This is a genomic window from Acinetobacter sp. YH12251 (genome assembly GCF_013417465.1).
Taxonomy (GTDB): domain Bacteria; phylum Pseudomonadota; class Gammaproteobacteria; order Pseudomonadales; family Moraxellaceae; genus Acinetobacter; species Acinetobacter amyesii.
The window spans coordinates 55,984-155,783 of the sequence record NZ_VPDZ01000012.1 but is presented as its reverse complement, the minus strand read 5'-3'; the positions used below and the strand labels follow the sequence as shown (position 1 = coordinate 155,783).

The following is a 99,800-nucleotide window of genomic DNA, read 5'->3' as shown; positions in this document are numbered from 1 at the left end:
ATAAAAAAACCGCTGTATGCGGTATCTTTTATCGACCGTTTTCTTTGAGAAAATGGTCGGAGCAGTAGGATTCGAACCTACGACCCCCTGGTCCCAAACCAGGTGCACTACCAGGCTGTGCTATGCTCCGCTTTCAACTTTAAAAGTTGGGGTGAATGATGGGATTCGAACCCACGACAACCGGAATCACAATCCGGGGCTCTACCAACTGAGCTACATCCACCATCGTGTTCTTGCTTGTGAATAACCAATATAACGCATTTTAAATTACAGGCATAAAAAAACCGCTGTATGCGGTATCTTTTATCGACCGTTTTCTTTGAGAAAATGGTCGGAGCAGTAGGATTCGAACCTACGACCCCCTGGTCCCAAACCAGGTGCACTACCAGGCTGTGCTATGCTCCGAATTGGGGTGAATGATGGGATTCGAACCCACGACAACCGGAATCACAATCCGGGGCTCTACCAACTGAGCTACATCCACCATCACAACAAGTTTCAGATTCTAGTATCAGAACACCATTAAAATGGCGCGCCTGACAGGATTCGAACCTGTGACCATCCGCTTAGAAGGCGGATGCTCTATCCAACTGAGCTACAGGCGCATTACCGATGACATAGACTATCACGCGATTTTTGCCTTGAGAAATTGGTCGGAGCAGTAGGATTCGAACCTACGACCCCCTGGTCCCAAACCAGGTGCACTACCAGGCTGTGCTATGCTCCGTTTCATCTCAGCTTTCGCTGTATCGCATATCGTGCGGTACGGTGTGCATTCTAGGCGTGACGTTGATTAACGTCAACACCTATCTTCAAAAAAACATAAAAAATCATTTCAAGCGATTATTTATCAAGCACTTTAATCATTTTTCAAGCAAAAATTAACGTTTTAAACTGGCGCTAAAATTCAACATCCGATCTAAAGGCAATTTAGCACGCTCAGCCAATGCCGGATCTACAAAAATTTCCTGATCGCCTTTTTGTAAAACTTCCAGAATGCCATCCAATTCATTCATCGCCATCCAAGGGCAATGCGCACATGAACGACAAGTCGCTCCCTCACCTGCCGTCGGTGCTTCGATGAGAATTTTATTCGGCACAGCTTGCTGCATTTTATAAAAAATACCGCGATCTGTTGCCACGATTAAACGTTCGTGTGGCAAGGTTTGTGCAGCCTTGATCAATTGCGAGGTGCTACCGACGGCATCTGCAATATCCACCACAGATTCTGGTGACTCTGGATGTACCAAAACTGCTGCATCAGGATACAGCGCTTTCATATTGGCAATACCACGTGCACGGAACTCTTCATGGACAATACATGCCCCATCCCATAGCAACATGTCTGCACTGGTTTTCTTTTGAATATAGCGACCGAGATGCTGATCGGGTGCCCAGATAATTTTTTCACCTAAATTATCTAAATGCTCAACAATTTCAACAGCACAGCTCGAGGTTACCACCCAATCTGCACGCGCTTTCACTGCCGCCGAGGTATTGGCATATACCACAACCGTATGATCCGGATGTGCATCGCAAAATTTGGTAAATTCATCGACAGGACAACCCAAATCAAGTGAACATGTTGCCTCTAGAGTAGGCATCAGTACGGTTTTCTCAGGAGATAAAATCTTCGAGGTCTCCCCCATGAATTTCACTCCTGCAACCACCAACGTCGTTGCTTCATGATCCCGACCAAAACGTGCCATTTCAAGTGAATCCGAAACGCATCCACCGGTCTGTTCTGCTAGTTCCTGCACTTCAGGATCACAATAATAGTGTGCAACAAGGACAGCGTTACGTTTTTTGAGTTCCGCTTTAATTAATTCAAACTTTTCAAGCTTTGCAGCTTCCGTTAAGTGATGCTCTTTAACATCACCCAAACGATCCAAATGCGCTTGTACAATTGATTTTGCTTCATTTGCAATTAAGTTGTTTGCATTATTCATTACAACGTCTTCTCTATCCTTAATGCCTGCTACTACACAGGTGCTTCACAACTGACCCATAAATATGGTACTTGGCTATTTTTTACCGGTCATTAAAAAGTTCCACTTATAAAAAAGCCTCACAACGGAGGCTTTTCAAAAACATCAAATATCTTATGAACGGTAATCTGCGTTAATCTTAACATAGTCATACGACAGGTCACAGGTATACACAGTATCTCGCGCACTGCCACGTCCTAAATCTACACGGATCGTGATCTCAGATTTCTCCATCTCTGCAGCCCCTGCTGCTTCGGTATAATCTGCTGCGGCACCACCGTCTTTACAGATTTGAACATCACCTAACCAGACCTGAATTTTTTCAACATCTAAGTTTGGCACACCTGCATAACCAATAGCTGCCAAAATACGGCCCCAGTTTGGATCTGATGCGAAGATTGCAGTTTTAACCAACGGTGAATGTGCAATGCTATAAGCAATATCACAACATTCTTGAGTATCTGCGCCGCCTTCTACCGCCACAGTAATAAACTTCGTCGCACCTTCACCATCACGGACAATGAGCTGTGCAAGACGTTTCATTACACGTGTTAACACGTCTAAAACAGCAGCATAACGTGAATCTGATTCTGAAGTAATTTCTACGCCACCAGCTTGGCCCGTTGCAATCAAAATACATGAGTCATTCGTTGAGGTATCACCATCCACCGTAATACGGTTAAACGACAGGTTAACTGTAGTTTTCAAAAGCTGTTGCACCAGCTCACGGCTAATGGGTGCATCAGTCGCCACATAACTCAACATGGTCGCCATATTTGGACGAATCATGCCTGCGCCTTTAGAAATACCTGTCATGGTATACAGGACGCCATCTAACTCAAATTGTTCAGATGCACCTTTAGGTGTGGTATCTGTGGTCATAATGCCCGTTGCCGCTTCCAACCAAGCGTCTTCTTGCAAACTGTCTAATGCCGGTTGCAAGCCTTGAACCAAACGATCAATAGGTAATTGCTCGCCAATTACACCCGTTGAAAAAGGAAGGACTTCTGTATTTTGAACACCAGCCAGTTCTGCCAGTTTCGCACATGTCGCTTCAGCATTTGCCATGCCAATTTTGCCAGTACCTGCATTGGCATTTCCGGTGTTAATCACTAAATAACGTGGATTACCTGCTAATAAGTGCGCTTTAGAAATATGCACCGGTGCTGCACAAAATGCATTTTGAGTAAAAACGCCTGCGACATTAGAGCCTTCAGCAAATTCAAAAATGACAAGGTCACGTCGGTTCTGATAGCGCACATACGCTTCAGCCGAACCGATTTTTACACCTTTCACCACATGCATCTGTGGCATAGATACGTCACCAACTGCCATTTTTCAACGTCCAACTATATGAGTTATAAAAAATACAGCTTAGTGCAAAATCTATAAAAAATCGAGCAGAAGCACGGTTTTGCTGTAATTTTATTGAGCATTTCTTTTGCACATAAAAAAACCAGCCTTTCGACTGGTCTTTATCGCTGTTCGTCGTAAATTAGTTACGCGCAAGCTGAGTTGCTTCATCAAGAAGCACTTGTTTCGCTTTTTGTTGACTCGCAGCAGAAAGTGCTGGGTTTTCAGCCACAATACGGTCAGCATTCGCCGCATTGGCTGCTGCAATTTTTGCAGTTTGCAATACGATTGGACGATTTGGATTGGCAAAGGTATAACGAATACCCGTACGCGGGCTTGCTACAGTCACTTGACCGTCAGTACCAATCTGTACTTGAGTTGTTGTTGGACCAACTGCTTGTTGAACTTTCTCTAAAGAAGTCGTCTGAGGAGCGTTTGCAAAGGCAAAAGTTGGCAAAGCCAAAGCAGCAATCATGAACGGTTTTAGTACTTTTTTCATTGTCTTTTCCGTCTTACGGTTATTGATAGAAACTAAATAACATTTAATCCGCTGCACTGCAAATACTATTCAGGTCAGATCAGCTGAGTAAATAAAAAATCAGAGCGCGATGGCTCTGATTTATTTGAAATTAAACAATGCTGTTTAAATTTTACCGTGACATTGTTTATATTTTAGACCTGAACCACATGGGCACGGTGAGTTACGGCTTTCTGGCGGAACAATCACTTGCTCTGCAGGTGTGTATTGCGCATCGATAACATCATTACCATTGGCTTCAGCCAACAAATTATCAAAGTCGTTGTGTGACAACTGAAGATTCATTGATTCAGCTTGAGCCTGTTTTTGAGCTTCCATTTCTGCAAGCTCTTCGGCTGTAGGCACATGAATACGAGATAAATCTGTCACGACATCGGACTTAATCACAGCAAGCATGTTTACAAATAAGTTAAAGGCTTCTTTTTTGTATTCTTGCTCAGGATTTTTCTGCGCATAACCACGTAAATGAATCCCTTGACGTAAGTAATCCATTGCTGCCAAATGCTCTTTCCAATGGCGGTCCAATGAATTCAACATAAAGTGACGTTCGAGCATTGCAGCCGTTTCGTCACCCATTTGCGTACGACGTGAACGGTAGTGCTGAAGAACTTCATCAGTAATACGTTCAACCAAAGCCTCTTCATCCAAACGACGATCTTGCTCTAACCACTGCGAAATTGGCAATTCAATCGATAGATCTTCACGTAGCGCCTTTTCAAGACCTTCTATATCCCACTGATCGTGAATAGACTCAGGTGGAATATATACTTCGATCATGCCTTTAGTCACATCCTGAATCATTGTTTCGATGTAATCTTGTAAAGACGGTTCAACAAGAATTTCATCACGTTGCGAGTAAATAATCTTACGTTGTTCGTTGTTTACGTCATCGTATTTCAATAAATTTTTACGAATATCGAAGTTACGTGCTTCAACTTTACGTTGTGCATTTTCAATCGAGCGTGACACCATTTTATGCTCAATAGCTTCATCTTCTTTCAGACCCATGGCACGCATCATTGCAACCACGCGATCACCTGCGAAGATACGCATCAAGTCATCTTCAAGCGACAAGTAGAAACGTGATACACCTGGGTCACCTTGACGGCCCGCACGACCACGTAACTGGTTATCGATACGACGAGATTCATGACGTTCTGAACCAATGATGTGTAAACCACCAGAGTTCAGTACCATTTCATGATTTTGTTCCCACTCTGCTTTCAAACGTGCTTCGTCTGCTTCAGTCGGCTCTTCAATCTTCGCCAGCAACGCTTTCCAGTTACCACCTAACAGAATATCAGTACCACGACCAGCCATGTTAGTCGCAATGGTCACTGCACGCGGTGAACCCGCTTGCGCAATAATATCCGCTTCACGCTCATGTTGTTTCGCATTAAGTACTTCATGTTGAATACCAGCTTCTTTCAGCTTATCTGATAAAATTTCAGAGGCTTCAATGGTTGCTGTACCAATCAGAATCGGCGCAACACCCGCTTCATGAATACGTTGAATTTCTTGAATGATGGCGTTGTATTTACCTTCACGATTTAAATAGATTAAATCGTTTTGGTCATTACGAATCATCGGGCGATGGGTTGGAATAAGTACAACATCCAAGCCATAAATTTCTTTCATCTCTGCAGCTTCAGTATCTGCAGTCCCTGTCATCCCTGATAATTTCTTGTAAAGACGGAAATAGTTCTGGAATGTTGTAGTTGCTAAAGTTTGGTTTTCAGGCTGAATTTCCAAACCTTCTTTTGCTTCTACTGCTTGATGCAAACCTTCTGACCAACGGCGACCCGGCATTGTACGACCAGTGTTTTCATCGACAATGATCACTTCACCTTCGTGGATGATGTAATGCACGTTGCGTTGGTATAGGTAATGCGCACGAATGGCCGCAGAAACATGGTGTACCAAGTTTAAATTAGCAGATGAATATAAACTTTCACCTTCAGCAAGCAAGCCCATTTGAATCAATTCAGCTTCAACAGTTTCATAACCGACTTCGGTCATTTCTACAGAGCGCTGTTTTTCGTCAATCCAGAAGTGACCGCCATCTGGTACCTTTTCTTCTTTTTGTGCATGAAGTTTTGGTGGAATGCTGTTAATTGCAGCATACAACTGAGATGAGTCTTCTGATTGACCAGAAATGATCAACGGTGTACGCGCTTCATCAATCAGGATCGAATCGACCTCATCGATGATGGCATAGGTTAAGCTGCGCTGTTTTTTCTCAGCAGCAGAAAACACCATGTTGTCACGCAAGTAATCGAAACCGAATTCGTTGTTGGTACCGTAAGTAATGTCAGCTCGATACGCTTGAGCTTTTTCAGTTGGGTCTTGCATTGAGTAAATAATCCCAATGCTTAAACCTAAAAATTCGAATAATGGACGGTTTAATTCAGCATCACGCTGTGCGAGATAGTCGTTCACCGTAATCACGTGAACACCTTCACCACTAATCGCATTGAGGTAACAAGCAAGCGTTCCCATGAGGGTTTTACCTTCACCGGTACGCATCTCTGCGATCTTACCTTCATGCAAGGTAATACCACCAATCAGCTGTACGTCATAATGACGCATGCCCATGACACGCTTCGCAGCTTCACGACAAACAGCAAACGCTTCAGGTAATAATTTATCAAGGCTGTCGCCTTTTTTATAACGTTCTTTGAATTCTTCAGTTTTTGCAGATAAGTCTGCATCGCTTAGAACAGATATCGTCGGCTCGAGCGCATTAATCTTCTCTACGATTTTACGCATGCGTTTGAGTTCGCGCTCATTTTTGGTACCGAAGATTCCTCCGATCAGACTTGCCAACATGAATAGACTCTCTAAATCTTGCTTGTCAAATGAATATATTTTCTTAGTCGTTATTATGGTGCTAGAAATTCGAAGTACAAGGGTTTTGCACAAAAATCCCCTTAAATATTCTGCGCTCGGGTTCTAGCCCCGGAGACTTAAGGCAAGCTAATGTAACAAATTTTCTGCAGACAACATAGTGACTCTGTCGTGAGATATTTCGCATTTATCCCCCAATAAAACTGTTTTATATGAGATATATTCATAAAGAAATGAAAAAACACTATTTTTAATCATAAAAAAAATCCTTCATATTTATTTTCAAGTTAAACAAATTCAATAAATACGGGGATATTCCATGACGATTCGTTTAGGTGATACTGCACCAGACTTTACTCAAGACTCAAGCGAAGGCAGCATTCATTTTTATGACTTTTTAGGTGACAGTTGGGGCATTTTATTTTCGCATCCTGCCGATTACACCCCAGTCTGCACCACAGAACTTGGATTTACCGCAAAACTAAAAGATGAATTTAGCAAACGTGGTGTCAAGGCCATTGCCCTGTCTGTTGATGATGTTGAGTCGCATCATGGTTGGATTAACGACATTAATAATACTCAAAATACCACGGTCAACTTCCCGATCATTGCAGACAAAGACCGTAAAGTGTCTACCCTTTATGATTTCATTCACCCCAATGCCAGCGAAACATTAACTGTTCGCTCTTTGGTGATCATTGATCCAAATAAAAAAGTCCGTTTAATCATTACTTATCCTGCATCTACAGGGCGTAACTTCCATGAAATTTTACGTGTCATTGACTCTTTGCAACTGACAGACAACCATAAAGTTGCAACACCGGCCAACTGGCAACAAGGTGAAGATGTGGTGATTGTGCCGTCATTAAAAGATGAAGAGGAAATCAAACAACGCTTTCCTCAAGGATATAACGCAGTTACGCCTTACCTTCGTTTAACGCCTCAACCTAAGTGAGGATAAAACGGAGCATTACGCTGTCCGAGCGCAAGATAAGAAGCTCTGCTGTGAGTGACCAAAGCGAAGGTACAAATTTAACTATTTTTAAGCGCAGCACCTAAGCAAACTAAGTATCATAACCATAGTTAATATAGTTTTCCCCCTTCAGAACGAATGACGAGCCCGTTCTGGCATTCTCCAACCTGCTCATCTCCGGATGAGCTTTTTTTGATTACAAATTCCTCTCAGGGATTAGATTGGTTAAACATCACAATTCCGTTATAACTAATAAAAACTTGAAAACAACAAACCGTGATTCATCAAATTCATCATTTACATTGTGGTAGTTTTTGTCCAACGTGTGCTCCTTTATTTGGACAGAAAGGCTTTCGCGCACATTTGGTCTGTCATTGCCTGCTCATTGAAACCGATAAAGGGCTCGTCTTAGTCGATACAGGACTGGGCTTACAAGATTATTTGCATCCACAAAATCGTTTAGGTCGGTTTATTTCACGCACAGCGCAGATCAAATTTAATCCGCAACTGAGTGCGATTCATCAAATTCAAAAATTAGGCTTTAAGGCTCAAGATGTTCAACACATTTTGTTGTCACACTTAGATTTTGATCATGCAGGCGGGATATCAGATTTTCCGCAGGCGACCGTGCATGTCTTAGCCAGTGAATATAACGCCACTCAAAACATTCACAGCATTAAATCACGACTGCGCTATCGACCACAGCAGTTCCAACAGCATCGTTATTGGAACTTTATTGAAAACATCGGGACTAAAGCATGGTTTAACTTAGAGCACACTGCCGGTCTGTCTATTTTTCAAGATGACATTTTAATGCTTCCACTTTTGGGACATACCGCGGGTCATGCCGGTATTGCAGTAAAAAATAACCATCGCTGGTTGTTATATTGTGGCGATGCTTATTACTCACAGCATCAATTAAATCCAAATTTTCATTCGCGGGCCTTAAATCAGCTTGAGCGTTTATTTGCCACCGACAATACACAGCGACTGCACTCCCTTCATAAGATTCAGCAGTTAGCGCAGCATCCGGACATCGATCTCATCTGTGCACATGACCCATTAGAATTCGCTCGCTATCAGAATACAAGCTATGACCGCTAAAATCCTACCAATGATCCTCCTCAGTGTTAGCTTCAGCTTCACGGGTTGCATGACATCAAATCCATTACCGTTAAATGAACGTCCTCAGCATTGGGGAAAAGTCGTTCATCAACAGCATAATTTTTATCAGATCAGCCCAACATTATTTCGCAGTGAACAACCTGATGCAGATCTCGCCCCTGTTCTACGAGAACAGCAAATCGATGTGATCATAAATTTACGTTCACGGCATCATGATCCAGAACGCTTAAAAAATGCTATTGATATGCAAAAGATTAAATTTGTACATATTCCGATACACACATGGCAAATCGATCGTGAAGATTTACTGGCAGTGATGAAAACCATAAAAGAAGCTGAACAACAGGAGCAAAAAGTGTTAATCCATTGCTACCACGGCTCAGACCGTACAGGCGTGAGTGTGGCCATGTACCGTATTATTTTTCAGCATTGGTCCATTGAGGAAGCAAAACGTGAAATGAAACAAGGTGGCTATGGCTTCCACCCTATTTGGAAAAATATTGACCGATTATTCAGTCCTGAAAATGTAAAATGGATTCAGCAGCAACTACTGAATCCATCTTATTAAAGGTAAATCCTCATATAAACTTAGCGTTTATCGAGTGGTACCCAATCAATCACCCAAGCCGATTTCATATTCAAACTTGCATCTGAATTGATCTTTTTACGTGTTGCGTCCGCAGCATCACGGTCCTTCGAAGGACCGACCATAATACGAATGCCTTTAGATGTCGGACTCTTCGTCACTTTATAGCCTTTTGCACGTAATTTTGCAGCAACAGCATCTGCATTGGCTTCATTAGCAGCCAGTGCAACTTGCACCATCCATTGCTTATCGCCATTTTCCAACAGATCACGTGCTTTTTCAGCTTCAGCTTTTTTCTTGGCTTCGGCTTTACGCTTTTCTTCTGCCTTGTGTTTTTCTTCGGCTTTACGCTTTTCTTCAGCTTGTTGCTTCGCTTCGGCTGCTTTCTTATCTGCTGCTTTTTTCTCAGCTTCAGCATGTGCTTTACGTTCAGCTTCTTTTTGAGCATCCGCTTTACGTTTTGCTTCGGCTTTTTGTTTATCTGCTGCGATACGTGCCTGATCAGCCTTTTGCTGCGCCGACTGAGTCTCTAACTTTTTTTGAGCCGCCAACTTATCCTCAGCTAAACGATTTTGCTTGGCTTTTTCATCTTCAACCAATTCGGGCGGAATATTATCCGAACTTTGTTGAGCTGAACGATGTGCGTTTAAAGCCGCATATTCTTCTGCTGCTTTACGTGCTGCATCCGCTTCCGCTTGTTGTTGCATCGCTAAAAATTCTGCTGCACGTGCTTCTTGCTCCGCAACCGATTTTTCACGGGTACGTCGTTGTTCTTCGAGCAAACGCTTTTCAGTTTCAACATCAACAGTCAATGATGACATTTTACCCGCACCCTGACCTTGTTGCTCAACTTGAGCCATTTCAGGGGTTTGGCTTTGATTTTGATGTATTTCTTCTTTGCCTTTAAGTAAAAGTGCGGCCAGCAGTACACCACCACCTAATAAAACAACACCACCCATCCAGCGTTGTTTGTTATTCATTGACATTCTTCCAGATACTCCCATACCGCTTCTAAGGTATGAAATGAACCACATACCAGAATCAGCTGATTATTCTTTGTTTCTTCCAGCGCGGACTTAAAAGCTAATTGCACATTGTCATAATGTTCTACGACTTGATGCTGCAGTGCGCTATCCAATTGTGTGATAGATGCCGCACGTGGCACATTTAATTGTGCAATTTTCCACATTCTTACCGTATCTTTCAATAAGTTAACGACAGAATTTATGTCTTTATCAGTCAGCATGGAGAAAACGCTGATCACTTCTGTGTATTGTTTATTGTACTGGAGAAAATTTCGCAATTGCTTTAACAAAAATTCAACACCATGCGGGTTATGTCCCGCATCGAAAATCACCGTTTTTCCTGCAATTTCTCTAACTTCAAAACGGCCTTGTAACTTGGCATTGATAATCCCCTGAGCGATCGACTGCTGAGAGACCACCAAACCACTGGCTAATATTGCTGCTACAGCCGTAGAGATATTTTCGAGTGCCAAAGAACCCACGGGGAGTTTTAAGGTTGAACCTGATGAGGCAAACATCCAAGATTGTCCGTCATCACTGTACTGATAAAAATAATCACGATTGAGTACATGTAAAGCAGCTTGGCAATCTTCTGCTTTTTGACGAATGGCTTCAGGCAGTACTTGCTGTCCACCAAAAATCACGGGAATATTCGGACGAATAATCCCAGCTTTCTCAAAAGCAATTTTTTCAATGGTGTCGCCTAACCAATCGGTATGGTCTAAACCAATATTGGTAATCACTGCAACATCTGGATCGACGACATTGACCACATCAAGTCGACCGCCAAGGCCCACTTCGAGGACCCATACATCGCAATGTTGCTGTTTAAAAATAACAAAAGCGGCCAAAGTGGTCGCTTCAAAAAAAGATAAACTTAATTCACATTCACGACGCGCCTGATCAACAGCTACAAAAGCATCAATCAGGGTTTGGTCGGCCACTTCAACACCTTGAAGCTTTACACGTTCATTGAATCGATAGATATGCGGTGATTGGTATAGCCCCACGTTATAACCTTGGGCATTTAAAATCGCAGCCAAAGTGGTCGTGGTTGAACCTTTACCGTTTGTTCCCGCGACCGTCAGCACTTTCGCATCAGGCTGGGTTACGCCCAATCGATCTGCAACAGGAATTACCCGCTCCAGTCCTAAATCAATACCCGTAACATGAACATGGCTCCAATAATCGAGCCATGTGTTTAAAGAATCAGTTGCAAGTGGTGCTGTGTTCAAGGCAAGTTCATCAATTTCGCTACAATACGATAAACTGTATCACGTAATGCATGACGGTGGACAATTTGATCGACTACACCATGATCAAGCAAGTATTCTGCACGTTGGAACGGTTCTTCCAATTTTTCACGTACAGTTTGCTCAATTACACGCTTACCAGCAAAACCAATCATGGCTTTCGGCTCAGCCAGATGAACATCACCGAGCATTGCCAATGATGCAGTTACACCACCATAGACTGGATGTGTCAACACCACTAGATAAGGCAAGCCTGCATCTTTCATTTTTTGGATGGCAGCAGATGTACGCGCCATTTGCATGAGTGACAACATGCCTTCTTGCATACGCGCACCACCAGAAGCAGCGAAGCAAATAAGCGGTTGTTTAGCTTTAATCGCAAGTTCAGCAGCCTGAACAAAACGGTCACCTACAACAGTACCCATTGAACCGCCCATGAAATCAAATTCAAATGCAGTTGCAATCATTGGAATGCCTTTCAGCGTTCCTTGCATCACCACTAAAGCTTCTGTTTCACCGGTTTTCTTCTGCGCTTCAGACATACGGTCTGGATACGCTTTGCTATCTACAAATTTAAGTGGATCTTTGGCTTTAAATTCTTGACCCAATTCTTTTTGTACTTGGTCAAAGAACCAGTTCAAACGATCACGCGCTTTCATTCGCAAGTGTTCATCACACTGTGGACAAACGTAGGCATTAAATGACATCGCAGTACGAGTCACAAGTGCATGACACTCAGGACATTCAATCGTCGGCTCAGTAAATGTCGCCTTTAATGCTTGCTGTTCATCAGGTACATGAATACCTGGTACCGCACGCTCTGTCCATGGCGTAGATGCGCTCAGAATTTTGCCTGTTTTTGCGTCTTGACTCATACTAACTCATCGAGCGCAGCTCGAAGCTCCTTCACTTTATTCACTGTTTCGATTACAGCTTGTTCTGGCGCTAAGTTTGCAAATTGTTTAACAAAAGCACTACCTACAATCACCGCATCCGCAGCAACACCCATGGCTTTCGCCGATGCTGCATCACTGATACCAAAGCCAACGCCGACAGGTACATGAGTATACGATTTGATTTTTTGAATACGTGCCGCAGCTTCAGCCACGTCTAATGTCGCTGCACCTGTCACACCTTTCAAAGAAACATAGTAGATAAATCCACTGGCTTGTTTCACCACATGCTGAATACGTTCATCAGTGGATGTTGGCGCAAGTAAGAAGATTTGATCCATGTCATATTTTTTCAATACTACATCTAGATCTTTTGCTTCTTCTGGTGGAAGGTCCACCAAGAGCACGCCATCTACACCGCATTCATGTGCATAGGCAACAAACTTTTCATAGCCGATTACTTCAACGGGGTTTAAATAGCCCATCAGTACCACGGGTGTTTCTGAATCGTTTTTACGGAACTCTTTCACCATGTTCAAGGCATCTAGAGTATTGGTTCCTGCAGCAAGCGCACGCTCCGCGGCAAGTGCAATAACAGGACCATCCGCCATTGGGTCTGAAAATGGAAGACCCAATTCGATCACATCTACACCTGCCTCAACCATTTGATGTAACAAAGGTACCGTTACTTGTGGATGAGGGTCACCAGCCATAACATAAGAAACCAAGGCCTTACGCTGTTGAGATTTAAGCGTTCCAAATCGAGTGGCTAAACGTGACATAGGGTTATACTTTCCTTGAATGAATCAAAACTATGATGTGGGTTTTGTCGAAATACAAGACATCGCATTGTAACGCTATTTTTTACCCATTGAACAGGGTATACAATCCTCAGTCGGCATTTCTCATGCAAACATAATTTTCCAGAACAACCCGAAAGCATCATTTACCGATATTTCAGTTTTTTTCACAATGATCAAAGATGCCTAATTTTAGGATCTGGCAAAATTATAAGGTTTTAGATTAACTTAATTTTATCATCAAAAAAATGTTAAAAATAACAGGCTTAGGATTTACATTTTAATTTTCCTTAAATTGCAAAACCTGCTTTATACTAGCCGCATACTTTTATTTTTTTATCTCCTATGTCCTCCGATTCACAAGTGAAAATGCCTGCTCGGGCATTTGCACTGCTCCCGCTTATTGTTTTTCTGACCATTTTTTTGGGCAGTGGTATTTACCATTCCATCATTGGAACTGAGTTTGCGTTCTATCAAGTGAAAGCCCCAGTCGCTGCTCTTCCTGCAATTGTATTGGCAATTTTGCTCTATCGCGGCAAGATAAATGACGCGATTGATACATTTATGAAAGGTGCCAGCCACCCGAATTTGATCTTAATGTTCATGGTCTTTATGCTCGCTGGTGCTTTTGCCAGTGTCAGCAGTGCCATCGGTAGTGTCGATGCAACAGTGCAATTCGGACTATCGGTAATTGCGCCTGAGTTCGTGCTGCCTATGCTGTTTATTATTGCGGCCTTTATTGCCACAGCGATGGGAACCTCCATGGGCACTATTGCAGCCTGTGCACCAATTGCCTTTGGTTTTACACAAGTCACCGAAATTGAAGTGGTGTATGCCATTGGTGCTGTGGTCGGCGGTGCTATGTTTGGTGATAATCTGTCGATGATTTCAGATACCACCATTGCTGCAACGAACAGTCAAAAAGTTCAGCTTCGCGATAAATTTAAGGTCAATGTTTGGATTGCTGTTCCTGCATCGATCGTCAGCATCTGTATTTATTTATTCATGAGTCAAGGCTCACAAGCGATTGAACACAAAGCCTATAATGCGTGGCTGATCTTGCCGTATTTAGCCGTATTTATTTTGGCCTTTTCACGTTTGCACGTGCTTGCTGTACTGACTATTGGTGTCTTACTGTCTAGCTTGATTGGTTTGGTCATTCAACCTGAATTTAATTTTTTAAGCTTAAATAATTCTATTTATGAGGGCTTTACCGGCATGTTTGAAGTTGCCCTGCTTTCTATTTTCTTAGGTGGTATTTCTGCCATTATGCAAAAAGAAGGCGGTTTAGAATGGCTGATTCAACGTATTTACAGCATGACACGCTGCTTTAAAGTTGGTGCTGAACGCGCAGGTGAAATTGGTATCAGTTTCTTGGTGATTTTCTCCAACCTATTTGTAGCAAACAACACTGTCGCAATTATTTTATCTGGTGACATGGCACGTGAAGTCGCGAAAGAATATGGTGTAGACCCTAAACGTGCTGCTGCACTTTTGGACATTTTCTCTTGCGTAGTCCAAGGTCTCATTCCTTATGGCGCACAGCTGTTACTGGCTTGTTCGATCGCAAAACTTTCGCCTGTGGAACTGATTGGTAGAGTGTATTACTGTTGGGTCTTGGCAATCTTTGCCATCCTTGCCATTTTACTTCGGTATCCAAAATTAAAAGCTGCGGCATAAGTTTGGCTTTAAAGAAAAGCGGTCGTTTGACCGCTTTTTTTATGTTGTTTGAAAGGCTTTTCTTAACGAGCAATCTGCAAGTTTTATTCTAATCTCAAGGCTTTTTTTCGCGCTAATAATGTCTCTCCGCTATATGCCTTAAAAGCACGTGCCAAAGCAGACTGATCTGAATAACCTAGCTGTAAAGCGATATCTGTCAAATGGGTTTGTTGTGAAAGTAGATATTCACAGCGTTTCATCCGTTCAAGCTCCAAAAGCCGTTTAAACGAAGTGTCTTTCTCCTGTAACTGTCGTTGCAGGGTTCTGACTGACAGATGTAACTCCTCTGCTAACCATTCTATTTTAGGGGCTTGCTGCTGTAATTTGAGATAATCTGCTATGCATTGTTGCATCTGTTGAATTGGATCTGAATGTTGCGGACGAGCGGCGATCGCCTCTTCGGCCTGACGTAATAACAATTGCATCAGTGACGGATCAGCAAGTTCTGACTTTAAATCCAAACTGTCTGCATGAATCACAAATGAATATTTAAGGGTCGAAAATTCCATTTGGCAGCCATAAAACTTTTCATAGTGATAACGTGCCATCCGCGGCGCATGGGCAAAATGAATGCGGAGTAACTTTAAAGAATCTGGAAAAATTTGCTTGGCCAAATGTGCCATACAGGCCATGGTCAACTCATTCACCAAAGCATATTCATCATCATGCTGTGGCCAAAACAGAATAATTTGATGATCTTGATGGCTCATATTCATCGGCACAATTTGCGCCCCATCAATCACCAAACGACTAAATCGCATCACATATTGCAAAGCATCTGCAACGCTATTACTCAGTGTCGCCATATAGCCTAACACCCCAAAATGCTCCGCACGAATATACTTGGCCATTTCAAAAACCAATTGCGGACAATCCAGATGCTGCTGAGTCAGTTGCATGATGCTGTTAAAAAAAGAATTCGGCGATTGAGAGTCGATCGGCAAAGACAGCACATGCTGAATTTGCGCAGCATACGGCGCAATCCATTCGAGCTGTGTATAGTTTAATTCACGCTCAATTAAGACCATATTCCACAGTTGGAAGTAACCATTTGGGATCTGAATTTCAGCCATCTCGCCCCTCTTTCTGACCTGCCAATTCTGACATTTTATATTTTCATCATGGCGTAAAATGTATAAAAATTGGCAATATCTGTCAAAACAAAGTGCAATTTCTCCGACATACTGCAATCAATACGACTCGCACAGAAAAAATATCATGAATGCTATCGTCAAATATCAAGTCGAACCCATTGTTCGCACAAAGCTGAATTTTAAGTTAGAAGAAATCCCGCGCTATTGGTTTGGCGGAGACCCCTTTTTAACACGTATGTTTGATGCCTTGAGCCTGACCTTTCCTGATGGCGAGCGCTATTTCATTGAATCTGTACGTCTGTTCCGTAGTCAAATTCAAGACCCTGATTTACAGCAACGTGTCGCTGACTTTATTCGTCAAGAAGCACAGCACGGTATGGCGCATGACAAAATGAACATGTTAATGAAACAACAAGGCATGCCTGTCGATGCATTCATTAAACGTCTAAATAAAATTTTTAAATTTGAACTGAGCAAGCGCTCACCAGAATACAACATTGCCATGACGGCTTCCGCCGAGCATTTAACTGCGCTGATGGCTGAAACGTTCTGTAGCCAAAAGTCCGTCTTAGAATCTGCGCATCCTTATGTCCGTGCATTATTTATTTGGCATGCGATAGAAGAAATGGAACATCGCGATGTGGCTTTTGATGTGATGAAAGATGTGGCGAAGGTCGATGAAAATCTAAAGAAATTTACTTTGGTCTGGACCAGTGGATTGATGCTTGGCTTTACCTTATACCGTGCTAATGTGATGCTGAAACATGACGGTTTCAGCTTCACTGAACGTTTAAAATTAAATATGAAAGGCTTACCGTGGTTCTTTGGTAAAAATGGCACCCTCACCCGAATGAGCAAACCATATCGAGATTGGTTTAAAAAAGACTTCCATCCGAGTCAGCATCCCATTGTGCAAAATTATGATCTTTGGTTAAAAACTTATGAAGAAACCAATGATCCAATTCAAGCTGCAGAAGTGTTTTGGCAAGCTGCAAAATAAAAACTGAATAAAAAAAGCCGCATCGATTGCGGCTTTTTTATAGGCTTAGACTTACCATTTTGCATAGTGCTGCTCAAGTAAACCATATTCATTTAAGAATACAATTTCTTCGCCATCACGTTGAATTGTACCGCTAATTTTTGCCTGCCATTGACTGAACTGACTACCGACCAATCTTAAATTCAGGTTTTCATAGCGCCGCCAACCTGTGGTGACGATCAAATTTAAGCTGTTGTCTAATGAACTAATATTCCATTGATTATCGCCTTGTTGCTGGAACAGCACATCAGACATGGCATATAGATGTCCATTGACCCACAGACAATTTTCATTGCCAAAGCTTTCATTTACACCAGAGGCAAGATTGATCCCAACGCGTCGATTTTGACTATCCCAAAAGTTACACGACAGCCAAAACCATGCGGTTTCAGGACGAAGAAAACCACAGGTATCATCTAAAGACACCAATGTCCGGTCATGAAATTGAATGGTTTTGCCTTGCTTATTGATAAAGAAACCTTCACAGCCTAAAGTCGTCAATTTTTGAGTATAGGTCCAACCATTAATCCCTGTGGGGCTACACATACTCAGCGGATCAGTCCCTGCACAAAACACTCGAGCGCTCAGTTTGAGTTCGCCATGTTTCGACATTTGAATGTATCGCACACCATTGGCATGCTGAATGTCCAGTTGAATCCCTGACTTAATAAAATGACTCTGATTAAATAAAGGTTGTTCATCTAAAACGGTATTGCGTGACAGGAAATTAATCGAATTCCATTCCAACACTTCATTCGTAATATGGTCATACACATAGACAAAACCGTGCCCTGCCCACGCGATATCGGCAATTGCTAGACCAATCGTATAATGTTCATGCTGAATGCAACAAAATTTAAATTTTTTATATTTTAAACGCTTACGCCAACCTTGAAGTCGTTTTCCATACGGTGTCTTATATTCATACTTACTTAAATCGATTCGATTGGGAAGTTCACTAAAACGCCCATAATGCGGCTGTCCATTCGGCCGTATTAAATCCATATACGCCATTCCATTGAGGTTTAAGGTCTAAATCCTGAATGTTATTATGCCTATTATTTAACGCCTGAAAAGACAATCCATCTGATTTCAGGCGAATATCACAAAAAAATATAAAAGCTGACATTTCAGCTCTTAATCATCACAAATGTTCATTTATTAAGATGTAATCATTTTTCCATGAATTTTGCTGGCTATGCGGCGTTTCAACCAATTCGATATAGCGCCCATACACATGATCAATCGCAATACAATCATCAACATCTAGGGTTCGGTCGGTATGCTGTTTTTGCCAATGTGACTCAAAAAAAGCCTTGCCTCGTTGTTTTGCAACAACGGCATTTTGTCCTGTCACCAAAACATAACGATGTAATTCACCAAATTCGCGGGCATCATATCCCCCGAGATTAATCAGCCATAATTTTTCATCTTCAGCTCGGGGCGCGGCATCACAAAATTGGATACGATAATGCCGATTTTCAGTGCTGACTGTATGTACCTGTGCCCAAGCATCAATATGTAAGCCTTTTTGCTCACCAAACCATGCCGTTCTCAGTTGCGGATAAACCTCTTCTAATGCGTTACCCACTGCAAGAATGACATCATGCACTTCGATATTTGCTCTTGGATGGCGTCCGCCGAGCATCACCATAAATAAACTGGACACAATCTCCCCCTATTTTTGACTTCAACTGCCCACATAGGGCTGAAGTAATTTCAACAAAATCACGCCGCCTAAAGAGAGTACTGCATTGTTGACGAAATGAATGAGTAAGACATGCCAAATGTTACGCGTCCACAAATAGATGAGGTTGAGAAATAGGCCTGCCGCCATAAAACTGATGGTCGCAATCAAATCGCCATCAAAATTATGATAATGTATCAAGCCGAATAAGATTGAGTTCAGCAAGACCAAAATCACTCGCCACAGCCACGGCTGTACAAACAGCTTTTGCAGCAAGGTATAGCGGAAAATAATATCTTCAAGCAAAGCGGTAAATAATGGCCCAAGACTGATGATCAGCAAGCTAAAAAACGCAATCGTATTGGGATCAATGGTCGATTCTTTTTCAATGTTCTCACCAACGGGCAACAGACTGCGTGTAAAAGAAATCACTACTTGTAAAGCGACTGCACCAACAACCACCAACAGGCTTGAGCGCCAAAAGGCCTGCTTATACTTTTGCCAGTGCGTATATAGCATCGTTTTATAGAGCCAACATACGGCAATAAATAAAATACCGCGAAAGATCGAATCACCCAAAGCAACCTGAGCTGAAACACCAAAAAATTGGTCTAAGAGATAACTGTTGAGCAAGATCAGCGGAAGAATACACAGCGCAAAAGTATCACGCCATTGCCAAGAAATATGGGTTGGAAAGGATTCTGCACGAACCAATTGGGTAAACGTCATTGTTATAAAGTCTTTCTAAAGCGATAAAATTTCCGCAGTATTGTGATTTATTTCACACTTTTATTCTGCATCTGTTTTGTAGTGATTTGCCTCAATAAAATTTTCAGCCCAAAAAAAATCGCGCGGAATGACTTCTGCGCGATTTTTTCTTGACCATCTCCACTTGCGAACTCAGAATATATTCCGAGATTCTCATCCCAAAGGGAGAGGCTGAAAAGCGAAATTACATCTCAACCATTTCCACGCCATCAATGCGGGCAACGGTCATTAAATCTTTATCGCCACGGCCTGATACAGTCGCAATAATGATTTGGTCTTTGTCCATGGTCGGTGCAAGTTTCGTCACATAAGCCATCGCATGTGAGCTTTCTAACGCAGGGATAATACCTTCAATTTGGGTTAAATCACGGAAGCCTTGTAACGCTTCAGTGTCATTGATAGGCACATAGTTCACACGGTGCATATCTTTGAGGAAGCTATGCTCAGGGCCTACACCTGGATAATCTAGACCTGCAGAAATTGAATGTGTTTCAATGATTTGACCTTGATCATCTGACATCAAGTACGTACGGTTACCGTGAAGTACACCGACATGACCTGCGTTTAATGGTGCAGAATGCTTGCCCGTTTCAATGCCGTAGCCTGCCGCTTCAACACCGTACATTTTCACATCTTCATCATTTAAGAATGGATAGAATAAGCCCATTGCATTTGAACCGCCGCCCACACATGCCACCAAGGCATCTGGCAGACGGCCTGCTTGTTCTTGAATCTGTTTACGTGCTTCACGGCCAATGATCGATTGGAAATCACGAACCAATTGCGGATATGGGTGTGGGCCAGCCACAGTACCAATCACATAATAAGTAGAGTCAACATTGGTTACCCAGTCACGCATTGCTTCGTTCATCGCATCTTTCAATGTTTTTGAACCGCTTTCCACAGGTACGACCGTTGCGCCAAGCAAACGCATACGGTATACGTTCATGGCTTGACGTTTTACGTCTTCTGCACCCATAAACACCACACACTCAAGGCCTAAACGCGCTGCAATCGTTGCCGTTGCTACGCCGTGCTGACCTGCGCCTGTTTCCGCAATAATACGTTTTTTACCTGAAAGTTTAGCCAGCAAAGCCTGACCAATCGTGTTATTCACTTTATGTGAACCTGTATGGTTCAGGTCTTCACGTTTTAAATAAATTTGCGCACCACCCAACTCTTTCGACCATCGCTCAGCATAATACAAAGGACTAGGACGACCGACGTAATACGCCAAGTCACGGTCGAATTCTGCCAAAAACTGAGCATCATCTTTCATGCGGAAATAGAGTTTTTCTAAGTCCTTAAGTGCTGCCATTAGAGTTTCTGACACAAAACGCCCGCCATGAATACCGAAATGCCCTTGTGCGTCAGGGAATTGGGTATAGTCAATCTTATTTTGCTGATCCACGATGGACTCCTTGCATAAAGCGTTCTATGAGTTGTTGGTCTTTAATACCTTTTGCCGATTCTACACCACCACTCACATCTACGGCGTAAGCACCAGTGATTTGAATCGCTTCTTCAATATTTTCGGGCTTTAAACCGCCCGCCAAAATTAAAGGAATATCGAGTTTTGGGAACTGTGCCCAGTCAAATCTATGCCCTGTACCGCCTTTCAGTTCTGGATGCCATGCATCGAGCAGTACGGCGCTTGCCCCTGCCTGCTGAAAAGCTTGGATTTCGGCAATCACATCCAGTTCAGGTTTCATCTGAATGGCTTTATACCAGCGGCGCCCAACGGACTGCGCAATTGTTTGGCACTGTTCAGGGCTTTCATCACCATGAAACTGCAGGATATCTACAGGTGAAATTTTTAAAATATCCTGTATGTCTGCAGCCGATGCATTCACGAATAAACCCACTGTCTGCACATACGGCGGCACATGCTGAATCAGCTCAGCAGCTTGCGCTGCCGTTACACTGCGCGGGCTTGGCGCAAAGAATACAAATCCGATCGCATCTGCGCCAGCTTGGACGACAGATTGGATATCTTGAGTACGTGTAATTCCGCAGATTTTGGCACGGGTTCGCATGTTGTTTTGGCTCTGACTCCGCCCTATTCACAGCCTATCTATGAATATAAAGGCGAATCATTGTAATGCAATTTTCATGCATTGCGTGGATTTTCAGCATGATTCCACTGCAAAAATAAAAAGCCCTGAATGTTCAGGGCTTTTTGAATTATTGAATCGATTATTTCATCGCATAACGCAGTGTTACCCAAGCTGTGCGACCGTCTTGGCGATAGTAGTAGTCATTAAAAGTGTCATACACCGTGTAATATTCTTTATCAAACATATTGGCAAGCTTGGCTTGTACTGAAAATTCAGGTGTCGCTTGATAGGTTAAACGTACATCTACTGTCGCAAAACTGCCAAAGCTTGTTGTATTAGCGGCATCCTTATAACGCTGGTCTTCTGCGTGTACAGAGCCACCTAGCGTCCATTTATCCATCGTATAATCTGCAGATACATTCAATAATTGGCCTGCACGACCCGCAATTTGATTACCTTTGGTCGCCCCAGAATTATATTCAGGCTCTTGATAAGTATAGTTTAAGTTCCACGTGAAGTTGCCCAGTGACTGTCCGAACTCAGCTTCCACACCCTTAATTTTTGCTTTTGCAATATTGGTTCCGCCTGAAATCATATTATCAATTTCATTATGGAAGGCAGAAACAGACCAGTTCAGCCATTGCGACCCTTTGAATCCAATTTCAATATTTTCAGACTCTTCAGGGACTAAGTTTGGATTTGACCAGCCCGGATAATATAAGTCATTAAATGTTGGTGAGCGGAAAGCGGTACCGTATGAAACATAAGTGCTGTAGTTGTCATTAAATGAATAACCAACAGCGGCATTGCCTGTGGTGTGATCACCAAACTGTTCGTTATCATCTAAGCGAATAGCAGCTTGCAGGTTCACTCGACCAAAATCACCAAGATATTGCGCATAGTAACCGACATTATCACGCTCTTTTTCATCGTAATTGGTGGTGCTGTCGACTTGATCATTTAAGTAATCCACACCCACCAATAGTGTGTTATTGGCATTGAAAGATAATGTGTTTAACCAGCTGATGCTGTCTTTTGTGGTATCAAATACACCAGTTGATTTATCTGCACTAAAGGTTTCGTATTTATCTTCTGAACGGCCAAATTTAAGCTGCGTTTTCCAAAGATCTACAGGAGAATAGCTAAAGCCTACGCCATACACATTTTGCTCGACCTTGTTGTAAGGATTTACGTTATATGGACTATCGTAATTTGTTTCACCATTTACATAGAGAACATTAAAATCAGCTGCAAATTGATCATTAAATTGATGACCCGCTTTGATGGACGCAGAATAGTTTTCATAACCATCTTTATCTGTTTCAGTCGGCAAAGTTGTTACATCTAAACCTTGTGTTTTCAAGCCTGCCAAACTCAGCGTCGCCCAAGAATTATCCTGACGAATATTCACACCGACATTTGCATCGTAAGTTTCATGTGAACCATACTTGAGCGAAGCAAATGGTTTTACGCCATTTTGCGTCCCTTTACGGGTGAAGATTTGAATCACACCGCCTACAGCTTCAGAACCATATAAACTTGAGCGCGGACCTTTGACCACTTCTACACGTTCAATTTGATCAACTGGCAAATGCTCAAATGAAGTTTGGCCTGAAGTTGCTGAACCCAGTTTTTGACCATCCACCAATACCAATACCGCAGTAGAGCCTGTACCACGAATGGAAATACTTGTTGGCTGACCTAAACCACCAGAGTTGGTATACGTTACGCCCGGCACTGTACGAAGCAATTCTTGCAAAGAAGTAAATTGCTTACGTTCAATTTCTTCACGATTAATGACTATGACTGCTGCCAAAGTTTTTTGTGCGTCTTGCTCAACAATATTGGCAACCGTGTTGGTAATCACTGGAAGTTGATAAACTTGGTCTTCTGCCATCGCAGCAGAAAGTGGAGATAAAACAAAAAGTGACCCGGTAAGAGTCTTAGAAAAAGAATGCATGCTGTATTCCCCGATCGCACCGCCCGTGCGAATAATAAAATGGATAACGCAGGGGGATTCAGGGTCAGCAATGCAAGGCCAATATTGGCGCAATGATGCAATCCCGCTATAACGCCCGCCGCATTATGTATAGGTCTGCATCAGGCCGGTCTCCGGACTTAAGGATTTATCGAAATAAAGCCTATTCACCGTTGCGGGGGCAGTGTCAGATTCAAATCACTTTTCAATGTTTAGACTGACTTCCCAGTTTCACTTCTCAATTAAGAAAGCACCTGAAGCGCAGGCAGATTAATTTCTGCTCCACAGCAAGTCAAGCTGTATATGTACCTATCTTCAAATACCCCATAGTTTCGATTGTTCGATAAATCGGAGTTCTCTATACTTAAGCCATTCACAACAGTTGGCATGGGAAGTTTCCACAACACTGCCCCCGCAACGGTGTGCAAGCAATGCTTTGCCAGTCCGATACCTGCTCACTGTGTTCTATCACTCAATCATTTACGTGGGGTAAATGCATGGAGCATCGCATGTCAACTTTAGCTCGCCCTACAGCACTCGCTACAGGCATTGCTGCCGCTTGGGCTTTTTCTACATCTTGTTTTGCAAATGAATCGCGCATTGCTCAACCAACGATGGATACCATTGTGGTGACTGCAACACGCTCACAAGAAAAATTAGAAAATGTGTCAGCACGTATTTCCATTATTGATGAGTCGCTCATAGATCAATCACCAATTGCATCATTTCCACATTTATTAATGAGTGATGCTTCTATCAATATGGTGCAGCTGGGTGGCTATGGACAACAAGCTTCATTTTTTTTACGTGGCACAGAGTCAGACCACACTTTGGTATTGCGTGACGGTGTCCGTTTAAATAATGATGCCAGCGGTTTAGCGCCAAATAATTTTATAGATACCACAGACATTAAGCAGATTGAGGTTTTAAAAGGCCCAGCATCTGTCCTTTATGGCACCAATGCCATTGGTGGTGTGATACAAATCATTAGCAAAACCCCTGAAAAAAATGCAGCTTTTATCAGCGCTGAAATAGGTGAAAATCAAACCTATAAAAGTACTGTCGGGGTAGACCTAGCCAAGCAAGGTTTTTATGCGCAAATTCGTGGACAGCGTTTAGAAACCGACGGCACACTGATTCATGAACATGAAAATGCCAGAGCTTCTAGCTTTAATCAAAAAGGCGTGTCTGCCAAATTTGGCTATGAAGAAACACGCTTTGGCACTTCATTGGATTATTCTGAAAACCAAGGTAATGCTCAATATGAGCAATACAGCTGGAATTCACTGCAATATGAGCAAAAGTCGCAAGATTTTAAAAATCAAATTGCAACCCTGAAGTCACGCTTCAACCCCACAGATCAGCTGACCCTGAATGCTCGCGTGTCTTATTTTAAAGATGAGTTGGAACAGCTCAAAATCTTTGAACAGACCCATTATGAATCCACTGAATATGAACTGACCGCAAAACAGCAAATGACGCCGTCTCAGAACATCATTGCAGGCATCACCCATCGGCAGCTAGAAACATCAACGCTAAAAACTGCAGAGTCTTTTCATCAAGACTTAAACAGTACGGGTTATTATCTACAGCACCAATATCAAACTGATAAATTAAAAACTCAAGCGGGTATTCGTCGTGAAGACCATGAAAAATATGGTCAACACACGGTCGGACAAGTTGCTGCGCGTTATTTTTTCACGCCGTTGTTTAGTAGCTATGCCAATATTGGTACAGCATTTAAAGCGCCAACCATGAACGACTTATATTATGGCGACTATGCAAACCCTGACTTAAAACCCGAAGAAAGTCAATCCTATGAAATTGGGCTAGACCTACAAATGACACCACAACTAAAAACTGGTTTGTCTATCTACAGAACTGAAATTGATAACCTTATTGATTCTGATCCCAACAATAACTGGAAGTTTGCCAATATTGATGCAGTGACCATTCAAGGTTCAGAAGTCTGTGTGAATTGGAGCAATGAGGCATTTTTTACAAAGGCCAGTTATAGCTACAATCAAGCAAAAAATGATAAAACAGGTTTGGATTTGAGCCGCCGCCCACGTCAAAAACTGGCATTGTCAGCTGGTTGGGCTGATGAACATTATGGGCTGTCAACAACGCTGAGTGCGAACAGCCATTCAGACAGCAGTAATTATGATGAGGATGTGATCCCTGGACATGCTCAGATTGATTTCAATAGTTATTACCAACCCAACGAGCAACTGCGCTTCTTTGCCAATATTCAAAATGTCGGCGATGTTCAATATAAAACGGCTTCTGCTGGCAATTTCGACGGCAAATTCTATTTAAATGGCGGCCGTTTGGCTTCCTTTGGCATCACAGTTAGATATTAATTTCACACTGATTTATTCAACTTTTAATCAAAAAATGGACAATTAAAATGGGCCACCGCTTAAGTAAAATTTATACCCGCACAGGCGATTCAGGTACGACAGGTCTTGGCGACGGATCACGCGTAGCCAAAGATGATTTACGTATTGAAGCCTTAGGAGATGTCGATGAACTCAATTCAAGCATTGGTATTCTGCGTTCGCACATCGCACTTAGCAGCATTGAAGACAAAGCGACTTGGGATAAATCCCTCAGCCTAATTCAACATTGGTTATTCGACCTTGGCGGTGAAGTCTGTATTCCAAACTTCAACTTGGTACAGCCTGTGTCGATTGAGTTTTTGGAAAATGACATCGACCGCATGAATGAAGCGCTGCCGATGCTGAAAGACTTTATCCTGCCTTCAGGCACTTTAGTATGTAGCTTTGCCCATCAGGCTCGTAGCGTATGCCGCCGCGCAGAACGCCGTTTAATGGCTGTACATAACCGCGACCAGAACATTCAAGCACCGTCATTGCAGCTTTTGAACCGACTTTCAGACTGGTTATTTGTCGCATCGCGTACATTACAACGTGCTGAAGGTGGCTCTGAAGTGCTATGGCAGAAAAATATTAACGACACGATCGATCAATAAGTTTTGGATTCAAAAATTGCTCAAATCCTTTGATCAATTAAAAGTCTACTTTACATTGAAATAAATCGAAACATTTCGTCCGATCATTCTTGTATTTCAGAATGATCGGATCAAAATAACAGTGTCATCTCCCTGTCATTCTTACAGGACATTATGTTCTTAACATCTTTTTTTGTAGGCCTCGTATGCGCATAATCGGTCACCGTGGCGCTCGTGGTGAAGCACCTGAAAATACCCTAGGTGGTTTCCAATATATTCAAGACTTAGGAATTCGTGCTGTCGAATTTGACGTTCGGCAACTTAAAGATCGTGCCCTAGTGATCATGCATGATGACCAATTTATGCGAACGGCAGGTCAAGATAAACATCTATATGAATGTAGTTCACAAGAGTTAGAACCCTATAACCATGCTGTGACTTGGTCAGAATGGAATAAAGTTGAGCCGACGCCACTGCTCGAACAAACGCTCAAAATTATTCATAACTTCGATCATATTGAAGTCGAAGTGAAAGCAGTGAAGACACAGACTGAAGCTGAAGCGCTGACTGAAACCTTGGAACAACAGCTCCAAGGTTTCGAACATTCCGCGGTGATCACCAGTTTTGACCCTAAAATTCATCTTGCTTTGCAACAAAAAAAATCCGGCTTCAAACGCGGGCTTTTGGTTGAAACGGACGTAAAATTTAAAGCGATTGAACAAGCACTCGAATTGGGTTGTATCCAAATCGGTTGGATGAACCAACTTGCCAATTCAGACATTATTCAGGCCACACAGCAGGCAAAATTAAATGTGAGTGTATGGACCGTCAACGACGTTGATCGTGCTAAACAGCTTAAAGATTGGGGCATCAACGGTTTAATTACCGACTATCCTAAATTAATGATGCAGCATTTTTAATGCTGCTTTATCCACCTAGATTTGTGTAATTCACTTCTCGATCAACACGTCGCTATTTTAATCGGTCTATTTTCTTTCTAAAACCAATACAGTTTGTCCCCGACTGTTTTGCATCGTCATCTGTTTCCCTTTTATTTGGAATTGTGTTGCGGCTTGCAAGGCATCTGAAAGTTCAGCCTCTTGAGCCAAAGCCGAATCACAGCTGAAATAACCTGCTCGGGCATTCAGATCAATGCTGTGTTTTAAGGTATCGATCACATAAGTACCACTGATAGTGTTACATCCCGTATTTCCCTGAATTTGTCGAAATTGCGAATTGAACTGAAGATAAGGTTGATGATGAAAGAACTTTGCTTTTTGTCCAGCGATTTTCACAATCGTCCATGGAATATCTTGTATCCCATCGTTCACGCGAATAACTTTTAATGGCTGCTCAACGCTGCTGCCATATGACTTCCCTTGTGACTTTGTAGTCACTGTCTGTGTAGGAGAATTTTGACAAGCCATCAGTCCAAGACAACTGATCAGAAAGCTGCCCCAGATGCAGTATTTGATAAGTAATTTCAGATTATTTTGACAAATTTGCTGATTTTTTGGCATCTTTTTACTCCACAAAAAGTCAAATAACTTCAGTCGTATTATGTTACTGTTTAGAACAATACAACTGTACAATAACAGTGGTGAAAACGGGTTTTCCCGTGCTACTATTCTGTACGTTTAAAATCCCTTAAAAATTTAATGGGATTCGTCCTATCTATACCTCCCAAGGTTTCAGGAGTGCTGTTGGAGATGAATGCTCCCTTACCCAAAGCCCCAATGAACTGGATTGCCATTTTTGCATTGGTGTTTTTACCAATTGTTGCTGTTATCGCTATTCCGTTATATGCCATTAATCATGATTTTAGTGCCGCTGCTTGGATCAGTATGTTTGTTTTACTGGGTGTCAGTAGTTTAGGTATTACCGCAGGTTATCACCGCTTATGGGCACACCGTGCTTATGAAGCAACCTTGCCTTTAAAAATCATTTTAATGCTCATGGGTACTTTTGCAGTTCAAAATAGTATTTTATTTTGGGCTTCAGGCCACCGTACACATCACCGTCATGTTGATGATGTGGATCAAGATCCCTACTCAATCAACCGTGGTTTTTGGTATGCACACATTGGTTGGATGCTTCGTGATTATCCTGCAGCAGCACCAAACTATAAAAATGCACCTGACTTATTAAAAGATAAAGTCGTGATGTTCCAAGACAAATATTACATCCCTCTAGTGATTGCCGTTCACGCAGCTATTTTGTTGCCAATTGGTTGGGCTGTAGGTGATATGTGGGGCGTTCTATTATTGGGCGGTTTAATGCGTTTAATCTTAAGCCATCATGTAACTTTCTTTATTAACTCACTTTGCCATATGTGGGGTAAACGTCCGTATACTGATGAAAATACAGCACGCGACAACTTTGTTCTAGCTATTGCTACTTGGGGTGAGGGTTATCATAACTATCACCACATTTTTCAATACGACTACCGTAATGGTGTGAAATGGTGGCAATATGACCCCACTAAATGGCTAATTTGGTCATGTTCTAAATTAGGTTTGGCAAAGAACTTACGCCGTATTCCAAGCTTTAATATTAAAAAAGCTGAGTTGGCAATGAAGTTTAAATATGCTGAACAAGACCTTGCGATTTATGGTCTGAATATGACCGATGACATTGCAACAGCAAAACAACGTATTTCTCAAGAATATGATGCGTTTTCGCAAACTTTGAATGACTGGGCAAAATTAAAAGAACAGGAAATTCAAGCGAAGAAAACAGCAGTTGCTGAAAAAATTCATCAAATGGATGACAAACTCAAACTTGAATTCCTACAAGTTGAACAGCGTTTGTCACAGCACCGTGAAACACTGAATCAATTGATGCGTAACTTGAAAAAGAAAACCGCTTAATTCTTTTAAGCCTCTCAAATGATAAAGCCTCCCTTGTGGAGGCTTTATTGATTTTAAGCTACAGTTTTTCTATCTGGTCTTTGCTATAGTTTCAACATAGTTTGAATTTTTAAAGATCATTATGCTGTTCAATGCCCGCTATAACACCCTGCCACCTCGCCTGTACCATCATCAGCAGCCTGTACCTTTAAAAGGCGCAAAAGCTGGACATTTTAATGCGGCTCTTGCAGATGAGCTGCAATGGTCGGCAGAAGATCAAGCTGCGTGGGTTGAAATCTGCAGTGGTCAAAAAACCTTTGCTGAATTTGAACCTTTGGCCATGGTCTATGCAGGTCACCAGTTTGGACAATGGGCAGGCCAATTGGGCGATGGACGCGGCTTATTGATTGGGCAAATCATCGATAAACATGGGCAAACCATTGACCTGCACCTTAAAGGCGCCGGCTCGACCCCTTACTCACGCATGGGCGATGGTCGTGCAGTATTGCGCTCGACTATTCGTGAATATTTGGCAGGACATGCGCTGAACAGCTTAGGTGTTGCATCGAGTAATGCAGTGGGTTTTACCAGTTCCGAGCAAGGCGTGCAGCGTGAGAAGCTCGAGCTCGGCGCGATGATGCTGCGTACATCTGACTGTCATATCCGTTTGGGGCACTTTGAATGGATCAATCAGTATCAGGGTGATTTACTGCCTGAATTCACGCAGAAATGTATTGAGTGGCACTACCCTGAATGCTTGGATGCCGAACAACCTATTTTAGCTTTTGCCACTCAAGTTATTCAGCGTACCGCAGTGATGATTGCCAAATGGCAGCTGATTGGCTTTGCACATGGCGTGATGAATACCGACAACCTGAATATTACCGGTTCAACTTTGGACTTCGGCCCTTATGGCTTTATGGAGCGCTTCCGTCCAAACTGGATCAACAACCATTCGGATTACCAAGGCCGCTATACCTATCAGCAGCAGCCAAGTATCGGGCATTGGAATCTCTGGCAATGGCTGAATAATTTAGTGCCGCTCTGCCCTACGGACTATGACAAAGAACAGTGGAAAGAAGATTTAGCTAAGTGCTTAGAGCATTTTGAACTGACCTTCTTGGAACATTATAAATTGGGCTTAGCTCAGAAAATGGGTTTGCCAAGTTTCCATAAAGACAGCTTTGACTGCGCCATGGCCTTTTTGCGTATTCTGCAAAGTGAACAGCTGGACTACACGCAAAGCTTTATTCGTCTGCAAAATCATGAATATGAAGCCATTAAAGATGACTGCTTAGACCGCCGCGCCTTTGAAGGTTTCTTGGCACAATATGAAAGTATCCGTGAGCATCAGGACACCGATGCTTTAGATGCGGAAATGGCACAGGCCAATCCGCAATATATCTTGCGTAACCATATGGCGCAAAAGGCGATTGAGCTTGCTGAACGTAATGATTTTTCAGAAGTTGAGCGTTTGTTTACATTATTGAGCCAACCATTTACTAAACAACCTGACCTAGAAAAAACTGAAGATTTAGGCCCCTTGCCAAGTGATGTGCCTGAAGTGATGGTCAGCTGCTCGTCTTAAAAAATTACCCACAAATCCACATTTCACTCGAATCAAAATTATGGATAATTTAAACATTATCCACAATACCGAAATGGATGGACTGTAATGCCGTCCATCCTCTAAAAAATAATGACAAGAAAACGTATCGCTATTTTTAGTTTCGCTATCCTCGTCTGTTTTGTCGCTGCCAGCTTTGCCTATCAGAAATTTGAAAAATATCTACCTACACCTGCCAATGTACTGGCCTTTCCACCTAAATTAAGTGATTTGCAAATTCAAAAAATTCGCACAGAAACGCCGATCGACAGTATTCAAGTACATAAAGCTGAGCGTTATTTAGATTTAAAACATCAGGATCAGGTCATTCGGCGTTACCCGATGCGTCTGGGTTTTCAACCGCTTGGACATAAAGTTCAAGAAGGTGATGGCAAAACGCCTGAAGGCAGCTATATGATTGATTGGCGCAATCCGCAAAGTTCATTTTATAAGTCGCTGCATATCTCTTACCCCAATGCGACCGATAAACAGAAGGCTAAGCAATTAGGTGTTTCTGCTGGCGGCGATATTATGATTCATGGTTCAGCGACCAGTTTGCAGATGAAAGTTGCTCCTCAGCTCATGACGTATTTTCCACAAAAAGATTGGACTTGGGGCTGTATTGCAGTGCGCAATATTGATATGGATGAAATTTGGCAACTGGTGAATAACGATACAGCGATTCATATTCATCCTTAGGCTTTAACGCTCAGGCTTATTTTTGGTTATCCCTTATGATTGCATTACATGCTGTAGCTGCTAAGGCAGCCTTAGCCCTGCCTGAAACCACGTGCAGCCAGCCATTTGGTGAAGGCTGTGATGTGTTTAAAGTCATGGATAAGGTCTTTATGCTGAGTTTTCATTTGGAAGGCAAAGCGGCCGTTAATTTAAAGGTGCTGCCGGACAATGGCGTGATGCTCAGAGATATTTATCCCTTTATTCGTGCGGGCTGGCATATGAATAAGCAGCATTGGATTTCTGTATTTGCAGATGAAGAATTGGAAGAAGAACTGCTGCAAGATTTGGTGCTAAATTCTTATGAATTGGTGGTGTCGAAGTTAAAGAAAGGACAACGGCAGAGGATTGAATTGCTGAGAAGTGTTTAGATAACACTTCCCTTACGATCAGATTATTTTTTTTAATTTCGTGTAATCGCCATTATGTTCAACAACTGGTTTCATAAATTAAAGATTTGGAAATCGAATCTTTGTTTCAGCTTTTCTAATTTCATTACTAGTAAAAGAAATAGTTGTTCCTAATGAATAAGCATAAATTCCTTGGATAGAATCATTAGATGATTCATATGAAATATAAAATCCATTATCAACCCTACCTATCCATTCAAAATTATTTTTATATTTTTCAAAAAGATAATTAATTAATTCCTTTTTTATTTCTATATTATCTGTATCAATCTCATAAGCAATACAATGAAGTTTGCCTTGCCATTCTTGAAGAAAAATAAATCCTACTGGAGTGTTTAATTTATACCATTTTGATTCTTTAATGAAATTTACTCCTGAATTCCTTACTTCTAAGCTAAATTTGCTTTGAATATCTGAAAAATTAGAACCAATTTCAAATATAAATGGCTCTAAAACTTTATTTGCGTTCAATGTATTGGTCTCTGCATATGATAAATTATTGATAGAAGTTGAAACGAAAGCGACAACTAGCATTAAAACTTTGAACATAAGTAATTTTTAAAATTAAGATTTCCTAAAATTAACATATTGCAATCTATACGAGATTCCGAATTTGATATTACACAGTTAATTTTTTAAATTATTAAAAATTAAAGCCTAGACTACTTTATTTCGTATAACAGTCATTTGAAAATAAGAGTTTCAATCATTAGACTAAAAGTTAAATTAGAAAAATGACCCTCTACTCACCTAAGTCTTTAATCAATGTGTAGTAAGAGTCCGATAAATCACAGTTTATTTTTTGCATTAATGCAGAAAAATAATCATCCGAATCATCAGCTTCAAAATAAACAGTTTTATATTTCTTAAGTAATGTTCTCAATTCATTTTGGAAGAAAAACAGATAGTCTTCCATATGATCTTCATCAATCCCTCCCAAATATGCAACTTCAATTGAATTTTCATCTGAACCACCAATAAGAAAGTAAGCACATAGTTGAGAACAATGATTTAAAAGAATTGTTGACTCCATTACATTTATATTTTTTAAATTTTCGAACAATAGGTCAGGTGAAAATTCCTGAGCTAAAGCATTAACACCTTCATGAAATCGCTTGTAGTTTTTATGGAACAACTTCTTTAATTCTTGCCATTCAACTTTCGACATCTGATTTAATTTTTTAGTTTTTATTGTTTTTATATCTGTATAGATTTCAGTTATTTCGGTTAATTCAATCAAGTAAGTTGTTCTAGCAATATAAAAACGATGTGACTCAAACTGTTCACATAAAGAATTATTCCTAGAATTAAGTATGAGTTGTAACCCTCTCGTTTTAGATTTTTTCTCTAAATTATTGATCAATTTTATCAATAGATTAGCCTCTAAATAATTTTGTACATCATGAAATAAAATATAATCACGATGAGGATGGACATGATTAGAATAAAGCATTCCCAGTGCAATAATCGTATCATCTCTTTTCGCAACGACATGATAAAAACCTATCTTTGGTAAATGATGCTCAATTAAATATTGCTGTAAATGCATATTCATTTTTGAATCAAAATGCTGAGAATCTAAAATTTTAATATTCATAATTATTTACCGATTTATTTAAAAAAAATTAATTACTCAGCCCTCAAAAATATTCACAAAATATACTTCTTACCAAATTTTTAATGTTTTTAATTAATATCAATACTTTAACCTAAACCATATAAATTTAAAGCATACTGGAACGACTGCTATTGATACGAACACTCCATAAATATGTTTATTTTCAAAATAATTTAGCAAAGACATTATTTTACAGCACGAAACAAGAACGCCTGCATATCAAAAGGCTCATCCCTAAGCCTTCATGGTATTAAATCTTCTTCGCTTGCATCACTTTAAACAGCACATACAACAGTAAAATCCATACGGGCTGCATCAGCACCGACAGCATAAAGCCCTGATTCCACATGATGTATAAAATAATCAGCATGAACACCAAAACAAAATAGTTGGTGAACGGTGCAAATAATGCAGGAAACTTGGTCAGTATGCCCTGCTGATGCATCGCTTTTCTAAACTTTAAATGAATTAAGCTAATCAGCATCCAATTCAGCACCGCAGCGCTCACCACGATATAAATCAAATAACTCAATGCTTTTTCAGGCAAGAAATAATTCAGCAGTACACAGCCAAAAATCAGCAAAGCAGAAAATAAAACCGCGGCAATCGGCGTACCGTGTTTATTCACCTGCTTAAAGGCTTTTGGCGCATTGCCCTGTTCTGCCAAACCGAGCAGCATGCGGCTATTGGCATACATGCCGCTATTACAGACCGAAACGGAGGCCGTCAAAATAATAAAATTCAGCAAATGCGCCGCCCAATCAATCCCCATCTGATTAAAAATCAGCACAAAAGGACTATGATCCAAACCGCCAAGTTTCAACTGGTTCCACGGCACCAGCGACAGCAATACAGCCAAAGAACAGATATAAAATAAGAACACGCGGATTACGGTTTGATTCACCGCTTTCGGGATATTTTGATCAGGATTTTCAGTTTCAGCCGCCGCCATGCTGATTAATTCAATGCCGCCAAAAGCAAACATCATAAAGGCTAGCATGTAGAATAAGCCTTCAAAACCGTGCGGGAAGAAGCCGCCATGTACCCATAAATTACTAATCGAAGCGGTAGAGTCTGCGCCTGCTGTAAGTAGCAGGTATATACCAAAAATAATCATGGCAACAATCGCCACAACCTTAATCATCGACAGCCAAAATTCAGATTCTGCATACAGTTTGACATTGGCTAAATTGGCTAGCGTAATCACAGCAAAAAACACCAAAACTGAAACCCAAGCAGGCACATGCGGCCACCAGTAATTGATATATTTGCCTATCGCGGTCAGCTCGGTCATCACTACTAAAATATACAGAATCCAGTAGTTCCAGCCCGTTAAAAAGCCCGCAAACTTGCCCCAATACTTAAAAGCAAAATGACTGAATGAACCTGTGACTGGCTCTTGCACGATCATCTCGCCCAGCTGGCGCATAATCAGAAAAGCAATCAAACCACCAATCAAATAGCCCAGAATTATCGATGGTCCAGCCGACTCAATAATATGCGCAGAGCCTAAAAATAGCCCTGTCCCGATTGCGCCACCCATTGCAATCAGCTGAATATGACGGTTCTTTAATCGGCGCTGCAGTTGAGGCATTTCGCTGCTCACAACACGTTCTCATCTTATAAAAAAGTGGATTGTAGCCTGTGCAGCTCTTTGCAGCCAAATATTCGCAGATCATTTCTGTATGAATCATTATGGAATACAGTACGTGAGCTGCATCAATCTATAGCACATAGTCAACTTGATAGGATGGACAATATAGGCCATATGGTTCTATTAGAACAGCCAGAAAATTTAGCTGCCAGCATACTTAAGTGGCTGAATATATTGTCCCTTTAAATATAAACAGCCCTCAATAGAGAGCTGCTTTTTAGCATTCACTTCACTTGATGGATGATTGATAGTGAATGCAGTACGTCTAAACCTATTTATTTATGCTGCGGTGTCATGTAAATCGTTATTTACGCTGTGGAACATCAGCCCACCGTGCATAACTCTTCGTGCTTTTCAGCACAGTGCCCGCTTGTTTTGCAGCGAAGCCACTATAGTCCTGAGAGAAACTATCTGAATTTTCATCAAAACTCACACCATCAAATAATGGGAAAGTTCCGGCTTTTTTCTGAATCACCACATCATCAATCATCCAGCCACGGAAACCATTATAAAGTCCATCGACCGTTCTAAATTGGAATTTCAGCTGAACATTGGCCTTGCCTGCATATTCATCTAATGAAATTGCTTCTTGCTGAACAGCAGCCGGTGCGAGGTTAAAGCCTAAATTACTGTATGGAATCGGCGCGCGCTCATATGCAGAGGATGGATCTGCCAGCGGGTTTAAACGAGCCAAAGTCTTAAAGCTATTGCCGCCGTCGGTAGAAACTAAAATATTCATCAAATCGAATCCCTGATTATTTGGATTGACCGACTCAATTTCCCACCATGTTTTAAAGCTTAAACTCAAAGGCGCCTGATACTGGCTTAGATTAATGGCAGGTGAAATCAATTCACCCCTATTGTCATACTGCGAGGTGCCGCCATCAAACTCTAGAGCCGTGGATGAATCACTTAAAGCGCCAATAAAATTACCATTTACTTTGTCACCATACCAATATGCTGTATTGCCTTGCAGTGGCTCAGGCACCTTGCCTTGGCTCTGATCATTCGGCGCTAAGCGCACACGCTGATTTACTTGATTATTACGAATGTTGTGACCTTTGTTTAGCAACTGCCAGTCGACATTAGCCACACTTGGTTGCGACCTTGTCCATGCATTGCGGGTTGCAGAGTCCACTTCAAAAGTTTCACGCCATACCACATCTGCAGATGCCGTTTCAGGCAGCACTTCAAATTGATAGCCCGATGCAGAAGAAGCAATGACCGTAACTTTTTTCGTAATAGTATTAATTCCTGCACCGTTAATGGTGAGCGTGGCATTTTTCAATGCTTCAAGCAGATCATTGCTCACATTAAATGAAAGCGTGAAATATCCATTGGCATCAGTCAAAGCACTAACAAATGCGCCATTGGTCGCCGTACCGCCAGACAATGACACTTGCGCATTCGCCAAAGGTTTCCCTTTAAAAATCACTTGACCAGAGAATGTTCCGACCACTGCATCATTGACTGGTGCATCACTTAGTGTCTGACAGTCTTGGTCTAAGCAGTTGAGAACCACATTCAACACAATGCTCTTATTGGTATTTTTAGGATGGATCAAGAATGCCGAAACTGCAGACTGTCCATTTTTAGTGACCAAAACATAATATGTGCCTGCAGCCAATTTAGGCAGTTTAACGATGCCTTGAGCATTGGCAAGATAACTTTGACCTTTAAAATGAGTTGCTGTCGGTAAACTATTGATCGGTGGAAAGAACTGTTCAGAATCATCCGCTATAATTGTATTCGTTGCTATTTTCAGACTGCCTGCTTGTACTTTTTGCCATTCTTCATCACTTAAAATCTGAATCGACGCAGCATTTAAAGCAAGATTATTCACATCTAATAAAGTCAGCTCTTCTACGCTTTTTTGAACCATAGCATCGGCAACTGCCTCTGGCGGTACACTCCCTGTCTCGTCACGATCACTACCGCCACATGCCGTTAAACCCAAGACACCCGTTACCATTATTATTTTTACAAAAGCGCTATTTTTCATCTGTTCTGCCCTCTGGCTGTTCCATTTTTAAAAATTGTTATGTCTACATTGAACTCTGCCAGCTCAAACATACTGGTGAATATTCCAGCACAATAATAACCAATTTTCATTAAATGCGCAAATTTCGCATTTTATATCTTTATGGCTTTCGGTTCTTCTTGTATTTAAAATTAATGCAACTAGCTATACACGTAGCAAAAAAAAACAGGCCGAAGCCTGTCCTTTTAGTATTTACAATCTATTTTAATCTTCTGGATATTCAAAACGGTAGCCGACGCCATACACAGCTTGAATCCACTCATGACGGTTGCCGGTTTCCGCTGCATCTGAAATCTTACGACGTAAATTTTTAATATGACTATCAATCACACGGTCAGCCACTTCAAAACTGTCTGGGTTAATATGATCAAGCAATTGCGCACGTGAATACACCTGCCCTACATGCTCTAAAAACAACTCAAGTAAACGAAACTCAGTTGGCGTTAAGCTCAACGCTTTTTGTTGATACCAAATGCGTTGCTGTGCTTTGTCCATACGGAATAAATCATTGGCTTCAGGTTCAGCTTTACGGTCTAAACGGCGCAGAACTGCTTGTACACGTGCCACCAATTCTTTCGGACTAAACGGTTTGCAGACATAATCGTCAGCCCCCATATTCAACCCCAATACACGGTCGATTTCTTCAGTTCGTGCAGTCACCATAATAATTGGCAGATCAGACTGCTCACGGACTTTACGGCAAATGGTTAAGCCATCCATACGTGGCACCATTAGGTCCAAAATCATTAGACTCGGTTTACGTTGTGTGAAGCTGTCATAGGCTTCTTGCCCATCATGAAACATGCTGACTTCAAAGCCTGCAGCCTCTAGATAATCACGCACCAGCTGTGCAAGTTCCACTTCATCTTCAACCAACATGATATGTTTCATGCATGCTTCCTTTTAATATTTCATCTGTTTGGGAAATGTCAATTTGCAACGCAAACCGCCCAATGGAGAATGATCAAAACTCAACTCTCCACCCAATGCTCTAGCTATTTTTACGGATAACGCCAATCCTAATCCTGTACCACCAGTTGCACGCGTACGTGAATCATCCACACGATAGAAACGCTCACCTAAACGTGCCAACTGTTCATCAGTTAAACCAAATGGGCTGTCATCAACATACACGGTCCACTGGGTTTCATCTTGCTCAGTATGAACATGCACTTCACCACCAGCTTCCGTATAACGAATACTGTTACCCAATAAGTTGACCATAATCTGTTTAAAACGGTCTATATCTAATTGTAATGAAGTCCCTTTGCCCATTGCGGTAATTTTCAAATCTGCTTGCTCAAACTTCGGCTTAAAGCTTTCAACCTCTTGCATCACTACATCCCACGGATTAATCGTAGTGAGATAACAATTTAATTGCTGTGCATCAGCTTGCGCCAAATCAGCCAAATCTTTGGTCAATTTTTTCAGACTACTGACTTGATTCAACATCGAAGTAAAATGCTCTGGCGTTGGCTTACGAATACCGTCCTGCATCGCCTCAATTTGAGCCTGTAACACGGCCAATGGCGTTTTCAATTCATGTGAAGTATCAGCCACCCATTGACGACGTGACGTTTCATGCTGATCTAGAATTACGGCCAACTGATTCAATTCATTCGATAAATCACCAAGCTCATCATTACGGTTCACCGCAACTTGATGTTGATAATTGCCCTTGGTTAATTCACGTGTTCCCATTAACAAACGCTGAATCGGTTTTTTAAAGTATGTTGCCAATAACAATGCTGCAATCAAACTTGCAATAAACGTAAGCACATAAACCAATAATAAATAACGTTTTTGCTTACTAAAGAAGTTAATACTGATCGCATCATCTTGATCGAGGACAGGTTTGAGCCCCAAATATCCCACGATTTGATTATTCACCATAATCGGACGATAAGAGATTTGTTCATCTGTCGGCTCACCCACAACAAATTGGCGATGTGCATCATATAAAGATAAACGCGAACTCAAGCCCAAGCGGTCAGGCATTTGGATAAATTGTTTCTTACCACCATTATTACTGTTACTTTGTGAGGATTGATCTTCATCTTTTTCATCTGTGTTCGACTCTTTTGGACGGAATACATTTTGGTTCGTACTTAAAGGAAATTTTAAACCTTCAAAGGGTTGGAACTCAGATGGTAAGTTTTGTTCCAGCCATTTCAGCTCTTCAATTTTTTGCTCTGCCGTTTGCTGTGGTGTTGCCAGCATCGATGCTGCATTTAAACTATGATCTTGAAAATAGCGCTGCTGCAATGCAATGTCATATTGACGACGTAACCACCACCGAGAGAGACGATCATAGTCATCTGGCGCTGCCTGCCCTTCAATTTGCAGAATCTGTGCCTGAATCGCATTGCCCCAATCATGATAGACCGTATACACATCGGCTAAATTTTCAATGACATGGTCAAGCTTTTGCATCTCGACATCGGCCACATATTTGGTGAAATTACGCTGCATATTCCAATGCAAAACGCCAAGACTTACCGTTGTGATGACGAGCGTCGTCAACAACACAGTCAGAAACAAGCGTAGGGCAATCGGGATACGACGTATTTTCAAACGAGAACTCTCATTTTTCTTCTATATTCATTATTGTAGCGAACACGCAACTAAAAAACTCTCCATTGTTTCTACATCTTTATTATTTAATCTTTAACCATCGGAAAAAGATCTAATCTGGTGGGGTAAAGACTATGAAACAAATGACCAAAATTGCTTTAATCGGTGCAAGCGTACTGAGCATGGGTGCATTAACTGCCTGTCAATCGACAACCGCACCAAAAGATAACGATCATGGCCGTATGATGAAACAACATCATGGTGATCAAGATCGTCGTATGTCACCTGAGCAACGTGAACATTTTAAACAAATGCGTGCCGAGCAACGTCAAGTGTTTGCTGATATGCAAAAAGCCTGCGATGGCAAGGCTACAGGTTCAACAGTTCAAGTAAAAGCTGGCGATAAAAATATTGATGGTACATGTACCATGGTGTTCAAAGCAGACCGTCAAGACATGAAAAAAGCACGTGGTGAACATCGTCCAATGCGTGGCGACATACGTGGTCAGATGCAACGCGGTGAGCCACTGACTGATGCAAAACGTGCAGAGCTGACTAAACAGTTTGATCAGCGTTTAGCGGAACGCCAAGCCAAACAACAAGCGATTATGAAAGCATGCCAAGGCAAAACCGATGGCAGCGCGGTTGCGATTAAAGTTGGTGAACAGCAGATAAATGGTAAATGTGAAGTTCGCTTCCAACCTAAAGCCCCTGTTGCCCCGACGCCAGCACTAGTGAAATAATCCAAACTTAGATCGCAATATCATTGCTTAAAAAAGGCACTCCCATGAGTGCCTTTTTTATTGGACATATCTTTTTACGCTTTTTGACTATTTGTGTCATTCATTTTCATCTAAAAGCGTTTACACTCAATGCACTTAGCTTTTTCAAGGGATATTTCTTTGACTTTACAGTCACCAACAAATCACCCTGAAATGCTTGTACCCAATAAGAAGATGTTGCACGATTAGAACCATTCCAATACGTGTCATTGAAGACACGTTCAAATGTTATTTAGGATTACTAACGCTGGTAGAAACCAGTATTGAGGAAAACGATATGCCACAATACAAAGCGCCCTTACGTGATATGCAATTTGTTCTGCATGAACTTTTAAAAGCAGAAGATCACTATGCACAACTGCCTGCATTTTCAGACACCGTAAGCCGTGAGTTGGTTGACCAATATCTAGAAGCTGCTGCTGACTTCTGTGAAAATGAACTTTCTCCTCTTAACCAAGTCGGCGACCGTGAAGGTTGTACTTGGAATGATGGCGTTGTAACAACACCAACTGGTTTTAAAGAAGCGTATCAAAAATATATCGAACTCGGTTTCCCATCTTTATCTGCTGAAGAACAATACGGCGGTCAAGGCTTACCGGTTTCTTTAGGCAACATCATTTCAGAAATGGTGGGTACGTCGAACTGGGCATGGGGTATGTACCCTGGTCTATCTCATGGTGCTGTACGTACTTTAGAACACCACGGTTCTCAAGAGCAAAAAGACACTTACCTGCCTAAACTTGTTTCAGGTGAATGGACAGGTACCATGTGCTTAACAGAATCTCATGCAGGTTCTGACTTAGGTATTATCCGTTCTAAAGCTGAACCACAAGCAGACGGTAGCTACGCAATCTCTGGCGAGAAAATCTTTATCTCTGCTGGTGAACACGACATGGCTGAAAACATCATCCATATCGTCCTTGCTCGTCTTCCAGGTGCACCAAAAGGCACGAAAGGTATTTCATTATTCATCGTACCTAAATTCAATGTAAATGCTGATGGCTCAATTGGTGAGCGCAATGCTGTACGTTGTGGTTCGATTGAACACAAAATGGGTATCCATGGTAACGCGACTTGTGTCATCAACTTTGATAACGCAAAAGGCTTCTTGATTGGCCCTGAAAACCGCGGTCTAAACTGCATGTTCACATTCATGAACACTGCACGTATCGGTACTGCTGTACAAGGTCTTTCAGCTTCTGAAGGCGCTTTCCAAGGTGCACTTGCTTACGCAAAAGACCGTTTGGCAATGCGTTCACTTTCAGGCCCTAAAGCACCTGAAAAAGAAGCAGATCCAATTATCGTTCACCCTGCAGTACGCAACATGCTGCTTACGCAAAAATCATTTGCTGAAGCTGGTCGTGCTCTGGTTTACTTATTGTCTTTCCATGCCGATATCGTGGAACAAGGTGCAACGGAAGAAGAACGTAAATTCTCTGACAACATCTTGTCTCTACTAACCCCAATTGCTAAAGCATTCTTGACTGAAACAGGTTCTGAATCTGCAAAACACGGTGTTCAAGTATTTGGTGGCCACGGCTTCATTTCTGAACATGGTATGGAACAAATCGTACGTGATACACGTATCTCTTGCTTGTACGAAGGTACGACTGAAATTCAAGCAATTGACTTGTTAGGTCGTAAAGTATTGGGTACTCAAGGTGCAATGTTGAAAGACTTCACCAAGATCATCCATAAATTTGTTGAAGCTAACAAAGACAACGCTGCCATGAAAGAATTTGTTGAGCCGCTTGCTGCGCTAAACAAAGAATGGGGCGACTTAACCATGCAGATTGGTATGAAAGCAATGCAAAACCCTGAAGAAGTGGGTGCTGCTGCTGTCGACTACCTCTACTTCTCTGGTTATGTAACGCTTGCTTATTTATGGGCTCGCATGGCCTTAGTTGCACAAGAAACTTTAGCTGCAGGAACAACTGATGTTGATTTCTACAATGCAAAAGTGACGACTGCTCGCTTCTACTTCAAGAAAATCTTACCGCGCGTTCGGTCTCATGTAGAAGTGATCGCAGGTGGCCTAGATCCTCTTATGGCATTAGATGCAGAACACTTTGCATTCTAATGTGAATATATAAAACATATTCAAAAAATTGTACTCTTGAGTGCAGAAATAGAGAAAGGACGGTCATAGCATTGGCAGTCCTTTTTCTTTATAAATAGTCCCATAATTTTACTTTGGTCAATTTTCTCCACGCTTTGTGTCGATACAAATTGCCCCAAGTCCATAGATTCAAACAATAAACAGGTGAACGAACATGCCAATTTATAATGCGCCGCTTGCAGATATGAAATTCATCTTAAATGATGTTTTTAAAGCAGAACAATTCTGGCAAAACAACGAAAATCTTGCTCACGTTGATGCTGCTACTGCAGAAGCCATTCTTGAAGAAATGGCAAAATTTGCGCAAAACGTCACTCATCCATTAAACCGCACAGGTGATGAAGAAGGCGCAACCTATAGCAATGGCAATGTCACGACTCCTGCTGGTTTCAAAGAAGCATTTAAACAATATGCAGAAGGCGGCTGGATTGGTCTAGGCGCAGATGAAGAATGGGGCGGTCAAGGCATGCCAAAAATGCTGACTGTTCTGGCTGATGAAATGCTGTTTGCAACCAACCCATCATTCATGCTCTACCCGCTTCTTTCTGTTGGTGCAGGCATGGCGTTAAACAGCTATGCATCACAAGAGCAAAAAGAAACTTATTTGCCAAAAATGTATACAGGCGAATGGTCAGGCACGATGTGCTTAACTGAACCGCATGCAGGTACAGATTTAGGTATTATCAAAACTAAAGCTGAACGTAATGAAGACGGTACTTATAACATTACAGGTACGAAAATCTTCATCACTGGCGGTGACCACGACCTTTCTGAAAATATCATCCACTTAGTTTTAGCGAAAACGCCTGATGCGCCTGCGGGCTCACGCGGAATTTCACTATTCATCGTACCTAAATTCTTGGTGAATGCAGATGGTTCATTGGGAGAGCGTAATGCTGTAGGCCCTGGTTCAATTGAACATAAAATGGGGATCAAAGCGTCTGCAACATGTGTGATGAACTTTGATGGCGCGAAAGGTTACCTGGTTGGTAAAGAGAACGAAGGTCTTGCTGCAATGTTCGTGATGATGAACTACGAACGTCTGTCTATGGGTATTCAAGGCCTAGGTGCTTCTGAATTTGCTTATCAAAATGCAGCGCAATATGCGACTGATCGTTTACAAGGCCGTAGCGCTTCTGGCGTTCAATCGCCTGCAAAACCTGCAGACAGCATCTTAGTTCATGGTGATGTACGTCGTATGTTGCTGAACGCACGTGCCAACAATGAAGCGTCTCGTGCATTTGCGGTTTATGTGGGTCAACAACTGGACATTACCAAGTTCTCTACTGACCCAGAAGCAGTCAAAGCAGCCAATAACCGTGTTGCGCTGTTAACACCTATTGCGAAAGCGTATTTAACAGATACAGCTTTCCAAGCAACACTCGATGCCCAAATGGTCTTCGGTGGTCATGGCTTTATTCGTGAATGGGGTATGGAACAATGTATTCGTGACCTGCGTATCGCACAGATTTACGAAGGGACCAACGGTGTTCAATCGCAAGACTTAATTGGCCGTAAAACCATTAAGTGCAATGGTGAATTCATTGCTGAATATATCCAAGAAATTCGTGATTTTGCCAATAACTTAGATGCCAGCTTGAACTACATTAAAGATGCAACATTAGATGCAGCAGCTGAAGTTGAAGCTGTGACTCAATATGTACTTGAAGCTGCTCGTGAAAACATTGAGTTCCCGAACTCAGCAGCAGTTGATTACCTACATGCTGTAGGCCTACTCAGCTTTGCCTATATGTTTGCCCGCATTGCAGATGCAGCAAAAGACAAAGATGGCGAGTTCTACCAAAACAAACTTGCACTGACTCTTTACTTCACGCAGCGTATTTTGCCTGAATTGGCTTTACGCATTGCTAAAGTGAAAGCAGGTTCTGAAGTGATCATGAACTTCTCTGAAGATTACTTTACCAACCAAGCTTAATTAGCCGTACAAAATCAAAAATGCCCGATTTATCGGGCATTTTTTTATTTTACTGCTCTTATTATATAAACACTGAGTACAACTTTTTCAAAAAATCATAAGCATACTTACTTATTCACAATCTCCTAATTCCATTCGATATGTAAAACAAGAATGGAGCTGATCGTCTAGCATTGGAAATGTAGCCCAATGCGTTGTATCTTTATCTTGTTTAAATCCTGCCTTCATTAAGACATTTTGTGATGCTAGATGTTCCTCAGCACAAAAAGATGAAACAACCTTCGTGACATGATTCTGCTTTAAATACTTAATTACCCCAATTAAGGCCTCAGTCATATAACCACAACCATGAAAATTCCCCCCTAACCCAAAATGTATTTCTCCATGGTTTTCTTGATTGAAGAAATACAGTAAGCCCATCGCTAACTGCGTATTCTTATCACTAATCACCCATGCAAAATCAGGATTGTGTATCGACCAATAATGATCTGCCCATTTTTCTAAAACACTCTTGGTCTGTTGAATCGTTAAATGTGGCAACCGCTGCAGATAACGAGTTGCTTCTATATTCAAAAAATATGTATCAAATAATGAAACTTCATCTCCTAACTGATACTTTCTCAGGCATAAACGTTCAGTTTCAATCCTATTGGGCATGATTCTTTAGCCTGTTATTTCATGGGATAAAATTTTTTGATCGACTCAACCATTTCAGCATTCGACATTTCCAAAGCTTTTGCCACATTCATTGCATCTACAACGCTGCGATTTTGACTCACTTTAAACTTACCCAAAATTGAGTCTATTTCGATTTCAATCGCTATAATTTTTTCCAGTTGTTCCGCGATAAAATCATGAGGCGCATCGCCCATTTTCCATGGCACGGGTTGGCTAGCTTCATGTTGTCGAGTCAGCCGAGCCAGAAGCCCTCGTAAATATTTTTCATCTGCAACTTTACGAATTGTGCCTTTGACATGTACCACGCGATAGTTCCATGTCGGCACAACGCGATGATGTTCCTGCTTTCCTTCATACCAGCTTGGCGAAATATATGCATCATCGGCATGAAAAATCACATAGGCTTGCGCTGACTGATTTAGCAATTCAAACATTGGATTAGCCTTGGCAATATGACCGCGCAATATGCCCAATTCGCCTGACTCAGCGTCATATTCTAGTGGTAAATGATTCACTTCCAACTCACCATTGGGTGCAGTCAGTATTACTGTCGCCAAAGCATACTTACGCATAAGATCAATCAGATCAGGGAGTTCATCATGTTTAAAATGCGTTGGTTGATACATCGTCGCTTCATTCTTATAGGACAAGATTTAAGCTCAAACTTAACATTAAAAACTTTATTAAACCTAAAAAATATTTTTGTCATATTCGCTTCATGTGCATGAAATTTGCTTGGTATTTAATGACTCGTTCTTCATTGAATATTTACGCAATTTACACAGGAGGAATATATATGACACATCGTGATCCCAAAGTAGAAAAAATCGAAGCCCTCCTCGACCGACTTGGCAATATTGCTGTAGAAGGTTTTCATTATCTTGCACTGTTTGTCATCGGCTGTATGATTTTATGGTCCGCGGGTCATACCATTTTTGAAATTATTAGGGTTAAACAATTCGCCACGATTGACGATATTTTATTATTGTTTATTTACCTTGAACTCGGTGCCATGGTCGGTATTTATTTTAAAACTAACCACATGCCGGTACGCTTCCTGATTTATATTGCTATTACTGCCCTGACCCGTTTACTGATTTCGGACATTCAACATGACCATAAAGCAGATATGGGCTTGGTCATTACTACAGGTTCGATCCTCATTCTTGCTGTGGCCATTTTGATTGTGCGCTATGCCTCTTGGACTTACCCTTCGGTTATTCGAGACAAGCATTCCGAAAAGCCACTGCCTGAAGGAAAAACCCCTCGCCCACAAGATGATGAATTGGCTTAAACACTAAATCGTTCCCTCTCCTTTTAGGAGATGAGTAGCACTGCTACGCAAGGGAGAGGTTATAAACCTTATCGATTAGGCACCAGCACATAGCGACCATTTTCAAAGATCCAGTACATGCCACTTGGGGGTGCAGGTAAACCTAAACGCTGCCAATCACTGATAAACGTATAGGTCGAACTCGAAATACTCGCGCTGGCAGGATCGCCATTGACCCAACTATAGCTCTGCGAATTTTGAGTAATCGTGGTCGGCGCATTGTATTGAATACTAATGCCACTTTGTGGATACTGCGGATAAGGTCGATTTGGATATTGCGGATAAACCGGCGGGCGACTAGGATAATGAGGATAATTCGGCGCATGCTGCGGATAGCCAGGCCGATTCATCGACGATGGGCGGTGTTGTGGTTTTGATGTATCCACACCTTGGTAGTTTGCCCATTTGTTTTCCGCAAAAGTACTGGCTGAAGCACTGATCAGCATCACACCTGCAATCGCATAGAATAATGTGGTTTTCACTTAAGCTCTCCTCGACGGTTTATACGCTCAGTATAAATTCCATTGTAGGAGAAAAAATGAATAAAAATCCATCAAGTGCAAGAATTTGTTAATTTTCCGACCAAGCTGATCGCACCTTCAGGCTAGCCTGTTTTTCATTGGATTATGCTAAGATTGATTTTATTTCGTAGTGGATCAAACGCTGTGTCTGAATTAAGTTTTGACCGACTTCATCAATTTTTTTCTAAAGTTCCAAGTATTCAAGAACAACTGATTGACTCGTACGGAACCGATGGTAAAACTGCTTGGTGGTTTAAATTTCAAATTAATGTAGATCACCCTTTAGCATGGCAAACCGTTCAAGAATTGGGTCATGTATTGAACTATATTTCTAAAAATGAACGCTTACCGACTCAATTTTTACCGGTTTCTCCGCCACCATATATGAATGGCGAAGCAAAACAATTCTTGTCTTGGGTGATTCAATGTAACCACGCCGATTTTCCACCAGATGTCATCTGTGACTGGTTAGAAGCTCGTTTGCCACAACCAGTAGATGATGCCGATAAATGGAAAATCAAAACCGATATTAAAGAATTGGATCAAATGACAGATAAAGATTTAGATCAAATCGTTCCGCCGAATCCTGTACCGAAGAATTAAAACTGATTTAGTTCCTCCTAACCTCCCTTTAAAAAAGGGAGGAAAGCCCCTCTTTAAAAAAGAGGGATTTGGGAGATTAAGACAATTCTAAAAAGTAGATATTCCGCTCCATTCCATAAAGCGATACAACACATATTTCAAGGTCGATTCATCCGCATATTTACTATAATCGACACTCATTTGTTTACCATCCAGATTTGACCAAGCGGTATTAAAGTACTGTGATGCATCTTTAAAAACTTGAACATCTTTCACACCGATCACGCGTAAATCAGTTTCTAAATTATAATTTTTCAAGTTACGTGCCGTGAAATTGGCAGAACCTAAAATCATATCGGCTTGATAAGCAGTACGTTTTAAAATCATCTTGCTATGGCACTGCTCACCTTGGGTATTACACCAACGTACATCAATACCCGCCTCATGTAATTCGGATGCTACAGGTCGATTTGGAATGCCATTTTTGGTACGTCCAAAAGCATCCTTATTCGGATCGAGTAATACACGAACTTTCACGCCACGTTCATGTGCAGCAATGAGTGCTTTGATAATTTTACGTTCTGACAAGTAGAACATCGCGATATCAATTTCAGTTCCAGCTTTCTTCGCACTATCAATTAAGTCGAGTGTGGCATCATAAATGGCTTTTTCAGTCAGCACTTGAACCTGTGGCTGAGTTTTCGCGGCTTCAACATCTTTAATCACTACAAATGGAATATTAGCTTTAGACATCATGCCTACGGCTTGCTCGGTCTTTAGCAGATCAATCGCGGTCATGCCTTTGACGGTTAAGGCCACATTAGAATGTCGTGAGCTACCATCATGTGGATTCATAGAGGTGACCAAACCTTTCCAACCGTCAACGGTATCGACCACCAAGGTTTTACGATGATTGGCTTTAAAGTTGAAAAGATCCATATAACTACGAATCGTCACTTTTTCCGTACCTAATGGATTCGGTAACCAGCCTTGTTCAGGATTATTGCCAATATCTTGACAGCAGATATACCAAAAGCCTGACCATGCAGGATTGGAAGCACGAAGCGGCACCAAATTGGTTTCCATCAACTCAATTCCCCCTTGTCGTAATTGACGATAATGCTCGGGTTGAATGCCGCCATAGACCGAATTGACCGGGTCAGTAATCACAAAAATTTCCACTTGAGGAGATAGTCGACGCTTCAAAATCAGCGCATCGGTCAACTCCTGTGTTAATTGTTCATGTTTTAATTGAGAGTCACCAACTTGCGGATTAAAGAGAAACATATCCAACACAATGGTCGACTGTGCTTCCTCAATCATTTTCAGCATTTCTTTAAAAATGCGATGTTCCTGTTGCTGCTTTCCTTGCGCATCGATATAGGTTTCATCCACTAAAAAGTTCACTTCAGCATGGCGAAGTTTTCCCGTGTAGTTCAACCCTTCTGGGAGTGGCTTTAGCGTGTGATAAGTTGCCGATGCCAAATAACCTAAAACCAATAAACCAATGACCACGCCCACATAGCGACGACGTGACCAATTGAGCTTGTGATGTATTCGTTGAATGATGCGCATAAGAAAAAACCTAGTCTAATGCGCTCAGACTAGGTTTTATTCATTGATTTTTCAAGAGGATTTCTGTGACTTTACCTAGACTTACTTAGAGAAGTCTGTGCAAACTCAATTAGAAACCAAATTCAAGACCAACCGTAAAATTACGACCGACTTGTGGAATATTGGCAAGGAATGACGTATGAGAGTAAACATCTTCATCCAATAAATTATTGGCTTTGAAATAGACTCGATAATCATTTTGATCTTTCAATTGACCACTATAGGCCACACCCAAATTCACCATGTTGTAGCCATCTGTTTCACGCTCAAATGCAGTAATTTTGTCTTGTTTGAATACATGTGAATATTCTGCAAGACCTGACCAACCATCGGCAAAGTCAACATCGACCTTGGTTCCTAAGCGCCCTGCAGGCACACGTGGCGCATTTTCACCATCAATTTTGCCGCGAACATAATCACCAAAGACACTGAGTTTATACATGTCATTTACTGCATAACCCACTTGAGCTTCCGCACCATAGAACTTGGCTTTGTCTTGGGTGTAATCAACTAAGCGGAAGTTTTCAAAATTATCTTTGGTTGCAGCATAAATATAGTTATCGTACCAGTTGTGATACACATGTACATGGTAGTCCAATTGGTCTTTTTCATAATGGAAACCTAATTCTAGATTATTAGATTTTTCAACATCTAGATTTTCATTTCCGCGTTCATAGGTATTGGTCGCAAAATGCTTGCCATCTGCATACAGCTCTTGCGCCAATGGCAAACGCTCTTGATGAGAACCCACCAAGGACAATTTATAATTTGGTGCAAACGCCCAATTCACAGCACCTGAATAAGAGATGCTATAATCATCATAATCTTTTTGTGCAGAATCGATTTGAATTTTCTGCTGATCGACACGGGCGCCCAGCTCGACATGAAAATCACCAAATTGTTTATGTTCTAAACCAAATACACTCCATTTTTGGGTTGTATTTGGGTTCATCAATGACTCTTCGCCACTGATATTGAGCTTTTGCTGATTGTATTGTGCGCCTATCACCCCTTCCCAATCCGCAATCGGGTTATGCACCAACTCTAAACGACCATCATAGCCCTGACTTTTAAAGGTCGTTGCCGCTGTATCACCTTCAATTTCATCATGTTGATAATCGGTATAACTTGCATGTGCACGGATTTTTTGGAAGCCCGCAAACGGATTCGCAAGTTCGGCACGGAAATCATAACGTTCTGACTTTAGATCAACCCAAGGTCCGCCATGAGCATGTTCATGTTCGTGTTCATCGCCATGGTCATGATCTGAGTGATCTAAGACATGATCATCATGGTCTCCACAGAATAATTCATTATCATGCGGATGACAGTCCTCATATTTATGATCGTGTCCTGGCAAACCATATTGATCTTGGCGATTGCTATAAGAAACACCGACAAAACCACGATCATGAATCCATGAACCACCAATATTGATCGTTTCACCTTCAGCAAAAGTATTGTCGACACGACGTGCTTTTTCGCGATGCAGTTCAGGTTCTTCATCTTCATGGTGATGTTCGTGTTCAGTGAAATAACCTTGATGTGCAATATAGTCATTGGCTTTACGCTTTGATCCCTCAACTCGCAGTGCAAAATTTTCTCCTAGCGCAGCAGTGACACCTGCACTCGCTAATTTTTCGTCACTACCTGAGTTATAACGTAGCCCAACTTGCCCTTCATAACCTTTATCAGGAATAGAGGTAGGAATTTTTTGATCCGTCACGTTGACCAAACCGCCGACTGTGCCTGCCGCGTATAACAGCGTTGATGGCCCACGGATGACTTCAATTTGTTTTGCCAAAATCGGATCTACCGTAACCGCATGGTCAGGAGATAAAGTCGAAACATCTGCAGTTTCTGAGGCGTGTTCTAAGACTTTGACACGAGGGCCATCTTGACCACGCAGCACAGGACGACTTGAACCTGCACCAAACTGATTTGAATACACTCCAGGTTGTCCGGCAATGGCATCACCAATAGTGACTCCACCTTGTGCAAGGGCTTTATGTTGAATGACATTATCGGCAACAGCAAAATCTGCCGCACTTTGGTTTAAGGGATGGACCTGAACATTAATGGCTTCGAGCTTTTGTACCTGTTGTTCTGGGTCATCGGCATAAAGGTTGGGTGCAATCACTGCAAAAATCGAAACAGTTATTAAATTCTTATGAAAAGACATGTTGGAGAGACTCAAATCAGGCTATTTTTGAATAATGTTATAATATAACATTTCATTACTTTTGCAATAAAAAACATTCTAATCTGCCCAAATCAAATACACTAACCGATACAACATTGTATTTATTCATATATTTATTTTAGTTCAATGCCTTTTACCATATCCCATGCTGTACTCGCACCGCCTATTTCCAAATTAAGCGGAAACCGCCTGCCTATTGCAGCACTCGCAATTGGTAGCATGGTGCCGGATTTATTCCGTTTATTTACTAATGCTGACTATGCAGGTTCACATCAATGGTCGGGGTTAATTGTTCCAAACTTAATCCTTGGTTTGCTGTTTTGTGTGCTGTGGTATGTGCTTTATCGCCCGATGTTATTTGCTTTTTTTGGTTTAAATAAGCCGCTGCATCTACAGAGTCTTAATCAATTCTGTGGGTTTATGCTCAGTCTCATCCTCGCACTCATCATTGGAACTTCGACGCATATTGTTTGGGATGGCTTGACCCATGTTGACTTTCGTACCTTTGCATTTAAGGATCTATTGATTCTACCGATTCAATTTTTTGGTCATTCATATCCCCTACATCGCGTGTTGCAAATTGGATTATCTGGATTGGCACTCCCCTTTTTGGCATGGATGATTTATCGTCATCATCTTCACTATCGAAGTACTGCAAACGTCCCCACATCCATCAAAGTCTATGTATATGGTTTAGCGGCCCTGTCTTTAGCTGCGGGCATCGCAAGTTATTTTTATTTTGCTGACAGTATTTATTCTGATGCCTTTGTACACGACTTGTATGCCTATGTCGGCAAAGCCATTAATTATTTTTTCCGTGCATTTTTAGCCACGTTTAGCTTCGGTAGTCTGATATTTCTGATCTTAAGCAAGAGCAGCAATATTTTTTCAACGTCATCGGCTTAAGCCCATCATTGACCGAAAATTTGCTGTAAATTTGGCAGTTTTAGCAATAAGTCCTTGTGACAAAACAGCCAAAAAGAGGCATAATCCCCTATTCGAATAAAAGCGGTACGCTGTTTACGTATTCGCTGACCTTAACCCATATAGTTGGATTTCTAACGCTATGATGCGAACTCATTACTGCGGTTCTTTAACCGAAGCTCAAATTGACCAAACCGTTACATTATGCGGTTGGGTACATCGTCGCCGTGACCACGGTGGTGTAATCTTCCTTGACATGCGTGACCGTGACGGTCTTGTTCAAGTGGTTATTGACCCAGATACCCCTGAAGCATTCGCAACTGCGGACAAAGCACGTTCAGAATTCGTATTAAAAATTACAGGCCGTGTACGTCGTCGTTACGCAGGTACTGAAAACGCGAATATGACTAGCGGTCAAATCGAAGTTCTTGGTAAAGAAATCGAAGTGCTTGCTGGTTCAGAAACTCCACCATTCCCATTGAATGACGACAACACAAATATTTCTGAAGAAGTACGTTTGAAATATCGTTTCCTCGATATTCGTCGTCCAGAAATGTTAGATCGTCTTCGTTTCCGTTCTAAATTGACTAACCTAATTCGTAACTACTTCGAAGAAAATGGTTTCTTAGACGTTGAAACACCTATTTTAACGCGTGCGACTCCTGAAGGTGCACGTGACTACTTAGTACCAAGCCGTGTTTCTAACGGTAGCTTCTATGCGCTTCCACAATCTCCACAGCTATTCAAACAGTTGTTGATGGTGGGTGGTATTGATCGTTACTACCAAATCGCGAAATGTTTCCGTGATGAAGACTTACGTGCTGACCGTCAGCCTGAATTCACACAAATCGACGTTGAAACATCGTTCATGAGTGACGATGACATTATGGATTTGATGGAACGTTTAACGGTTAAGATGTTCAAAGAACTTCTAAACGTTCAGTTCGACAAGTTCCCACGTATGACGTATGCAGATGCAATGCGTGACTATGCATCTGATAAACCTGACTTACGTATTCCTTTGAAATTGGTTGACGTTGCAGACATGATGCAAGACGTTGAGTTCAAAGTATTCGCAGGTCCTGCTAAAGATCCTAAAGGCCGTATTGTTGCGCTTCGCGTACCAGGTGCTGGCGCGCTTCCACGTAGCCAAATTGACGAATACACTAAATTCGTTGGCATTTATGGCGCGAAAGGCTTGGCTTACATCAAAGTCAACGAACTTGAAAAAGGTATTGAAGGTCTTCAATCTCCAATCGTTAAATTCATCGAGCCAATCGTGCTTGATCTATTGAAACGTGTTGGCGCTGAAAATGGCGATATCGTATTCTTCGGTGCAGATAAAGCGAAAATCGTAAACGATGCGATGGGTGCTTTACGTATTAAAGTCGGTCACGACATGAAACTTGCAACTTGCGAGTGGGCGCCACTTTGGGTTGTTGACTTCCCAATGTTCGAAGAAACTGATGACGGTAAATGGACGTCTGTTCACCACCCATTCACGCTGCCAAAATCAAGCGTTGAAGAAGTGAAAAACAACCCAGGTGCTGCATTGTCTGTTGCTTACGATATGGTATTGAACGGTACTGAAATCGGTGGTGGTTCATTACGTATCTTCAACCTAGAAATGCAAAAAGCGATCTTTGAAGCGCTTGGTATTTCTGAAGAAGAAGCAGAAGAGAAATTCAGCTTCTTGCTTAACGCCTTGAAATTCGGTGCGCCTCCTCACGGTGGTTTAGCATTCGGTCTTGACCGTTTAGTGATGTTGATGACTGGTGCATCTTCTATCCGTGACGTGATTGCATTCCCGAAAACTAAGACTGCGGAATGTCCTTTAACTCAAGCGCCTGCGCCAGTTGAAGCGAACCAATTACGTGACTTAGGTATTCGCTTACGTGAAAAACCAAAAGCTGAAGAATCTAAATAATCTTACATTTTAAGATTTAGATTTTAAGTTTCAAAAAACCCTGCGCTATGCAGGGTTTTTTATGTCAACCTACAAAAGGTGGTAGAAAACCTACAAAACATAAATTAAAGATTTGATGTACTTTGCTAATATCAAAACGCTTCAAGTACGTTATGATGTTGCACTACATCCTTTGAGCAATGGACAGCTCAATTTTCCACTTCCGATTATTTTGTTTTTAGATTCAGATCTTTTTGTACTTTTCATTGAATAAGTCCGGTCTCTTGACAAAATTTATTTTATTCCATGCTGTAAATTTTGAGACCTTGTGATCCATGTACTTTCTATTCAAAATCATCGCATTACTGCCGCTTTGGCTGTTACAAAACTTGGCTTTGATGATTGCGTGTATTCTTGATCTGTTTAATTCATCGATCAAACGTATCACTAGCATCAATATTCAACTAGCCTACCCAGATTTGTCAGAGACAGCTCAGAGACAGCTCGTCAGTCAAAGTATCCGTAGCCAATGCCTGACCTATATTGAATTTATTAAATGTTGGGGGATGCCGCCGAGTTATAGCCTGAACTTATTGAAAAACATTTATGGTGAAAATATCCTCACGGAAGCACTGGCAAATAAAAAAGGTGTCATTGTTGTGGTTCCGCATTTTGGCTGTTGGGAACTACTCAATGCATGGCTGAACTTGTATACAGAACCGATGATTATGTATAAACCGAATAAAAATAAAGGGATCAATCGTTATCTGTTAGAAGCACGAGAGAAGTTCAATGCAACCTTAGTCCCGACAGATGAAACGGGGGTCCGTGCCATTTTTAAACATTTGAAACAAGGTGGCCTAACGGTCATTTTACCAGACCATTTACCGAAGTCTTCTAGCGGTATTTATTCCAATTTTTTTGGGCAAAATACTTTATCGATCACGCTGGTTTCCAAACTTGCTGCAAAAACCCAATGCAATGTCATTGGATTAAGTTGTATCCGACAACCTAACCTACAGTACTTTGATGTGCATTGCCAAACCTTATCAGACGAGATTTTATCTAAAGACTTACAATGTTCTGTCGACACGCTCAACATTGCCATGCAAGACATCATTAACCAAGCACCAGAACAGTATATCTGGTCTTATAAACGTTTTCGGGTCTGCTTTGGCAATATCAATATGTACCGCAAATAAAGGTGATCTAAGAACATCTCAACCTTTAGAGTTGTGTTCCGCAGGCTTGAATTAATCTTATTTAATTGAGATCAATTATCGACAGTGGCATAATAGCCTCAATTTCCACTTTAAGTGATTCTCCTATGGCTATGCGTCCTGAAGTCCGTCGTCGTGCAATCGTGTTGATTGTTTTTTCTGTCGTACAATGGTTGTTCATGCGCTACATTTTAGCCAACGAATTATTTAACTTAACTACCTATAACCGCATTGTTCTATTTTGTGTCAGCAGCCTTGCAGGTGCATTATTAATTTTTGTAGGTTTGATTTACATGGTGTTAAAGGGTAATGCGGAAAAGGACTCTTAAAACACTCTAAAGTCTCTTTTAAAAAATTAAATAGTATAGAAATTTTATAAACTGTTAACTAAAAATTTGACCTACTTTATATTTACATGAAATTTTATTTAGAAATAAAGTAGGATATAATTTTATAAAAACAGAATAAATTATTCGTATTCAATCATTTATACTTACTTAAGAATATTTTCAGAACTTTCTTTTTATATTTTTTAACATAACTTTTTTTCTTATTTTTTATTAACTGAATCTGTTCTCTTTCCTTTTGTAAATAACTATCTGTAACTGCATCTATTAGAGGCGGATGATCAAAAAGGTAAGAGGCATAAAAATTTACATATGGATATTTTACAATCACCCCTCCCCATTGATCACATAATTTGGGTGATTTGTGATATTGGAGTAAAATTTCAGCCATCTTACGATCTAAAACATAAGCATATGTAGAGGTCATATTTTCAATAAATAAAGGATGGATCTTTAATATATTTCGCTCAAATATTTTTTGCTCAATAAATCTACCATACACATTTTTAGCACAACTGAGTTGAATACCACCTAAGCTAAGAAAAAATGTAGAATTTAAGCTCAATTTTTCTATATGTGAATAGAACTCATCAAAATCAATCTCACTTAATAGTGAAATTGCATCATCTTCAAATACAAATGCCAAATTAGCATCTGTATCTAAAAAGTCTTGATAAGCTTTTAAATGAGACAGTGTACAACCTAATTCACCTGGCGTTAAAGGTCTACTTTTTCCTAATACCCCCAAATGAAAATACTCATCAACTGTTAATTTTTTACCAACTACCCCAATTTTATTAAATGAACTTGAATTTCTAAATATTCTTTGCTTAAAAAAATCTACTAGTCGTTCACTATTTTCTTTCTCGATAGAAATCACATATTTTTTCATGAACTGATTAAAAATAAATGCTAAATTGATAGCTAAATCATATCATTTGTATGTCTAACTATTCAATTGTTAGAGAATCTTAATTAAAAATAGAGTTATATATGCGGTTTATTGTTAAAAAATGGTTTTCATTTCTACAAAAAAAAAGAGAGTTAAAATTTAACTCTAGATGGTACCTACGCTTTGGCCAACTACAGTTGCCTTTTGAACCCCAGCAAATTCTATCCTTACATGAAATTCATGCACCTGAAGGGCACGTTTATGCCGATCCATTTATTGTAGAAGAAAATGGACGTACATATATTTTTATTGAAGAAGTTTCACCTGAGCATCCTGTTGGTTATTTATCTGTCATGGAAGTTTTTCAGGACGGTCAATACAGTCCACCTACTCCAATTATTCAGTGCTCTTATCACCTTTCTTATCCTTGTATATTCAAACATGAAGATATTTGGTACATGATTCCTGAAAGTGCAGCCAACCAAAGTATCGAGTTATGGAAATGTACAAATTTTCCATATTCTTGGGAATTTGATCGTACATTAATAAGTCATATAAATGCTGCAGATACTACACCGTATTATCAAAATGGAATGTGGTATCTATTTACCGCGATTAAAAATCAAAAATCAAAAAAATATGGTAATGAACTCCATATTTTTTACAGTGAGAATCTACTGAGTAGTGATTGGCAACCACATCCTCAAAACCCAGTTAAAAAAGGCATTGTGCAATATCGCCCAGGTGGTCACTTGAGCATGATCAACAATAAATTAGTCCGCCCATCACAGGACTCTCTGAAACGCTATGGTGGCAGCTTAGACCTCAATGAAGTTACAAAACTTTCTCCAGAACACTACGAAGAGAAATTTTGGATGAAATTAGATAGTGAGTGGCACCCGAATGATAATGGCTGTCATACCTTTAATATTTTTAACCAACATATTGTGATAGACGCAATTCGTGAAACCCCTAAAAAACTTTAACTTAATTTTGATACAAATTTTCAGTTTGCTGCAACATTGATTCAAATTTTAGGTTTTGCTCTGCTTTTATAAATGCTGCTTCGAATAGAGGGAGCATTTCAGCTCTAGGTTTTAATTCCCTCGATATCAAGTTCGCCATCTGTTCACTCGAATTCGGTTCACAGATAAACTGCCCATCAATAAAGTCAGGCACCATCCCAACATCAGTCGATAGAGTTGGTACGTGACTCAATAGAGCTTCAGCCAAAGTAATAGGACCACCTTCTTTTAAAGAAGAAATTACGAAGCAATCTACCTGAGCAAGTAAATCAGAAATATCTGACCGAAAACCCAATAGTTTTACACGATCATTTAAGTTAAGTTGGTCGATCTGAGTTTTCAGCGATTGGTACTGAGTCCCATCCCCTACAATCCATAATTCAGCATTGATATTTTTCCAAGCATCAATCAGGATATGAAAGCCTTTCACTGTTTCCAATCTACCAATCGCCAAGGCAATGGTAGGCTGATTTTCACATTTCACTTTATTATTAATTTGATTAATATCTTGATCTACACCATTCCAAATCACATGAACTGATTTTGAAATCGGAAATTTTGCTTTAATTTTCCCACTCACAGCAATGATGTCATCAAACGCCATGAATGGTTTTAAATTACTTTTCATCCCATGTACGGTGACAATCTTTTTACAAGAAAACTGCTTTAACCACGGTGCTAAAATACTTGCTGCTTTACTTGCCTGAACATGTAAAACGTCTGGTTGAAGTTGCTTTATTTGTTTAACTAACGCATAAATGAGAAACGGATTCCAGCGACTTCTAGAAAAATCAAATGGATGTAGTGTGATATGACCACTTAGTTTTTGTTGATAGGAACGATCTGCAATTAAATGAACTTCATGACTTTGCGCCAATCCACGACATAAATCTAATGTATGTTTTTCCAACCCCCCCATACCACCATTCGTTGCCATGACCTGTACAATTTTCATGATTACTCCGACTTCATATTTTTTTGTATCAACTGCTTGAGACGCTCTGCACGGCGACGAAGTTTTTTATGCATTAAGAAATCAGACCAATAAGACCATGGAATAATCTCCTTACTCTTTAATGTTGATTTAACATCAATACATTTTAATCTAAGTCCACCTCGATGATGTTGAACAACTAAATTACCCGAGTTTAAATCAAATAGTGGAATATTATGTTGAATTAGCCAATCCGTTAACTGATCAATCGAGTGACATACAGCCTCTATATTCAATGGTATTTGATGCTTGAGATAATGATGAAGACTAAGCGATACCTCACCTTGCTCATCCCGAATTAACTCACAACTAAGAATTAGTTGTGCATGAACAACTTCTAACTTCAAACAAGAGGCAATAAATTGATGTAATTCATGCTCATCAATACGTCTTTTTAAACGCTGATATGCACTCCATTCAATGTAATTTTCATTAAACCGATAAAAATGAGCGCTTAAAAAGCGTTGGATTTTTTGGCGAAAATTCTTAATTTGACGTTGTTCTGGAGGTAAATCTATTTTTAAACACACCTGAGGATCGGAAGGTGAAATCACGCAATAACGATTTGCTCCCGCCCCCAAATACTCTGCTGACTCTAACTTAGCAACTGAAAACATGATCCTTCCATTCATAGTCTTCGGTATAAGGCTGTGAGAAAATAGTCTCTAACATGAACTTTGTGACACGTTTTGAACTATAGCTAGAATGCGTTCTGTTCCAACCAGCTTCAGCAATCACTTTTGCTTCCTCGGGATGATTCACATAATATTGAACCTTATTTGCTAAATCATCAACATCACTAAAATACACCACTTCTTTATCTGAAAATAACGTCTCAAATCCAGGAATATGAGGTGTGAAGGTCAATAACCCATTACCTGTCAGTTGTGTAATACGATCTGATGTATATAAATCTAATGAATTCGCACGTGAATAGTTTAAGCCCATACGGGATTGACTTAAAACTTTAAAATATTCCGCACCAAAAACTTTTGGATCTTCATCAAAACCACAATAACGTGTAGGAATATGTTTAATTTTTTGTTGCAAACTACGAATAAATTGAGTACGTTCCACATCAGAAGATGAACCACAAAAGACCAATTCATTCACAAATTCATTTTTTTCAAAATTTTTTAGACTATCAACAGCATCCAGACTCATATTTGGCATATAAGCCACTTTATTGCCATTTCCTAAAGTCTTTAATAACTCACCACTTGTGGTGACAAAAATACAATCTAAATAAGGCGACCATTCTTTAATAAAATTCGCTTTCTTATCTACGCAAATCCAATCAACATACCAAAATGCTACTTTCGTTTTGGGATATTGTGCTTTAACTTGTTTTAACGTTTCCGTACTCAATAATGATGAATGGCCTATTAGGATTAAATCTGGTTCAAAATTTTTTACAACTTTTAATACTTCTTGATTTGCCCATTTTTTACCAACTTTTTTAGTGCGCCAAATGGTGCCATAATAAGCCATATCATGAAAAGAGAAGTCATAAACATGATGACCATTTAAAATCAAACCTGCCGAAATTTTTCTGTCTGTATTATAAAATTCAGCCCCAGATTTTTTAAAAGCAAAATTATTGATATGTAATATTTTCATAAGTTAACTCTGCAATCATATTTTAACATAATTAAAATTTCTTTCTTAATCTTACCTGGGTAATTCAATTATAAATAACCTCTAACAACAAATTAAAAGTGATTTATCAATTCTGCTAAGACTTACAAATAAAACAAAAAAAATCAATTCATTTTTATTTTTTGCTGTAAATCATTGCGCTTCGCTTTCATTTAATTTTTTATATGGCACATAATCATCCCAATCAAAAACGGTGACATTTTGATTGTCTTCGATATTCGCCAACGATTTTTTAGGATCTAATAATGGTGTTTTCACCCCCAATAAATCTGCATAAATATGCATATAATCATAGGCACTCACAGTCTTGTTATAGTGGTTTTTGGCCTGCGCATCGCTACGTAATACAAAAAATGGAACCTGATAATTATCTTTAAATTCATTATCTACATGATATGAATCTTCATCCACGGTCATACCATGATCAGAAAAATAGGTCACACTGAAACTACGCTGATCAGCCTTCAAAGAGGTATATATCTGTTCTATAAAGTGATCCAACTTATTGATCGAAGATAAATAACAATTAATCGTTTCAGGTTTATTCGCATACATACGTGGTGCCTTAAACAGACGTTCACAAGCATCCGGATGTGAACCCATCATATGAATAAAAATTACATTTTTTTGATTAGCATATTTTTTTAACTGGGCCTGTAATATTTCGACCAATTTGTCGTCATCAATATTACTCGACATATAGTTACCACTTTTCAGAAAAAACTGATGATCGGCATGAATCGCAATTTTAGAAATTGCCGTATCATTTTTCCCCATAAATCCCTGATTTGAAATCCACATGGTGTTATAGCCAGCTTGTTTTGCAAGCGTCACCACATTTTTTGCAATTTGAGGTTCACGGTTTTGATCGACCAAAGTCAGCGTTCGAGTCAGACTGGTTACCGTATTTGGTGCTGTCGCGATGTAATGATCTACAACATCCAGTGGCATCTCATTTAAAAAAGGCGTGGTATCTTCTTTCGCACCGTAAAGTGATAAATGATCTCGCTGAACACTCTCACCAATGATAATCACTTGATTATCATAGCTAGCATTCACCTGCTGAATTTGCCAATCGACATCTTGCAAATTATCTTCAAGGAGCTTGGCCTCTTCTTGTTTATATTTAACCGTCGCCAGTGCAGTTTGAACACCAAACACACTGACGCCGTTAGCAATAAAGATAAGTGCCAAAATCAGCTTGCGATAATTTCCCTGATTAGCTTGATTAAAAAATAAAATATAAAAACAGAGACTTAAAAAAATAATTAAGGCAAAAACAATATATTTAGGATTAACTACAGATAAAAATTCAAAGGCTTCATTGGTATTGCTTTGGAACATCGATGCCACGATTCCCAAAGACATGTGCCCTTGTAAGAACCCCGTCCCACTTGCAATATACAAGCTAATGACAAAAAACAGCGCAAGGAAAATGTACTTAAAAATACGACTATGTAATTGTTTTACTGCAATGAAAAAAAACGTACTCGAAAGAACCAAGATAAAAAATAAAGGAGCATCTTTGACTTCAGATAAATAGTCCCCAAAACCCAACCCAACGCAAAACCCAATTGAAAGCAAAAATGGAAACAAATAGGTTTTTAGCATGACCTGACAACCCTTTAATATTATTCAAACATTGTCTAGTTAGACTGAAATGTTGGTAGAAATTTTTCGTCGGGTATTATCTATACTTTAGGGACCGAGTACAATCTTTTTGGCGATACGGTCAGTTTCTTTAAATTCGGTAGCGAGATTCAAATCAGTTAAAGTGGTCTGTAACGACACCAAGCCTTGTTTTAAAATTTCATCTACCGACTTGGTAATCCGGTCTTCCTTCAAGCGATCCACTTCAATCACCCCGACTTTACAACCCGCGGTGAGAGCCTCGTAAATCATTGAAACACTATCTTCAGTCACCCAAACTGCTTCAGCTTTTTGCATTTCTTCAAAAATCCAACCTTGCGGCGTATCCTCAACAGGGAAAATCTGCAATTTTTCAATATTTTTCAACTGCGTTAGTTCTGCTAAAAATGCTTTTGGTGTGCGCCGTGAAGTGGTCAAAATGATTGCTGAATTTGGATTCTGCTCGACTATCTGTTCAATCGCTTGGAGCACTTTAGCCGCATTCCACTGATGGCGTTTTGAAGAGCCACCCAAAGCGATCAGGATTCGACCGTGCTGATGCCGCTCCTCATTCACAATAGGATTTAACGCACCTTGTGTGGTTAGTACTTTATTAGATGCCTGAATACCATCGTGCTGTGGAATTACCGCATAATCAAACCATGCAAACGGCAAGCTTGGCTTCATTAAAATAATGGTTTTGGCTTTGTTATACACCTTGCCCAACAGCCATACTCGAAAATGTGTGTGGCTACCGACGCCAAAAATATAAGTTGGCTCGTGTTCTACGGCATGAAGCTGATGGCTAAATAGCGCAGAAATAAGTGTCAGTATAGGCAAATCATCAATTGAAATTTCTTGAAATGTGACTGCTTCCTGAGATTGGCGCTGTATGGCTTTAAATAAACCCAAAGCTTGTGAGCGATGTCCCGCTTTCCCATCACTGACATAAACAATATGCATAGTCACGTTCCAAAAATTCAATATCTTCAGGCCAATAAAAAAGGCGAAACTTAGTTTCGCCTTTTCATCTTAACCGATCAGCTTATTTTACGTAAGTTAACCAGTGCGCATATTTAGGGTCTTTACCCTGAACCGCATTAAAGAATGCAGTTTGGATTTGCTCAGTGATTGGACCACGACAACCTTCACCAATTTGACGGTCATCATATTCACGGATTGGTGTCACTTCAGCAGCAGTACCTGTGAAGAATGCTTCATCAGCGATATAGAATTCGTCACGTGTAATACGACGTTCAACCACTTCAAAACCAAGGTCTTTCGCTATCGTAATAATCGTTTGACGCGTAATACCATCAAGTGCACCACCCGCGATGTCAGGAGTATGAATCACGCCATCACGAACTAAGAATACATTTTCGCCTGAACCTTGACATACATAACCTTGTGGGTCGAGTAACATTGCTTCGTCATAGCCAGCATGTGCCACTTCTTGGTGTGCAAGAATGGACAAAGTATAGTTACCAGATGCTTTTGCTTTACACATGGTCACGTTTGGATGATGGTGCGTAAATGAAGACGTTTTAACACGAATACCCTTCGCCATCGCTTCATCACCAAGGTAAGCACCCCAGCTCCATGCAGCAACAACGGCATGAATGGTATTGTCAGTTGCTGCAATACCTAATTTTTCTGAACCAATAAAAATAATTGGGCGTAAATAGCAAGAAGCCAATTTATTTTCACGAACCACATCAATTTGAGCTTGTTCTAATGCTGCATGATCAAATGGGACTTTCATTTGATAAATTTTTGCAGAATTTAATAAACGCTTAGTGTGTTCTTTTAAACGGAAAATAGCCGTTCCATTCGGAGTTTCATAAGCACGGACGCCTTCAAACACACCCATGCTGTAATGCAATGTATGTGTTAATACGTGAGTTTTCGCCTCACGCCAGTCAACCAATTGTCCATCTTGCCAAATAAAACCATCACGATCAGCCAAGTTCATGGCACACACTCCAAATTTTTATACACAGTCATTTTTATCCAATGCAAACGTTGCAGTTGGATCAATTAATCTTTGCCATAGCTTGCAAACGACCACTCGGGTATCGTGCCAATCGTCAGCTGAAACTTGCATGGATTGATTCGCAAGTGCTAAACGGTGGCTCTCGGCTCGTTCACGGAGATAAGCTTGAATCAATGCTGTCGCATCGGCGCTGGATAAGCAATCCGTTCTTGCGGCATCCTCAAGGATTCGTACGTTGTCAGAGTAATGGGCGAGATCGGGATTCGACCCACTCCATGCTAATACTGCATACTGTGCCATAAATTCGATGTCAACGATACCACCTGCATCTTGTTTTAAATGAAAAATTCCATCTTTTTGCTGCTCTTTAGAAGAACCTAGATGGTCTTTCATTTTTTGGCGCATTTTTAGCACTTCTGCACGAACATTGTTCTCATCGCGTGGCTGAGTCAAAATATTGCAGCGCAAGTTTTCAATTTCAATCCGTAAACTGTGCTCACCTGCAATCGTTCTGGCACGTACTAAAGCTTGATGCTCCCAGACCCAAGCATTTTTATGTTGATATTGCTCAAAGGCTTTTAAGCTGGTCACCAATAAACCCGCCTCTCCCGAAGGTCGTAAACGTGTGTCCACTTCATACACTCGACCATCTAGGGTTTGCGTGGTCATTAAGGACATAAATTTTTGTGCCACCCGCATGGCAAATTCAAAGCCACTAATTGGTTTCTGTCCATCGGTATCCGCTTGTTCGTCCATATAGTGAATAAAGACCAAATCCAAGTCCGAACCATAACCTAGCTCGATGCCACCCACCTTGCCATAGCCAATCACCGCAAAAGCCATGTGATCAATCGAACAACGCTGCCCTTCTGCATCGATTGGATAACCATGTTTTTTGGCAACAATTTGATATGCCAAATGCAAGGTTGCATTCACCGACACTTCAGCAATATCGGTCAATGCATCCGATACTTTCATCAATGGGCTTTCGGCCAACACATCACTAGCAGCTACTGCTAAGACATTGGATTTTTTAAATAATCGAAGAACACGCATCTGATCTTCAACTTGATCGATTTCAATGCGAAGCAATTGTTGTCGTAGAGAGTCTTCTAAATCTTTACGTTTTGGCAGCTCAAAATCCATCGATAAAAACTCGTCCAACAGCACGGGATAATGCGTCAATTCTTCGCAGATCCAAGGACTGACTGTTGCCATTTTCACTAATCGTTGTAATGCCCCTTTGCTCTCAATCAGCATCACCAAATAGACTGTACGGCGCAGCACCGACTCCACCAAAGGCATGAGACGTAGTAAGGCCACCTGAGGTTTATCTGACTGTAATATCGCCTCAATGAGATGTGGCCAAAAGGTTTTTAAGCGCTGTACAGCTTTGGCAGGTAATTTTTTCAGCGCATGTCCATACCAAAATTCGTGAATTAAATTTTTGGCATCATCATCTAAAACATCATTTAACTGTGCTTCTAAATGACTAAAGCTTTCCAATAACGGATCGGGTTCTTTTTCTTTAATAAGATGTTCAAACTGGTAAATGACTTTGGCACGTTTCTGATTGAGCACATTCAAAAAGTCATCCCAAGATGCAAAACCTAAAGTATTTAAAATGCGCTGGCGGGGTTCAGGCTCATGGGGCAACGATTGGGTTTGCTGATCATTGAGCGCTTGAATCGCATGTTCAATGCGACGTAAAAATAAATATGCATCTTCTAGATCAGCAACTGCGGTTTTTTCTAATAATCCAACTTCACCTAAATGATGCAGACTCACTAAACATTGACGGTCTTGCAACTCGAGTTTTGAACCGCCATAGATGAGCTGAAAGACTTGAACAATAAACTCAACTTCACGAATTCCGCCTGCACCGAGTTTAATATCATCTTCGATATTACGACGTAGCACTTCACGTTCTATCATGGCTTTCATGTCACGCATAGCTTCGAAAGCGGTGTAATCGACATATTTGCGGAAGACGAAAGGTCGGGTCATTTCCAATAACTCGGCGCCTTCTTTACCGCCCGTGACGATCCGTGCCTTAATCCAGGCATAGCGTTCCCATTCGCGTCCATGCTGGCTTAAATATTTTTCTAATGCCGCATGACTGATTGCCAAGGCAGAACCATCACCCCATGGGCGAAGACGCATATCTACACGGAAGACAAAACCATCTGCGGTAATATGGTCAAGCAAGTAAATTAATTTCTGTCCCCATAAAATACAGAACTGCTGCACATCAATACATTTTCGACCATTGGTTTCGCCCTGTTCATCAAAGGCAAAAATAAGATCAATATCACTTGAAAGATTAAGTTCCTGTGCACCAAGTTTTCCCATGGCAACCACAATTAGGTCTTGAAATTTCCCCTTATAGCCTAGCGGTTCGCCATATTTCGCAATCAACGGCTTTAGTGCAAAATCTTTTGCCGCACAGATGGACGCATCGGCAAAGTCTGAAAGCTCTCGAGTTAAGCTGACGACATCGGTGAGTTGATTGGCATCTTGCCAAATCCAACGAAACATCAGACGTGCGCGCAGCACACGAATTGCACGCATCCAACTATTTTCATCTTGGATATCGGCAAGGCTGCTTGCGACAAAATGTTGAATTTGTGCTGTACTGAGCGAGGTTTGAAACTGATCAATTGCATAGTCTTGTTCTAAACTGGCCTGATGGATTCCGAGCACCTGTTCAGCATATTGACTGGCACGTAATGTTTTCTGCAATTGCTCCGTATTCATTTCACAAACCCTAGCGTGATTTTTTTCTAGTTATAACAGTTGATAACGCTTAGGGAAAAGTATTTTTAGGCTTTTATACCAATAGATGCGCATTAAAGTTCACTTAAGGTCGCATCTTTCTATGCACTGCTGCTCTCGGTACTTAGGGTTTGATGCAGGCTCGTCGCCTGTGGCAACCAAACTTTAAATTGTGTGCCTTCACCTTCTTTCGAATTCACCACAATTTCACCCTGATTTAAGTCCACAAAACGTTTACAAAGGACTAAACCCAACCCCGTACCACGTTCTCCTGCCGTACCTTTAATACTAACCGTCAGTTTTTGCTGAAATAAATCATCAATCTGAGCTTGGGTCATCCCCAATCCAGTATCTTGAATAGTGAATACAACCCGTTCTCCATCTCGATCGGCTGAAATCGTCACCACACCTCTACCATCGGTATGGGTAAATTTCAATGCGTTTGACACCAAGTTTTGCATCACTGATGTGATCATATTGATATCTGCATTGACTTTAATGCCTTCAGGCACGGCATTGATCAGTCGAATATTTTTCTTCACAGCCAAGCTATTCAAGACATCACTTACGATTTTTGCAGACTGATGTAAATCAAAATTAATCGGGTGATAAACAAAGCGACCACCTTCTGCCATAGCCCAGTTTAATAAGCTTTCTAAAAGGTTATACGTCGACTGTGTGGTGTCATATAAATAGTCTGCAATATTTTGAACGCTTGAATCATCTAAGGTATGACGCTCCTGTGCCAAAACTTCAGAAAATCCAAGTAGACCATGAAAAGGTGCTCTTAAATCATGCGCAATAATTTGGAAAAATTTAGTCTTACTAAAATTCAGTGCCGACTGCTGTTCATAGGCTTCTTTTAATTCGGCATTTTCAACACGGAGTTGAATGATGTTGACTAGACTTTGTACAAATTCTTCAACGATCTTTAATTGTTTGGCTTCAAATGCAGTGACTTGATCATCAAACAAAATCACTTTACCAATAGAGTCTTGATCATATTTTAAATCGAAAGCGACTAGACGCTGATGCCCTAAACCCAGTTCCTGCATATAGTCGCAGTAAGCTTGGTAATTTTCAGTGTCGCGATCTATACGGGAATGTTCAGCAAAAAACTGATCTAGACGATCATCATCAGCTTCGGCCATAAAGGCCTTAAATATGTGCTCTGACGCATACCATATATAAGGTTCATTTTTAAATGCGAGGACAGCATTATCGACTTGCACAATACCACGCGCGAACTTTAAAAATTCTGCAATGCGGTTGTCGTCCGTATAAACCCCCATCAATAAAGACAAACGACAGGAAGTTAATAATTCGGTTTGTGTACCAATATCCAGTAAACGTAAAGCCATCCCGTTGCTCTCCTCAGGGTTTATCTTAAAGATAAAAACCAACTGTTATGTTCAAGATTAATAGCAAAAATACCCCAAACATTCAATAACAAAACCCAACAAAAAGACAAACATCATTTACGAATGCGCTATTTAATCGAACTTTCATCCAATTAGAAAATAAAAATATCTATAAAGAACATCATATTAAATGCAATACAAAAATTAAAACAATAAAATTAGAAACTTAAATTAATTTAAATTTTATTGACTGTTTATTTTAAATCGTACTTTTCGCGTTTTATTCAAACTAAAAACATGACCAAAAGAAATATTCATTTACATAAGACCTAAAAAACTGGGTTTAATTTTCTTTAAATACATCACAAAAAATAGTGAGTTTTATGACTATTCTAGGACCAGATTACTCATCAGGATGCTCGTTTCAGTCAGCTACACTAAATGAATCTATTATTAATCTTTTCTATTAGACTAATTTATTAGTTTTTATCAGTTGTGTGTGTCATTTGAGCATTAAACCATACTTGCTCGCTTTTACTTTATTAAACTGAGCTAAAGATTCGTTTCATGCTTCTAATGCACATGAACTCATTCACCCAAATGACTGAAGCTGAAAAAGTGCCATGCCTTATTCATCAGATATATAAGTTATCGCATAAACATTCCGCGACCGTTCAAAGTCAAACGGAGCATCAAACTCACGTCGTTCTTTAATAAAGTCCCCAACCCTGACTAATTTTTGAACTTCCGCACCAAATCTACACCTAAAAGTTAAGGCATTCGGTTTGACCTATCAAACGCTTTGCTTTACAACTAAAACTTGAACGAGCCATAAAGAACAGATCAGCCCCAAAAAATGATATAAATTTAATTGTTCAATAGCTTTAAGCTATGAATAACAAGCTTTCAATATTTCCCTTTTCGGTTTTGCGCTAAAATTGGGCGTCAAACTGCACTTCTTTTGTATCATTTTTCTACGAAATGACCACATCACAGGATCTTGCGTTGACTGAAAAGCAATGAACCCCGATACTTTCATAGTTTTATTTAAGCAAATCGGTTCATAGAGGCGAGCCACAAGCTCGAACCTCAAAGACACAATCTAAAGCAAGGGGCTATATATGGCTGGTGGAAAGTCAACTATCATCTACACACTGACCGACGAGGCGCCATTATTGGCGACTTACTCTCTGCTGCCGATCATTGAAACCTTTACTAAACCTGCTGGCGTTGAAATCGTTAAACGCGATATCTCAGTTGCAGCACGTGTACTCGCTGAATTTTCAGACTATCTAAGCGAAGAACAAAAGGTGCCAAATAACTTGGCAGAGCTTGGACAATTAACCCAAGATCCAAGCACAAACATTATCAAACTTCCAAACATCAGTGCTTCAGTTGGCCAATTAACTGCTTGCATTAAAGAATTACAGTCTAAAGGTTTTGCAATTCCGAACTACCCAGAAAACCCAGCGACTGAGGAAGAAAAAGAAATCAAGGCACGTTATAGCAAATGCCTAGGTTCTGCTGTAAATCCTGTACTTCGTGAAGGTAACTCTGACCGTCGTGCACCTACTGCAGTAAAAAATTACGCGAAGAAACATCCGCACTCTATGAGCGAATGGAAACAGTGGTCACAAACTCACGTTTCTCACATGGACGAAGGTGACTTCTACCACGGCGAAAAGTCTATGACTTTAGACCGCGCTCGCAATGTAAAAATGGAATTGATCACGAAGTCTGGTGAAACTGTTGTTCTTAAGCCAAAAGTTGCGCTTCAAGAAGGCGAAATCATCGACTCAATGTTCATGAGCAAAAAAGCACTTTGCGACTTCTATGAAAAAGAATTAGATGATTGTAAAGAAGCAGGCATTTTGTTCTCTCTACACGTAAAAGCGACCATGATGAAGGTGTCTCACCCAATCGTTTTCGGTCACTGTGTGAAGATTTACTACAAAGATGCATTCGAAAAACACGGCAAATTGTTTGATGAGTTAGGTATTAACATCAACAACGGTATGTCTGGTCTTTACGAAAAAATTGAAACTCTTCCGACTTCTCTTCGTGAAGAAATCATTGCTGACTTACATGCTTGCCAAGAACACCGTCCCGCACTTGCAATGGTTGATTCTGCAAAAGGCATCACTAACTTCCACTCACCTAATGACGTAATTGTAGATGCTTCTATGCCGGCAATGATCCGTGGTGGCGGTAAAATGTGGGGTGCTGACGGAAAACAGTACGACTGTAAAGCTGTAATGCCTGAATCTACTTTCGCGCGTATCTACCAAGAAATGATCAATTTCTGTAAATGGAATGGTAACTTTGACCCACGCACTATGGGTACAGTTCCTAACGTTGGTCTGATGGCGCAAAAAGCGGAAGAATACGGTTCACACGACAAGACTTTCGAAATTCCTGAAGCGGGTGTTGCCAACATCACGGATCTGGAAACAGGTGAAGTATTGATGTCTCAAAACGTGGAAGAAGGCGACATCTGGCGTATGTGTCAGGTGAAAGACGCACCAATCCGCGACTGGGTGAAACTGGCTGTTACACGTGCACGCAACTCAGGCATGCCTGCGATCTTCTGGCTTGACCCGTACCGTCCACACGAAAACGAACTCATCAAGAAAGTTCAAACTTACTTGAAAGAGCACGACACTACTGGTTTAGACATTCAAATCATGTCTCAAGTCCGTGCTATGCGTTATACACTTGAACGTGTTGCTCGTGGCCTAGATACAATTTCTGTAACTGGTAACATCCTACGTGACTACCTCACAGACTTGTTCCCGATTATGGAATTGGGTACTTCTGCGAAAATGCTTTCTATCGTGCCTCTAATGGCTGGTGGCGGCATGTACGAAACTGGTGCGGGTGGTTCTGCGCCTAAACACGTACAACAACTTGTAGAAGAAAACCACTTACGTTGGGATTCTTTAGGTGAGTTCTTGGCACTTGCTGTTTCTCTTGAAGAAATGGGCATCAAAGAAGACAACGCGAAAGCGAAACTTCTGGCGAAGACTTTAGATGCTGCAACAGGCAAACTGCTGGATAACGACAAATCTCCATCACGTCGTACTGGCGAGCTGGACAACCGTGGCAGCCACTTCTACCTTGCTAAATACTGGGCTGAAGAACTTGCTGCGCAAGACGAAGATGCAGATCTTAAAGCGAAATTCGCTCCTCTTGCTCAAGCACTTGCTGACAACGAAGAAAAAATCGTTGCAGAACTTGCTGAAGTTCAAGGTAAAGCTGCGGACATCGGTGGTTACTACGCTGTAGATACAGCAAAAGTAAATGCTGTAATGCGTCCAAGTGCAACTTTGAATGCTGCTCTTGAAGCTGCTCAATAAGTTGATGCAAAACTAACGCAAGTTAGTGATGTAAAAAAACCAGCGCGAAAGCGCTGGTTTTTTTATCCCTGAATAAACCTTTTTTTAGGAACTGAGATTAATTTTCTCTAATTCCAAGAAATTCTTAGCTGCTTCAGGTTTTAGGAAATGCCATAAAACAAACATTGAAATGATAAAAAATGTCATAAAAAAACAAATTAAAAGGTAATTCAAGTCACTAGGTAACGTTGAGATACTCTCACTATAAACAAAACTAATATAAGTAATAACAATATATGGAGCACAACCAATAGCATTAATGAAAAAATATAAAATCGTCCCGCAATACCCATACCATTTTATCTTATTCTTTGTATATTTTTTATTCAGCTCATATTTACGACTTACTTCATCTTTTTCCAAATACTCCTGCCCCCTTTTATATAATCTAACGGCCCTATCTTTATCACAGCAAGACAAAATGTATTTAAGCAAATCTATATCTTTATTTTTAACATTTAAATAATTTGCTAACTTTGCGACTTTCAAATGATATTTCAACTCATTAGAAAACTCAGTTAAAGTATCTTCCTTGAGAAGATTTTCTTGTTCATCAATATATTCATTCTTTTTTCGCCGCTTGTAATCACTATAATCTCTTAACCCTGAAATCACGCCAGATTTAGCAAGAAAGTAAATACTAGAGACCATCACCACAAGAAAAATAAGTACACAAATAAATTCCAATCCATAAGTACTTTCCAATAATTTTAATGCAAATTGATTCAAGTTTAGTTCTGCATTTAAATTTGCTGACATATACACCCCTATTTTTTATTAAAAATTTATTTCTCAAATCATTTATAAGTTATCCAAAAGCTTTAGAGCATAATTACCAAATATCTTATTTTTAATTTCCTTCAGGCAATAAAAAACCCCAAGTCTTAATAAGCTTGGGGTCTTTTAGAATTTTGGTCCCGAGGGTCGGACTCGAACCGACACATCATCTCTGATAGTGGATTTTGAATCCACCGCGTCTACCAATTTCACCACCTCGGGAAGGTGTTGGAACGTATAATAAACTGTTTCAAAAACTTGTCAACGCATGATGTTCTCATTTGATTAAAAATAAACCGTATAAGAATTTTTAGATGGATAATCCATCAATTTCAGCGTTAAAACCCAAAAAAGCTTATACTAAGCCAAATTTCATTATCCCCTTTTCAGATTTCTTAACATGCAACTTTCTGACTTTAACTTCAATCTCCCCGACGAACTCATTGCCCGCTATCCGCTTGAAACACGTAGTGCATCACGCCTGCTCCATCTCGATCTCAATGGTGAATATCACGACCATCATTTCACTGACATTTTAGACTTGCTCAATGAAGGTGACTTATTGGTACTAAACGATACCAAAGTGATGAAAGCCCGCTTAAAAGGCAAACGAGCAACTGGCGGTGCAGTTGAAGTCTTAGTTGAACGTATTCTTGACCCAAAAACCGCACATTGCCACATTAAAGCCAGTAATACGCCTAAAGAAGGTGCAGAATTATTTATTGGTCCAGACGAAGTTAAAGTGACCGTTCAAGGCCGTCATGAAAACTTATTTGTTGTGGAATTTTCACAGCCTATTTTACAAGTTTTAGATTTATACGGCGCATTACCGATTCCGCCTTACTTTAACCGTGAAGCAGAAGCGATTGATACCGAACGTTACCAAACTGTTTTTAACGATCCGACCAAATTGGCTTCAGTTGCAGCACCAACAGCAAGCTTACATTTTGATGAAGCGCTACTCAAAAAATTGGCGGACAAAGGCGTAAATAAAACCTTTGTTACCTTGCATGTGGGTGCAGGTACATTTTTACCCGTACGTACCAATGACATTGAAAATCACATCATGCACAGCGAATGGTGTGACGTGTCAGAAGAATCTATGGCTTTAATCCGTGAAACAAAAGCACGTGGCAATAAAGTCATTGCTGTTGGCACCACCGCGACTCGTGCGACTGAAAGTGCTGCTCAAGCCAATGGCGGCGAACTCAAGGGTTGGACTGGTGATACACAAATCTTTATCTACCCAGGTTATGAGTTCAAAGTAGTCGATCGTTTAATTACCAACTTCCATTTACCTGAGTCTACCCTGCTCATGTTAGTGTCAGCGTTGTCCAGTCGAGACAATATTTTGAATGCCTATCACCATGCCGTCAAAAGCCAATATCGCTTCTTTAGTTATGGTGATGCAATGTTAATTGATAATATTAACCACAAATAAAATTACGCCGAAATCATCCCTATGCCGATAGATTCTGTAAAGCACTCCATCCATATTCGTCGAAAAAAGAATGCTGTGGTTTTTCAGAATATCGCTCGGCTTTGGGATATAGGCCGAAACGCCAAAACACACCAAGAGCTCCTCGATGGACTGCATCCATGGAATGCTCCCATTACACTCAAATTTGAAAATTTACTCCCCCTAGCTTTAGCCGCACTGGGTATCGGATTCATGCTGTTTATTGTGATTCAGCCCGATCATGGCTGGGCACAGCTCTGCTTTGCTGCGGGGTTGGCTATGGTGTTCTGGGCCTATATCAGCTATGAAAAAGATGATCCGCTCGAAGAAGTTATTGCGTTTTTAGAAACCGAATGCATTGCCAGAAAATACCAATTGGCTTTTAACCGACAGCCTCAATACATTTCGATGCCACTGAATAATCTGCAATTTATTGGCAATCTTAAACGTATGTTCCCCGTGTTTAAGCAAGGCAGCCTTTCGAATGATATTCAGACCTTTGCGAGCACTGTTTGGGAAGATGAAAATCAGCAACAGCATCAGGTCATGGTCTTTCATTATCACTATGTGAATGAACTGAAAGTACGTGACAAAGACGGTGATGAAGTCACGGTGAAAGAAATTCATAAAGACCTGTGGGGCATATTTGTTTTTGATATTGGCATCCATGGACTTGCCGTATCTGCAACAGGTAAAAACTTTGGCTATCCCTATAGTTTTCCTTGGCACAGCAGCGACATTCAAACCAATCAAAAATTAAAATTTTATGGCGATAACCAAATGGAAATGGCTAAATTACTCAGCCCGGGATTTGTCCTCCGACTAGCGGATTTTTTTCAAAACCGTGAAGGTGATCTGCTATTTCATCCGAGCCACCGCATAATGTGCTATCTTGGCTCTACAGATTTATTTAAAGTCAGTAGTAAAGCAAAACGAATTCAAGATGTTTCGGCATTGCGTGGACATCTCAGAACCTTTAAATTAAATGCTTTAGAAAATTTGAAAAACGACTTAACGCAGTTTTTAAAATAGATTTCATACAATAATGTTTTAAATTACGACCTTTTATCTTGAGGATAAAATTTTATGGGGCTTTTGATCTTTGTTTTAATCATCATTGCATTGGTGATTGGCGCAATCATGATTCGCAACAATATTGTCCGACATCACAATGCAACCATTCGTGCATGGTCAGATGTAGCCAGCTATGAACGTCAAAAAATCAAAATTTTAGATGGATTACAGCCACTGGTTGAGCAATATTCCAATTTTGAACAAGGGACTTTGGCAAAAGTCACTGAACTCCGTCAAAATATTATGAATTTGAACGTAAATAGTACCGATGTCAGCCAATTACAGCGTATCGAAGCCTTAAATCAAGATCTGATGCGCAGCCTGAATGTTGTGGTTGAAAACTACCCAGAGCTCAAAGCCAATGATATTTATCTGAAAATGATGAATGAAATTGAAGAACAAAACGAAAATGTCGGTGCGGCGATTACTATTTTTAACCGCAACGTTGAGTTGTTCAACAACCACATTCAAGTGTTTCCTAACAATATTATTAATACGCTATTGCTGAGTAAAAAAGCGGTTCGCCCTTTCCGCGATCAAGCTGCCAGCCAAAATTTTGATTATCGTCCGAACTTTTAAGTTCGGGCTTTAACGTACTAAAGTAAAAAAATAATGATGAGGTGATCAAGCACCTCCAAAACTTAAAAGAAAAATAAAATATGCAAAATCAAATTAATGCACTGAAAAATGTGCTGATTCAGGCGTTTTTCAAACTCTATGAGCAGCACCAAGACGACCATATTTACGCATGTACATTGGCGTTCAATCCCTATTTATCCATAGAATATATCGCAGTCTCTACGCAGCGTAGTATTTTTGCCGAAGATGAAGATTCTGCTCAATATCTTACAACGCATGATCGATGGAATGTGTCGAAATGGCGCTATCGTAGCCTACCGGCTTTGAGTCAAGACTTGGCGCAGTTCAAACTGACATCTGTAAATGAAGTGGGCCATTTAAACCTTGATCCATCTTCTATAAAAAGTACGATAAAGTCTGAGTCAACTAACCATCTTTCAATCTTGCTCAATGCTATACAACAAACAAAATTCGACTTGGTTCATTCCTACGGCATAGAACTGGACAATATTCTGTTTTTTATCACGGTCCCGACACAGCCCGAAATAGAAATTTATTCAGCTCAGGTTTTAAATCCTCCAAGTACACAACTTGACGATTTTCTCAAATCCAAACAACCCCTCAAGCTCGACAGTTTACCCAAGCGTATGAAGCTGTCTCAGTATGATAAAGACCTGCTGATTGATTTGGCTCAAATCCTTGAAATACAACCTTATAACTATTTACATGTAGCCAATGAAGTCTATCTTTTAAGCTTAGAAAAAAGCTATGCAACCACGAATCCCTATATTCAAAAACTCATTGACAGCATCGTGGCCATGACATCTGACCCGAAAGGCACATTTGCGATGGAAAAAGAAGAAATTTTGCAGCGAATTAACCAGTTTTATTTTAATGCCAAGAGTTCAGATGAAGCCCTGTCACAAGATGCGATCTATAAATTTACAGACTTAACACCCGACAAAGCTAGCGTTTAACCGCAGAATCAAGGAAAATAGAGCACTTTTAGCACTCTTACCATCAGCGAACTGTTTTTTCGCCTTGATCTGGACCTTGTATGAAGTTTGAAAAATTGGCGCAATCGGGCCGTGCTCGTCGCGGCCGTTTAACCCTTGAACATGGTGTTGTTGAAACACCTATGTTCATGCCTGTCGGTACTTACGGTACTGTAAAAGGCATGCTCCCACGTGACATTAAAGAAATTAAATCCCAAGTTATTTTGGGCAATACCTTCCATTTATATCTTCGCCCAGGCCTAGATGTCATTCGTGAACATGGTGGTTTACACCAATTCATGAAATGGAATAACCCGATTTTGACAGATTCAGGCGGTTTCCAAGTCTTCAGCCTTGGCGCTATGCGCAAAATTAAAGAAGAGGGCGTGACTTTCCGCTCTCCGATTGATGGCTCTAAAGTCTTTTTATCTCCTGAAATTTCGATGGATATTCAGCACACGCTGAATTCAGACATCGTGATGATTTTTGATGAATGTACGCCTTATCCTGCAACACATGAAGAAGCGCAAAAATCATTGCAGCTTTCATTACGTTGGGCGAAACGTTGTAAGACTCAACATCATGACGTGCTGAAAAACCGTAATGCACTATTTGGTATTATCCAAGGCGGCATGTATGAAGATTTACGTGATGAATCTTTAAATGGTCTGAAAGAAATTGATTTTGATGGTTATGCCATTGGCGGCTTGTCTGTTGGCGAACCTAAAGAAGAAATGATCAAAGTATTGGATTATCTTCCAGAGAAAATGCCTGCAGATAAACCACGTTACTTGATGGGTGTCGGTAAACCAGAAGATATCGTAGAAGCGGTTCGTCGCGGTGTCGATATGTTTGACTGTGTGATGCCAACTCGAAATGCACGTAATGGTCATTATTTTGTGACCGACGGTTTAGTGCGTATTCGCAATGCCAAATATCGTCATGATCAAAGTCCGCTTGACCCACATTGCGACTGTTATACCTGTACAAATTTCACCAAATCTTATCTCTTCCATCTTGAGAAATGCGGCGAAATGCTCGGTTCGATGCTCGGTACTATTCATAACTTACGTTATTACCTACGTCTAACTGAAGCGATGCGTGATGCTCTCGATCATGGCACTTTTGATGAGTTTGTTGAAGACTTTTATCGTCGTCGCGGCATGGAAGTGCCACCTTGTCCTCAAGATTAATTCTTTCAGCATTTGCGCTGAAGAAAAAGACAAGGTAAATTGCTGAACAAGTCCAATTTATTTATCAAAGTATTGATAACCAGTTTTTTTAGTTTAGGAAAATGAAATGAGCCTTTTTATTTCTACTGCTCACGCGGCAGGTGAAGCTGCACAGCAACCAAGCATGATGGCAAACCTGTTGATGATTGCGGTATTTGTCGCAATCTTCTACTTCTTGATCTGGCGCCCTCAATCAAAACGTGCAAAAGAACATCGTGCACTAATTGAAAGCCTAGGTGTTGGTAGTGAAGTTGTTTTTGCGGGCGGTTTAATGGGTAAAATCACAAAAATCGAAGGTGATTTTGCAGTTGTTGAACTGAACCGTGGCGTAGAAGTAAAAGTACAACGCGCAAGTGTGATTTCAGTTCTGCCTGAAGGCACTCTAAATAACCTTTAATCAAAAAATAAGTCGTGCACCCGCACGGCTTTTTTCATTTTAAGAAGAAAACGAATGCGTTACCCAGCATGGAAATATCTACTGATTCTAGTGGTACTAGTCATCAGTACATTATATGCCCTGCCAAGTTTGTATCCTGATGAACCTGCTGTTCAAATTTCAGGTGCCAAAGCCGGTACCCAGATTGATCAAAGCATCGTACAAAAAGCAGAGCAGATTTTAAAATCTGAAAATATTGCCAGCCATGACAATAGCTTCACCAATAATGCCGCTTTATTACGTGTTGATTCTAGCGAACAACAATTAAAAGCGAAAGAAGCACTACGTCGTGGGCTCGGTGAAAATTATGTCGTCGCACTGAACCTTGCGCCTACTACCCCAGAATGGCTACAAAAAATTGGTGCTAAACCAATGAAGCTGGGTCTAGATTTACGTGGTGGTGTACATTTCCTACTTGAAGTGGATATGGATAAAGCCATTTCACAGCGTATGGAAACGTCTGCGGCTGACTTACGTCGCCAACTTCGCGACAATAAATTAAAATTCAATAGCTTATCTTTGAACAACAACACCATTACGATGCAATTTGCAAATAATGATGACCGTTCTGCAGCTATGGATTTCCTTCGTCGTAACGGCAATGAATATACTCAACAAGCGGTTGCAACAACTGAAGGTTCAACACTGCGTTTAAGCTACACAGATACACGTAAACAAGAAATTCAGTCTTATGCTGTCAACCAAAACTTAACAACTTTACGTAACCGTATTAACGAGTTAGGTGTAGCGGAAGCATTAGTACAAACTCAAGGTAGCAACCGTATTGTGGTTGAATTACCAGGTGTACAAGATACTGCTGAAGCAAAACGTGTACTTGGTCGTACTGCAAACCTTGAGTTCCGCTTAGTTTCTGATTTAAATGATCAATATATCGATCCTTACACAGGTCAAGCAAAAGGCTCATTACCGCCAGGTACAGAAGCTTTTGCTTATGAATCTTTGGACAGCGGTCGTCAATTATTGCTTAACCGTAACCGTATCTTAACAGGTGAACGTGTACAAAATGCGTCATCAGGCTTTAGCCAAGATACAGGTGGTGCTGAAGTAAACATTACTTTGGACACTGCGGGCGGTAAGTTGATGTCTGAAGCTACTCGTAATGCTGTAGGCAAACGAATGGCTGTTCTGTTCATCGAGAACAAACAAAAAATTAGTTATGTTGCAGACCCTGCAACAGGTACACAAACTGAAGTTCGTACACCTTATACCGAATCTGTGGTCATCAATGCTGCAACTATTCAAGCCGTATTAGGTTCTCAGTTCCGTATTACTGGTCTAGATTCACCTCAAGAAGCGTCTGAACTTGCATTGATGTTACGTGCAGGTGCTTTGGCGGCGCCAATGTACTTCGTGGAAGAACGTGTGATTGGTCCGAGTCTCGGTCAAGAAAATATCGACAAAGGCGTATTATCAACTCAAATCGGTTTCTTATTAGTTGCGATTTGGATGGTCGTCTTCTTCCGTGTGTTCGGTTTGATTGCCAACTTTGCTCTCGTGGTTAACCTTGCCATGATCTTAACTATCATGTCTTGGATTGGCGCGTCCCTCACCCTTCCGGGTATTGCAGGTATCGTGATTACCATTGGTATGGCGGTCGATGCCAACGTACTGATCTGTGAGCGGATACGAGAGGAAATTAAATGGGGTGCCTCGCCGAAACAGGCGATTGTTGCGGGTTATGATCGTGCGTATAACACCATCTTTGACTCCAACTTAACTACATTCTTGGTGGCTTTCATTCTGTTCGCAATTGGTACAGGCCCAATTAAAGGCTTCGCGGTTACCCTAATGATTGGTATTGTCTGCTCAATGTTCACAGCAATTACTGTGACACGTGCAATCGTACAAATCATTTATGGTAAAAAACGTAACCTGAAGAAGTTGAGCATTTAGGAGATCTAAGATGACTGAAAATACTCAACCGAAACAATACGGCCGTCCTGACAACGAGCGCATTATTCCGTTTATGAAGATTGCCAAACCGGCAGCCTTGATATCGATTATTTTAACGCTCGCAAGTATCTTTTTTATTTGCACCAAAGGTCTAAACCTCGGTTTGGACTTTACTGGCGGTGTGGCAGCAGAGTTGAACTATAGTCAACCAGTAAAATCTACCGATGTGAGCTCAGCGCTGACAAAAGCTGGTTTTAAAGACCCTGTGGTACAAACCTTAGGATCTGACCGCGACCTGATGGTTCGTATGCCAGTTCAAAAAGACATTGAAGCTGAAGACCTAACCAAAGCCATTACGACTGCTGCTCAATTGCCGGGCAATAAAGCAGAAGTACATAAAGTTGATGTGGTTGGCGGTCAAGTCGGTAATGAACTCTACGTGCGTTCTGCTGGCGCTGTAGGTCTTGCCCTACTGCTCATGTTGGTTTATGTCACTATTCGCTTTGAATTCAAACTTGCGATGGGTGCTGTACTGTCTTTATTCCACGATATCGTGGTGACCATTGGTATCTTTGCCATGATGCAGTGGCCGTTTGACTTAACAGTTTTGGCTGCGCTACTCGCGATTATTGGTTTCTCGCTCAACGATAACATCGTTGTATCTGACCGTATTCGTGAAAACTTCCGTAAGATTCGCGGTGCTGAACCTCTTGAAGTTGTGAACAGTGCTTTGACTGAAACACTTCGCCGTACCATTCACACCTCTATGACACTGTTACTGGTTGTTGTAGCGATGATGGTACTGGGCGGTGATGGTCTGAAATGGTTCTCTGTTGCAATGTTTGTTGGTGTATTTGTGGGTACATATTCATCAATCTACATTGGTACAGCCTTCGCGTTATGGCGTGGCCTGAACCGTCAAGACTTCATTGTACAAGTGAAGCCTGAATTTGAAGAAGAAGAGATTCCTTAAGCTTTTCGACTTATAGTTCAGATCAAAACCCATCTTCGGATGGGTTTTTTTATGCGACTACCTTAAATAAATGAGCTAGGCAAAATCGCAATAATAGAATCTAATTTTTCAATATCGGATTGCAGGAATTCCACCTGTCGTTTTTGGTCTAGACTTGCAAATTGCCACGTATCATCTGTTTGCTGTATCACGTTTAAAATTAAATTTAAGCCATTTCGCAAATATACACAGGCTAGATCCGATCTCTCTACCCCTCGCCGTTCATCACAGACCACAAGCCAACCCTCTTGTAATACAGGGGCATAATACGATGCTGTGATGCGAATCAAATACAGGTCTTGAGTGTTTTTAAATAATGCTGAATATTGAGATGAATCATTTGAAATCGGTTTTAAAGAAAATGCCTGTGTCTCAACCACCTGCATTTCAAAAAGGACCAAGCTTGCTTGCTCCTCAGTGCACTTGTCTTGTTCTATAAACTGAACCTCATTATCTAAACTTCCCTTAATGAGTCCCAATTGTGACTCTAATTCACGTGCAAATTTCTCTCCAATCTGCCGATGACTATTTAATAATTGGGAAATTAAAGGAACCGCTAAGCCAAAATGTTCACACACAGCTTTACCATTTTTAAAGGGGCCTGTTGCAACCCAATGGTCAATGGCTTGTGTTAGATTATGTCGACGCTTTTCAAAAAGCTCTGAAGGCAGCATAAGCATTCAATTTTATAATTTCTCTCCCCCAATATAATAAAAAACCCGCACGCAGCGGGTTTTTTATACAGCTTTATTTTTAGCTACCTTGTACCAATCGACGTGCGCTGATAATGCCCGGTTGTTGTTCTAGACGTGCCAACAGTTTCGATAACTGCGCCAAGCCTTTCACTTCAATCAACAACTTCATATTGGCAATACCATCACTTTCGGAAATCGTATTCACCTGACGAATGTTGATTTGGTCTGAGAAAATCACTTGAGTCAGATCTTTAAGCAAACCACGACGGTCATAAGCTTCCACCACGATTTGCACACTTTGACCGCGAGTTGGCTGCATTTCCCAATCCGCTTCAACCGCACGCTCAGGCTCTTGTCCAATCATACGAATATAATCCGGACATGCGACCTTATGGATACTTACGCCACGATTCAGGGTGATATAACCAGCAATCGATTCACCATGCACAGGCTGACAACACTGAGCAATGTGTAGTTCTACATTGTCCAAACCATCAATCAAAATACCATGCGCCGAAAGCGTATGACTTGCACGTGGGTTCAAGGTTGGTTTTAACACCAGTTCAGGCTCATCCTGATCGAGGTGCATATGACGGTTAACCTGATTGATTAAAGCATGCAAGCTAATGTCACCACTCACCAAGCCAATCAATATATCTTCACCCAATTTCACATTAAAATGATTGCAGTAATCATTCAAATCGATACTTTTCGGGTGAATCGCCAAACGTGACAATTCTTTATTCAGAATCTCACGTCCCACTTCCAAGTTTTTACTACGGTCTTGCTGACGGAACCAATGACGCAACTTATCACGTGCACGAGCCGTCTTGATATAACCCAGCGAGTTTACCAACCAATCTCGGTTAGGCTCACGATCTTTCTTGGTTAAAATCTCGACCTGTTCCCCAGTTTTTAGGGTATAGGTTAAAGGTACATAACGTTGGTTCACCCGTGCTGCATAGCACTTGTTGCCCACTTCAGTATGCACATGATAGGCAAAGTCGAGCACAGTCGAACCGCGTGGTAATTCTTTGATATCACCATCACGACTAAACACATAGATTTTCTCAAAATCTTCAAACTCTTGGATTTGTTCGAAGTTTTCAGAAGCCTCATCTTCTTTATGGGCGCTAGCATCATTTCGTTCTTGATAATGTTCAAGCACTGCACGTAAAGAATGTAAGCGATGATTAAATGAATAATCTGTGGTTTTAGAACCTTCTTTATAGTTAAAGTGCGAACACACCCCGAGCTCAGCTTCTTCGTGCATATTATGCGTACGAATTTGCACTTCTAAAGATTTGTTCTCTGCAATCACGGCCGTGTGCAGTGAGCGATAACCATTGGCTTTCGGGTTAGTAATATAATCATCGAACTGATGCGGAATATGACGCCAAATCTGATGAACGATCCCCAGTGTGTGATAACACTCAGGTACATTATCCACCAAAACGCGAACTGCTCGAATGTCATAAAGCTGATCAAAGCTCAGGTTCTTACTCTTCATTTTTCGATAAATCGAATAAATGTGTTTCACCCGACCATTAATCTCGGCCTCAATGCCATGATCTAATAGTTCTTTACGCAACTTTTCTGTCACGAACTGAATATATTGTTCACGCTCTAAACGTTTTTCATTCAGTAAAGAGGCAATTTCTTTATAGCGTTCAGGTGCTAGATAACGGAAAGCAAGATCTTCAAGCTCCCACTTAAGCTGTGCAATCCCTAAACGGTGCGCGAGCGGCGAATAAATGGTTAAAATTTCTCGTGCGACACGCTCTTGTCGCTCTTTGGTTGAGTGCGCCAACTCACGTAATGCATAGGTACGTTCAGAAAGTTTGATTAATACAACACGAACATCTTCGGTCACCGAAATCAGCATTTTATAAATGCCGGTCAAATGTTCACGTTGGTTATTATTAAAATGATCTTCTAGACGTTTATTTTGCTCAATCAGGTCAGACAACTTACCCATAGCAAGCGTGCCTTTGACCAAAGCATGCACTTGATCGCCAAATTTGCTTTGGACTTCTTCTAAACTGGTTACGCCTTCACGAACACTTCGATACAGCATAGCTGCTGATAACGTATCTTCATCCGCATACAGATGGGCAAGAATATCCGCCATTTCAATACCCGTATAGAAGGTATTTGAGCGATGGTTGACCGTTGTTTCAAGTTCATTCTGTAAGGTCAGATGGGCAACTTCTTCGAGTTGCTTTAGAGGAGCCCCGTCAAACATGCCACTCACACGCTCTAGCCATTCAGCTAAATCATGCTGTGCTTGCTCGGCATGTTCTACAGTCGTTTCCTGAGACAGCTCATTGAGACGTCCAGGTAATTGTTCACGTACTGTGACCATACCCTACTCCTAGTTTTCTACGCTTCATAACTTTTAATCGTTTATCTGATTTTCTTTTTCGAACAAAGCAATCGATTCGACATGCCCTGTATGGGTAAACATGTCCATGACACCCGCTTTTTTCAAACGGTAGCCTTGTTGTACCAGCATTCCAGCATCGCGTGCTAGTGTTGCAGGATTACATGACACATAAACGATTCTTTTTGCACCAAATTTGGGCACATAACGCATTATTTCTTCTGCACCAGATCGTGGTGGGTCTATCAATAATGCATCAAATCCTTGTTTTGCCCAAGAATGATGCGAAAAATCTTTTGTTAAATCTTGTGAATAAAATTTCAGTTGCGAAAGGCCATTGTTTTGTGCATTTTCTGCACCACGCTGAACCATTTCTTCACTCCCTTCAACTGCAACGACTTGACCCGTTGAACCCACACATTGAGCAAGTGGTAAAGAAAAGTTTCCTAAACCACAAAACAGATCTAGAACTCGCTCACCTTGTTGTAACTGAAGCAATTCACATGCCAGTTTCACCATTTGCGGATTAATCGTGGAATTCACTTGCGTGAAGTCCTGAGGATTAAAGCCAAATTCCACACCAAAGTCACTTAGACCATAGTGCAGACGCATCGGTGCATCGGGATGATCCACACGATGTAAGCTGTCTGGCCCTTCAGGTTGTAAGTACAGTTGCCACTCTTTATGTAACGCAAATTTTACTAATTGGTTGACATCTTCCGCGCAAAGTTCCGCCGTATGACGAATCAGGAGAGCAATTTCTTGATCTCCCATGGCCAGTTCCATATGCCCAATATCTGCTTTACCTTGCAAACCTTGTAACAGTTGTTTGAGTGTGGTGATTGAGCCAAACTCACGATCCAACACCATACAACGGTCAATCGAAGTCAGTTTATTTGACTGGCTCTCACGAAAGCCGACCACGAGCTTATCTTTTGCAGGTAGGTAACGCACACCGATACGCGCTTTGCGACGGTAATCTTCACGCAATGAACGTAACGGAGCTAACCATTGATCAGGCTGAATGCCGGCAAAATGTTGCAAATGTGATTGTAAAACATCTTGTTTTAAACGAATTTGCTCGTCGGGATGAATATGCTGCATGCTACAACCACCACAGACCCCATAATGTGGACAGGCAGGTTTTACCCGTAGAGACGACTCTTCACTCAGTAATTCCAGACTGTCTGCTTCTTCAAGACGCTTAACGACATTGGTAATACGCGCACGCACTGTTTCACCCGGCAAGGCATAACGGATAAAGACTTTCTTACCGTGTTTTTCTGCAGGATGATCTGGATGCGTGCCAAAATGCGCTATGCCTCGCCCCTCATGTGAAAGCGATTCAACCTGAAATGTATAAATGGGTTGTTGGGCTTTTTGGGGTTTGGCTTTGTGTTTCATGCGTACCTAATGTGTGGAAGATGGGAAATCAGATTGGGTGAATTCGGTACGTTGCGAGGTTTGCTGCCATACCGATAAAAAATCAGCGTGTTGCGGCTGAGTTTGTAAATATTGAATCGTGCTTTGAATCAGGTGCTGATGATCATTTAACAATAACTGTCCTTTCAGCAACAGCCAGCGTAAATAAATCAACCATGTATTGAGCACATCACCTTCACAGTAGCTGGTCAGTTCCATCCACTGTTGTTCACGCACATATTCAGGCACATGGTAGCCACCATCACCACGTTTACCGGGGAAACCAAGTAAATGTGCTGCATCGTCGAGCTTTTGAAAATGACGACCATGGAACATGGCCATGACATCCATCAAATCTACATGACGATGATGATAACGATTCTGGTAGTTATTATAGCGCTTTTGCGTATCAATCTCGCCCTGATCGAACAAACTTGGTGCAGATAGTCCGTGATACATGGCACGGAACAAAATCACAGGCAAATCAAACTGTGAACCGTTCCAACTGACCAAGGTCGGATGACGCTTTTCAAAAATAGAAACGAATTTTTTTAAAATTTCAGCTTCGCTATTGTCTTCACGGCTAAATGAAAACAACTTCATGCCCTTTTCATCAATCCATAGTCCAGAGATACAGACAATTTCATGCAAGGCCAAACGCTGAAAATCCGTGCCCGCCTCTTGGCGACGCAGTTTAGTCAGCGCAGCATCTAGATCCACCTCAGGCAGATCCAGTCCATACAAATGCGCACCTGACTTCAAATCTGTCAGTGTTTCGATATCAAAAATTAAAACAGGTAAACGCATAAGTACTCACCAGTGCCGATCGGCCACTGTAATTATTCAGGATCAACAACAGAGAATAGACCAGTAGACAAGTAGCGGTCACCACGGTCACATACGATGCAAACAATCACGGCATCCGGATTTTCTTCAGCCAATTTAACTGAAGCCCATACCGCACCACCCGATGAGGTACCTGCACTGATACCTTCTGTACGTGCTAAACGACGAGCCGTTTTTTCCGCTTCAATTTGCGGAATATCCATAATGCGATCAACACGTGAAGGATCAAAAATCGTAGGAAGATATTCTTGTGGCCAACGGCGAATGCCAGCAATGTTTGAGCCTTCAGACGGTTGTAAACCGACAATTTGAATATCTGGATTTTGTTCTTTTAAATATTTCGAAATCCCCATAATGGTCCCAGTGGTTCCCATTGAGCTGACGAAATGTGTAATTTTACCGCCTGTTTGTTTCCAAATCTCAGGCCCCGTAGTGAGGTAATGTGCTTCCACATTGTCCGGGTTACCAAACTGGTTTAGGACTAAACCTTTGCCGTCTTTTTCCATTTGAAGGGCAAGATCACGTGCTTCTTCCATGTTTTCAGATTCGATCAGTTCAGCACCGTAGGCACGCATGGCATCTTTACGCTCTTGGCTAGAACTTGCAGGCATGATCAAGGTCATTTTATAGCCACGCATTGCTGCAACCATAGCTAAAGCAATCCCTGTGTTTCCGCTCGTCGCTTCAATCAACGTATCACCCGGTTTAATCTGACCACGCTTTTCCGCTTGCATAATCATGTTATATGCAGGGCGATCTTTGACCGAACCCGCTGGGTTATTGCCTTCTAACTTGGCTAATACTGTTGCTTGAGTATGACTTGCCAGACGCTGTAAACGCACTAACGGCGTGTTGCCGACGTAATGGTCTAATAAAAAATCGTCTGCTTGAAAATCAGGGGTTGTATTACTCATTATTCACACCTATATCGAGGTGCGCCTATTGTATGAAAAAATGCCTTTGCCTGCACCCATTTGCCTCGCTTTTTCGCGAAAGTGATTAAAGCACAATCAGTTTTAAATAATCCATGCTAATATTCGGGGCATAAGGAATAAACTGCTTAAACCATGTCAAATATCAACAAAAAGCTTTTTAAACGCCTACACTTAAATCATGCCTATGGTCAGTTGATTGCACTTATTTTCGTGCCGATCACCATTTTGGCTTGTGTCGGTGCGATGTTGGTAATAACAGAAACCTCCAATGCAGCCAAAGCACAACAAAAACAAATGGCTGTCGCGATTCTGACACGCTATCAACCCACGTCAGAATCTGCGATTGATTTGCTGAATCATTACCCTTGGCAGTTTGATCAAGCTCGTAATGCCATGCAAAGTATGTTGAACGAAAAACATTTGATTCGTGCCGCGATTTTAGATCTCAAAGGCAACAACCGCCTGAGCATTGGCTTTCAAGATCAAGATATTTGGCCTGCTTTAAACAGTAAAGCATCTTTTATTGGACCGATTGCACATCAGGGTAACCATATTTATGCCCTGAAAATTTCAGATTCAACCCAGACCCCAGCATGGTTAAGCATTGAACTGGACAATCAACCGCTGCAAATTGCTCGCTATCGCGTGTTAATCGTGTTGATTGCAACGGGGTTATTGACGCTCTTATTACTTTTGCTGTGTTTGAATTTTTATTCACGTCGTTGGATCGCACCAATGTACGAAATTCGCATGCAGTTACAACGTTTAAATGCCGACACTCTAGATCAGCATATGATCATTAACAGTACTGGCGAACTCCGGTTATTACAGCGTGATATAGCCAATGTGGTTAAACGCTTACATTTCAGTTTCTTAGAGCTACGTGAACATACCGAACAAACGGAAGATGACTTAAGACGCACGCTTGATACTTTAGAAGTACAAAATATTACCTACCGTCAAGCACGTGACCAAGCAATTCAAGCCAACCAATCAAAATCGGTGTTTTTGGCCAATATTTCCCATGAACTGCGCACACCGCTGAACAGTATTGATGGCTTTATTCATCTTTTACTGCGCCAAGGCAACCTCAGTAATGAACAAAATTTATATCTACAAACGATTCGTAAATCTTCTGCGCATTTATTGGCTTTAATTAATGACGTGCTTGATTTCTCCAAAATCGATGCAGGCAAACTAGAACTCGAAACTGCGCAATTCGACTTAGAAGAAGCCGTCTTTGATGTGATGGATATGTTGTCGCCATTGGCAGCACAAAAACACATCGATATGATCTTCTACTATGCGGACAATGTGCCGAAATTTGTGGTCGGTGATGCTCTACGCTTCAAGCAAATTTTGACCAACTTAATCTCAAATGCAATTAAATTCACTCCTGATGGTGAAATTATTGTCCGTGTCCGTATGGAGCACGATGACATCGGTCAATGTCTGCTGCACTTTAGTGTCCAAGACAGTGGTATCGGCCTAAGTGGTACTGACCGTAAGAAACTGTTTGAATCCTTCTCGCAAGGTGATGCATCTGTGACCCGCCAATTTGGTGGTACAGGTTTAGGTCTTGCCATCTCCAAACAATTAGTCAGCCTGATGCATGGACAAATTGGTTTTGAAGATAACCAAGAACGTGCCCCAACGGAAAAAGGTTCAACCTTCTGGTTTACTGCGCGCTTTGTGGTGGATGATGAAATTGAAATTGTGCATCCACAATTTAGCAATCTCCAAGTCGTTTCCTACTTGGCACATCCAGCAACTGCCAATGTCCTACGTCATTATTTAGAAAATTATGATGTTGAACATATTGAAACGCAGTCAATCCTAGATTTATTTAGTCGCCTCAATCAGTTGCAAACCAATGAAAATACTTGGTTGATCGTCGATCATAGCGGCGACTCTGAAGCCTTACTGAAAGAAATTCGTCATCGTTATAGCGGTAACTTAGCGGTTTATGGCTACCAAATGATGCTCGATCCAAGCATGTTGAACGAGTACCGTGCTCGCCCATTGCATCAACCACTCAGCCGTACAGCGCTGATTCAGTTATTGAGTAATGAGCCTTGGTTTGATCAAGAGCAGCATGAAGAATTTAATGGTCAAGGTCTGCACATTTTGGCTGTCGACGACCATTTGCCAAACCTGATTGTGCTTGAAGCCCTGCTCTCTGAGTTAAATGTGAAAACCACCAAGGCTTTGAGTGGACAAGAAGCCATTGAAATCATTCAAGCTCGCCAACAGCAAGGGTTGGGGGCTTTTGACCTCATCTTTATGGATATTCAAATGCCTGTGATGTCAGGTGTCGATACCACGCGTGCCATTCGTTCTCTTGAGTCGACTTTTGAAAATCATAAGCGCCTTCCAATTATCGCTTTGACGGCACATGCGCTCTCTGATGAAAAACAAAAGCTCCTACAAAGCGGTATGGATGACTATGTCACCAAGCCTATTCAAATGGATCAAATTATTCAAATCTTGACCCAATGGACTACCGATAACTTTAAGAAAGTGCCCGTTTTAGAGCGAAGTTCGGTGATTGAAGCCCTAGAGCCAAGTATTTTAGATTGGCAGCAAAGCTTGCAGTTGGCCGCGAATAAAGAAGACCTTGCGGTCGATTTACTGAAAATGCTCGTCGATAGCTTTGAACAAGAAATCCATGAAATGGCACAGCTCATCGAAGATGAAGATTTTCCACAATTAGAGCATGTGCTACATCGGCTTTATGGCGCAACCCGCTATGTGGGCGCTCCGACCCTCCAAGAGGTTTCAGGTCAATTTGAGCAATTTGTATCGACCTTACGTAAGGAACGCCGTAAAGCGGATGATGCTTTTGTTCAAGAAACCCTGAACCGTTTTGATGAGTTAAAAAATGTCATGGGGCAAGTTGAACACGCAGCTCAACAAATCTTAGCCAAACAAAATAATTAAGCGCAGTCCGACTAAAGTCAGTGCCGTCCAGCTTCTGTTGTGACTGCACTGTCATGTATCCTGTCAGGGTGCATGCTATGCTCGGGCGCAGTAACAACAAGAGTAATTACCATGACTTTATTACGTGTAGAAAAAAATAATGGCATTGCAACGGTTTACTTAAACCGTCCAGAAAAACGTAATGCAATGAGCTTTGCATTGCTCAAAGAATTGGTCAGCACCGCTGAAAAATTAAAAAAAGATCGTAGCTTACGCTGTGTCATTTTAACGGGTGAAGCCAATGTATTTAGTGCTGGCATTGATTTGGCTGACCTGAATGATCCAAAAAATCGTGCCTATGCTGCGTGGGAACTGTTAAAGCCCGGTCAAAGTTTATTTCAAAAAGCCTTTCTGATTTGGCAGCAACTTCCTGTTCCCGTAATTGCAGCACTTGAAGGCTTTTGTTTTGGTGCAGGCATGCAACTTGCCTTGGCTGCCGATATCCGTATTGCCCACCCGAAAACGCAAATGTCAATTATGGAAAGTCGTTGGGGCTTAGTCCCTGATATGGGTTTAACCCGCTCGCTCAAAGGTGTGATTGGACTGGATTTAGCCAAGGAATTAACCCTTACAGCACGTATTTTTGACGCAGAATATGCCAAGGATATTGGCTTAGTAACGCATTTAAATGAACAGCCTTTGCTTCAAGCGCAGCAGTTAGCCGAAGAATTATCACAACGTTCACCAGATGCCTTGGCAGCGGCAAAACAAGTGCTAGATGCCATGGAACATAGTCCAAAACGATCTTTACGCTTAGAAAAAATCTGGCAATTAAAATTACTGCTCGGCAAAAACAGCCAATTGGCACGTAAAAAAGACAAGAACCCAGAGGTTCAGTTTTTACCACGCCAATATAAGTAAAATAGTCACACAGGATAGATTGAGTACAGCACATGGCGTTTGATCGTAATACTAAAATTGCATTTCTAGGTATGGGGCTGATGGGTAGCCGCATGGCCACGCGCCTCATTCAGGCAGGATTTGAAGTTGCGGTATGGAACAGAACTGCCGCTGCGTGTGATGAATTGATTGCGATTGGCGCGACAGCGCTTCAATTGGAGAAGATTGCCCATTATCCTGTGGTTTTATCTTGTCTCGCAGATGATGCTGCTGTTGCTGCGGTATATGCAAGCATCGAAAATCATTTAGCGGCAGGACAAATTATTGTCGACTTCTCGAGTCTATCTGTGAATCAAACCCATCAATTGGCTCATGCTGCAAAGTTAAAACAAGTCACTTGGATTGACTCGCCTGTTTCGGGGGGCACAGCAGGTGCTGAACAAGGCACCTTGGTCATCTTTGCCGGTGGTGATGCTCAAACGATTCAAGATTTGAGTCTGATTTACAATGTTTTATCTCAACGTGTTACCCGCATGGGCGACTCAGGTACAGGTCAAGCCACCAAAATTTGTAATCAGCTGATCGTCGCTGCCAATAGCACGTTAATCGCAGAAGCTGTAGCACTGGCCGAGAAATCAGGTGTAGACACCACGTTATTAGCACCAGCACTTGCCGGTGGTTTTGCAGATTCAAAGCCTTTTCAAATTTTAACTCCACGTATGGCAACGCATCAGTTCGAACCCGTGCAATGGAAAGTCCAAACTTTATCTAAAGACCTGAATAATGCAGTCCAACTGGCAGCCCAGTTTGAGTTAAGCATCCCTGTTGCCAGTCTTGCTTTATCGCAACTCAAAGCCCATCAGGACAATGGTTTTGCAGAAAAAGATTTAGCCACCATCATTCAACATGTCGAACAAAACTAACAACTCCCACTTTAGAAGTGAATTGCTTCAAGGACGATATACATGACACAGCTCGCGGTTAATTTATCCATGATTTTTACCGAAGTGCCGTTGTTAGAGCGTTTTGCTTTGGCTCGTGAACACGGTTTTAAGCATGTAGAAATTCAGTTTCCGTATGAGCTGAGTATTGAGCAGATCCAAACCCAACTCACCATCAATGATTTAAGCCTGTGTTTAATCAATGTCCCTGCGGGTGATTTGATGCAAGGCGGTGATGGTCTTGCTGGAGTTCCGGGGCGTGAAAATCAATTCCATCAGGCCTTAGAACAATGCATTCGCTATGCCACTGCGTTAAATGTACCGAGTGTCAATATTTTAGCCGGCAAACAGCCACAAGATGCCGACTTGCTCCCATGTTTAAATACCCTGTCGAGCAACCTCAAACTGGCGTGCCACATGTTGTCTGAACATCATATTCAACCGGTATTTGAAATGATTAATGGCACTGATATGCCGCGCTTTTTGGTCCAAAATATTGCCCAAGCTCAGGAAATGCTTGAAGCTGTACAACACTCTACTTTGAAGATGCAATATGACTGCTACCACATGGCGATGATGGGTGAAGATATTCTCAGTACTTTGGCAGAAAATATTCAGGATATCGGTCACATACAGTTTGCTGACTGTCCGGGGCGACATGAACCTGACTCAGCGCAGATTCCATTTGCAGAGATTTTTAAATGGTTAGATCAAAGCCAATATACAGGTTACATCGCGGCTGAATACCGACCACGAAGCAACTCATCACATTCTTTTGCGTGGAAAGACAAATACTTCCCTCATTTAGCCAATGGTCAATGACGTGTTGATTTGAAATTCAGCAACAAAACCGCTATATTAGAACATGTAAAATTGTCAGGAAATCATACCCTCTATGAATTTAGAACCATCGCCCAGCGCTTCTAATTCTCTCGATCTCGCAAAATCAACGCAAATCAAAGACGTACAAGCTTGCTTAGCTGTTGTACGTGAAGCACTTGAAGATGTAAAAGCCAAAGATATTGTTGAACTTGATATCAAAGCAATCAGCAATGTCGCAGATGCGATTGTAATTGCGAGCGGTACTTCAACTCGTCACATTAAGTCTCTTGCAGACAACGTGGCAGAAGAAGCACGTAAAGCTGGATTCCGCCCGATTGGCGTTGAAGGTGAACGTGATGCAGAATGGATCCTGATTGATCTCGGTTTTGTAGTGGTACATGTGATGTTACCTACAGCACGTAAATTCTATGATCTAGAAAGCTTATGGCGTACAGCTCCAGAAACTGTAGCTTAAGCTTCCAGAAAAAAGCGACCTAAATAGGTCGCTTTTTTTATCCCTTGATTTCATACACGGACAATCAGCTTCATGGTGTTTTACCCCATACACTAAAGCAGTTGATGTAAATCCACCTCAGGATAATTGGCTTTAATTTTCAGCTTGGTTTGAGCATAAACTTGGTCTGCACGCATCGGGCCATAAAAGTCACAATACACTTCATAAATGCTCGTTAAAACTTTGGCATAACTGGTCAAGGGCAAAAACTCGACAAAACTCGCTGAATTAATTTGTGCATTTGCCGCAATTGCCAGCCCGATTTCTTCTAATTGCTCAATCACATCTTGGGTGAAATCAGCCTGATCTGTAGATTTCACCTTCAGCATGACTGACTCGATAAAGCCTAAAAAAGCTTCGCTAATGGTCTCTGCAATGAGCTCGTCTTCTTGCTCCTGCTCCTGCGGTTTTTCAACCCTTAACAGTTCCTGCTTTTCTAAGGTAGATAACTCATACAAAACTTGCTTCAGCATATCTTTACGATAAAAGCGTAGCTCTTCTGTAGTACAGATATCATTTAAGAAGCGATTCAATACAAATGACGGTTTCATGCTGTACTGCTGTTCCCAGTGCCGTAGCGCACTGTCGAGTAAAGTCCCATGAATAAATTGTTGTAAGCCTTTTTCTAAAGCTTCGCGGCGTTGTGCCAAATTTAACAGTTCGGTGCTCATTGCTTTACTCCTGTTAATGACGCTTGGTCATATCATCCGTTTCAAAAGTCACATCTTTTTGAAACTCGGGATAAGACAATTCAGCATGTTCGGTATAATCCAAACCACGTTGTTCATGTTGCTTACTCACACGTAAGCCACCCAACAATTTGTCCAAGACCTTAAATACAATGAACGCAACGCCAAAGCCCCATAAAAAGGCTGCAATCACCCCAAGCCCTTGTATCGCGATGACATCGCCATTAAACATATTATTTTCAAGGAAGATCCCTGCAGCCAATGTTCCCCATGCGCCACAGAAACCATGTACCGTCACCGCATCCACCACATCATCCAGTTTCATTTTTTCCATGAGCATTGGTAGGAAGGTCACCATAACACCTGCACATAAACCGGTGATGACCGCATACAGTGGAGACATCGTTGCACAGCCTGCCGTAATGGCAACTAAACCACCCAGTGAGGCATTGATCGTGCTGCGGATCAAAATGGCTTTAGATCGGATGAGACAGAGCAACATATATGCAACCGCTGCAGCACACGCTGCAAGGTGCGTATTTAAAGCAATACGTCCTACGCTGACATTGGCATTAATGGTCGAGCCTGCATTAAAACCAAACCATGCTAACCATAAAATAAAACCACCTAATGCCACTAATGGTAAGTTATGCCCCGGTAAATAATGGCTTTGCCCATTGCGTCCAAATCGTCCCAAACGTGGACCCAATACGATAATGCCCGCTAAGGCCACCCAGCCACCCATCGAATGCACCACGGTCGAACCTGCAAAATCGATAAACCCGAGTGCTGTTAACCAACCGTCTCCGCCAAATAAACTGCCCCATGCCCAACTACCAAAGACAGGATAAATCAAACCGGATACAACGGCCGCACTCACCACATAAGCGACAAAATGAATCCGCTCTGCCATCGCACCACTGGCAATAGTGGTTGCCGTTGCAGCAAACATCATTTGGAAAAATAGGAGGTTCCAGTGCCAATCATCCAGTTGATCGGGTGCAAAATGACTTAAGCCAAACCAGCCCGTGGTATTAACCCCAAACATCAGACCAAAACCCACCAGCCAAAACACCAGACTACCCAAGCAGGCATCCATGTAGTTTTTCATGAGTACGTTCACGGTATTTTTACTGCGAACTGAACCACTTTCGATCATGGCAAATCCGGCTTGCATAAAGAACACCAAGATACCACCCAGTACCACCCAAATACTGTCGAGTGAAATACGAATGTTTTGAATATTACTGGCGATTTGCGGGTCAACTGCCCATGCAGTCGATGTCAGGACACTCAGAAACAGTGCCATCAAGTATGTTTTTTTCATGATTATTCCCCCAAGAATAACCATGCTGTGCAAAAAGAATACCAAATTTCAGACAATTAATTATTTTTCAATGCATTGCATCACAAAATCAGTTCGCAACGATGTTCTGAATCGCTGAGATCAAATCTAATGAAACAAAACAGCGCATCGATCTGCACCTTGTTTTCAAAATACGCATCAATTTGATTCAAGCACCTGATGCGCTAAATATTTGTGCACTTTTAGTGTGAAGCATCAATTAATCAAAAGCGAAGAAAATAAAAGCAAAGAAAACAAAAAACCACCCGAAGGTGGTTTTAAATCTTCCTCAATCCCGCTTTATCACAGCGGGACTTTGGCAATATGAATTAATGACCGCCGCCATTAATGGCTTTTGTCATATCTTCCACAACTTTCTTCGCATCACCGAAGATCATCATCGTTTTATCGTTATAGAACAAGTCATTATCTAGACCTGCGTAGCCTGTAGCCATAGAACGTTTGATCACCATAATGGTACGTGCTTTATGCGCTTCAAGAATTGGCATACCGTAAATTGGAGAACTTGGATCGTCTTTTGCCGCTGGGTTCACAACGTCATTCGCACCAATCACCAGTACTACATCTGTTGCTGGGAAGTCTGAGTTGATCTCGTCCATTTCAAGAATGTCTTCGTATGCAACATCAGCTTCAGCTAAAAGTACATTCATGTGACCCGGCATACGACCTGCCACTGGGTGAATCGCAAAACGAACTTTTACACCTTGCTCTTTTAAGATTTCACACAATTCTTTCACGGCATTTTGTGCACGACCTTGCGCCATACCATAACCCGGTACGATCACCACGCTGTCCGCATTTGACATCAAGAAGCCAGCATCGTCTGCAGAACCTGAACGGTGATTACGCTGTGCTTTTTCACCATTATCCGCTGCAGCTACTGCGGTACCACCCATTGCACCACCAAACAAAACGTTGATGATTGAACGGTTCATGGCTTTACACATGATGTAAGACAGAATCGCACCTGATGAACCAACCAGTGAACCTGCAACAATCAGCATGTTGTTTTCAAGCGTGAAACCAATCCCTGCTGCAGCCCAACCTGAGAACGAGTTCAGTAGCGATACCACCACTGGCATATCACCACCGCCTACTGGCGCAATCCATACCCAACCAAATGCAAGTGCAAGAACAGTCATTGCCCAGAAAGCATTCATGTTGCCTGTAGTGAAGAAGTAGATACCACACGCCAACATCGCAAGGAAAATTAAGGCTTGAACAGGTTTTACCCATCCACCTGAAATGGTTTTTGCCCATTTCTTCGCAGCCAATTTACCGTAAGCAAATACCGACGCTGTGAATGTAATCGCACCAACGAAACAGCCTACAAACAATTCAAATAAATGAACTTTGCTCATGTGGGCATGTTCTACACCCGCTGCTGTTAATACCGCTTCATTCTCCGCGAATGCCGCAGTCAATTGGTTGTTATGTAGAATCGCAGCGATCGCAATCAGTACCGCAGCCAAACCGACCAATGAGTGCATCAGTGCCACAGTTTCAGGCATTTGCGTCATCGGAACTGTTTTTGCACGTGCAATACCAACGACCGCACCCAACACCATTGCACCCACAATCATCCAAATCACTGGATGATCTGCGACAAAGAATGTAGTAATTACAGCAATTGCCATTGCGATCATGCCATAACGGTTACCTTGAATCGCAGTTTTTGGACCAGACAAACCACGCAACGTTAAGATAAAAAGAACGGCACCAATCAGGTAGAACCAATCCGCATATTCTTTAATGAATTCCATGGATTAACCCTCTTTTTTCTTTTGCTTAGGTTTGAACATTTCAAGCATACGTGCAGTCACCGCAAAGCCACCAAAAATGTTGATACTTGCAAGGAAAACGGCAATCGCACCTAAAATACTCACCACGTTAATGCTTTGGAACTGTACGCTTGCATCCACAATACCTGGGATACCAACGGTTTGAATCATCGCACCAACGATAATGATCGATGACAAAGCATTGGTTACAGCCATTAATGGTGTATGTAGTGCAGGTGTTACCCCCCAAACCACGTAGTAACCAACAAAGATTGCCAAGACAAAAATAGTAATCGTTTCAACCATGATGATTCTCCTTAACCACGTTTCAGCAGCACTTGGCCGCCATGAGTGACAAGTAGTGCTTTTTGAATTTCTTCTTCAGGGTTAATTGCGAAGTTCTTTTCGCTATCAAACAGGGTTTCAATGAAATTCAAAACGTTACGTGCATACAGTGCCGACGCTTCAGTCGAAACTGTTGAAGGAATATTTGGAATACCGAGAATTTTCACGCCATTTGCAGTCACAACATTTTCGCCGCAGACAGAACCTTCAACGTTCCCGCCAGTTTCAACCGCCATATCTAAAATGATTGAGCCTGGTTTCATTTTGGCAACAGTTTCTGCTTTGATTAAACGTGGTGCGTCACGACCCGGCAATAATGCAGTCGTAATCACGATGTCAGCATTCGATACGGCTTTATCAACAATAATCGCTTGATCACGAATGTAGTCTTCACCCGGCATCCAGCCATAACCATTTTTCGCAGCATCGGCTGCTTTTTGTTGCTCTTCTGGTGACATTGGTACGTCTAACCATTTACCACCCAAAGATTCAACTTGGTCACGTGCTGTAGGACGTAAGTCAGTTGCTTCAACTACGGCACCTAAACGTTTCGCTGTTGCAATGGCTTGTAAGCCTGCAACCCCTACGCCCATGATCACAACACGTGCAGGTTTTACTGTACCTGCTGCTGTCATCAACATTGGGAACATACGTTGATATTCTGCCGCAGCCAAAAGCACAGATTTATAACCTGAAAGGTTGGCTTGAGATGAAAGTACGTCCATGTTTTGCGCACGAGATAAGGTCCGTGGCAAAAGTTCCAATGCAAATGCAGACACGTTTTGTGACGCAAATTGGTCAAGTTCGGTGTTGCGGTAAGGGTCAAACATCCCCACAACGGTGGTACCCGCTGTGAGTTTTTGAATTTCGTCACCTTTAGGCGCACGAACTTTCAAAATCATTTGACTACCGGTATAGGCATCATCCGTAATTTTGGCACCAACTTGTTCATAGGCACTATCGATGTAAGCAGCGTTTACCCCTGCTCCACGTTCAATAACGACGCTATGACCAGCGCTGATCAACTTCTTTACTGTTTCAGGCGTCGCAGCGACGCGATTTTCACCGACAACAGTTTCGGCTGGAATTCCGATCTGCATGAGCGTTCCTCAAGCTAATTTTTCTTAAGTAAACATCGCAATCCGCGATGTCTCCCCTCAGGATGTGTTTTTGTACAATTTTTGGATTCTAATTGAACTTTTTTAAAATACTACCCAATATTTATTTAATAAATACCCATATTTTGAACTCATGATTCATGAAAAGAATGGTGCGATATTTTATTTATGCAGTTTTATTTGTCGATTTATTACTCATTTTTATCCTATTTATAACTTTTTAATATTACTTAAGACCAAAAACATAAATAATTTCGTTAGTTTTAGTGCAGATTGTTTCACTGTGTTGATCATTGTGACATTTTCATTCAACACAGAATGACCTGAACGTGTCGTGAAAAATCGACTTAAGTCAGGTAAAGCCACTCTTTCATCCAAACTGCATCAGCTCGTTGACTCATTTGACAGTTTTGACGTGCTGACCTGTGTTGAAAACTGACTTTTTTCTGCCACAGTCTCGTCAAATCGGTCAGCTTGAATATCCGATGGATTTTTGCGCACGTTTCGGGTTTATTGAGATCTTGCCCTCCCCACCTGATGCTTCGCCTTAAGTCTTAGAATTGACTTTTTTAGC

83 protein-coding genes, 7 tRNA genes and 1 riboswitch are annotated in these 99,800 nt (G+C 41.2%); of the genes, 36 read left to right on the top strand and 54 right to left on the bottom strand.

Features of this window, described 5'->3' with window-relative positions; translation table 11 throughout:
* Positions 1 to 53: 53 nt before the first annotated feature.
* From FTV27_RS12500 to secA, 10 genes are all read right to left on the bottom strand, one after another.
* A tRNA-Pro gene (locus FTV27_RS12500) sits at positions 54 to 130 on the bottom strand.
* Between the two features lie 17 nt (positions 131 to 147).
* A tRNA-His gene (locus FTV27_RS12495) sits at positions 148 to 223 on the bottom strand.
* A gap of 105 nt (positions 224 to 328) precedes the next feature.
* A tRNA-Pro gene (locus FTV27_RS12490) sits at positions 329 to 405 on the bottom strand.
* Between the two features lie 3 nt (positions 406 to 408).
* A tRNA-His gene (locus tag FTV27_RS12485) sits at positions 409 to 484 on the bottom strand.
* Positions 485 to 528: 44 nt separating this feature from the next.
* Positions 529 to 605, bottom strand: a tRNA-Arg gene (locus FTV27_RS12480).
* A 45-nt stretch (positions 606 to 650) separates the two neighbouring features.
* Positions 651 to 727: transfer RNA gene (locus FTV27_RS12475), tRNA-Pro, on the bottom strand.
* Positions 728 to 881: 154 nt separating this feature from the next.
* Positions 882 to 1,949 (bottom strand): quinolinate synthase NadA, encoded by a 1,068-nt coding sequence (nadA, locus tag FTV27_RS12470; protein WP_180078806.1) that lies wholly within the window; start codon positions 1,947 to 1,949, stop codon positions 882 to 884.
* A gap of 153 nt (positions 1,950 to 2,102) precedes the next feature.
* Positions 2,103 to 3,323, bottom strand: a complete 1,221-nt coding sequence (argJ, locus tag FTV27_RS12465) for a bifunctional glutamate N-acetyltransferase/amino-acid acetyltransferase ArgJ (RefSeq protein WP_078194124.1) — start codon at positions 3,321 to 3,323, stop codon at positions 2,103 to 2,105.
* Between the two features lie 160 nt (positions 3,324 to 3,483).
* Positions 3,484 to 3,840, bottom strand: coding sequence for a hypothetical protein (locus FTV27_RS12460; RefSeq protein WP_180035848.1), 357 nt, complete (start codon positions 3,838 to 3,840; stop codon positions 3,484 to 3,486).
* Positions 3,841 to 3,984: 144 nt separating this feature from the next.
* The gene (secA, locus tag FTV27_RS12455) at positions 3,985 to 6,708 is read right to left on the bottom strand and encodes a preprotein translocase subunit SecA (protein ID WP_180078805.1); all 2,724 of its coding nucleotides are present in this window, start codon (positions 6,706 to 6,708) and stop codon (positions 3,985 to 3,987) included.
* Positions 6,709 to 7,045: 337 nt separating this feature from the next.
* On the opposite strand from secA, the gene FTV27_RS12450 reads away from it, so the two are divergent.
* From FTV27_RS12450 to FTV27_RS12440, 3 genes are all read left to right on the top strand, one after another.
* Entirely contained in the window at positions 7,046 to 7,681 is a 636-nt protein-coding gene (locus tag FTV27_RS12450) for a peroxiredoxin (RefSeq protein ID WP_078194127.1), read from the top strand.
* Between the two features lie 294 nt (positions 7,682 to 7,975).
* Positions 7,976 to 8,803, top strand: coding sequence for an MBL fold metallo-hydrolase (locus FTV27_RS12445; protein WP_180078803.1), 828 nt, complete (start codon positions 7,976 to 7,978; stop codon positions 8,801 to 8,803).
* Positions 8,793 to 9,392, top strand: a complete 600-nt coding sequence (locus FTV27_RS12440; protein WP_180078801.1) for a dual specificity protein phosphatase family protein — start codon at positions 8,793 to 8,795, stop codon at positions 9,390 to 9,392. Before FTV27_RS12445 ends, FTV27_RS12440 begins: the two co-directional genes overlap by 11 nt.
* Before the next feature lie 20 nt (positions 9,393 to 9,412).
* Here the strand turns inward: FTV27_RS12440 and FTV27_RS12435 are convergent, their stop codons facing one another.
* From FTV27_RS12435 to trpA, 4 genes are read right to left on the bottom strand one after another with little or no spacing between them, the layout of a single operon-like run.
* Positions 9,413 to 10,390: an SPOR domain-containing protein gene (locus FTV27_RS12435; RefSeq protein WP_180078799.1), complete on the bottom strand. Its 978-nt coding sequence runs from the start codon at positions 10,388 to 10,390 to the stop codon at positions 9,413 to 9,415.
* Positions 10,387 to 11,670: a bifunctional tetrahydrofolate synthase/dihydrofolate synthase gene (gene folC, locus FTV27_RS12430; RefSeq protein ID WP_078194131.1), complete on the bottom strand. Its 1,284-nt coding sequence runs from the start codon at positions 11,668 to 11,670 to the stop codon at positions 10,387 to 10,389. The genes FTV27_RS12435 and folC overlap by 4 nt, the downstream gene beginning before the upstream one ends.
* The gene (gene accD / locus FTV27_RS12425) at positions 11,667 to 12,563 is read right to left on the bottom strand and encodes an acetyl-CoA carboxylase, carboxyltransferase subunit beta (RefSeq protein WP_180005414.1); all 897 of its coding nucleotides are present in this window, start codon (positions 12,561 to 12,563) and stop codon (positions 11,667 to 11,669) included. The genes folC and accD overlap by 4 nt, the downstream gene beginning before the upstream one ends.
* The gene (gene trpA, locus FTV27_RS12420) at positions 12,560 to 13,363 is read right to left on the bottom strand and encodes a tryptophan synthase subunit alpha (protein ID WP_180078797.1); all 804 of its coding nucleotides are present in this window, start codon (positions 13,361 to 13,363) and stop codon (positions 12,560 to 12,562) included. The genes accD and trpA overlap by 4 nt, the downstream gene beginning before the upstream one ends.
* Before the next feature lie 363 nt (positions 13,364 to 13,726).
* Between trpA and FTV27_RS12415 the strand changes: the two genes are divergently transcribed.
* Positions 13,727 to 15,061 carry a Na+/H+ antiporter NhaC family protein gene (locus tag FTV27_RS12415; RefSeq protein WP_180078795.1) on the top strand — a complete coding sequence of 445 codons (1,335 nt, stop codon included), beginning with the start codon at positions 13,727 to 13,729 and terminating at the stop codon, positions 15,059 to 15,061.
* An 83-nt stretch (positions 15,062 to 15,144) separates the two neighbouring features.
* Here the strand turns inward: FTV27_RS12415 and FTV27_RS12410 are convergent, their stop codons facing one another.
* Positions 15,145 to 16,173: an AraC family transcriptional regulator gene (locus FTV27_RS12410; RefSeq protein WP_180078793.1), complete on the bottom strand. Its 1,029-nt coding sequence runs from the start codon at positions 16,171 to 16,173 to the stop codon at positions 15,145 to 15,147.
* A 145-nt stretch (positions 16,174 to 16,318) separates the two neighbouring features.
* Between FTV27_RS12410 and FTV27_RS12405 the strand changes: the two genes are divergently transcribed.
* Positions 16,319 to 17,194: a metal-dependent hydrolase gene (locus tag FTV27_RS12405; protein WP_078191325.1), complete on the top strand. Its 876-nt coding sequence runs from the start codon at positions 16,319 to 16,321 to the stop codon at positions 17,192 to 17,194.
* A 51-nt stretch (positions 17,195 to 17,245) separates the two neighbouring features.
* Here FTV27_RS12405 and FTV27_RS12400 read toward each other — a convergent pair whose 3' ends face one another.
* The 6 genes from FTV27_RS12400 to FTV27_RS12375 form a co-directional block, all read right to left on the bottom strand.
* The gene (locus FTV27_RS12400; RefSeq protein WP_078194136.1) at positions 17,246 to 18,238 is read right to left on the bottom strand and encodes a DUF2804 domain-containing protein; all 993 of its coding nucleotides are present in this window, start codon (positions 18,236 to 18,238) and stop codon (positions 17,246 to 17,248) included.
* Between the two features lie 139 nt (positions 18,239 to 18,377).
* The gene (locus FTV27_RS12395) at positions 18,378 to 18,902 is read right to left on the bottom strand and encodes a DUF1543 domain-containing protein (protein WP_180078791.1); all 525 of its coding nucleotides are present in this window, start codon (positions 18,900 to 18,902) and stop codon (positions 18,378 to 18,380) included.
* 21 nt (positions 18,903 to 18,923) lie between these two features.
* Positions 18,924 to 19,649, bottom strand: a complete 726-nt coding sequence (locus FTV27_RS12390) for a CPBP family intramembrane glutamic endopeptidase (RefSeq protein WP_180078789.1) — start codon at positions 19,647 to 19,649, stop codon at positions 18,924 to 18,926.
* Positions 19,650 to 19,872: 223 nt separating this feature from the next.
* On the bottom strand, positions 19,873 to 21,099 hold the full coding sequence (trpB, locus tag FTV27_RS12385; RefSeq protein WP_180024528.1) for a tryptophan synthase subunit beta: 1,227 nt from the start codon (positions 21,097 to 21,099) through the stop codon (positions 19,873 to 19,875).
* A complete protein-coding gene (locus FTV27_RS12380) occupies positions 21,083 to 21,724 on the bottom strand; it encodes a phosphoribosylanthranilate isomerase (RefSeq protein ID WP_180078787.1) in 642 nt (213 codons plus the stop codon). Before FTV27_RS12380 ends, trpB begins: the two co-directional genes overlap by 17 nt.
* Positions 21,725 to 21,884: 160 nt before the next feature.
* Entirely contained in the window at positions 21,885 to 23,705 is a 1,821-nt protein-coding gene (locus FTV27_RS12375) for a TonB-dependent receptor domain-containing protein (RefSeq protein WP_180078785.1), read from the bottom strand.
* Between the two features lie 125 nt (positions 23,706 to 23,830).
* A riboswitch (cobalamin riboswitch) is annotated at positions 23,831 to 23,996 on the bottom strand.
* A gap of 236 nt (positions 23,997 to 24,232) precedes the next feature.
* On the opposite strand from FTV27_RS12375, the gene FTV27_RS12370 reads away from it, so the two are divergent.
* The 3 genes from FTV27_RS12370 (at position 24,233) to FTV27_RS12360 (ending at position 27,617) form a co-directional block, all read left to right on the top strand.
* Entirely contained in the window at positions 24,233 to 26,086 is a 1,854-nt protein-coding gene (locus tag FTV27_RS12370; protein ID WP_180078783.1) for a TonB-dependent receptor domain-containing protein, read from the top strand.
* A gap of 47 nt (positions 26,087 to 26,133) precedes the next feature.
* Positions 26,134 to 26,718: a cob(I)yrinic acid a,c-diamide adenosyltransferase gene (locus FTV27_RS12365; protein WP_078194212.1), complete on the top strand. Its 585-nt coding sequence runs from the start codon at positions 26,134 to 26,136 to the stop codon at positions 26,716 to 26,718.
* 185 nt (positions 26,719 to 26,903) lie between these two features.
* A complete protein-coding gene (locus FTV27_RS12360) occupies positions 26,904 to 27,617 on the top strand; it encodes a glycerophosphodiester phosphodiesterase (protein WP_180078781.1) in 714 nt (237 codons plus the stop codon).
* 66 nt (positions 27,618 to 27,683) lie between these two features.
* On the opposite strand, the gene FTV27_RS12355 is transcribed toward FTV27_RS12360, so the two are convergent.
* Positions 27,684 to 28,217: an META domain-containing protein gene (locus tag FTV27_RS12355; RefSeq protein WP_180024533.1), complete on the bottom strand. Its 534-nt coding sequence runs from the start codon at positions 28,215 to 28,217 to the stop codon at positions 27,684 to 27,686.
* 189 nt (positions 28,218 to 28,406) lie between these two features.
* Here FTV27_RS12355 and FTV27_RS12350 point away from each other — a divergent pair, with 189 nt between their 5' ends.
* The 4 genes from FTV27_RS12350 (at position 28,407) to FTV27_RS12335 (ending at position 32,258) form a co-directional block, all read left to right on the top strand.
* On the top strand, positions 28,407 to 29,567 hold the full coding sequence (locus FTV27_RS12350) for an acyl-CoA desaturase (RefSeq protein ID WP_180078779.1): 1,161 nt from the start codon (positions 28,407 to 28,409) through the stop codon (positions 29,565 to 29,567).
* Positions 29,568 to 29,688: 121 nt separating this feature from the next.
* Entirely contained in the window at positions 29,689 to 31,134 is a 1,446-nt protein-coding gene (locus tag FTV27_RS12345; RefSeq protein ID WP_180078777.1) for a YdiU family protein, read from the top strand.
* Positions 31,135 to 31,245: 111 nt separating this feature from the next.
* Positions 31,246 to 31,851: a murein L,D-transpeptidase family protein gene (locus FTV27_RS12340; RefSeq protein ID WP_180078775.1), complete on the top strand. Its 606-nt coding sequence runs from the start codon at positions 31,246 to 31,248 to the stop codon at positions 31,849 to 31,851.
* A 35-nt stretch (positions 31,852 to 31,886) separates the two neighbouring features.
* Positions 31,887 to 32,258 (top strand): MmcQ/YjbR family DNA-binding protein, encoded by a 372-nt coding sequence (locus FTV27_RS12335; protein ID WP_218949560.1) that lies wholly within the window; start codon positions 31,887 to 31,889, stop codon positions 32,256 to 32,258.
* Positions 32,259 to 32,336: 78 nt separating this feature from the next.
* Here FTV27_RS12335 and FTV27_RS12330 read toward each other — a convergent pair whose 3' ends face one another.
* From FTV27_RS12330 to baeS, 6 genes are all read right to left on the bottom strand, one after another.
* Positions 32,337 to 32,846, bottom strand: a complete 510-nt coding sequence (locus FTV27_RS12330; RefSeq protein ID WP_180074264.1) for a hypothetical protein — start codon at positions 32,844 to 32,846, stop codon at positions 32,337 to 32,339.
* Positions 32,847 to 33,039: 193 nt separating this feature from the next.
* Positions 33,040 to 33,894 (bottom strand): hypothetical protein, encoded by an 855-nt coding sequence (locus FTV27_RS12325; protein WP_180078772.1) that lies wholly within the window; start codon positions 33,892 to 33,894, stop codon positions 33,040 to 33,042.
* A 271-nt stretch (positions 33,895 to 34,165) separates the two neighbouring features.
* A complete protein-coding gene (locus FTV27_RS12320) occupies positions 34,166 to 35,521 on the bottom strand; it encodes an amino acid permease (RefSeq protein WP_180078770.1) in 1,356 nt (451 codons plus the stop codon).
* A gap of 352 nt (positions 35,522 to 35,873) precedes the next feature.
* Positions 35,874 to 37,571 (bottom strand): carboxypeptidase regulatory-like domain-containing protein, encoded by a 1,698-nt coding sequence (locus FTV27_RS12315; protein WP_180078768.1) that lies wholly within the window; start codon positions 37,569 to 37,571, stop codon positions 35,874 to 35,876.
* 243 nt (positions 37,572 to 37,814) lie between these two features.
* Entirely contained in the window at positions 37,815 to 38,501 is a 687-nt protein-coding gene (locus tag FTV27_RS12310) for a response regulator (protein WP_180078766.1), read from the bottom strand.
* Positions 38,502 to 38,513: 12 nt separating this feature from the next.
* Positions 38,514 to 40,184, bottom strand: coding sequence for a sensor histidine kinase efflux regulator BaeS (baeS, locus tag FTV27_RS12305; protein WP_180078764.1), 1,671 nt, complete (start codon positions 40,182 to 40,184; stop codon positions 38,514 to 38,516).
* Between the two features lie 134 nt (positions 40,185 to 40,318).
* On the opposite strand from baeS, the gene FTV27_RS12300 reads away from it, so the two are divergent.
* The 3 genes from FTV27_RS12300 to FTV27_RS12290 all read left to right on the top strand — a co-directional run bounded on the left by FTV27_RS12300 (position 40,319) and on the right by FTV27_RS12290 (position 45,021).
* Positions 40,319 to 40,927 (top strand): hypothetical protein, encoded by a 609-nt coding sequence (locus FTV27_RS12300; protein WP_180078762.1) that lies wholly within the window; start codon positions 40,319 to 40,321, stop codon positions 40,925 to 40,927.
* 316 nt (positions 40,928 to 41,243) lie between these two features.
* Positions 41,244 to 43,046, top strand: coding sequence for an acyl-CoA dehydrogenase C-terminal domain-containing protein (locus FTV27_RS12295; RefSeq protein WP_078194152.1), 1,803 nt, complete (start codon positions 41,244 to 41,246; stop codon positions 43,044 to 43,046).
* Positions 43,047 to 43,239: 193 nt separating this feature from the next.
* Positions 43,240 to 45,021: an acyl-CoA dehydrogenase C-terminal domain-containing protein gene (locus tag FTV27_RS12290; RefSeq protein ID WP_180078760.1), complete on the top strand. Its 1,782-nt coding sequence runs from the start codon at positions 43,240 to 43,242 to the stop codon at positions 45,019 to 45,021.
* A 111-nt stretch (positions 45,022 to 45,132) separates the two neighbouring features.
* Here the strand turns inward: FTV27_RS12290 and FTV27_RS12285 are convergent, their stop codons facing one another.
* Positions 45,133 to 45,678 carry a GNAT family N-acetyltransferase gene (locus tag FTV27_RS12285; RefSeq protein WP_180078758.1) on the bottom strand — a complete coding sequence of 182 codons (546 nt, stop codon included), beginning with the start codon at positions 45,676 to 45,678 and terminating at the stop codon, positions 45,133 to 45,135.
* A 14-nt stretch (positions 45,679 to 45,692) separates the two neighbouring features.
* On the bottom strand, positions 45,693 to 46,325 hold the full coding sequence (locus FTV27_RS12280; protein ID WP_180078810.1) for an FMN-binding negative transcriptional regulator: 633 nt from the start codon (positions 46,323 to 46,325) through the stop codon (positions 45,693 to 45,695).
* A gap of 170 nt (positions 46,326 to 46,495) precedes the next feature.
* On the opposite strand from FTV27_RS12280, the gene FTV27_RS12275 reads away from it, so the two are divergent.
* A complete protein-coding gene (locus FTV27_RS12275; protein WP_180078756.1) occupies positions 46,496 to 46,993 on the top strand; it encodes a phosphate-starvation-inducible protein PsiE in 498 nt (165 codons plus the stop codon).
* Between the two features lie 68 nt (positions 46,994 to 47,061).
* Here the strand turns inward: FTV27_RS12275 and FTV27_RS12270 are convergent, their stop codons facing one another.
* Complete coding sequence (locus FTV27_RS12270; protein WP_373687154.1) at positions 47,062 to 47,514, bottom strand: RcnB family protein; 453 nt, start codon at positions 47,512 to 47,514, stop codon at positions 47,062 to 47,064.
* Between the two features lie 183 nt (positions 47,515 to 47,697).
* Between FTV27_RS12270 and FTV27_RS12265 the strand changes: the two genes are divergently transcribed.
* Positions 47,698 to 48,156, top strand: coding sequence for a hypothetical protein (locus FTV27_RS12265; RefSeq protein WP_078194213.1), 459 nt, complete (start codon positions 47,698 to 47,700; stop codon positions 48,154 to 48,156).
* 87 nt (positions 48,157 to 48,243) lie between these two features.
* Here FTV27_RS12265 and FTV27_RS12260 read toward each other — a convergent pair whose 3' ends face one another.
* Positions 48,244 to 49,710, bottom strand: coding sequence for a phospholipase D family protein (locus FTV27_RS12260; RefSeq protein WP_180078754.1), 1,467 nt, complete (start codon positions 49,708 to 49,710; stop codon positions 48,244 to 48,246).
* Between the two features lie 109 nt (positions 49,711 to 49,819).
* Positions 49,820 to 51,931: a zinc piracy TonB-dependent receptor ZnuD gene (gene znuD, locus FTV27_RS12255; RefSeq protein ID WP_180078752.1), complete on the bottom strand. Its 2,112-nt coding sequence runs from the start codon at positions 51,929 to 51,931 to the stop codon at positions 49,820 to 49,822.
* Between the two features lie 147 nt (positions 51,932 to 52,078).
* On the opposite strand from znuD, the gene FTV27_RS12250 reads away from it, so the two are divergent.
* The 4 genes from FTV27_RS12250 (at position 52,079) to FTV27_RS12235 (ending at position 56,331) form a co-directional block, all read left to right on the top strand.
* On the top strand, positions 52,079 to 52,858 hold the full coding sequence (locus FTV27_RS12250) for a DUF4184 family protein (protein ID WP_180078750.1): 780 nt from the start codon (positions 52,079 to 52,081) through the stop codon (positions 52,856 to 52,858).
* A 160-nt stretch (positions 52,859 to 53,018) separates the two neighbouring features.
* Complete coding sequence (aspS, locus tag FTV27_RS12245) at positions 53,019 to 54,803, top strand: aspartate--tRNA ligase (protein WP_180078748.1); 1,785 nt, start codon at positions 53,019 to 53,021, stop codon at positions 54,801 to 54,803.
* A 314-nt stretch (positions 54,804 to 55,117) separates the two neighbouring features.
* The gene (locus FTV27_RS12240; protein ID WP_180078746.1) at positions 55,118 to 55,984 is read left to right on the top strand and encodes a lysophospholipid acyltransferase family protein; all 867 of its coding nucleotides are present in this window, start codon (positions 55,118 to 55,120) and stop codon (positions 55,982 to 55,984) included.
* Between the two features lie 125 nt (positions 55,985 to 56,109).
* Positions 56,110 to 56,331 (top strand): hypothetical protein, encoded by a 222-nt coding sequence (locus FTV27_RS12235; protein ID WP_180022426.1) that lies wholly within the window; start codon positions 56,110 to 56,112, stop codon positions 56,329 to 56,331.
* Positions 56,332 to 56,485: 154 nt separating this feature from the next.
* Here the strand turns inward: FTV27_RS12235 and FTV27_RS12230 are convergent, their stop codons facing one another.
* A complete protein-coding gene (locus FTV27_RS12230) occupies positions 56,486 to 57,241 on the bottom strand; it encodes a glycosyltransferase family 25 protein (protein ID WP_180022427.1) in 756 nt (251 codons plus the stop codon).
* A 101-nt stretch (positions 57,242 to 57,342) separates the two neighbouring features.
* On the opposite strand from FTV27_RS12230, the gene FTV27_RS12225 reads away from it, so the two are divergent.
* Positions 57,343 to 58,227: a hypothetical protein gene (locus tag FTV27_RS12225; RefSeq protein WP_180078744.1), complete on the top strand. Its 885-nt coding sequence runs from the start codon at positions 57,343 to 57,345 to the stop codon at positions 58,225 to 58,227.
* A 1-nt stretch (position 58,228) separates the two neighbouring features.
* Here FTV27_RS12225 and FTV27_RS12220 read toward each other — a convergent pair whose 3' ends face one another.
* The 8 genes from FTV27_RS12220 to FTV27_RS12185 form a co-directional block, all read right to left on the bottom strand.
* The gene (locus FTV27_RS12220; RefSeq protein WP_168378744.1) at positions 58,229 to 59,221 is read right to left on the bottom strand and encodes a glycosyltransferase; all 993 of its coding nucleotides are present in this window, start codon (positions 59,219 to 59,221) and stop codon (positions 58,229 to 58,231) included.
* 2 nt (positions 59,222 to 59,223) lie between these two features.
* A complete protein-coding gene (locus FTV27_RS12215) occupies positions 59,224 to 59,877 on the bottom strand; it encodes a YrbL family protein (protein WP_168378743.1) in 654 nt (217 codons plus the stop codon).
* Positions 59,861 to 60,880, bottom strand: a complete 1,020-nt coding sequence (locus FTV27_RS12210; protein WP_168378742.1) for a glycosyltransferase — start codon at positions 60,878 to 60,880, stop codon at positions 59,861 to 59,863. The genes FTV27_RS12215 and FTV27_RS12210 overlap by 17 nt, the downstream gene beginning before the upstream one ends.
* 171 nt (positions 60,881 to 61,051) lie before the next feature.
* Positions 61,052 to 62,530 (bottom strand): phosphoethanolamine transferase, encoded by a 1,479-nt coding sequence (locus FTV27_RS12205; protein ID WP_180078743.1) that lies wholly within the window; start codon positions 62,528 to 62,530, stop codon positions 61,052 to 61,054.
* An 87-nt stretch (positions 62,531 to 62,617) separates the two neighbouring features.
* Positions 62,618 to 63,511 (bottom strand): mitochondrial fission ELM1 family protein, encoded by an 894-nt coding sequence (locus FTV27_RS12200; RefSeq protein WP_180078741.1) that lies wholly within the window; start codon positions 63,509 to 63,511, stop codon positions 62,618 to 62,620.
* An 82-nt stretch (positions 63,512 to 63,593) separates the two neighbouring features.
* Entirely contained in the window at positions 63,594 to 64,520 is a 927-nt protein-coding gene (locus FTV27_RS12195; protein WP_078191262.1) for a branched-chain amino acid transaminase, read from the bottom strand.
* Between the two features lie 18 nt (positions 64,521 to 64,538).
* On the bottom strand, positions 64,539 to 67,298 hold the full coding sequence (glnE, locus tag FTV27_RS12190) for a bifunctional [glutamate--ammonia ligase]-adenylyl-L-tyrosine phosphorylase/[glutamate--ammonia-ligase] adenylyltransferase (protein WP_180078739.1): 2,760 nt from the start codon (positions 67,296 to 67,298) through the stop codon (positions 64,539 to 64,541).
* Positions 67,299 to 67,417: 119 nt separating this feature from the next.
* Positions 67,418 to 68,677 (bottom strand): sensor histidine kinase KdpD, encoded by a 1,260-nt coding sequence (locus FTV27_RS12185; RefSeq protein WP_180078737.1) that lies wholly within the window; start codon positions 68,675 to 68,677, stop codon positions 67,418 to 67,420.
* A gap of 1,121 nt (positions 68,678 to 69,798) precedes the next feature.
* On the opposite strand from FTV27_RS12185, the gene FTV27_RS12180 reads away from it, so the two are divergent.
* Positions 69,799 to 72,033 carry an NADP-dependent isocitrate dehydrogenase gene (locus tag FTV27_RS12180; RefSeq protein ID WP_180078735.1) on the top strand — a complete coding sequence of 745 codons (2,235 nt, stop codon included), beginning with the start codon at positions 69,799 to 69,801 and terminating at the stop codon, positions 72,031 to 72,033.
* 84 nt (positions 72,034 to 72,117) lie between these two features.
* Here FTV27_RS12180 and FTV27_RS12175 read toward each other — a convergent pair whose 3' ends face one another.
* Positions 72,118 to 72,831: a hypothetical protein gene (locus FTV27_RS12175; protein ID WP_180078733.1), complete on the bottom strand. Its 714-nt coding sequence runs from the start codon at positions 72,829 to 72,831 to the stop codon at positions 72,118 to 72,120.
* Between the two features lie 153 nt (positions 72,832 to 72,984).
* Positions 72,985 to 73,071: transfer RNA gene (locus tag FTV27_RS12170), tRNA-Leu, on the bottom strand.
* A gap of 178 nt (positions 73,072 to 73,249) precedes the next feature.
* Between FTV27_RS12170 and queA the strand changes: the two genes are divergently transcribed.
* The 8 genes from queA (at position 73,250) to secF (ending at position 81,511) form a co-directional block, all read left to right on the top strand.
* Positions 73,250 to 74,290, top strand: a complete 1,041-nt coding sequence (gene queA, locus FTV27_RS12165) for a tRNA preQ1(34) S-adenosylmethionine ribosyltransferase-isomerase QueA (protein WP_180078731.1) — start codon at positions 73,250 to 73,252, stop codon at positions 74,288 to 74,290.
* Positions 74,291 to 74,311: 21 nt separating this feature from the next.
* On the top strand, positions 74,312 to 75,340 hold the full coding sequence (locus FTV27_RS12160; RefSeq protein WP_180078729.1) for a hypothetical protein: 1,029 nt from the start codon (positions 74,312 to 74,314) through the stop codon (positions 75,338 to 75,340).
* Between the two features lie 54 nt (positions 75,341 to 75,394).
* A complete protein-coding gene (locus FTV27_RS12155; protein WP_078191268.1) occupies positions 75,395 to 75,961 on the top strand; it encodes a LemA family protein in 567 nt (188 codons plus the stop codon).
* 80 nt (positions 75,962 to 76,041) lie between these two features.
* On the top strand, positions 76,042 to 76,938 hold the full coding sequence (locus FTV27_RS12150) for a DUF4303 domain-containing protein (protein ID WP_180078727.1): 897 nt from the start codon (positions 76,042 to 76,044) through the stop codon (positions 76,936 to 76,938).
* Positions 76,939 to 77,018: 80 nt separating this feature from the next.
* Positions 77,019 to 78,149, top strand: coding sequence for a tRNA guanosine(34) transglycosylase Tgt (gene tgt, locus FTV27_RS12145; protein WP_078194179.1), 1,131 nt, complete (start codon positions 77,019 to 77,021; stop codon positions 78,147 to 78,149).
* Positions 78,150 to 78,255: 106 nt separating this feature from the next.
* Entirely contained in the window at positions 78,256 to 78,585 is a 330-nt protein-coding gene (gene yajC / locus FTV27_RS12140; protein WP_078191271.1) for a preprotein translocase subunit YajC, read from the top strand.
* A 54-nt stretch (positions 78,586 to 78,639) separates the two neighbouring features.
* The gene (secD, locus tag FTV27_RS12135; protein ID WP_111885819.1) at positions 78,640 to 80,538 is read left to right on the top strand and encodes a protein translocase subunit SecD; all 1,899 of its coding nucleotides are present in this window, start codon (positions 78,640 to 78,642) and stop codon (positions 80,536 to 80,538) included.
* A 10-nt stretch (positions 80,539 to 80,548) separates the two neighbouring features.
* Positions 80,549 to 81,511, top strand: coding sequence for a protein translocase subunit SecF (secF, locus tag FTV27_RS12130; protein ID WP_111885820.1), 963 nt, complete (start codon positions 80,549 to 80,551; stop codon positions 81,509 to 81,511).
* 62 nt (positions 81,512 to 81,573) lie between these two features.
* Here the strand turns inward: secF and FTV27_RS12125 are convergent, their stop codons facing one another.
* The 5 genes from FTV27_RS12125 to cysM all read right to left on the bottom strand — a co-directional run bounded on the left by FTV27_RS12125 (position 81,574) and on the right by cysM (position 87,810).
* Positions 81,574 to 82,224, bottom strand: coding sequence for a hypothetical protein (locus FTV27_RS12125; protein WP_180078725.1), 651 nt, complete (start codon positions 82,222 to 82,224; stop codon positions 81,574 to 81,576).
* A gap of 79 nt (positions 82,225 to 82,303) precedes the next feature.
* Entirely contained in the window at positions 82,304 to 84,610 is a 2,307-nt protein-coding gene (locus tag FTV27_RS12120) for a bifunctional (p)ppGpp synthetase/guanosine-3',5'-bis(diphosphate) 3'-pyrophosphohydrolase (protein WP_078194183.1), read from the bottom strand.
* 33 nt (positions 84,611 to 84,643) lie between these two features.
* Positions 84,644 to 86,032, bottom strand: coding sequence for a 23S rRNA (uracil(1939)-C(5))-methyltransferase RlmD (rlmD, locus tag FTV27_RS12115; protein ID WP_180078723.1), 1,389 nt, complete (start codon positions 86,030 to 86,032; stop codon positions 84,644 to 84,646).
* A gap of 6 nt (positions 86,033 to 86,038) precedes the next feature.
* On the bottom strand, positions 86,039 to 86,857 hold the full coding sequence (locus FTV27_RS12110) for a 3'-5' exonuclease (RefSeq protein ID WP_180004601.1): 819 nt from the start codon (positions 86,855 to 86,857) through the stop codon (positions 86,039 to 86,041).
* A 32-nt stretch (positions 86,858 to 86,889) separates the two neighbouring features.
* Positions 86,890 to 87,810: a cysteine synthase CysM gene (gene cysM, locus FTV27_RS12105; RefSeq protein ID WP_078191278.1), complete on the bottom strand. Its 921-nt coding sequence runs from the start codon at positions 87,808 to 87,810 to the stop codon at positions 86,890 to 86,892.
* Positions 87,811 to 87,963: 153 nt separating this feature from the next.
* Between cysM and FTV27_RS12100 the strand changes: the two genes are divergently transcribed.
* The 5 genes from FTV27_RS12100 to rsfS all read left to right on the top strand — a co-directional run bounded on the left by FTV27_RS12100 (position 87,964) and on the right by rsfS (position 93,888).
* Entirely contained in the window at positions 87,964 to 90,771 is a 2,808-nt protein-coding gene (locus FTV27_RS12100) for an ATP-binding protein (protein WP_180078721.1), read from the top strand.
* A 111-nt stretch (positions 90,772 to 90,882) separates the two neighbouring features.
* A complete protein-coding gene (locus FTV27_RS12095) occupies positions 90,883 to 91,671 on the top strand; it encodes a crotonase/enoyl-CoA hydratase family protein (protein WP_078194187.1) in 789 nt (262 codons plus the stop codon).
* A 32-nt stretch (positions 91,672 to 91,703) separates the two neighbouring features.
* Entirely contained in the window at positions 91,704 to 92,573 is an 870-nt protein-coding gene (locus FTV27_RS12090) for an NAD(P)-dependent oxidoreductase (protein ID WP_180078719.1), read from the top strand.
* A 42-nt stretch (positions 92,574 to 92,615) separates the two neighbouring features.
* Positions 92,616 to 93,413 (top strand): hydroxypyruvate isomerase family protein, encoded by a 798-nt coding sequence (locus FTV27_RS12085; protein ID WP_078191282.1) that lies wholly within the window; start codon positions 92,616 to 92,618, stop codon positions 93,411 to 93,413.
* Between the two features lie 73 nt (positions 93,414 to 93,486).
* Positions 93,487 to 93,888 carry a ribosome silencing factor gene (gene rsfS / locus FTV27_RS12080; RefSeq protein WP_078194190.1) on the top strand — a complete coding sequence of 134 codons (402 nt, stop codon included), beginning with the start codon at positions 93,487 to 93,489 and terminating at the stop codon, positions 93,886 to 93,888.
* A 92-nt stretch (positions 93,889 to 93,980) separates the two neighbouring features.
* Here rsfS and FTV27_RS12075 read toward each other — a convergent pair whose 3' ends face one another.
* From FTV27_RS12075 to FTV27_RS12055, 5 genes are all read right to left on the bottom strand, one after another.
* Positions 93,981 to 94,598, bottom strand: coding sequence for a hypothetical protein (locus FTV27_RS12075; protein WP_180078717.1), 618 nt, complete (start codon positions 94,596 to 94,598; stop codon positions 93,981 to 93,983).
* Positions 94,599 to 94,611: 13 nt separating this feature from the next.
* Positions 94,612 to 95,943 (bottom strand): ammonium transporter, encoded by a 1,332-nt coding sequence (locus FTV27_RS12070; protein WP_180078715.1) that lies wholly within the window; start codon positions 95,941 to 95,943, stop codon positions 94,612 to 94,614.
* A gap of 347 nt (positions 95,944 to 96,290) precedes the next feature.
* Positions 96,291 to 97,745: an NAD(P)(+) transhydrogenase (Re/Si-specific) subunit beta gene (locus FTV27_RS12065; protein WP_078191286.1), complete on the bottom strand. Its 1,455-nt coding sequence runs from the start codon at positions 97,743 to 97,745 to the stop codon at positions 96,291 to 96,293.
* Positions 97,746 to 97,748: 3 nt separating this feature from the next.
* Positions 97,749 to 98,069, bottom strand: a complete 321-nt coding sequence (locus tag FTV27_RS12060) for a proton-translocating transhydrogenase family protein (protein WP_078191287.1) — start codon at positions 98,067 to 98,069, stop codon at positions 97,749 to 97,751.
* A gap of 11 nt (positions 98,070 to 98,080) precedes the next feature.
* On the bottom strand, positions 98,081 to 99,208 hold the full coding sequence (locus FTV27_RS12055) for a Re/Si-specific NAD(P)(+) transhydrogenase subunit alpha (protein ID WP_111885447.1): 1,128 nt from the start codon (positions 99,206 to 99,208) through the stop codon (positions 98,081 to 98,083).
* Positions 99,209 to 99,800: the final 592 nt, after the last annotated feature.

What these genes read in the sequence shown, in the direction of transcription:
- FTV27_RS12175 (WP_180078733.1), bottom strand. Translation starts at nt 72,831, where the DNA reads ATGTCAGCAAATTTAAATGCAGAACTAAACTTGAATCAATTTGCATTA.
- FTV27_RS12210 (WP_168378742.1), bottom strand. Translation starts at nt 60,880, where the DNA reads ATGAAAATATTACATATCAATAATTTTGCTTTTAAAAAATCTGGGGCT.
- FTV27_RS12400 (WP_078194136.1), bottom strand. Translation starts at nt 18,238, where the DNA reads ATGGATTTAATACGGCCGAATGGACAGCCGCATTATGGGCGTTTTAGT.
- secA (WP_180078805.1), bottom strand. Translation starts at nt 6,708, where the DNA reads ATGTTGGCAAGTCTGATCGGAGGAATCTTCGGTACCAAAAATGAGCGC.
- FTV27_RS12380 (WP_180078787.1), bottom strand. Translation starts at nt 21,724, where the DNA reads ATGCGAACCCGTGCCAAAATCTGCGGAATTACACGTACTCAAGATATC.
- FTV27_RS12390 (WP_180078789.1), bottom strand. Translation starts at nt 19,649, where the DNA reads ATGACGTTTACCCAATTGGTTCGTGCAGAATCCTTTCCAACCCATATT.
- FTV27_RS12250 (WP_180078750.1), top strand. Translation starts at nt 52,079, where the DNA reads ATGCCTTTTACCATATCCCATGCTGTACTCGCACCGCCTATTTCCAAA.
- FTV27_RS12110 (WP_180004601.1), bottom strand. Translation starts at nt 86,857, where the DNA reads ATGCGTTTACCTGTTTTAATTTTTGATATCGAAACACTGACAGATTTG.
- FTV27_RS12235 (WP_180022426.1), top strand. Translation starts at nt 56,110, where the DNA reads ATGGCTATGCGTCCTGAAGTCCGTCGTCGTGCAATCGTGTTGATTGTT.
- FTV27_RS12375 (WP_180078785.1), bottom strand. Translation starts at nt 23,705, where the DNA reads ATGCATTCTTTTTCTAAGACTCTTACCGGGTCACTTTTTGTTTTATCT.
- FTV27_RS12460 (WP_180035848.1), bottom strand. Translation starts at nt 3,840, where the DNA reads ATGAAAAAAGTACTAAAACCGTTCATGATTGCTGCTTTGGCTTTGCCA.
- FTV27_RS12310 (WP_180078766.1), bottom strand. Translation starts at nt 38,501, where the DNA reads ATGAAACATATCATGTTGGTTGAAGATGAAGTGGAACTTGCACAGCTG.
- FTV27_RS12295 (WP_078194152.1), top strand. Translation starts at nt 41,244, where the DNA reads ATGCCACAATACAAAGCGCCCTTACGTGATATGCAATTTGTTCTGCAT.
- FTV27_RS12350 (WP_180078779.1), top strand. Translation starts at nt 28,407, where the DNA reads ATGAATGCTCCCTTACCCAAAGCCCCAATGAACTGGATTGCCATTTTT.
- FTV27_RS12195 (WP_078191262.1), bottom strand. Translation starts at nt 64,520, where the DNA reads ATGAACTTGGCTGATCGTGATGGTTTTATTTGGCAAGATGGACAATTG.
- FTV27_RS12330 (WP_180074264.1), bottom strand. Translation starts at nt 32,846, where the DNA reads ATGTTCAAAGTTTTAATGCTAGTTGTCGCTTTCGTTTCAACTTCTATC.
- FTV27_RS12275 (WP_180078756.1), top strand. Translation starts at nt 46,496, where the DNA reads ATGACACATCGTGATCCCAAAGTAGAAAAAATCGAAGCCCTCCTCGAC.
- FTV27_RS12325 (WP_180078772.1), bottom strand. Translation starts at nt 33,894, where the DNA reads ATGAATATTAAAATTTTAGATTCTCAGCATTTTGATTCAAAAATGAAT.
- FTV27_RS12365 (WP_078194212.1), top strand. Translation starts at nt 26,134, where the DNA reads ATGGGCCACCGCTTAAGTAAAATTTATACCCGCACAGGCGATTCAGGT.
- FTV27_RS12215 (WP_168378743.1), bottom strand. Translation starts at nt 59,877, where the DNA reads ATGTTTTCAGTTGCTAAGTTAGAGTCAGCAGAGTATTTGGGGGCGGGA.
- FTV27_RS12370 (WP_180078783.1), top strand. Translation starts at nt 24,233, where the DNA reads ATGTCAACTTTAGCTCGCCCTACAGCACTCGCTACAGGCATTGCTGCC.
- glnE (WP_180078739.1), bottom strand. Translation starts at nt 67,298, where the DNA reads ATGAATACGGAGCAATTGCAGAAAACATTACGTGCCAGTCAATATGCT.
- FTV27_RS12180 (WP_180078735.1), top strand. Translation starts at nt 69,799, where the DNA reads ATGGCTGGTGGAAAGTCAACTATCATCTACACACTGACCGACGAGGCG.
- rsfS (WP_078194190.1), top strand. Translation starts at nt 93,487, where the DNA reads ATGAATTTAGAACCATCGCCCAGCGCTTCTAATTCTCTCGATCTCGCA.
- FTV27_RS12120 (WP_078194183.1), bottom strand. Translation starts at nt 84,610, where the DNA reads ATGGTCACAGTACGTGAACAATTACCTGGACGTCTCAATGAGCTGTCT.
- trpA (WP_180078797.1), bottom strand. Translation starts at nt 13,363, where the DNA reads ATGTCACGTTTAGCCACTCGATTTGGAACGCTTAAATCTCAACAGCGT.
- FTV27_RS12440 (WP_180078801.1), top strand. Translation starts at nt 8,793, where the DNA reads ATGACCGCTAAAATCCTACCAATGATCCTCCTCAGTGTTAGCTTCAGC.
- FTV27_RS12065 (WP_078191286.1), bottom strand. Translation starts at nt 97,745, where the DNA reads ATGGAATTCATTAAAGAATATGCGGATTGGTTCTACCTGATTGGTGCC.
- argJ (WP_078194124.1), bottom strand. Translation starts at nt 3,323, where the DNA reads ATGGCAGTTGGTGACGTATCTATGCCACAGATGCATGTGGTGAAAGGT.
- tgt (WP_078194179.1), top strand. Translation starts at nt 77,019, where the DNA reads ATGAAGTTTGAAAAATTGGCGCAATCGGGCCGTGCTCGTCGCGGCCGT.
- FTV27_RS12085 (WP_078191282.1), top strand. Translation starts at nt 92,616, where the DNA reads ATGACACAGCTCGCGGTTAATTTATCCATGATTTTTACCGAAGTGCCG.
- rlmD (WP_180078723.1), bottom strand. Translation starts at nt 86,032, where the DNA reads ATGAAACACAAAGCCAAACCCCAAAAAGCCCAACAACCCATTTATACA.
- accD (WP_180005414.1), bottom strand. Translation starts at nt 12,563, where the DNA reads ATGAGTCAAGACGCAAAAACAGGCAAAATTCTGAGCGCATCTACGCCA.
- FTV27_RS12315 (WP_180078768.1), bottom strand. Translation starts at nt 37,571, where the DNA reads ATGAAAAATAGCGCTTTTGTAAAAATAATAATGGTAACGGGTGTCTTG.
- FTV27_RS12075 (WP_180078717.1), bottom strand. Translation starts at nt 94,598, where the DNA reads ATGAGCACCGAACTGTTAAATTTGGCACAACGCCGCGAAGCTTTAGAA.
- FTV27_RS12220 (WP_168378744.1), bottom strand. Translation starts at nt 59,221, where the DNA reads ATGAAAATTGTACAGGTCATGGCAACGAATGGTGGTATGGGGGGGTTG.
- FTV27_RS12360 (WP_180078781.1), top strand. Translation starts at nt 26,904, where the DNA reads ATGCGCATAATCGGTCACCGTGGCGCTCGTGGTGAAGCACCTGAAAAT.
- FTV27_RS12205 (WP_180078743.1), bottom strand. Translation starts at nt 62,530, where the DNA reads ATGCTAAAAACCTATTTGTTTCCATTTTTGCTTTCAATTGGGTTTTGC.
- secF (WP_111885820.1), top strand. Translation starts at nt 80,549, where the DNA reads ATGACTGAAAATACTCAACCGAAACAATACGGCCGTCCTGACAACGAG.
- FTV27_RS12225 (WP_180078744.1), top strand. Translation starts at nt 57,343, where the DNA reads ATGCGGTTTATTGTTAAAAAATGGTTTTCATTTCTACAAAAAAAAAGA.
- FTV27_RS12355 (WP_180024533.1), bottom strand. Translation starts at nt 28,217, where the DNA reads ATGCCAAAAAATCAGCAAATTTGTCAAAATAATCTGAAATTACTTATC.
- FTV27_RS12405 (WP_078191325.1), top strand. Translation starts at nt 16,319, where the DNA reads ATGAATGCTATCGTCAAATATCAAGTCGAACCCATTGTTCGCACAAAG.
- FTV27_RS12155 (WP_078191268.1), top strand. Translation starts at nt 75,395, where the DNA reads ATGGGGCTTTTGATCTTTGTTTTAATCATCATTGCATTGGTGATTGGC.
- FTV27_RS12285 (WP_180078758.1), bottom strand. Translation starts at nt 45,678, where the DNA reads ATGCCCAATAGGATTGAAACTGAACGTTTATGCCTGAGAAAGTATCAG.
- FTV27_RS12435 (WP_180078799.1), bottom strand. Translation starts at nt 10,390, where the DNA reads ATGAATAACAAACAACGCTGGATGGGTGGTGTTGTTTTATTAGGTGGT.
- FTV27_RS12150 (WP_180078727.1), top strand. Translation starts at nt 76,042, where the DNA reads ATGCAAAATCAAATTAATGCACTGAAAAATGTGCTGATTCAGGCGTTT.
- FTV27_RS12070 (WP_180078715.1), bottom strand. Translation starts at nt 95,943, where the DNA reads ATGAAAAAAACATACTTGATGGCACTGTTTCTGAGTGTCCTGACATCG.
- FTV27_RS12280 (WP_180078810.1), bottom strand. Translation starts at nt 46,325, where the DNA reads ATGTATCAACCAACGCATTTTAAACATGATGAACTCCCTGATCTGATT.
- FTV27_RS12450 (WP_078194127.1), top strand. Translation starts at nt 7,046, where the DNA reads ATGACGATTCGTTTAGGTGATACTGCACCAGACTTTACTCAAGACTCA.
- yajC (WP_078191271.1), top strand. Translation starts at nt 78,256, where the DNA reads ATGAGCCTTTTTATTTCTACTGCTCACGCGGCAGGTGAAGCTGCACAG.
- FTV27_RS12415 (WP_180078795.1), top strand. Translation starts at nt 13,727, where the DNA reads ATGTCCTCCGATTCACAAGTGAAAATGCCTGCTCGGGCATTTGCACTG.
- FTV27_RS12290 (WP_180078760.1), top strand. Translation starts at nt 43,240, where the DNA reads ATGCCAATTTATAATGCGCCGCTTGCAGATATGAAATTCATCTTAAAT.
- FTV27_RS12060 (WP_078191287.1), bottom strand. Translation starts at nt 98,069, where the DNA reads ATGGTTGAAACGATTACTATTTTTGTCTTGGCAATCTTTGTTGGTTAC.
- FTV27_RS12185 (WP_180078737.1), bottom strand. Translation starts at nt 68,677, where the DNA reads ATGGCTTTACGTTTACTGGATATTGGTACACAAACCGAATTATTAACT.
- FTV27_RS12125 (WP_180078725.1), bottom strand. Translation starts at nt 82,224, where the DNA reads ATGCTGCCTTCAGAGCTTTTTGAAAAGCGTCGACATAATCTAACACAA.
- FTV27_RS12090 (WP_180078719.1), top strand. Translation starts at nt 91,704, where the DNA reads ATGGCGTTTGATCGTAATACTAAAATTGCATTTCTAGGTATGGGGCTG.
- FTV27_RS12345 (WP_180078777.1), top strand. Translation starts at nt 29,689, where the DNA reads ATGCTGTTCAATGCCCGCTATAACACCCTGCCACCTCGCCTGTACCAT.
- FTV27_RS12410 (WP_180078793.1), bottom strand. Translation starts at nt 16,173, where the DNA reads ATGGCTGAAATTCAGATCCCAAATGGTTACTTCCAACTGTGGAATATG.
- aspS (WP_180078748.1), top strand. Translation starts at nt 53,019, where the DNA reads ATGATGCGAACTCATTACTGCGGTTCTTTAACCGAAGCTCAAATTGAC.
- secD (WP_111885819.1), top strand. Translation starts at nt 78,640, where the DNA reads ATGCGTTACCCAGCATGGAAATATCTACTGATTCTAGTGGTACTAGTC.
- queA (WP_180078731.1), top strand. Translation starts at nt 73,250, where the DNA reads ATGCAACTTTCTGACTTTAACTTCAATCTCCCCGACGAACTCATTGCC.
- FTV27_RS12100 (WP_180078721.1), top strand. Translation starts at nt 87,964, where the DNA reads ATGTCAAATATCAACAAAAAGCTTTTTAAACGCCTACACTTAAATCAT.
- znuD (WP_180078752.1), bottom strand. Translation starts at nt 51,931, where the DNA reads ATGTCTTTTCATAAGAATTTAATAACTGTTTCGATTTTTGCAGTGATT.
- FTV27_RS12230 (WP_180022427.1), bottom strand. Translation starts at nt 57,241, where the DNA reads ATGAAAAAATATGTGATTTCTATCGAGAAAGAAAATAGTGAACGACTA.
- nadA (WP_180078806.1), bottom strand. Translation starts at nt 1,949, where the DNA reads ATGAATAATGCAAACAACTTAATTGCAAATGAAGCAAAATCAATTGTA.
- FTV27_RS12340 (WP_180078775.1), top strand. Translation starts at nt 31,246, where the DNA reads ATGACAAGAAAACGTATCGCTATTTTTAGTTTCGCTATCCTCGTCTGT.
- FTV27_RS12055 (WP_111885447.1), bottom strand. Translation starts at nt 99,208, where the DNA reads ATGCAGATCGGAATTCCAGCCGAAACTGTTGTCGGTGAAAATCGCGTC.
- FTV27_RS12200 (WP_180078741.1), bottom strand. Translation starts at nt 63,511, where the DNA reads ATGCATATTGTTTATGTCAGTGATGGGAAAGCGGGACATCGCTCACAA.
- FTV27_RS12240 (WP_180078746.1), top strand. Translation starts at nt 55,118, where the DNA reads ATGTACTTTCTATTCAAAATCATCGCATTACTGCCGCTTTGGCTGTTA.
- FTV27_RS12095 (WP_078194187.1), top strand. Translation starts at nt 90,883, where the DNA reads ATGACTTTATTACGTGTAGAAAAAAATAATGGCATTGCAACGGTTTAC.
- FTV27_RS12260 (WP_180078754.1), bottom strand. Translation starts at nt 49,710, where the DNA reads ATGCGCATCATTCAACGAATACATCACAAGCTCAATTGGTCACGTCGT.
- cysM (WP_078191278.1), bottom strand. Translation starts at nt 87,810, where the DNA reads ATGAGTAATACAACCCCTGATTTTCAAGCAGACGATTTTTTATTAGAC.
- FTV27_RS12335 (WP_218949560.1), top strand. Translation starts at nt 31,887, where the DNA reads ATGATTGCATTACATGCTGTAGCTGCTAAGGCAGCCTTAGCCCTGCCT.
- FTV27_RS12300 (WP_180078762.1), top strand. Translation starts at nt 40,319, where the DNA reads ATGAAACAAATGACCAAAATTGCTTTAATCGGTGCAAGCGTACTGAGC.
- FTV27_RS12160 (WP_180078729.1), top strand. Translation starts at nt 74,312, where the DNA reads ATGCCGATAGATTCTGTAAAGCACTCCATCCATATTCGTCGAAAAAAG.